106 protein-coding genes (1 of these 106 only partly in view) are annotated in these 112566 nt (G+C 74.1%); 45 read left to right on the top strand and 61 right to left on the bottom strand.

What is annotated here, in order from left to right; genetic code table 11:
* Window positions 1-272: 272 nt before the first annotated feature.
* Both paaK and paaI read right to left on the bottom strand, forming a co-directional pair.
* Entirely contained in the window at window positions 273-1619 is a 1347-nt protein-coding gene (paaK, locus tag ABZ479_RS23155; protein ID WP_500463361.1) for a phenylacetate--CoA ligase PaaK, read from the bottom strand.
* Window positions 1616-2029, bottom strand: a complete 414-nt coding sequence (gene paaI / locus ABZ479_RS23160; protein ID WP_499603035.1) for a hydroxyphenylacetyl-CoA thioesterase PaaI — start codon at window positions 2027-2029, stop codon at window positions 1616-1618. Before paaI ends, paaK begins: the two co-directional genes overlap by 4 nt.
* Window positions 2030-2139: 110 nt before the next feature.
* Here paaI and ABZ479_RS23165 point away from each other — a divergent pair, with 110 nt between their 5' ends.
* The 6 genes from ABZ479_RS23165 (at window position 2140) to paaE (ending at window position 7238) form a co-directional block, all read left to right on the top strand.
* Window positions 2140-3345, top strand: a complete 1206-nt coding sequence (locus ABZ479_RS23165) for a thiolase family protein (protein WP_500463362.1) — start codon at window positions 2140-2142, stop codon at window positions 3343-3345.
* Between the two features lie 110 nt (window positions 3346-3455).
* A complete protein-coding gene (gene paaA, locus ABZ479_RS23170) occupies window positions 3456-4439 on the top strand; it encodes a 1,2-phenylacetyl-CoA epoxidase subunit PaaA (RefSeq protein ID WP_500463363.1) in 984 nt (327 codons plus the stop codon).
* Window positions 4436-4744, top strand: a complete 309-nt coding sequence (paaB, locus tag ABZ479_RS23175) for a 1,2-phenylacetyl-CoA epoxidase subunit PaaB (protein ID WP_018562414.1) — start codon at window positions 4436-4438, stop codon at window positions 4742-4744. The genes paaA and paaB overlap by 4 nt, the downstream gene beginning before the upstream one ends.
* Window positions 4745-4753: 9 nt before the next feature.
* Entirely contained in the window at window positions 4754-5611 is an 858-nt protein-coding gene (paaC, locus tag ABZ479_RS23180) for a 1,2-phenylacetyl-CoA epoxidase subunit PaaC (RefSeq protein ID WP_500463364.1), read from the top strand.
* Entirely contained in the window at window positions 5608-6129 is a 522-nt protein-coding gene (gene paaD, locus ABZ479_RS23185; protein ID WP_500463365.1) for a 1,2-phenylacetyl-CoA epoxidase subunit PaaD, read from the top strand. The genes paaC and paaD overlap by 4 nt, the downstream gene beginning before the upstream one ends.
* Window positions 6129-7238, top strand: a complete 1110-nt coding sequence (gene paaE, locus ABZ479_RS23190) for a 1,2-phenylacetyl-CoA epoxidase subunit PaaE (RefSeq protein ID WP_500463366.1) — start codon at window positions 6129-6131, stop codon at window positions 7236-7238. The genes paaD and paaE overlap by 1 nt, the downstream gene beginning before the upstream one ends.
* A gap of 137 nt (window positions 7239-7375) precedes the next feature.
* On the opposite strand, the gene ABZ479_RS23195 is transcribed toward paaE, so the two are convergent.
* The 5 genes from ABZ479_RS23195 to ABZ479_RS23215 form a co-directional block, all read right to left on the bottom strand.
* Window positions 7376-7510 carry a CsbD family protein gene (locus ABZ479_RS23195; protein ID WP_499603291.1) on the bottom strand — a complete coding sequence of 45 codons (135 nt, stop codon included), beginning with the start codon at window positions 7508-7510 and terminating at the stop codon, window positions 7376-7378.
* Window positions 7464-8345 carry a YhjD/YihY/BrkB family envelope integrity protein gene (locus ABZ479_RS23200; protein WP_500463367.1) on the bottom strand — a complete coding sequence of 294 codons (882 nt, stop codon included), beginning with the start codon at window positions 8343-8345 and terminating at the stop codon, window positions 7464-7466. The genes ABZ479_RS23195 and ABZ479_RS23200 overlap by 47 nt, the downstream gene beginning before the upstream one ends.
* Before the next feature lie 167 nt (window positions 8346-8512).
* The gene (locus ABZ479_RS23205; protein WP_500463368.1) at window positions 8513-9628 is read right to left on the bottom strand and encodes an iron-containing redox enzyme family protein; all 1116 of its coding nucleotides are present in this window, start codon (window positions 9626-9628) and stop codon (window positions 8513-8515) included.
* Complete coding sequence (locus ABZ479_RS23210; RefSeq protein ID WP_500463369.1) at window positions 9585-10841, bottom strand: carboxylate-amine ligase; 1257 nt, start codon at window positions 10839-10841, stop codon at window positions 9585-9587. Before ABZ479_RS23210 ends, ABZ479_RS23205 begins: the two co-directional genes overlap by 44 nt.
* Before the next feature lie 305 nt (window positions 10842-11146).
* The gene (locus ABZ479_RS23215; RefSeq protein WP_500463370.1) at window positions 11147-11608 is read right to left on the bottom strand and encodes an SRPBCC family protein; all 462 of its coding nucleotides are present in this window, start codon (window positions 11606-11608) and stop codon (window positions 11147-11149) included.
* A 162-nt stretch (window positions 11609-11770) separates the two neighbouring features.
* On the opposite strand from ABZ479_RS23215, the gene ABZ479_RS23220 reads away from it, so the two are divergent.
* The 7 genes from ABZ479_RS23220 (at window position 11771) to fxsA (ending at window position 21439) form a co-directional block, all read left to right on the top strand.
* Entirely contained in the window at window positions 11771-12442 is a 672-nt protein-coding gene (locus ABZ479_RS23220) for an HAD family hydrolase (RefSeq protein WP_500463371.1), read from the top strand.
* 221 nt (window positions 12443-12663) lie between these two features.
* The gene (locus ABZ479_RS23225) at window positions 12664-15075 is read left to right on the top strand and encodes a PP2C family protein-serine/threonine phosphatase (protein ID WP_500463372.1); all 2412 of its coding nucleotides are present in this window, start codon (window positions 12664-12666) and stop codon (window positions 15073-15075) included.
* An 80-nt stretch (window positions 15076-15155) separates the two neighbouring features.
* Complete coding sequence (locus ABZ479_RS23230; RefSeq protein WP_018562423.1) at window positions 15156-15596, top strand: Lrp/AsnC family transcriptional regulator; 441 nt, start codon at window positions 15156-15158, stop codon at window positions 15594-15596.
* A gap of 187 nt (window positions 15597-15783) precedes the next feature.
* Window positions 15784-17334 (top strand): amidohydrolase, encoded by a 1551-nt coding sequence (locus ABZ479_RS23235; protein ID WP_500463475.1) that lies wholly within the window; start codon window positions 15784-15786, stop codon window positions 17332-17334.
* Window positions 17335-18301: 967 nt separating this feature from the next.
* Window positions 18302-19960: an apolipoprotein N-acyltransferase gene (gene lnt, locus ABZ479_RS23240; protein WP_500463373.1), complete on the top strand. Its 1659-nt coding sequence runs from the start codon at window positions 18302-18304 to the stop codon at window positions 19958-19960.
* Window positions 19957-20751, top strand: a complete 795-nt coding sequence (locus tag ABZ479_RS23245; RefSeq protein WP_500463374.1) for a polyprenol monophosphomannose synthase — start codon at window positions 19957-19959, stop codon at window positions 20749-20751. The genes lnt and ABZ479_RS23245 overlap by 4 nt, the downstream gene beginning before the upstream one ends.
* Window positions 20752-20794: 43 nt before the next feature.
* Window positions 20795-21439 (top strand): FxsA family membrane protein, encoded by a 645-nt coding sequence (gene fxsA / locus ABZ479_RS23250; protein ID WP_500463375.1) that lies wholly within the window; start codon window positions 20795-20797, stop codon window positions 21437-21439.
* Between the two features lie 62 nt (window positions 21440-21501).
* Here the strand turns inward: fxsA and ABZ479_RS23255 are convergent, their stop codons facing one another.
* The 3 genes from ABZ479_RS23255 to ABZ479_RS23265 form a co-directional block, all read right to left on the bottom strand.
* Window positions 21502-21876, bottom strand: coding sequence for an RNA polymerase-binding protein RbpA (locus ABZ479_RS23255; protein WP_431949087.1), 375 nt, complete (start codon window positions 21874-21876; stop codon window positions 21502-21504).
* A gap of 256 nt (window positions 21877-22132) precedes the next feature.
* Entirely contained in the window at window positions 22133-23572 is a 1440-nt protein-coding gene (locus ABZ479_RS23260) for an MFS transporter (protein WP_499603020.1), read from the bottom strand.
* A gap of 167 nt (window positions 23573-23739) precedes the next feature.
* Entirely contained in the window at window positions 23740-24936 is a 1197-nt protein-coding gene (locus ABZ479_RS23265) for a hypothetical protein (protein ID WP_500463376.1), read from the bottom strand.
* A 1453-nt stretch (window positions 24937-26389) separates the two neighbouring features.
* Between ABZ479_RS23265 and ABZ479_RS23270 the strand changes: the two genes are divergently transcribed.
* A complete protein-coding gene (locus tag ABZ479_RS23270; RefSeq protein WP_499603289.1) occupies window positions 26390-27031 on the top strand; it encodes a class F sortase in 642 nt (213 codons plus the stop codon).
* 31 nt (window positions 27032-27062) lie between these two features.
* Here the strand turns inward: ABZ479_RS23270 and ABZ479_RS23275 are convergent, their stop codons facing one another.
* Window positions 27063-27854: a glycerophosphodiester phosphodiesterase family protein gene (locus tag ABZ479_RS23275; RefSeq protein ID WP_500463377.1), complete on the bottom strand. Its 792-nt coding sequence runs from the start codon at window positions 27852-27854 to the stop codon at window positions 27063-27065.
* Complete coding sequence (gene yczE / locus ABZ479_RS23280; RefSeq protein WP_499603017.1) at window positions 27851-28531, bottom strand: membrane protein YczE; 681 nt, start codon at window positions 28529-28531, stop codon at window positions 27851-27853. Before yczE ends, ABZ479_RS23275 begins: the two co-directional genes overlap by 4 nt.
* Before the next feature lie 98 nt (window positions 28532-28629).
* Between yczE and yczR the strand changes: the two genes are divergently transcribed.
* Window positions 28630-30120, top strand: a complete 1491-nt coding sequence (gene yczR, locus ABZ479_RS23285) for a MocR-like transcription factor YczR (protein WP_500463378.1) — start codon at window positions 28630-28632, stop codon at window positions 30118-30120.
* Between the two features lie 98 nt (window positions 30121-30218).
* On the opposite strand, the gene ABZ479_RS23290 is transcribed toward yczR, so the two are convergent.
* Window positions 30219-30605 carry a hypothetical protein gene (locus tag ABZ479_RS23290; RefSeq protein WP_499603015.1) on the bottom strand — a complete coding sequence of 129 codons (387 nt, stop codon included), beginning with the start codon at window positions 30603-30605 and terminating at the stop codon, window positions 30219-30221.
* Window positions 30606-31081: 476 nt separating this feature from the next.
* Complete coding sequence (locus ABZ479_RS23295; protein WP_500463379.1) at window positions 31082-32398, bottom strand: M28 family metallopeptidase; 1317 nt, start codon at window positions 32396-32398, stop codon at window positions 31082-31084.
* 167 nt (window positions 32399-32565) lie between these two features.
* Here ABZ479_RS23295 and ABZ479_RS23300 point away from each other — a divergent pair, with 167 nt between their 5' ends.
* Window positions 32566-32943 (top strand): RNA-binding S4 domain-containing protein, encoded by a 378-nt coding sequence (locus ABZ479_RS23300; RefSeq protein WP_499603013.1) that lies wholly within the window; start codon window positions 32566-32568, stop codon window positions 32941-32943.
* A gap of 18 nt (window positions 32944-32961) precedes the next feature.
* Here ABZ479_RS23300 and ABZ479_RS23305 read toward each other — a convergent pair whose 3' ends face one another.
* The 3 genes from ABZ479_RS23305 to ABZ479_RS23315 form a co-directional block, all read right to left on the bottom strand.
* Window positions 32962-35355, bottom strand: a complete 2394-nt coding sequence (locus ABZ479_RS23305; RefSeq protein ID WP_500463380.1) for an ATP-binding protein — start codon at window positions 35353-35355, stop codon at window positions 32962-32964.
* 822 nt (window positions 35356-36177) lie between these two features.
* Complete coding sequence (locus ABZ479_RS23310) at window positions 36178-38490, bottom strand: ABC transporter permease (protein WP_500463381.1); 2313 nt, start codon at window positions 38488-38490, stop codon at window positions 36178-36180.
* On the bottom strand, window positions 38487-39194 hold the full coding sequence (locus ABZ479_RS23315; protein WP_499603009.1) for an ABC transporter ATP-binding protein: 708 nt from the start codon (window positions 39192-39194) through the stop codon (window positions 38487-38489). The genes ABZ479_RS23310 and ABZ479_RS23315 overlap by 4 nt, the downstream gene beginning before the upstream one ends.
* 139 nt (window positions 39195-39333) lie before the next feature.
* Here ABZ479_RS23315 and ABZ479_RS23320 point away from each other — a divergent pair, with 139 nt between their 5' ends.
* Both ABZ479_RS23320 and ABZ479_RS23325 read left to right on the top strand, forming a co-directional pair.
* Window positions 39334-40236, top strand: a complete 903-nt coding sequence (locus tag ABZ479_RS23320; protein ID WP_500463382.1) for a sensor histidine kinase — start codon at window positions 39334-39336, stop codon at window positions 40234-40236.
* Window positions 40233-40955 carry a response regulator gene (locus ABZ479_RS23325; protein WP_500463383.1) on the top strand — a complete coding sequence of 241 codons (723 nt, stop codon included), beginning with the start codon at window positions 40233-40235 and terminating at the stop codon, window positions 40953-40955. Before ABZ479_RS23320 ends, ABZ479_RS23325 begins: the two co-directional genes overlap by 4 nt.
* Window positions 40956-41247: 292 nt before the next feature.
* On the opposite strand, the gene ABZ479_RS23330 is transcribed toward ABZ479_RS23325, so the two are convergent.
* On the bottom strand, window positions 41248-41691 hold the full coding sequence (locus ABZ479_RS23330; protein WP_500463384.1) for a YchJ family protein: 444 nt from the start codon (window positions 41689-41691) through the stop codon (window positions 41248-41250).
* A gap of 113 nt (window positions 41692-41804) precedes the next feature.
* Between ABZ479_RS23330 and ABZ479_RS23335 the strand changes: the two genes are divergently transcribed.
* The gene (locus ABZ479_RS23335; RefSeq protein WP_500463385.1) at window positions 41805-42683 is read left to right on the top strand and encodes a DcsG N-terminal domain-containing protein; all 879 of its coding nucleotides are present in this window, start codon (window positions 41805-41807) and stop codon (window positions 42681-42683) included.
* Window positions 42684-42720: 37 nt separating this feature from the next.
* Here ABZ479_RS23335 and ABZ479_RS23340 read toward each other — a convergent pair whose 3' ends face one another.
* From ABZ479_RS23340 to ABZ479_RS23360, 5 genes are all read right to left on the bottom strand, one after another.
* Window positions 42721-43488, bottom strand: a complete 768-nt coding sequence (locus ABZ479_RS23340; RefSeq protein ID WP_499603004.1) for a uracil-DNA glycosylase — start codon at window positions 43486-43488, stop codon at window positions 42721-42723.
* Between the two features lie 137 nt (window positions 43489-43625).
* The gene (locus ABZ479_RS23345; RefSeq protein ID WP_500463386.1) at window positions 43626-45896 is read right to left on the bottom strand and encodes an MMPL family transporter; all 2271 of its coding nucleotides are present in this window, start codon (window positions 45894-45896) and stop codon (window positions 43626-43628) included.
* Window positions 45897-45944: 48 nt separating this feature from the next.
* The gene (locus ABZ479_RS23350) at window positions 45945-46607 is read right to left on the bottom strand and encodes a TetR/AcrR family transcriptional regulator (RefSeq protein ID WP_500463387.1); all 663 of its coding nucleotides are present in this window, start codon (window positions 46605-46607) and stop codon (window positions 45945-45947) included.
* A gap of 163 nt (window positions 46608-46770) precedes the next feature.
* Window positions 46771-47925: a spore photoproduct lyase family protein gene (locus ABZ479_RS23355; protein WP_500463388.1), complete on the bottom strand. Its 1155-nt coding sequence runs from the start codon at window positions 47923-47925 to the stop codon at window positions 46771-46773.
* A gap of 36 nt (window positions 47926-47961) precedes the next feature.
* On the bottom strand, window positions 47962-49326 hold the full coding sequence (locus tag ABZ479_RS23360) for a cytochrome P450 (protein WP_500463389.1): 1365 nt from the start codon (window positions 49324-49326) through the stop codon (window positions 47962-47964).
* A gap of 226 nt (window positions 49327-49552) precedes the next feature.
* Here ABZ479_RS23360 and ABZ479_RS23365 point away from each other — a divergent pair, with 226 nt between their 5' ends.
* Window positions 49553-49819 (top strand): hypothetical protein, encoded by a 267-nt coding sequence (locus ABZ479_RS23365; RefSeq protein WP_500463390.1) that lies wholly within the window; start codon window positions 49553-49555, stop codon window positions 49817-49819.
* Between the two features lie 13 nt (window positions 49820-49832).
* Here ABZ479_RS23365 and ABZ479_RS23370 read toward each other — a convergent pair whose 3' ends face one another.
* Window positions 49833-50654 (bottom strand): DUF3152 domain-containing protein, encoded by an 822-nt coding sequence (locus ABZ479_RS23370; RefSeq protein WP_500463391.1) that lies wholly within the window; start codon window positions 50652-50654, stop codon window positions 49833-49835.
* Window positions 50655-50860: 206 nt separating this feature from the next.
* Window positions 50861-51571: a TetR/AcrR family transcriptional regulator gene (locus ABZ479_RS23375; protein WP_500463392.1), complete on the bottom strand. Its 711-nt coding sequence runs from the start codon at window positions 51569-51571 to the stop codon at window positions 50861-50863.
* A gap of 116 nt (window positions 51572-51687) precedes the next feature.
* Here ABZ479_RS23375 and ABZ479_RS23380 point away from each other — a divergent pair, with 116 nt between their 5' ends.
* Window positions 51688-52914 carry a saccharopine dehydrogenase family protein gene (locus tag ABZ479_RS23380; RefSeq protein WP_500463393.1) on the top strand — a complete coding sequence of 409 codons (1227 nt, stop codon included), beginning with the start codon at window positions 51688-51690 and terminating at the stop codon, window positions 52912-52914.
* 54 nt (window positions 52915-52968) lie between these two features.
* On the opposite strand, the gene tgmB is transcribed toward ABZ479_RS23380, so the two are convergent.
* The 5 genes from tgmB to ABZ479_RS23405 all read right to left on the bottom strand — a co-directional run bounded on the left by tgmB (window position 52969) and on the right by ABZ479_RS23405 (window position 57452).
* Window positions 52969-53892, bottom strand: coding sequence for an ATP-grasp ribosomal peptide maturase (gene tgmB, locus ABZ479_RS23385; RefSeq protein WP_500463394.1), 924 nt, complete (start codon window positions 53890-53892; stop codon window positions 52969-52971).
* 14 nt (window positions 53893-53906) lie between these two features.
* A complete protein-coding gene (gene tgmA, locus ABZ479_RS23390) occupies window positions 53907-54098 on the bottom strand; it encodes a putative ATP-grasp-modified RiPP (protein ID WP_018562451.1) in 192 nt (63 codons plus the stop codon).
* Window positions 54099-54341: 243 nt separating this feature from the next.
* Entirely contained in the window at window positions 54342-55829 is a 1488-nt protein-coding gene (locus ABZ479_RS23395; RefSeq protein ID WP_500463395.1) for a cryptochrome/photolyase family protein, read from the bottom strand.
* Between the two features lie 166 nt (window positions 55830-55995).
* The gene (locus tag ABZ479_RS23400) at window positions 55996-56550 is read right to left on the bottom strand and encodes a GNAT family N-acetyltransferase (protein WP_500463396.1); all 555 of its coding nucleotides are present in this window, start codon (window positions 56548-56550) and stop codon (window positions 55996-55998) included.
* Window positions 56547-57452, bottom strand: coding sequence for an amidohydrolase family protein (locus tag ABZ479_RS23405; protein ID WP_500463397.1), 906 nt, complete (start codon window positions 57450-57452; stop codon window positions 56547-56549). Before ABZ479_RS23405 ends, ABZ479_RS23400 begins: the two co-directional genes overlap by 4 nt.
* Before the next feature lie 140 nt (window positions 57453-57592).
* Between ABZ479_RS23405 and ABZ479_RS23410 the strand changes: the two genes are divergently transcribed.
* From ABZ479_RS23410 to ABZ479_RS23425, 4 genes are all read left to right on the top strand, one after another.
* Entirely contained in the window at window positions 57593-58810 is a 1218-nt protein-coding gene (locus ABZ479_RS23410) for a CaiB/BaiF CoA transferase family protein (protein WP_500463398.1), read from the top strand.
* Window positions 58811-58840: 30 nt separating this feature from the next.
* On the top strand, window positions 58841-59983 hold the full coding sequence (locus ABZ479_RS23415) for an acyl-CoA dehydrogenase family protein (protein WP_500463399.1): 1143 nt from the start codon (window positions 58841-58843) through the stop codon (window positions 59981-59983).
* An 82-nt stretch (window positions 59984-60065) separates the two neighbouring features.
* Complete coding sequence (locus ABZ479_RS23420) at window positions 60066-61280, top strand: acetyl-CoA C-acetyltransferase (protein ID WP_499602986.1); 1215 nt, start codon at window positions 60066-60068, stop codon at window positions 61278-61280.
* A gap of 45 nt (window positions 61281-61325) precedes the next feature.
* Complete coding sequence (locus ABZ479_RS23425) at window positions 61326-63509, top strand: 3-hydroxyacyl-CoA dehydrogenase NAD-binding domain-containing protein (RefSeq protein ID WP_500463400.1); 2184 nt, start codon at window positions 61326-61328, stop codon at window positions 63507-63509.
* A gap of 50 nt (window positions 63510-63559) precedes the next feature.
* Here the strand turns inward: ABZ479_RS23425 and ABZ479_RS23430 are convergent, their stop codons facing one another.
* The 5 genes from ABZ479_RS23430 to ABZ479_RS23450 all read right to left on the bottom strand — a co-directional run bounded on the left by ABZ479_RS23430 (window position 63560) and on the right by ABZ479_RS23450 (window position 69002).
* Window positions 63560-64336, bottom strand: a complete 777-nt coding sequence (locus tag ABZ479_RS23430) for a MerR family transcriptional regulator (RefSeq protein ID WP_499602982.1) — start codon at window positions 64334-64336, stop codon at window positions 63560-63562.
* A 208-nt stretch (window positions 64337-64544) separates the two neighbouring features.
* A complete protein-coding gene (locus ABZ479_RS23435) occupies window positions 64545-64931 on the bottom strand; it encodes an STAS domain-containing protein (protein WP_500463401.1) in 387 nt (128 codons plus the stop codon).
* Window positions 64928-66025, bottom strand: a complete 1098-nt coding sequence (locus ABZ479_RS23440; RefSeq protein ID WP_500463402.1) for a cobalamin B12-binding domain-containing protein — start codon at window positions 66023-66025, stop codon at window positions 64928-64930. The genes ABZ479_RS23435 and ABZ479_RS23440 overlap by 4 nt, the downstream gene beginning before the upstream one ends.
* A complete protein-coding gene (locus ABZ479_RS23445; protein ID WP_500463403.1) occupies window positions 66022-67614 on the bottom strand; it encodes a PP2C family protein-serine/threonine phosphatase in 1593 nt (530 codons plus the stop codon). The genes ABZ479_RS23440 and ABZ479_RS23445 overlap by 4 nt, the downstream gene beginning before the upstream one ends.
* 230 nt (window positions 67615-67844) lie before the next feature.
* On the bottom strand, window positions 67845-69002 hold the full coding sequence (locus tag ABZ479_RS23450; RefSeq protein ID WP_500463404.1) for a PP2C family protein-serine/threonine phosphatase: 1158 nt from the start codon (window positions 69000-69002) through the stop codon (window positions 67845-67847).
* Window positions 69003-69138: 136 nt separating this feature from the next.
* On the opposite strand from ABZ479_RS23450, the gene ABZ479_RS23455 reads away from it, so the two are divergent.
* The 4 genes from ABZ479_RS23455 to ABZ479_RS23470 all read left to right on the top strand — a co-directional run bounded on the left by ABZ479_RS23455 (window position 69139) and on the right by ABZ479_RS23470 (window position 73107).
* Entirely contained in the window at window positions 69139-69630 is a 492-nt protein-coding gene (locus ABZ479_RS23455) for a MarR family winged helix-turn-helix transcriptional regulator (protein ID WP_500463405.1), read from the top strand.
* A gap of 209 nt (window positions 69631-69839) precedes the next feature.
* A complete protein-coding gene (locus tag ABZ479_RS23460; RefSeq protein WP_500463406.1) occupies window positions 69840-71057 on the top strand; it encodes a PP2C family protein-serine/threonine phosphatase in 1218 nt (405 codons plus the stop codon).
* Window positions 71054-72667 (top strand): sensor histidine kinase, encoded by a 1614-nt coding sequence (locus ABZ479_RS23465; RefSeq protein WP_500463407.1) that lies wholly within the window; start codon window positions 71054-71056, stop codon window positions 72665-72667. The genes ABZ479_RS23460 and ABZ479_RS23465 overlap by 4 nt, the downstream gene beginning before the upstream one ends.
* A 2-nt stretch (window positions 72668-72669) precedes the next feature.
* Complete coding sequence (locus ABZ479_RS23470) at window positions 72670-73107, top strand: response regulator (RefSeq protein ID WP_499603288.1); 438 nt, start codon at window positions 72670-72672, stop codon at window positions 73105-73107.
* A gap of 15 nt (window positions 73108-73122) precedes the next feature.
* Here ABZ479_RS23470 and ABZ479_RS23475 read toward each other — a convergent pair whose 3' ends face one another.
* Window positions 73123-73950, bottom strand: a complete 828-nt coding sequence (locus ABZ479_RS23475; RefSeq protein WP_500463408.1) for a DUF1206 domain-containing protein — start codon at window positions 73948-73950, stop codon at window positions 73123-73125.
* A gap of 171 nt (window positions 73951-74121) precedes the next feature.
* On the opposite strand from ABZ479_RS23475, the gene ABZ479_RS23480 reads away from it, so the two are divergent.
* Complete coding sequence (locus ABZ479_RS23480) at window positions 74122-74385, top strand: GlsB/YeaQ/YmgE family stress response membrane protein (RefSeq protein WP_499602970.1); 264 nt, start codon at window positions 74122-74124, stop codon at window positions 74383-74385.
* 210 nt (window positions 74386-74595) lie between these two features.
* Window positions 74596-75132 carry a DUF6328 family protein gene (locus ABZ479_RS23485; protein WP_500463409.1) on the top strand — a complete coding sequence of 179 codons (537 nt, stop codon included), beginning with the start codon at window positions 74596-74598 and terminating at the stop codon, window positions 75130-75132.
* Window positions 75133-75232: 100 nt separating this feature from the next.
* On the opposite strand, the gene ABZ479_RS23490 is transcribed toward ABZ479_RS23485, so the two are convergent.
* The 3 genes from ABZ479_RS23490 to ABZ479_RS23500 all read right to left on the bottom strand — a co-directional run bounded on the left by ABZ479_RS23490 (window position 75233) and on the right by ABZ479_RS23500 (window position 77126).
* Complete coding sequence (locus tag ABZ479_RS23490; protein WP_500463410.1) at window positions 75233-75934, bottom strand: hypothetical protein; 702 nt, start codon at window positions 75932-75934, stop codon at window positions 75233-75235.
* The gene (locus tag ABZ479_RS23495; protein WP_500463411.1) at window positions 75931-76575 is read right to left on the bottom strand and encodes a hypothetical protein; all 645 of its coding nucleotides are present in this window, start codon (window positions 76573-76575) and stop codon (window positions 75931-75933) included. Before ABZ479_RS23495 ends, ABZ479_RS23490 begins: the two co-directional genes overlap by 4 nt.
* Before the next feature lie 143 nt (window positions 76576-76718).
* Complete coding sequence (locus tag ABZ479_RS23500; RefSeq protein WP_499602963.1) at window positions 76719-77126, bottom strand: ATP-binding protein; 408 nt, start codon at window positions 77124-77126, stop codon at window positions 76719-76721.
* A gap of 181 nt (window positions 77127-77307) precedes the next feature.
* Between ABZ479_RS23500 and ABZ479_RS23505 the strand changes: the two genes are divergently transcribed.
* Window positions 77308-78177, top strand: coding sequence for an RNA polymerase sigma factor SigF (locus ABZ479_RS23505; protein WP_500463412.1), 870 nt, complete (start codon window positions 77308-77310; stop codon window positions 78175-78177).
* Window positions 78178-78255: 78 nt separating this feature from the next.
* Window positions 78256-79452, top strand: coding sequence for a low temperature requirement protein A (locus ABZ479_RS23510; RefSeq protein WP_500463413.1), 1197 nt, complete (start codon window positions 78256-78258; stop codon window positions 79450-79452).
* Between the two features lie 54 nt (window positions 79453-79506).
* On the opposite strand, the gene ABZ479_RS23515 is transcribed toward ABZ479_RS23510, so the two are convergent.
* Window positions 79507-81684 (bottom strand): pectate lyase-like domain-containing protein, encoded by a 2178-nt coding sequence (locus ABZ479_RS23515; RefSeq protein ID WP_500463414.1) that lies wholly within the window; start codon window positions 81682-81684, stop codon window positions 79507-79509.
* Window positions 81685-82103: 419 nt separating this feature from the next.
* Here ABZ479_RS23515 and ABZ479_RS23520 point away from each other — a divergent pair, with 419 nt between their 5' ends.
* The gene (locus ABZ479_RS23520; protein ID WP_500463415.1) at window positions 82104-82556 is read left to right on the top strand and encodes a hypothetical protein; all 453 of its coding nucleotides are present in this window, start codon (window positions 82104-82106) and stop codon (window positions 82554-82556) included.
* Here ABZ479_RS23520 and ABZ479_RS23525 read toward each other — a convergent pair.
* On the bottom strand, window positions 82504-84003 hold the full coding sequence (locus ABZ479_RS23525; RefSeq protein ID WP_500463416.1) for a hypothetical protein: 1500 nt from the start codon (window positions 84001-84003) through the stop codon (window positions 82504-82506). The genes ABZ479_RS23520 and ABZ479_RS23525 overlap by 53 nt on opposite strands.
* An 82-nt stretch (window positions 84004-84085) precedes the next feature.
* On the opposite strand from ABZ479_RS23525, the gene ABZ479_RS23530 reads away from it, so the two are divergent.
* On the top strand, window positions 84086-84421 hold the full coding sequence (locus tag ABZ479_RS23530) for a YkvA family protein (protein ID WP_499602956.1): 336 nt from the start codon (window positions 84086-84088) through the stop codon (window positions 84419-84421).
* 25 nt (window positions 84422-84446) lie between these two features.
* On the opposite strand, the gene ABZ479_RS23535 is transcribed toward ABZ479_RS23530, so the two are convergent.
* From ABZ479_RS23535 to ABZ479_RS23545, 3 genes are all read right to left on the bottom strand, one after another.
* Window positions 84447-85904 carry an ATP-binding protein gene (locus ABZ479_RS23535; protein ID WP_500463417.1) on the bottom strand — a complete coding sequence of 486 codons (1458 nt, stop codon included), beginning with the start codon at window positions 85902-85904 and terminating at the stop codon, window positions 84447-84449.
* Entirely contained in the window at window positions 85901-87559 is a 1659-nt protein-coding gene (locus tag ABZ479_RS23540) for an NAD(P)/FAD-dependent oxidoreductase (RefSeq protein ID WP_499602952.1), read from the bottom strand. The genes ABZ479_RS23535 and ABZ479_RS23540 overlap by 4 nt, the downstream gene beginning before the upstream one ends.
* A gap of 146 nt (window positions 87560-87705) precedes the next feature.
* Complete coding sequence (locus ABZ479_RS23545) at window positions 87706-88062, bottom strand: DUF427 domain-containing protein (RefSeq protein WP_500463418.1); 357 nt, start codon at window positions 88060-88062, stop codon at window positions 87706-87708.
* A gap of 482 nt (window positions 88063-88544) precedes the next feature.
* On the opposite strand from ABZ479_RS23545, the gene ABZ479_RS23550 reads away from it, so the two are divergent.
* Entirely contained in the window at window positions 88545-88772 is a 228-nt protein-coding gene (locus ABZ479_RS23550; protein ID WP_500463419.1) for a hypothetical protein, read from the top strand.
* An 82-nt stretch (window positions 88773-88854) separates the two neighbouring features.
* Here ABZ479_RS23550 and ABZ479_RS23555 read toward each other — a convergent pair whose 3' ends face one another.
* From ABZ479_RS23555 to ABZ479_RS23565, 3 genes are all read right to left on the bottom strand, one after another.
* On the bottom strand, window positions 88855-89715 hold the full coding sequence (locus ABZ479_RS23555) for an endo alpha-1,4 polygalactosaminidase (RefSeq protein WP_500463420.1): 861 nt from the start codon (window positions 89713-89715) through the stop codon (window positions 88855-88857).
* Window positions 89716-89802: 87 nt separating this feature from the next.
* Window positions 89803-90063, bottom strand: coding sequence for a hypothetical protein (locus ABZ479_RS23560; RefSeq protein ID WP_500463421.1), 261 nt, complete (start codon window positions 90061-90063; stop codon window positions 89803-89805).
* Between the two features lie 95 nt (window positions 90064-90158).
* A complete protein-coding gene (locus ABZ479_RS23565) occupies window positions 90159-90731 on the bottom strand; it encodes a TetR family transcriptional regulator (protein ID WP_500463422.1) in 573 nt (190 codons plus the stop codon).
* Window positions 90732-90924: 193 nt separating this feature from the next.
* On the opposite strand from ABZ479_RS23565, the gene ABZ479_RS23570 reads away from it, so the two are divergent.
* The gene (locus ABZ479_RS23570; RefSeq protein WP_500463423.1) at window positions 90925-91755 is read left to right on the top strand and encodes an oxidoreductase; all 831 of its coding nucleotides are present in this window, start codon (window positions 90925-90927) and stop codon (window positions 91753-91755) included.
* Window positions 91756-91809: 54 nt separating this feature from the next.
* Here the strand turns inward: ABZ479_RS23570 and ABZ479_RS23575 are convergent, their stop codons facing one another.
* Both ABZ479_RS23575 and ABZ479_RS23580 read right to left on the bottom strand, forming a co-directional pair.
* Complete coding sequence (locus tag ABZ479_RS23575; protein WP_500463424.1) at window positions 91810-91962, bottom strand: MFS transporter small subunit; 153 nt, start codon at window positions 91960-91962, stop codon at window positions 91810-91812.
* Window positions 91959-93350 carry an L-lactate MFS transporter gene (locus ABZ479_RS23580; RefSeq protein ID WP_499602940.1) on the bottom strand — a complete coding sequence of 464 codons (1392 nt, stop codon included), beginning with the start codon at window positions 93348-93350 and terminating at the stop codon, window positions 91959-91961. Before ABZ479_RS23580 ends, ABZ479_RS23575 begins: the two co-directional genes overlap by 4 nt.
* Window positions 93351-93668: 318 nt before the next feature.
* Here ABZ479_RS23580 and ABZ479_RS23585 point away from each other — a divergent pair, with 318 nt between their 5' ends.
* The 3 genes from ABZ479_RS23585 (at window position 93669) to ABZ479_RS23595 (ending at window position 97924) form a co-directional block, all read left to right on the top strand.
* Window positions 93669-95198, top strand: coding sequence for a GMC family oxidoreductase (locus ABZ479_RS23585; protein ID WP_500463425.1), 1530 nt, complete (start codon window positions 93669-93671; stop codon window positions 95196-95198).
* 83 nt (window positions 95199-95281) lie between these two features.
* Window positions 95282-97072 (top strand): SpoIIE family protein phosphatase, encoded by a 1791-nt coding sequence (locus ABZ479_RS23590; RefSeq protein ID WP_500463426.1) that lies wholly within the window; start codon window positions 95282-95284, stop codon window positions 97070-97072.
* 6 nt (window positions 97073-97078) lie between these two features.
* Window positions 97079-97924 carry a GNAT family N-acetyltransferase gene (locus ABZ479_RS23595; RefSeq protein WP_500463427.1) on the top strand — a complete coding sequence of 282 codons (846 nt, stop codon included), beginning with the start codon at window positions 97079-97081 and terminating at the stop codon, window positions 97922-97924.
* 88 nt (window positions 97925-98012) lie between these two features.
* Here ABZ479_RS23595 and ABZ479_RS23600 read toward each other — a convergent pair whose 3' ends face one another.
* A complete protein-coding gene (locus ABZ479_RS23600; RefSeq protein ID WP_500463428.1) occupies window positions 98013-98876 on the bottom strand; it encodes a chitosanase in 864 nt (287 codons plus the stop codon).
* Between the two features lie 235 nt (window positions 98877-99111).
* Between ABZ479_RS23600 and ABZ479_RS23605 the strand changes: the two genes are divergently transcribed.
* Complete coding sequence (locus tag ABZ479_RS23605; protein WP_500463429.1) at window positions 99112-101265, top strand: SpoIIE family protein phosphatase; 2154 nt, start codon at window positions 99112-99114, stop codon at window positions 101263-101265.
* Window positions 101266-101346: 81 nt separating this feature from the next.
* Here the strand turns inward: ABZ479_RS23605 and ykgO are convergent, their stop codons facing one another.
* Complete coding sequence (ykgO, locus tag ABZ479_RS23610; RefSeq protein WP_018562490.1) at window positions 101347-101469, bottom strand: type B 50S ribosomal protein L36; 123 nt, start codon at window positions 101467-101469, stop codon at window positions 101347-101349.
* 115 nt (window positions 101470-101584) lie between these two features.
* Here ykgO and ABZ479_RS23615 point away from each other — a divergent pair, with 115 nt between their 5' ends.
* Window positions 101585-102103, top strand: a complete 519-nt coding sequence (locus tag ABZ479_RS23615; RefSeq protein WP_500463430.1) for a DUF1003 domain-containing protein — start codon at window positions 101585-101587, stop codon at window positions 102101-102103.
* On the opposite strand, the gene ABZ479_RS23620 is transcribed toward ABZ479_RS23615, so the two are convergent.
* Window positions 102098-102463, bottom strand: a complete 366-nt coding sequence (locus ABZ479_RS23620) for a hypothetical protein (protein ID WP_500463431.1) — start codon at window positions 102461-102463, stop codon at window positions 102098-102100. The genes ABZ479_RS23615 and ABZ479_RS23620 overlap by 6 nt on opposite strands.
* A gap of 21 nt (window positions 102464-102484) precedes the next feature.
* The gene (locus tag ABZ479_RS23625) at window positions 102485-102676 is read right to left on the bottom strand and encodes a hypothetical protein (protein ID WP_499602927.1); all 192 of its coding nucleotides are present in this window, start codon (window positions 102674-102676) and stop codon (window positions 102485-102487) included.
* A 208-nt stretch (window positions 102677-102884) separates the two neighbouring features.
* On the opposite strand from ABZ479_RS23625, the gene ABZ479_RS23630 reads away from it, so the two are divergent.
* Window positions 102885-104651 (top strand): ABC transporter ATP-binding protein, encoded by a 1767-nt coding sequence (locus ABZ479_RS23630; protein WP_500463432.1) that lies wholly within the window; start codon window positions 102885-102887, stop codon window positions 104649-104651.
* Between the two features lie 140 nt (window positions 104652-104791).
* On the opposite strand, the gene ABZ479_RS23635 is transcribed toward ABZ479_RS23630, so the two are convergent.
* Window positions 104792-105025: a hypothetical protein gene (locus ABZ479_RS23635; RefSeq protein WP_499602924.1), complete on the bottom strand. Its 234-nt coding sequence runs from the start codon at window positions 105023-105025 to the stop codon at window positions 104792-104794.
* Between the two features lie 288 nt (window positions 105026-105313).
* On the opposite strand from ABZ479_RS23635, the gene ABZ479_RS23640 reads away from it, so the two are divergent.
* Both ABZ479_RS23640 and ABZ479_RS23645 read left to right on the top strand, forming a co-directional pair.
* Complete coding sequence (locus ABZ479_RS23640) at window positions 105314-106513, top strand: PP2C family protein-serine/threonine phosphatase (protein ID WP_500463433.1); 1200 nt, start codon at window positions 105314-105316, stop codon at window positions 106511-106513.
* Between the two features lie 237 nt (window positions 106514-106750).
* Window positions 106751-106909: a hypothetical protein gene (locus ABZ479_RS23645; protein WP_499602921.1), complete on the top strand. Its 159-nt coding sequence runs from the start codon at window positions 106751-106753 to the stop codon at window positions 106907-106909.
* On the opposite strand, the gene ABZ479_RS23650 is transcribed toward ABZ479_RS23645, so the two are convergent.
* From ABZ479_RS23650 to ABZ479_RS23680, 7 genes are all read right to left on the bottom strand, one after another.
* A complete protein-coding gene (locus ABZ479_RS23650) occupies window positions 106893-107501 on the bottom strand; it encodes a DUF5990 family protein (protein ID WP_500463434.1) in 609 nt (202 codons plus the stop codon). The two genes, ABZ479_RS23645 and ABZ479_RS23650, sit on opposite strands and share 17 nt — an antisense overlap.
* 2 nt (window positions 107502-107503) lie before the next feature.
* Window positions 107504-107875 carry an ASCH domain-containing protein gene (locus tag ABZ479_RS23655; protein WP_500463435.1) on the bottom strand — a complete coding sequence of 124 codons (372 nt, stop codon included), beginning with the start codon at window positions 107873-107875 and terminating at the stop codon, window positions 107504-107506.
* A 75-nt stretch (window positions 107876-107950) separates the two neighbouring features.
* Window positions 107951-108910 (bottom strand): carbohydrate kinase family protein, encoded by a 960-nt coding sequence (locus ABZ479_RS23660; protein ID WP_500463436.1) that lies wholly within the window; start codon window positions 108908-108910, stop codon window positions 107951-107953.
* Window positions 108907-109896, bottom strand: a complete 990-nt coding sequence (locus tag ABZ479_RS23665) for a zinc-dependent alcohol dehydrogenase family protein (RefSeq protein ID WP_500463437.1) — start codon at window positions 109894-109896, stop codon at window positions 108907-108909. Before ABZ479_RS23665 ends, ABZ479_RS23660 begins: the two co-directional genes overlap by 4 nt.
* The gene (locus tag ABZ479_RS23670) at window positions 109893-110744 is read right to left on the bottom strand and encodes a carbohydrate ABC transporter permease (protein ID WP_500463438.1); all 852 of its coding nucleotides are present in this window, start codon (window positions 110742-110744) and stop codon (window positions 109893-109895) included. The genes ABZ479_RS23665 and ABZ479_RS23670 overlap by 4 nt, the downstream gene beginning before the upstream one ends.
* Complete coding sequence (locus ABZ479_RS23675) at window positions 110741-111715, bottom strand: carbohydrate ABC transporter permease (protein WP_500463439.1); 975 nt, start codon at window positions 111713-111715, stop codon at window positions 110741-110743. The genes ABZ479_RS23670 and ABZ479_RS23675 overlap by 4 nt, the downstream gene beginning before the upstream one ends.
* Before the next feature lie 7 nt (window positions 111716-111722).
* A protein-coding gene (locus tag ABZ479_RS23680; protein ID WP_500463440.1) for an ABC transporter substrate-binding protein crosses the window boundary here: on the bottom strand, window positions 111723-112566 show its 3' portion. The gene runs 551 nt beyond the window's last position; 844 of the gene's 1395 nt are visible here — the last part of the coding sequence; the start codon falls outside the window, past its right edge; it ends in the stop codon at window positions 111723-111725.

The raw sequence follows: 112566 nt of genomic DNA on the forward strand, positions 1-112566 counted from the left end.
CCGCATCAGCGTCCTGTTCGCCATGCTCCGCGACGGCACCTACTACCAACCCAGAACCCCCCGCCTCGCTTGACGAAAGACATAGAGGCACCCCCGCACCACGTGCCGCGCGGGGCGGTCAGCGGCCCTGCGGCCAGACCCCGGCCGAGCCGGACGCCCAGTGGTCCCGAAGGCGACGCCCCGGTAGCGGCGGGTGAACGCCGGGCCGGACGGCTGCAGGTCAAGGCGATGCGGCCGAGGGTGTGGGGGCGGGGGGGCGTGGGGACGCGCCGCTAATCGGCGCGCAGGTCCCGTACGCGGCGGATCTTGCCGACCGAGCGCTCGACGGTGTCCGGGTCGACGACCGTCACCTCGACGCTGACGCCCACGCCGTCCTTGACGCCGGCCGCCACGGAACGCGCCGCCTCCTCGCGGAGCCCGGCGGGGGCGTCGGGGCGCGCCTCGACGACGACCTCCATGTGGTCCATGCGCCCGCGCTTGGTCAGCCGGATCTGGAAGTGCGGGGCCACGCCGGGCGTGCGCAGCACGATCTCCTCGATCTGGCTCGGGAAGACGTTCACCCCGCGCAGGATGATCATGTCGTCGGAGCGGCCGGTGATCTTCTGGATGCGGCGGAAGGCCGGGCGGGCGGTTCCGGGGAGCAGGCGCGTCAGGTCGCGGGTGCGGTAACGGACGATCGGCAGCGCCTCCTTGGTGAGGGAGGTGAAGACCAGTTCGCCCTCCTCGCCCTCGGGCAGCGGCTCGCCCGTGACCGGGTCGACGACCTCGGGGTAGAAGTGGTCCTCCCACACGTGCAGGCCGTCCTTGGTCTCCACGCACTCCTGGGCGACGCCCGGGCCGATCACCTCGGACAGCCCGTAGATGTCGACGGCGTGGATGTCCATGCGCTCCTCGATCTCCCGGCGCATCTCCTCCGTCCACGGCTCCGCGCCGAAGATGCCGACCCGCAACGAGGTGCCGCGCGGGTCGACGCCCTGGCGCTCGAACTCGTCCAGCAGGGTGAGCATGTACGACGGGGTGACCATGATGATCTCGGGCTTGAAGTCCTGGATGATCTGGACCTGGCGGGCCGTCATGCCGCCGGAGGCGGGGATCACCGTGCACCCGGCGCGCTCGGCGCCGTAGTGCGCGCCCAGGCCACCGGTGAACAGGCCGTAGCCGTAGGAGACGTGCACCTTGTGGCCGGGCCGGCCGCCGGCGGCACGTATGGAGCGGGCCACCACGTCGGACCACATGGACAGGTCGTTCTCGGTGTACCCCACCACGGTGGGCAGTCCGGTCGTGCCGCTGGAGGCGTGGACGCGGCGCACCTGGTCCATGGGGACGGCGAACATGCCGAAGGGGTAGTTGTCGCGCAGGTCGGCCTTGGTGGTGAAGGGGAAGCGCGCCAGGTCGTCCAGGCTCCCGCAGTCCTCGGGGCGCAGTCCGGCCTCGTCGAACTTCTTCCGGTACGCCTCGACGTTGTCGTACGCGTGGCGCAGCGTCGCCTGGAGCCGGGTGAGCTGGAGCTCCCGCAGTTCCGCCGGGTCCAGCTTCTCGGCGGCGTCCAGCAGGCCGTGGGGGAGCGGCTCTCCCAGGCGCGCCCCCGCCGTCGACCGGTCCGTCGGCTCGCTGCTCATCCGTTCTCCTCCGTGCGTCCGATGCTGCGGCTGCGCCCGCGGAACTCGGCGACCACCTGGTCGCCCCGCAGGATGCTCACGTCGTAGATGCCGCTGCGGCCGAAGCGGGTGCGCTCCTGCGCGGTCGCGACCAGCTCGTCCCCCTCGTGGACGGGGGCGACGAAGGTGATGTCGGCCCCGGCGGCGACCGTCACCGGGCCGTGGCTGTTGCAGGCGCAGGCGAAGGCGGTGTCGGCGAACAGGAAGAGGTAGCCCCCGTGGGCGATGCCGTGGCCGTTGACCATGGCCGCGGTGACGGTCATGCGCAGCACGGCCGTCCCCTCGCCGGTCTCCAGCAGCTCGATGCCGAGGCTCTGCGACGCCTTGTCTGCGGCGAACATGATCTCCGCCGGCCCCTGCGTCGTGTCCATGGCACCCCTCACGATCGTCACCGCCCTTGTGGACCGACCGAACATTCGGTTAGCGTGCGGCACGCCCAAGGTAATCCAGCATCCGAACTGCCTGTCAAGAGGTGGAACGCATGTCCCAGCACCTCCCCGCGCGGCCCGCAGACGAGGTCTTCCTGATCGACGGCGCCCGCACCCCGCAAGGGCGTTACGGCGGCGCCCTGGCGTCCGTCCGCCCCGACGACCTCGCCGCCCTGGTGGTCGGCGAGGCGGTGAGGCGGGCCGGGATACCGGCCGCGGCCGTGGACGAGGTGATCCTCGGCGCCGCCAACCAGGCGGGCGAGGACAACCGCGATGTCGCCCGGATGGCCGTGCTACTGGCCGGCCTGCCGCACACGGTGCCCGGCTACACCGTCAACCGGCTCTGCGCCTCCGGGCTCACCGCCGTCGCCTCGGCGGCGCAGGCGATCCGCTCCGGCGAGGCGGATCTGGTCGTCGCCGGCGGTGTGGAGTCGATGACCCGTGCCCCGTGGGTCATGGCCAAGCCCGGCACCCCGTGGGCCAAGCCCGGCGAGGTGCACGACACCTCCCTGGGCTGGCGCTTCACCAACCCGCGCTTCGGCGCCATGGAGACGCTGTCCATGGGGGAGACCGCGGAGGAGGTCGCCGCCCTGGACGGGATCACCCGCGCCGACTCCGACGCCTTCGCGCTGCGCAGCCACCGGCGGGCCGTCGCGGCCCAGGAGGCCGGCCGCTTCGACCGCGAGATCGTGCCGGTCGCCGTCAAGGACGGCGAGGTCACCCGCGACGAGGGCCCGCGTCCCTCCACCACCCTGGAGAAGCTCGGCACCCTGCGCACGATCTTCCGCAAGGACGGCATCGTGACCGCCGGCTCCTCCTCGCCGCTCTCCGACGGCGCCACCGCCCTCGTGGTCGCGGGCCGCGCGGCGGTCGAGCGGTACGGGCTCACGCCGCGCGCCAGGATCGTCACCGCCGCCACCGCCGGTGTCGAGCCCCACCTGATGGGCCTCGGACCCGTCCCGGCGACGGAGAAGGCCCTCGAGCGTGCCGGATGGCAGGCCGGCGAGCTGGACGCGGTCGAGCTCAACGAGGCCTTCGCCGCCCAGGCCCTGGCGGTCGTCAGCCGGCTCAAGCTGGACGAGGAGCGGGTCAACGCCGACGGCGGCGCGATCGCGCTCGGCCACCCGCTGGGCTGCTCCGGCGCCCGCATCCTGCTCACCCTCCTCGGCCGCCTGGAGCGCGAGGGCGGCCGCCGCGGCCTCGCGACCCTCTGCGTGGGGGTCGGCCAGGGCGTGGCGATGCTGGTGGAGCGGGTGTGAGCGGGGCCTCCCGCGGGCCGGGCGCGGCCGTCGTCCACAGGGCTTGCCGGGTACGGCAAAGTTCGTCAGACTGTAACCGAACGAATGGTCGGTAGGGGAAGCTGGTATCGATGACCACACCGAACGCCACCGTGCCGGCGGAGGGCGCGCAGGCGCCGCTCCAGGAGCACTTCGAAGCCACGATCGCGCGGGACCAGCGCATCGAGCCGCGGGACTGGATGCCCGAGGGCTACCGGAAGACGCTGGTCAGGCAGATCGCGCAGCACGCGCACTCGGAGATCATCGGCATGCAGCCCGAGGGGGAGTGGATCACCCGCGCCCCGTCGCTGCGCCGCAAGGCCATCCTGTTCGCGAAGGTCCAGGACGAGGCGGGCCACGGGCTCTACCTGTACTCGGCCGCCGAGACCCTGGGCGTGGACCGCGCGGACCTCACGCAGCGCCTGATCGAGGGCCGCCAGAAGTACTCCTCGATCTTCAACTACCCGACCCTGAGCTTCGCCGACGTCGGCGTCATCGGCTGGTTCGTCGACGGCGCCGCCATCTGTAACCAGGTGCCGCTGTGCCGTTCCTCCTACGGGCCCTACGCCCGCGCCATGGTGCGCATCTGCAAGGAGGAGTCCTTCCACCAGCGGCAGGGCTACGAACTGCTGATGACGATGATGCGCGGCACCGAGGCCCAGCGGGCGATGGTGCAGGACGCGGTGGACCGCTGGTGGTGGCCGTCGCTGATGATGTTCGGCCCGCCCGACGGCGACTCGCCCAACTCGGCCGCGTCGATGGCCTGGAAGATCAAGCGCCACAGCAACGACGAGCTGCGGCAGCGGTTCGTCGACATGACCGTCCCGCAGGCCGACAGGCTCGGCGTGACCCTGCCCGATCCCGAGCTGCGCTGGAACGAGGAGCGCGGCCGGCACGACTTCGGCACCCCCGACTGGTCGGAGCTGCAACGGGTCATCAGCGGCGACGGACCGTGCAACGACGCGCGGATGGAACGCCGCCGCACCGCACACGAGGAAGGCGCCTGGGTGCGCGAGGCCGCGACCGCCCACGCCGCCAAGCAGGCGGCCCGGGCAGAGGAAGGAGCCGTGGCATGAGCACCACCGGCGACAGCACGACCCGGGCCGAGTGGCCCCTGTACGAGGTGTTCGTCCGCGGCAAGCGCGGCCTGAACCACGTCCACGTCGGCTCCCTGCACGCCGCCGACGACCGCATGGCGCTGACCCACGCCCGTGACCTGTACACGCGGCGCAACGAGGGCGTGAGCATCTGGGTGGTGCGCTCGGAGCACATCACCGCGTCGACGCGGGACGAGAAGGACCCCTTCTTCACCCCCAGCGCAGACAAGGTCTACCGGCACCCCACCTTCTACGACATCCCCGAAGACGTCCCCCACATCTAGGAGCAGGGCATGAGCGACGAGCACGTCTACCTGTCCCTGGCCGAGGGGCACGACGACAGTGACGCCCGCTGGGCCTTCGGCACCGGCTTCGAGGACCCGCTGCACGGCGTCGACACCACCGTGCCGGAGGGCGTGGACGCCGCGGAACTGGCCGCCCGCTGCCTGGCGCTCGGCGACGACGCCCTGGTCGGCGCCCAGCGCCTGGCCGAGTGGTGCACCCGCGCGCCGGAGCTGGAGGAGGAGGTCGCCCTCGCCAACATCGGGCTCGACCTGCTCGGCCAGGCCCGCCTGCTCTACTCCCGGGCCGGCCAGGTGGACGGCACCGGCCGCGACGAGGACGCCTACGCCTACTTCCGGGACGCCGCCGACTTCCGCAACGTCCGCCTCGCCGAACTGCCCTGCGGGGACTTCGCGTTCTCCATGGCCCGGCTGCTCGTCGCCTCCAGCTGGCGGCTCGCCGTCTTCGAGCGGCTCGCCCGCACCGCGCAGGACCCGGTGCTCGCCGCCATCGCCGCCAAGGGCGTCAACGAGCTGACCTACCACCGGCAGTACGCCGCCGAGTGGACGGTACGGCTCGGCGACGGAACCGAGGAGTCGCACCGCCGCATGCGGGCCGGCCTGGAGGAGGTCGCCCCCTACCTGGAGGAGCTGTTCACCGCCGCCGCGACGTGCGGCGCCGACCCCGCCGCGGTGCGCGAGGAGGTGACCGCCGCGCTGCGCCAGGTCACCGCGACGGCGGGGCTGCCCTCCGTCGGGGCCGAACCCCTGCCCGGCCACGGCCGCGAGGGCGACCGCACGGAGCACCTCGCCCCGCTGCTCGCCGAGTTGCAGGGCGTCGCCCGCGCGCACCCCGGAGCGGTCTGGTGAGCACCGTGACCGCCCTCACCGACGCACACCGGGCGGCCCGCGTGGCCGCCGAGGTGCCCGATCCCGAGCTGCCCATGCTGACCCTGGCCGACCTGGGCGTCCTGCGCGACGTCGAGGTCGCCCGGGACGGCACGGTGGTCGCCGCCCTCACCCCCACCTACTCGGGCTGCCCCGCCATGGCGGAGATGCGCGCCGACGTGGCCGCCCGGCTGCGCGCCGCCGGCTTTGACCGGGTCGAGATCCGCACCGTCCTGGACCCGCCGTGGACGACCGACTGGATCACCCCCGAGGGCCGCCGCAAGCTCGCCGAGCACGGCATCGCACCCCCCGGCCCGGCGCCCCGGCGTACCGCGGGGCCGGTGCCGCTGGTGCTCACCCCCACACGGCGCTCCGTCTCCTGCCCCCGCTGCGGCTCGGCGGACACCGAGGAGACCTCGCGCTTCGCCGCCACCTCCTGCAAGGCCCTGTGGCGCTGCCGTGCCTGCCTGGAGCCGTTCGAGTACGTCAAGGAGATCTGATGGCCCCGACCACCCCCGCCCCGCAGGCGCCGGCCCCGCGGGTCCGCCGCCGTCCGGCCTTCCACGCCCTGCGGGTCGCCGCGGTCGAGCCGCTCTGCGAGGACGCGGCCGCCGTCAGCTTCGACATACCGCGGGAACTGGCCGCGGAGTTCGCCTTCGCGCCCGGGCAGTCCCTCACCCTGCGCCGCGAGGTCGACGGCCGGGACGAGCGGCGCTCGTACTCCATCTGCTCCCCCGCCGGCGCCACCCCCCGCATCGGGGTCCGCGTGGTGCCGGGCGGGCTCTTCTCGGCCTGGCTCGTGCACGAGGTGCGCGCGGGCGACACCGTCGAGGTGATGGGTCCCACCGGCGCCTTCACCCCCGACCTCACCGCGCCCGGGCACCACGTGCTGATCGCGGCGGGTTCCGGCATCACCCCGATGCTCTCCATCGCCGAGTCCGTCCTCGCCGCGGACCTCGGCTCCCGGGTCACGCTCTTCTACGGCAACCGGCGCACCGACACCGTCATGTTCGCCGACGAACTCGCCGAGCTGAAGGACCTGCACCCCGCCCGGTTCCAGCTCGCCCACGTGCTCTCCAGGGAGCCGCGCGAGGCCGACGTGCTCTCCGGCCGCCTCGACGCCGGACGGCTCGCCACCCTCGTCGAGGGCCTCGTCGACGTGCCCAACGCCGACCACTGGTGGCTGTGCGGCCCGCACGGCATGGTCGTCGACGCCCAGCAGGTCCTCGCCGGCCTCGGCGTGCCCGGCGACCGGGTGCACCAGGAGCTGTTCTACGCGGACGACGAGCCGGTCACCCCCGTCCGCCACGAGGACGCCGTCGCCGAGGGCCCGGTCAGCCAGGTCACCGTCGTCCTCGACGGCCGGACGACCACGGCCGCCCTGCCGCGTGACCGGAGCGTCCTCGACGGCGCCCAGCGCACCCGCCCCGACCTGCCCTTCGCCTGCAAGGGCGGCGTCTGTGGCACCTGCCGGGCGCTCGTCACCGACGGCAAGGTGGAGATGCGCCGCAACTTCGCCCTCGAGGAGTCCGAGGTCGACGCGGGCTACGTGCTGACCTGCCAGAGCTACCCGGTCTCCGACGAGCTGACGGTCGACTACGACAGCTGACACCCCCTCGCCCGCCCGCCCCGGGAAGCCGTCGGCGGGGACTGCCGGGGACCGCGAGCATGCCCGTGGGGCCGGGGGCGCGTTGTGCGCCCCCGGCCCCACGGGACTCCCACGAACGGTGTGCGGCGGGGCCGGCGTCAGTGGTCGAGGGTGTCCTTGCCCTTCTCCACTACTTGCTTGGCGTCGCCCTTGACCTGGTCGGCCTTGCCCTTCATCCGCAAGCTGTCATCGCCGGTCAGCTTGCCCGTGGCCTCCTCGGCTTTGCCCTTCATCTTCTGGCCGGTGTTCTTGACCTTCTTCTCGGCACCCATGGGGTTCTCCTTCCGGGGGTCGATCGGCGCTTCCTTGCGCCTGCCCGGAAGGTCCCTGATGAAACCATTTGCTCGGATTCTGGAGATGGCGGCCGAGCAGGGCGCCCCCGAACACCACGAAGCCCACCCCGATCAGCCAGCACTGCACGATCAGCACCGTGCCCACGGCCCCGTACGAGACGGCGTTGGTCACGATCAGCGGGGAGAACACGAACGACGAGAAGACCCGCAGACCGATGAGGCCGACCATCGTCGCGACCGCCCCGGGCGCCAGCGCCGCCCACGGCACCTGCCCGGCCAGCAGGAAGTACTGCCCCCACCAGAAGAAGACGAAGCCCAGGAGGACGGCCGTGCCGCCGCGGAGCACCGTGTCCGGCCACCCCGCGCCCAGCACCGCCCCGCTCTGCGCCTCCGCGAACAGGTACGCGGTGAGCGCGGCCAGCCACACCGCGCGCCGCCACACGTGGTGCCACGGGGTGGGCGGCACCTGCCAGATCCGGGTGTACCCCACCTCGACGCACGCCGCGAAGGAGAGCCCGAACAGCGCCAGTGCCAGCAGGCTCAGGCCGCTCGTACTGCTGATCACCTTGCGCGGGGCCGCGAACAGCTCCTTCACGGCCCGCGCGGGTTCGGCCGACAGCCCCATGCCGTCGACGACCCACTGCGCGAAGCCGTAGCCGTGGAAGGGCACGGCCGCGGCGACCACGATCAGCAGCGGGACCAGCGTCACCAGACCGAGCGCGGCGAAGCCCATGGAGCGCTGCAGCAGCTCCAGTTCGCCGCCCTGGTGCCACATGCGGCCCGCCCGCGACTCCCGCCACGACCGGTACGGATGGCGGAGCCATCGGGCCGCCCCACCTGCCATCGCGGCGGCCTCAGCGCACGGTGGCGTCGGCCGCCCCGCGGCGTGCCGTCCCCACCCGCGTCCCCAGGGGTGCTGAGCGCATCGCGCGACCTCCTTGCTCAGGCCTCCTGAGGTGCACTTTCCCCGTACGGTCCGGACGAACCGGACGCCCCCGGCAGCCCGGCCGGCCCCGGCGCCGCGCGCAGCGAGGTGCGCCCGGCGCGCCACGCCCCCAGCAGGTGCTCCTCCACGCGCCCGTCCAGCAGCGCCGTCGCGCGGATCCCCAGGACGACGTCGGCGGTGAGGCCGGGTTCGCGGGCCAGCAGGTCACCGATGACGTCATGGCGCATCACCTGCTCGTGGACCGCGTCGGCCTCGATGTGCTCGTCGTAGAAGTGCCGGCAGGCCGGGCCGCCGCCGAGCCGGTCGATGGCCTTCACCGTCCGGCGGGCGGCCGGCGCCGTGGTGATCTCGCCGGCCGCGAAGTGCCCCACGAGCGCCCCCCGCAGTTCCCGGTGCAGGCCCAGCCAGGACATCAGGTTGACGGTGGCGAGGGTGACCGCCGGCACGACGTCCACGTAGTGCCCGTAGGAGGGGTCCAGCCCGGCGTCCTGCAGCAGGTCGGCGAAGAGCCGGGCGTGGACGCGCTCCCCGCGCCCGCTGCCGAACTCGTCGTACTCGACGGCGACGAGCGCGGCCTTCGCGCGGCCGGTGAGCCTCGGGATCACCCACGCGTGCGGATCGGCCTCCTTCAGCTGGTACACCGACCGGTGCACGAAGTACTCCCGCAACTGCTCCCAGGTGGCCTCGTCGCGCAGGAAGTGCGACACGCCGCGGGCGTCACGGGGCTCGGTGAGCAGCGCCTCCAGTTCCCGGTCGAGGGCCGTACGGGCCGCGGCGCCCGCCGGTGCCTCCGGCAGCCCGGCGCGGATCGCCGCCCCGAAGGCGGCCTCCATGGCGCCGCGCAGCCCCAGCAGTCCCGGATCCCACTCCCAGCCGGGGTGCACTCCCGCAAGACCCCGGTAGTGCAGCTCGTAGCAGACGTGCAGGGCCAGCTGCAGGTCCTCGCCGAACGGGTCGGCGTCCTCGACCGCCCCCGCGGCCGGTGCCGGCGCGGTGCCCGGCGGGCCCCCGGTGAGCGCGTCCAGCACCGCCCGGGAGAGGGGGCCCCTCGGCGCGGGCGGCGTGGGCTCAGTGGTCCGGGAATCGGTCGGGAGGTCGGAGACCACGTCCATCGGGTCCTCCGTCGGTCGGTGCGGTGACGTCCTCGGGGTACGGGCGTCCGCTGGTGCCCCTGCCCGGTGACGCCGGGGGCATGCGGCCCTCCGCCGCCGTCTGCTCGACCAGCATGTCCACCGCGGCGCGTGGCCCGCCCGCCTCCCCGGCCCGTCGCTGCCGGTCCGCGCCGCTGCCCGCACGGGCCAGCGCGGCCACGGCGTCGCGGACGAAGGCCAGGTCACCGGTCTCCTCCAGCGCGGGCGTGACGCGTTCCAGCAGCTCGTCGCGGAGCGCGGTCGCGGGCACGCGGGTCTCCAGGACGGGATGGATCCCCGGCCCCGACATCCCGTAGCGGGCCGCCGACCAGAGCGCGGCCGCGGCGAGCTGCGGTGTCGTGGGCGGGGCCGGAACGCCCCGGGAGAGTTCGCCGAGCGCCGTGCGCACCAGCGCCCGCGTGAGGGCCGCCTGCAACGCCGTCTCCCAGGTCGCCCCCAGCGCGTCGGCGGCCCGCACCTCCACCGTGGGCAGCCGGGGCGAGGGCCTGGCCAGCCAGAACGTCATGGCGTGGTCTACCAGCACCCCGCACTCCACCAGCCGGTCGACCTCGGCGTCGTGCTCGGCCGCCGAGGCGAACCACGGCGGGATCCCGGAACCCGGGAAGCGCGCCTGGTCCAGTACGCGCCAACTGGAGTAACCGGAGTCGCGCCCCCGGTCGTACGGCGAATTGGCCGACAGCGCCAGCAGCGTGGGCAGCCACGGCCGCAGGTGGTTGACGACCGCGACCGCGGTGTCCCGGTCCGGTACGCCCACGTGCACATGGCAGCCGCACGCCCGGTAGCCGCTCGCCTGGCTCTCGTAGAGGCCGGCGATCGCTGCGAAGCGGGCGCCCGCGCTGATCCCCGAACGGCCGTCGAGGACGGGCGTGCCCGACGAGACCAGCCGGGCGCCCTCGGCCGCGGCCGCGTCGGCCAGCAGCCGCCGCGTGGCCGCCAGCTGGCCGGTCAGCTCGGGCAGGCGCGTGGCGACACCGGTGGCCGACTCGATCTGGGCGGCCGACAGCTCGTGCTGCAGCGCCACGTCCGGTGCGGCCGGCGGGAGCCTCGACGCCCGGGCGATGACGGCGGCGGCGCCGTCGACCAGCCGCCCCGTCCCCGGGTCGACCAGCAGGAACTCCTCCTCGACCCCGAAGGTCAGGCCCCCCGCCGGCGCCCGGTCGTCCACATTGCCCATGCACCCCACCTACCCCGCCCGCGCCGTACCGGACCCGCCCGGCCGGGGGTGGGTGTGCCGGGGCGCTGGTGCGGGTGGCGGAGGCGCCGCGCCGTCATGTCGGCCGTGGTCGAGGCCGCCACCCGGCAGCGCACGGCGCGGAGGTGGCCCTCCTGCTGGAGCGCGCCGCGCGGCGCATCCTGGACCGCGGCGACGCCGTGGCCGCGATCGCCGTGCTCACCCGGGCCGTGGAGCTCAGCCCGCCGGACACCGACCCGGCCCCGGCGACCCCGCCGGGGATCGTCGCGCCCAGGTCGTCCGGCGGGTCAGCCACCCGGGGCGACACGGCCGCGCCAGGCGCCCGTTTCGCTGCCCCGCTCCTCGATGAAGTGCTTGAACCGCCGCAGGTCGCCCCGCGCCCGCCGGTCCACGACGCCGAGCGCGTCGGCGGCCCTCTCCGCGAGCCCCGAGGTCTCCACCTCCATGGCGAGGTTCACCCGGGTGTGCGACGGGTCCAGCTCCAGGAAGGTCACGACACCGCGCTGACGGACGTCCCCGGTGACGGTGCGCCACGCCACCCGCTCGTCCGGCAGCTGGTCGACGATCTCCGTGTCGAACTCCCGGCGGGCACCGGCGACGTTCGTCACCCAGTGGTTGTGCCGGTCGTCGACCTGGGTCACCTGTTCCACGCCCTCCATGAAGTTCGGGAACTCCTCGAACTGCGTCCACTGGTTGTACGCGGTGTGCAGCGGGACGTCGACGTCCACGGATTCGCTGATCGTGCCCATGGGTCCTCTCCCTTCGGGGATGCGTCGCTGGGTCGGCTTCCCGGTGCGGCTGCGCCTAACCGTCCGCGGTACGGGGGTTGACCGCGGGGGAACCGGACAGGCGGGGGGAAGGAGGGCCGGCAGCACACGGGAGCGGGCCGGACCGAAGGAGGACACGCACCCATGGACGACGACCGGGAACGAGTGGCGCTGTTCGACATGGACGGCACCCTCGTCGACACCAACTACCTCCACGTCGTCGCCTGGTCGGAGGCCTTCCGGCAGGCGGGGCACACCGTGCCGATGGCGGAGATCCACCGGTGCGTCGGCATGGGCTCGGACCACCTGGTGGAACGGCTGCTCGGCGAGGCACGGGACACGAGCCGGGACGACGCCATCAGCGCCGCCCACAAGGCGCTCTACGCCACGCACTCGGCGACGCTCACCCCGCTGGAGGGGGCCGCGGACCTGCTGCGCGCGGTCGCCGCCCGGGGCCGCCGGATCGTGCTGGCCACCTCGGCCGACGCCGTGGAGCCGGCCGCCATGCGCGCCGCCCTGGACGCCGACGACGTCATCGACGACGCGACCAGCGCCGACGACGTGTCCGCGAGCAAGCCCGCCCCCGACCTCGTGCGCCGGGCCCTGGACCGGGCCGGTGTCGACGCGGACCGCGCGGTGTTCGTCGGCGACACCGTTTGGGACGTGCTCGCGGCGGGCCGGGCCGGCGTGCCGTGTGTCGCGCTCCTCTCGGGCGGGGTGCCGCGCGCCGACCTTGAGGATGCGGGCGCCGTCGCCGTCCACCACGACCCTGCTGACCTGCTGCGGAGCCTCGACGGCAGCCCCCTGTCCGCCTGAGGCGCCCCGCGGCGTTGGCCGGCCGCGTCGTGTGCGCGCCCGCGGGCAGCGCTGGGGCTCGGGCCCGCGGCCCGACGGCGCCGGGCGCCTGCCACGACCCGGGCCCGGCGGGGGCCCCGGCCATGGTGCCTGCCACGGGGCCGGCCGAGCCGCCGGCGTGGGTTCCCGAGGCCGCCCCGGTGAGGGGGTTCTCCCCGGGGTGATTGTGCGATGCTCACAGAGTGAGCCACGACGGAGTCGCCTCCGCGTCCGGTGGCCGGCCCGACGAGCGGTCCGCGGCCGACCAACTGGCTCGTACCGTCGCCCGGCTGCGCGCCGAACTCGACGAGGAGCGGCTCGCCGCACCCGCGCGGGCCGCCGCCGAGCGGGCCACGGGCGTGCTCATGGGACGCCTGGGGCTGGGTCCCGGCGGCGCCCAGGAGGAACTGGAACGACGCGCGGACCGGGCCGGCCGCACCGTGCCGGAGGAGGCCTGGGAGCTGCTGGCCGAGCTGCACACCTCCCGCGCCCCGGTCACCCCGCCGCCGCAGCCGGAAGCGCCGCCCGGGCCCGAGGTCCCCGTGCCCGCGCCCGACAGCGACCCCCCGTCCGCCTTCACCTCGTCCCGGTACACCGACCGCCACCACCGACCGCCACCGCCACCGCGTCCGCGGGGGATCGACGGAGTCCGCAGCGCCGCCGGCACCTCGGAGGAGCTGACCTGGCTGCTCGTCGGGCAACTCGTGGACACCGCGGACGTCGACGCCGTGCTGCTCTACACCAGCGCACCGGCGGGCGGCCTCGACCTGGTCGCCCACTCCGGCATCGACGCCGGCACCGCCTCCGCCTGGGGACACGTGCCGCCGCTGCCGGAACTGGCACCCGTGGAGGCGGTGCGCCTCGGCCGCCCGGTGTGGCTGTGCGGTCTCGACAAGGACGGCGCCGACCGCGCCCTCCTCGGCGACCGCCCCGGCATGTGGGCCTCCCGGGCCTGGCTGCCGCTGCGCCGCGGCGAGGACGTCGTCGGTGTCGCCGGCTTCCTCCGCGAACGCCCCGACGACTTCGACCCCGCCGACCGCGCCCTGCTGACGGCCGCCGCGCGCGCCTGCGCCACCTGCCTGTCACCCGCCCCCGCCACCACCTGGCCCGCGACCGTGCAGGCCGTGCTCGACACCCTGTACGAGGCGGCCGTCCTCCTCGTCCCGGTACGCGACGAGGAGGGCCGGGTCACCGACTTCCGCATCGAGGCGGCCGCCCCCGCCTCGGTGGACGTGGCCGGGCGCACGGGGCGCGAACTCGTCGGGCGGCGCATCCTGGAGTGCTACCCGACCGTGGCCGGCACCCCGCTGTGGGACGGGTACCTCGGGACCCTGGCGACCGGCGAACCGTACGAGACCGACCCCTACGAGTACCACGAGGTGGCCGCCGGCGTGCCGCGGACCGCGACCTACTCCGTGGCCGTGGCACGGCTGGGCGACGGCCTGGTCGTCTCCTGGCTGCGGCACGACACGGCGGACCGCGAGATCGAACGGCTGCGCCGGCTCCAGCACCTGGGCAACCTCGGCTGGGCCGACTGGGACCTGGTGGCCGGCTCCCTGAGCTGGTCGCCGCAGGTGTTCACGGTCTTCGACCGGGACCCGGCGCTCGGGCCCATGCCGCTGGACGAGCTGCCGCAGCACCTCTTCCCGGAGGATGTGCCCGTCCTCGGCGCCGCGGTGAACGCCCTGCTCGAACGCGGGGACCCGGTCGACGCGCCCTTCCGCATCCGTACCGGCCACGGCACCCGCCACCTGCGGATGGTCGCCGAGGCCGTCACCGACGCCGAGGGCACACCCGTGCTGGTGCACGGCTTCTTCCAGGACCTGACCGCCCTGCGCCACGGCGAGATCGCGCTCGACGAGGCGCACCGCGCGTTCAGCACGCAGCAACGGATCCTGAACGCCGAGCACATCCTGGCCCGGCGGCTGCAGCGCGCCCTGCTGCCCGTTCCCGAGGAACCCTTCCAGCTGGGCGGCGTCAGCTGCGACGTCTCCTACCTGCCGGCCGAGAGCACGATCCAGATCGGCGGCGACTGGTTCACCGCCGTCGCCCTCCCCGACGACTCCGTGCTGCTCGCGGTCGGCGACGTCGCCGGTCACGGCGTCGAGGCCGTCGCCACGATGGCCGAGCTCCGCTACGGCGCGGAGGCCATGGCCCTGAGCGGCACGCCCCCGCACCGCCTGCTGGAGCGTCTCAACCAGGTGCTCATGAACACGGGCTCCGCGACCGCCACCATGGTCCTGGCCCAGTACCGGCCCGCCGAGGGCGTCCTCACCTGGGCGCAGGCCGGGCACCTGCCCGTGCTCCACCTGCGCGACGGCCGCGCCGGGTACCTGGAGCGCCCCGAGGGCCGCATCCTCGGTGCCGGCCGGGACAGCGTCTACGGCCTGTGCGAGACCAGGCTGCCGCCCGGGGACCGGCTGTTCCTCTTCACCGACGGCCTGATCGAGCGGCGCGGCCAGGACCTCGACACCGGTCTCGCCGACCTCGCCCGCTGCGCCGAGCGCGTCGCCGCGGAGGACTGCGACACGGTCGCCGCCGTCCTCACGCAGGCACTCGGCCCCGCGAACCCCCGGGACGACACCTGCCTGCTGTGCGTCCGCATCCGCTCCTGACCGGCGCCGGTCCCGTACGCGCGGGGGGACGGGACGGCCGGATACCGCCGACGACCGCGGACCCTGTAGGTTCTTGCGCTGTGGAGGAGCTGGACCGGCAGATCGTGGAACTTCTCGTGGCCGACGGGCGCATGAGCTACACCGACCTGGGCAAGGCCACCGGCCTGTCCACCTCCGCGGTGCACCAGCGCGTCCGGCGCCTGGAGCAGCGCGGGGTGATCCGCGGGTACGCGGCGATCGTGGACCCGGAGTCGGTGGGGCTCTCGCTGACGGCGTTCATCTCGGTGAAGCCCTTCGACCCGAGCGCCCCCGACGACATCGCCGACCGGCTCGCCGAGGTCCCCGAGATCGAGGCCTGCCACAGCGTCGCGGGCGAGGAGAACTACATCCTCAAGGTCCGGGTCGCGACGCCGATCGAGCTGGAGCACCTGCTCGCGCGGATCCGCACCCTGGCCGGGGTCTCCACCCGCACCACGGTCGTCCTCTCCACGCCGTACGAGGCGCGGCCACCGCGCGTCTGAGGGGCCCCACGGCCCCGGGACCCGACCCACCGCACCATCCCGTCCCCCGCCCCCACCGGGGCCCGGGCGGGCCCACCATCACATCGCGAGGCGAAACCCAGTGCCGCACACCACGAACGAGCCGACCACCACCGTGCTGCTGCGCGGCGGCAACGTCTACAGCCCCGCCGACCCCTTCGCGACGGCCATGGTCGTCGACGGCGGCACGGTCGCCTGGGTCGGCTCCGAGGGCGCCGCCGAATCCTACGCGTCCGGCGTCGACGAGGTGATCGACCTCGACGGGGCGCTGGTCACCCCGGCCTTCACCGACGCCCACGTGCACACCACCGCCACCGGCCTGGCGCTGACCGGGCTCGACCTGGCCCCCGCCTCCGACCTGGCGGACGCCCTCGCCCGGGTCACCGCGTACGCGCACGCCCACCCCGGGCACCGGGCGCTGCTCGGCCACGGCTGGGACGAGAGCCGCTGGCCGGGACGGCGCCCGCCGACCCGCGCGGAACTGGACGCCGCGACCGGCGGCCGCCCCCTGTACCTGACGCGCGCCGACGTCCACTCGGCGGTCGTCACCACGGCCCTGCTGGCGCTGGCCCCCGGTGCCGAGGGCATGGCCGGGTACGACCCCGACGGGCCGCTGACCCGCGACGCCCACCACGCGGTCCGGCGTGCCGCCTACGCCGCCGTGACGCCCGAGCAGCGCGCCGCCGCCCAGCGCGCCGCGCTCGCCCACGCCGCCGCGCTCGGCATCGGCGCCGTCCACGAGTGCGCGGGCCCGGACATCTCCTCCGAGGACGACCTGACCGCGCTGCTCCGGCTGGCGGCGGACGAGCCCGGGCCGCGGGTGTACGGCTACTGGGCCGAGGCCGTGACCGGTGCCGGGGACCTGGAGCGCATCCGGGACCTGGGCGCCGTCGGCGCGGGCGGCGACCTCTTCGTGGACGGCTCCATCGGCTCCCGTACGGCCTGCCTGCACGCCCCGTACACCGACGTGCCCGCCGCCGGCGGCACCGCCTACCTGGACGCGGCCGCGATCGCCGATCACGTGGGGCTGTGCACCGAGGCCGGGGTGCAGGCGGGCTTCCACGCGATCGGCGACGCGGCCGTGGCCGCCGTCGCGGAAGGCGTGCGCGAGGCCGCCCGCCGGGTGGGCCTGGACCGGGTGCGCGCGCTGCGGCACCGCGTGGAGCACGCCGAGATGATGACCGAGGACACCGTCGCCGCCTTCGCGGAACTGGGCCTGGTCGCCTCCGTGCAGCCCGCCTTCGACGCCGCCTGGGGCGGCGAGGACGGCATGTACGCCCAGCGGCTCGGCGCCGAGCGGGCCCGCACCCTCAACCCCTTCGCCGCCATGACCCGGGCCGGTGTGCCGCTCGCCCTCGGCTCCGACAGCCCCGTCACGCCGCTCGACCCCTGGGGCACGGTGCGCGCCGCCGCGTTCCACCGGACGCTGGAGCACCGCATCTCCGTCCGCGGCGCGTTCAACGCCCACACCCGCGGCGGCTGGCGCGCGGTGGGCCGTGACGAGGCGGGCGTCCTCGTGCCCGGCGCACCCGCGGACTACGTCGTCTGGCGGGCCGGCGACCTCGTGGTCCAGGCCCCCGACGAGCGGGTCGCCAACTGGTCGACCGACCCCCGCTCCGGCACCCCCGGCCTGCCCGACCTCACCCCGGGGCTCCCGCTGCCGACGGCGCTGCGCACGGTGGTCGGCGGCCGTACGGTCTTCGCACGGCCGAACGAGTGACGGGTCAACGGCCGATGCCTCCGAACGGTTCTCCGTCGGGATGGCGTGGAACTTTCCCCAGCCTCGCGTTGACCTGCTGATTTGGTCAATCTGCGCAGGTCAAACGGCTGTTGACAGGCGGCGGTCGGGGGCGAGTAGGTTCGGCCGGGTCCACCACCGGACGTCCGACCGGATCTCCGTGCGCCGACGGCCGCAGCTGGGCCACCGGGCGTCGCGCCGTACGGCGTGCGTCACTGGAGCCAGGTCCAGCGCTCGCGGCACGGAACGCGGTCCGCCTCGCCGAGAGGCTCCGCCCGGTCGGCAGGTGTGACCCGGGAGGGGCCCGGACGCCCAGTAGACAACGGCCTTGTCGCCGATCCGCAGCCAGCGGGTCCCAGGTCGGCCCGAAGGGCGTTCCGGGCCCCGAGCAGTTCGCCCCCCTCGCCCTCCTCCCGGGCAGCCCGGGCGTCCCTGCCGTGCCGTACGCCCCGCGCGCGACCGGAACGCCGGTACCCCGGCTGCCGCGTCGCCCGTGGCGCGCACATCGGGCCGGCGTATGCCGTGGCGGGGTGCGGACGGACGGCGTCCGGTGTCGGCCACGCCGCTCCCGCACCGCCACCCGCACCCCGGGTTCGTGCCCGGGCGGGTCGCGACCGCGTTCACCCCACGGACGCGGGCGGCGAAGGCGGCCGACTGCCGCCAGCCCGGCCTGAGCGGTCTCGGCCCGTCGGACGAGGCGCCGCCGCCGTGGCGTTCGGCCCTCACCCGGGCCCGAGCCGACGGGCAGGCCGACGACGCCCCGCGGGCGGGCCACGGCCTGCCTGGACGACCGCGGACAGTGTGAGGCCCGGGAACCAGCGCCCAGGTGACGCCCACCGCTCCGGGCGTGCCCGGGGCGGGAGGCTTTGCCCGCCCGGGGTCCGCGGACAGGGCCGTTGGAGGTACGGTCACTCTCACACAGTGACCACCTGCAGGAAGGCCGCGAACCTTGCGACCGCGCTCCGACGCCGCACCGGCCCCCGCCGCGCCGCCGGCGACGTCCGTAGAACCGCCGCCGCCACCCGCTCCGGCACCCGGCCGTACGGCCCGCATGGCGCGCGCCCTGCGGGCGAACGCGCGGCGGTCGGGGCTCGCCGCGCTGTGCGGCCTGGCGCTGGCGGCGGCGTTCCCGCCGTACGGGGTGTGGCCGCTGTCGGTCGCGGCCGTGGCCGGCCTGGCACTGCTGACCCGGGGCCGTACCGCCCGTCAGGGCGCCTGGCTGGGCTTCGCCTTCGGGCTGCCGTTCTTCGTGTGGCTGCTGCTGTGGCTGCGGGTGATCGGCTGGGACGCGGTCGTGGGCCTGTCCGTCATCGAGGCCGCCTTCGTCGCCGTGCTGGGCGCGGGCCTGGCGGTCACGTCGCGGCTGCGCGCCTGGCCGCTGTGGGGCGCCTGCCTGTGGGTGGCGGAGGAACTCGCCAGGGACCGGCTGCCGTTCGGCGGTTTCCCGTGGGGCAGGCTCGCCTTCGCGAACACCGCTACGCCCTTCACGCCGCTCGCCGCGCTCGGCGGGGCGCCGCTGGTGACCTTCGCCGTGGCGCTGTGCGGGTCGCTGCTCGCCGCGGCGGCGGTCGCCGTGTGGCGGCTGCGCAAGGGCCCGGTCGTCTTCGGCGCGCGCCGCTTCGTGCCCGCGACGACGGCCGCCGTGCTGGCCGTGGCCACCTTCGCCGCGGGGTACGCGGTGCCGGTGCCCACCGCGGCCGACGACTTCGTGCGGGTGGCCATCGTGCAGGGCAACGTCCAGCAGCCGGGCATGCACTTCCTCGGTCGGCCGCTGAAGATCCTCAACAACCACGTCGAGGCGACCCTGAAGCTCGCCGAGGACGTCAAGGCGGGCCGTGTGCCCAAGCCCGATCTGGTGATCTGGCCGGAGAACTCCTCCGACATGGACCCGTTCTCCGAGCCCCAGGCCTACGCCCTGATCACGGAGGCGGTCCGGGCGGTCGGCGTCCCCGTCCTCGTCGGCGCCCTGGTCGACGGCCCGGACGCGGACCACGTCCAGAACGAGGGCATCGTGTGGGACCCGGAGAGCGGCCCCGGCGACCACTACACCAAGCAGCACCCGGTGCCCTTCGGCGAGTACGTGCCCTTCCGCGAGCAGCTCACCAAGGTCATCAAGCGGCTCGACCAGGTCCCGCGCGACTTCTACCCCGGCAAGGGCAGCGGTGTCCTGCAGATCGGCCCGGCGAAGCTCGGCGACGTCATCTGCTTCGAGGTGGCGTACGACGGGATCGTCCACGACACCGTCACCGCGGGCGCCCGAGCCCTGATCATCCAGACCAACAACGCCACCTACGGCCGCACCGGCCAGCCCGAGCAGCAGCTGGCGATGTCCCGGCTGCGCGCCGTCGAGCACGGCCGCGCCGTGGTCACCGCGGCGACCAGCGGCATCACCGCCGTCGTCGCCCCCGACGGACGCATCGAGCAGCAGACCGAGGAGTTCACGCAGACCGTGCTCAGCGCGCGGCTGCCGCTCCGCGACGATCTGACCGTCGCCGACCGCGTCGGCTCCGCTCCCGAATGGACCCTCGCTATGGTGGGCCTCCTGTCCTGGGCCGCGGCGATCATGCTGGGCAGGCGGGGACGCAACGAGACGGAGGAGCAGCAGTGAGCGATGGCGGTGGGGTCACCCGTGGCGCAGCCCAGGGGAGGGCCTTCGGGCCGCTCGGCTCGGTCCTCGTGATCATCCCCACGTACAACGAGGCCGACAACGTCAAGCCGATCGTCGCCCGCGTCCGTGCGGCCGTGCCCGAGGCGCACGTCCTCGTCGCCGACGACAACAGCCCCGACGGCACCGGCAAGCTCGCCGACGAGCTGGCGGCCGCCGACGACCACGTCCACGTGCTGCACCGCAAGGGCAAGGAGGGGCTGGGCGCCGCCTACCTGGCGGGCTTCCGCTGGGGCATCGAGCGGGACTACGGCGTGCTCGTGGAGATGGACGCCGACGGCTCGCACCAGCCCGAGGAGCTGCCGCGTCTGCTGACCGCGCTCAAGGGCGCCGACGTGGTGCTGGGCTCCCGCTGGATCCCCGGCGGCCGGGTGGTGAACTGGCCCAAGTCCCGCGAGTTCCTGTCGCGCGGCGGCAGCACCTACTCGCGGCTGCTGCTCGACGTACCGCTGCGCGACGTCACCGGGGGCTACCGGGCGTTCCGCAAGGACACGCTGCTGGGCCTGGGCATGGACGAGGTGGCCTCCCAGGGCTACTGCTTCCAGGTCGACCTCGCCTGGCGGGCCGTGAAGTCCGGCTTCCACGTCGTCGAGGTCCCCATCACCTTCGTGGAGCGCGAGCGCGGCGACAGCAAGATGAACCGGGAGATCGTCGCCGAGGCGCTGTGGCGGGTCACCGCCTGGGGCGTCGGCTCCCGCGTGAAGCGGCTGACGTCCGGGCGGCGCCGCGGCTGACCGGCCCTCGGGACTTCGGCGGGGAGCAGGCACAATGGTGCGTATGACGATCAGCTCCCCGCCGCCGGCCGGTCCACGGCAACCGGGCGGCGACGCGCGTCCGCAGCGGCGTTCGCGACCCGGCAGGTGGATACCGCTCGCAGTGGCCGCCTACGCGCTGCTGGAGATCTGGCTGCTCATCCTGGTCGCCGGCGCAGCCGGCGGCCTCACCGTCCTCCTGCTACTCGTCGTGGGCTTCGTCTGCGGGGCGCTGGCCGTACGCCACGCCGGGCGCAGTGCCTGGCGCTCGCTGAACGAGGCGATGCGGTCCGCGCAGCAGGGACGGGACCCCGAGGAGGAGCGGAAGGCCTCCGGCGCCGGGAACGGCGGCAGCGGCGCGGCGCCGCTCATGATCGGCGGGCTGCTGCTGATGGTGCCGGGGCTGGTCTCCGACGTGGCGGGGTTGCTCTTCCTCTTCCCGCCGACGCGCTCCCTGCTGACGAGGGCGGGCAGGCGCGCCCTCGACCGGCGGGCCTCCGCGGCCCGTGGGCGGGGTGCCGGCCAAGGCTCGCTGGGCGACCTCTTCGCCCAGGCGCGCGCCGCCGAGGAGCAGATGCGCATCCACCGCCCTGACGGCAAGGTCATCCAGGGTGAGGTCGTCGAGCCCGGACCGGATCAGGACGACGAAAACCCCGGGCCGCGGCACTGAGGCCACGCTCGCCCGGGGCGCACGTCTCCCGGGCCCGCCCCTCACGGGCCCGTCTCCTTCTGTCAGGCGCTCTTGCGGTTGTCGCGCGGATGCACCGCGATGTTCATGGCGCCGGAGCGCAGGACGGCGAGCCGTTCGGCCAGCACTTCCTCCAGCTCCTCGACCGTGCGCCGCTCCATGAGCATGTCCCAGTGCGTACGCGCGGGCTTGCTCGTCTTCTCTTCCGGGCCCTCTCCGTCGACCAGGAGTGCGATCTGGCCGCAGGCGCGGCACTCCCACTCCGGCGGGATCTCGGCCTCCACCGAGAACGGCATCTCGAATCGATGTCCGTTCCGGCATGCGTACTCAACGGTCTGGCGCGGTGCCAGATCGATGCCGCGGTCGGTCTCGTAGCTCGTCGCCCCGAGTCGCGTGCCGCGGAGAGCTCGCTCACTCATGAATCGTGCCTCCCGGGCTGTGTCGCCCACAGGACAGGTGTCGCTGTCGTCGTCATCCGGTCAACGTCCGGTCGGCGGTGAAGATTCCCGGTCTCGGGAGGTGCGTCGCCCGTCGTGCCGCCCCTTTTTGTACCCATCAACGCCCGTTTTGTCACATCTAACGTGAGATGTCACCCTGCGTTCTGGTATCTTTAGCGCGCAGTAACGGTCCGTCCGACGGCCAACGGCGTACACTACCGCGCCACACCCATCCGCACTAAATCGTCTCGGGGACCGGATTGCCGGCGGCCGCCACCGCCCGCCGCATCGGCACCCTCGCCAGCAGCACGAAGCCGATGACGAAGAACGCCACCAGGGACACGATCGCGTCCCGGTAGCTCCCGGTCAGCTGGTACGTCAGGCCGAACAGCAGCGGTCCCAGCCAACTCGTTCCCCGGTCGCTGACCTCGTACACCGAGTAGTACTCGGCCTCCTTGCCGCGTGGGATGAGGTGTGAGAAGAGCGAGCGGGACAGCGCCTGGCTGCCGCCCAGGACCATCCCGATGGCCGCCGCCAGACAGTAGAACGCCACCGGCTCGCCGGCCGGCAGGAAGAAGCCGGCGCCGATCGTCAGCGTCCACGCCACCAGAGAGCCCAGCACGGTCCGGCGCGCCCCGTAGCGTGCCGCCAGCCGGCCCAGCAGCAGGGCACCGAAGACCGCCAGCACCTGCACCAGGAGGATCGCGCCGATCAGGGCCGTCTCGTCGAGCTCCAGCTCCTCGGAGCCGTAGAGCGAGGCCTGCGAGATCACGGTCTGGATGCCGTCGTTGTAGACGAGGTACGCCAGCAGGAAGCCCAGGGTGAGCGGGTGGCGGCGCATGTCCCGCAGAGTGTCCGCGAGTTGACGCCAGCCCTGGCGCAGCGAGCCCCCGCCCTTGACGGCCTGCCCGGCGGACCGCGCGCCCGCCGCGGTGTCGCGCAGCCGCATCAGTGGGACGAGGGTGAAGGCCGCCCACCACAGGCCCGCCGAGGCCAGGCAGATGCGCACCGCCATGCCCTTGGAGACGCCGACCGCGTCGTGCCCGAGGAACAGCGCCAGGTTGGCGACGAGCATCAACGCCCCGGCGGCGTAACCGAACGCCCAGCCCCGCGAGGACACCGCGTCGCGCTCGTGCGGATCGGCGATCTCGGGCAGGAAGGCGTTGTAGAGGACCATGGCCGACGCGAAGGCGACGTTGGCGACGATCAGCAGTCCGCCGCCGAGGAGGTAGCGGTCCCCGGTCACGAAGAACATCGCCGTCGTCGCGGCCGCGCCGATGTACGCGAACGTCCCGAGCAGTGCCTTCTTGCGGCCCGTTCGGTCGGCGACCGCCCCGGCGAGCGGCATCACCAGCACCGACAGCAGCACGGAGGCGGAGACCACGTACGCGAAGTACGCACCGGCGCGGACCGGTATCCCGAGCGGGTGGACGTACCCGTCGGGACCCGCGGCCGTCTCCGCGATGTCCGTGAGGTACGGCCCCAGGAAGACCGTGATCACACTCGTGGAGAAGACCGAGTTGGCCCAGTCGTAGAAGTACCAGCCGCGCTGTGCGCGCCGCCGCTCGTGCGCCGGGGCGGTGGTGCCGTCGTGCACCGCCGTGTCCTGCGCCTCGCCCGTGGTCACCCGTGGTTCCTGCCGATCCGTGTCGTGCGCCGTGCCGATGTGATCGGTCATGATGCCATCCACGGCCGGGGCGGGGGAGGGGGATCATCCACCGGATCCACGCGTTCATCCGGCGGACTCCTCCCGTCCGTCCGGCCCGTGCACGGGACTGCCCCCGGGCGCCACGCGGGCGGCCCGGGGGCAGGACGGTCATCCTGTGTCGCGGAGGTCCGCGGCGATCAGGCGCGGCCGCCGTTCATGCGCCGGCGGCGCAGCATGTAGACACCGGCACCGGCACCGGCGACCAGGAACGAGGCGCCGAGCAGGGTCTCCGGGGTGTTCATCCCGATCGAACCGCCGAAGCCGGTGTCGGGGCCGCCGCCGTTGCCGCCGCCACCACCGCCACCGCCACCGCCGCCGTTGCCGCCGCCACCGCCGTTGCCGCCACCGCCGCCGTTGCCGCCGCCGTAACCGCCGCCGCCGTGGCCGCCCTTGCAGCCCTTGTTGCCGCGACCGTAGCCGCCGTTGTCGTCGCCGCCACGGCCGCCGCCGTTGCCGCCCCACGAGTCGTCCATGTTGCGGCCGTCGTCGGACCCACCGCCGAAGCTCTGCGCGGTCAGGTCGTTGCCGTTGTTGCCGTCGCCCCCGTTCTCGTCGTTGCCGTTGTCGCCGCCGCCGTTGCGGTCGCCGTTGCCGCCGCCGCCGCCGCCGTTGCCGCCGCCGCCGTTGCCGCCACCGCCGCCGCCGTTGCCACCGCCGCCGCCGTTGCCGCCGCCGTAACCGCCGCCGCCGTTGTCACCGCCGCCGCCGTAACCGCCACCGCCACCACGGCCGTTGTCGTCGTCGCTGCCCCACCACGACTCGCACCGGTCGTCGCCGCCGTAGCCGTGACCACGTCCGTAGCCACCGCCACCGCCGCCGTGGCCGCCACCGTGGCCGCCGCCGTAACCGCCGTGCTCGCCGCCGCCGTGCTCGCCGCCCCGGCCGCCGCCGTCACGGCCCTCGCCCTGACCCTCGCCGTCACGGCCGTTCTCGCCGTCCCGCTCGCCGCTGGCGCTCAGGATCTTGAGGGTGTCGGTGTCCGACTCGGTGGTGCCGGTGCTGCCGGTGGCCGGGGTGCACGTCACGGTGACGGTGTAGGTACCGGGGTCGATCCCCTGCGGGACGTCGAAGACCGCGCGCTTGCCCGTCGCGGTCGGCTGCCAGACGTCACCGGTCAGGCTGCCGGTGGTGAGGAAGAGCCCACCGGGGGAGGAGACGGCCGTCACGGTGCCGGTCAGGCAGGTGGCCCCGTCGGCGGTGATGGCGACCGGCTGCCCGGCGACGGCCTCCTCCGGGATGATGTTGACGTTCGTGAGGGCGAACGCATGCGACGCCGGGAGAATCACTGCGGCGGCCGTCATGGTCGCCGCTGCGAGAATGCGTGAACCACGCATGGGGGGAACCTCCTTGCGGACGGGGCAGGCGGGATTGGGGATCACCGCGACACGAACTGCGACCGCGTCCTTGAGATCCATGGCACGAGGGCGGGGATCTTCACGCACCTCGGAATCGGCACAGGGTCTCCCCCGGACGGGGCATCACCACTCCGGCCGGAACAGCGTTGTCGCAGGTGGGAGCCATACCCACGGCGACATCAGAAAAATGTGAAGAGCTCGTCAAACGGGTGACCGGACGTCCGCCGGAAACGGCGTCAGCGGACGTCCAGTCAGCCGATGAGCCATCAGGCCACGCCTCGTCAGAACACCTCCCCAGGGGCGCGAAATGCGCCCGGGGAACGAGCGCCCCTACGGGGCGGGGTTCGGCGGTCCCCGTCCGCTCGGGAAAACCGCTGCGGAAAAGGTGATTTCACCGGCGTTCACCGGAGCGGCAGGGCAGGGGAATTCGCCCGGACGCACCGAATGGCCGGGCCCGCCCGGGCCTCCACGTGGCCAGGCGCCTCCCGGACGCCGGCGCAGCGACCCTCATGGGCCGCTCGTGCCGTGAACCCGCGGGACCCGGGGCCGCGTTGGCGACAGCGGCGGACCCCGTACCGGCGGCGCCCGTGCCGGCCGGCAGCCCTTCGGCGCGCGCGTGGTACACGACGGCCGCGGCCACGGCCAGTGCGTGCGGATCGTCGGACCGCGGCGGGCACGGGTGATGAGCACCCGTCAGGACACGCTCGGCATCATCGGCGCCGCTCGGGGCGCCGCCGCCCCGGTTGGCCCCGCTGCCGCAGCGCCGCCACTCGATCGAGTGGGGCGTACATTGCCCGGTTAGCACTGATCCATCCGCGTTTGACGCATACTTCGGTTTAACATCATTTATGACGGACTGTCACTCATGACCCACCGGTCGGAGCTGAGGACTGCGATGCTGCGAAACTCCGGGGACCAGACGACCCCCGTGCCCTGGTACGGACAGCCCGACGCCTGGTACGGGCAGCCCGACCCGTGGTTCGGCCAGCCCTTCGTGCCGGAGCACACCGCCGGCGTGGCGCGGGCACCCGGCCGGCCGGACCGCACCCCGCAGCCCCCGGCCCGCGCCCGGCCCGCCGACCCGGCGCCGGCGCGGACGGGGCAGCCGCCCGCGAAGAAGCAGAGGCAGAAGAGGAAGGGCACGCCTGCCGTGAAGGCGCCGGCCCCGCCGAAGGGCACGGCCAAGCCGCCGGCCCCGGCCGGTGCGAAACCGCCGGCACCCGCTCCGCCGAAGCCCCCGGCGCCCACTCCCGTCACACCCCCCGCCCCCGCTGCCGTGAAGCCCCCGGCCCCGGCCGGCGCGAAGCCCCCGGCGTCGGCGCCCGCGAAACCGCCGGCGGCGCCCCGGCGTCGTCCGGTGCCGCGCCCGGGCCTTCCCGGCCGTCCCGGCGGCGGAACGGCCGGACGCCCCGGGGCCGCGCGCCCCGGGCGGTTGACGCTGACCCGGCGCGGGCGCGGGGCGGTCGGGGTGCTCGTGTGCTCGGTCCTCGTCACCGGGGTGGTGCTGACCTTCCAGGGCTTCACCGGGATGGACGGGCCGCCCCAGCCGTCCGCCGCCTCCGCGGCGCTCTCCGACGCGGCCGCGATCAAGGCTCCGCCCCCGCTGCCGCCCGCCCAGCCGACGCGCATCCGCATCCCCGGCGTGAGCATCGACGCGCCGATCATGAACGTGGGCCTGGACAGCCGCGGCGTGATCGCGGCACCGCCGCTGGAGAAGGCGGGCGAGGCCGCTTGGTTCAAGGACTCGGTCAGCCCGGGGGCCCGGGGCTCCTCCGTCATCGTCGGCCACGTCGACAACGAGAGCGGACCCGCCGTCTTCTACAGCCTCGGGGCACTGAAGAAGGGCTCCACCATCGACGTGGTGCGCGACGACGGCACCACGGCGATCTTCACCATCTACGGCATCGAGGTGTTCACCAAGGCGGAGTTCCCCTCCAAGCGCGTCTACGGGGACACCAAGGACCCCGAACTGCGCGTGATCACCTGCGGCGGCACCTACAGCAAGGACTCGGGCTACTCGGGCAACGTCGTGGTCTTCGCCCGGATGTCCAAGACGAAGCAGGCCAAGGTGTGACGTGTCCCGGCCGCCCGGCCGGGACCGGCCGTCAGGTGGTCCAGACCCCGCGTTCGCTGAACACCGAGCGCAGGGCCTCCAGACGGTCGGTCATGATCCCGTCCACGCCGAGGTCCAGCAGCGCGCGCATCCGGGCCTCGTCGTTGATCGTCCACACGTGCACCTGCAGGCCCAGCCCGTGCGCCGCCGCGATGAACGCGGGGTCGACGACCCGGATGCCGTAGGCCCGCTCGGGCACCTGCACGCACACCGCGCCGCGCCGCCGTGCCGCGGCGAGGAGCAGGCGCTCGGCCGCGCGGCCGCCACGGGAGAGCAGCCGCAGGTCCGCCACGCCGCGGGTGCCCAGGGAACTGGCCAGCCGCCGGCCGCCCAGCGCGCGGGCCCGGACCAGCCGGGCCTCGGAGAACGAGCCCACGCAGACCCGGTCCCACGCGTCGGTGCGGCGCACCATCTCCACCAGGGGCTCGACCGCGGCGTCCGTCTTGGTGTCCACGTTCCAGCGGGCGTCCGGGAACTCCTCCAGCAGTTCCTCGAACAGCGGCACCGGCTCGCGCCCGGCCACCCGGGCCCGGGCCACCTCGCCCCACGTCAGTTCCGCGATCCGCCCGCGGGCGTCGGTGACCCGGTCGAGGGACGCGTCGTGGAAGGCGACCAGCACGCCGTCCGAGGTCAGGTGGACGTCGGTCTCCAGGTAGCGGTAGCCGAGGTCGACGGCGCGCCGGAAGGCCCAGGCGGTGTTCTCCAGGCCGTCCGCGGTGCCGCCGCGGTGGGCGAAGGCGATCGGGGCCGGGCTGTCCAGGTACGGATGGCGTATGTCGCTCACTCCGGCAGTATGGCGCGCCCCTCCGCGGCGTCCGCCACCGGCCGCCCCCCTCGGGCGACGACCACGGAGTCGTCCTCCGGACGGGACGCCGGCAGCTCGAACAGCCGCAGGAAGAACTGGGCCAGCGGCCCGATCGACACCGCGTAGACGACCGTGCCGACACCGACGCTGCCGCCCAGCACGAAGCCGACCGCCAGCACGGTGACCTCGATCGCCGTGCGCACCAGGCGGATGGAGCGGCCCGTGCGGCGGTGCAGGCCCGTCATCAGTCCGTCGCGGGGGCCCGGGCCGTACCGGGCGGTGATGTAGAGGCCGGTCGCCACGCCGTTCAGCACCACGCCCGCCACCAGCAGCGGGATCCGCACGCCGAGGCCGTGCGGCTGGGGGAGCAGGGCCAGCGTCGCGTCCATCGAGAGGCCGACGACGAAGACGTTGGAGACGGTGCCCAGGCCCGGCCGCTGGCGCAGCGGCCACCACAGCAGCAGGACGAGCGCGCCCACCGCCACCGAGACCAGGCCGATGCTGACGCCGGTGTGCCGCGAGATGCCCTGGTGCAGGACGTCCCAGGGGTCGAGGCCCAGCGCGGCCCGCACCTGCACGGCCGCGCTCGCCCCGTAGAGGGCCAGTCCCGCGTAGAGGTGCAACAGGCGGCGTGCGGTTCTGGATTGGCCCTCCACGGGACCCCCCTCTGGCCATGACGAGTCGATGCGCGACACTATGTGGCATGGTCCTGGGAGAAATCCATGGCCAATATGCGGAAGGTGGACCGGAAACCATGTCGCAGTGGACCGCAACGGTAGGGGGCACCCATCTCGCGCGTCTGCTGGAGCCCCGTCCGGGCCGGAGCGCCGCCGGCCGCCGCGTCCCCGCCTACCGCGGGCTCGCCGACGGCATCCGGGTCGCCGTCCTGGAGGGGCGCGTGCCGGTGGCCGCGCGGCTCCCCGCGGAACGCGAACTGGCCCTCGCCCTCGCCGTCAGCCGTACCACCGTCGCCGCCGCCTACGAGGCGCTGCGCGCCGAGGGCTTCGCGCGGTCGCGGCGCGGCGCCGGCACCTGGACCGCCGTGCCGGACGGGCACGCCCTGCCGACCCGCGGTCTGGAGCCGCTGCCGCCGGACGCCGCCGGCACCGTCATCGACCTCGGCTGCGCGGCGCTGCCCGCGCCCGAGCCGTGGCTGACCCGCGCCGTCGAGGGCGCGCTGGCGGACCTGCCGTCGTACTCGGCCACCCACGGCGACTTCCCCGCCGGGCTGCCCGTGCTGCGCGAGGCCATCGCCGCGCGCTACACCGCGCGCGGCATCCCCACCCTCCCCGAGCAGATCATGGTGACCACCGGCGCCATGGGCGCCATCGCGGCCGCCGTACGCCGTCTCGGGGCCCCCGGTGAGCGCGTCGCCGTGGAGTCGCCGAGCTACGCCAACGTCCTGGAACTGCTGCGGGAGAGCGGCGCCCGGCTCGTCCCCGTCGCCATGCGCGAGGGCCTCGGCGGCTGGGACCTCGACGCCTGGAAGCGCGTCCTGCGCGACGCGGCGCCGCGCATGGCCTACGTCATGCCCGACTTCCACAACCCCACCGGCACCCTCGTCCCGGACGACCAGCGCCGCGCCCTCGTCGAGGCCGCCCGCGCCGCGGGGACCGTCCTGGTCGCCGACGAGACCATGGCCGAGCTGCCGCTCGACGGGGCGGCGTCCGCGCCGCGCCCGATGGCCGCCTTCGACCGCGGCGGCAGCGTCATCACCGTCGGCTCGGCGAGCAAGGCCATCTGGGCCGGGCTGCGCATCGGCTGGGTCCGTGCGGCGCCCGACGTCGTGCGCCGCCTCGTCAGCGCCCGCGCCTACCTCGACCTCGGCTCGCCCGTCGTCGACCAGCTCGCCGTGGCGTGGCTGCTGCGCACCGGGGCGTGGGACGACGCGGTCGCCGCCCGGCGCGAACGGGCGCGCGCCCACCGGGACGACCTCGTGGCGGCGCTGCGCGAGCGGCTGCCCGACTGGGAGTTCGCCGTCCCGTCCGGCGGCATGACCATGTGGGTGCGGACCGGGGACGTGTCCGGCTCACGTCTCGCCGTCGCGGGCGAGCGCCTCGGCGTACGCGTCCCCTCGGGCCCGCGGTTCGGCGTCGACGGCGCCTTCGAGGGGTACGTCCGGCTGCCCTTCACCGTCGGCGGGCCCGTGGCGCGCGACGCCGTGGAGCGGCTGGCGGCGGCCGCGCAGACCGTCCGGGACGGCGGCGGCTCCGAGGGCGAGGGGTCGGGGCTCTTCGTGGCCTGAACCGGGCGGGGCGGGGCCCGGCGCCGGTGCGACGCACATGCGGCCCGGGACCGCCCGCCGCCTGGCGGGCCGTCCCGGGCCCGGGGACGCCCTCCGGCTCAGCGGCCGTCGGACAGCTCCGTGAGGCGGAGCCGCAGCTCGACCTCCTGGTCACCGGAGACCGAACCCTGCTCCTCGAGGCGGAAGGAGTCGCCGAGCACCTTCTTGACCTCGCGCACGTGACGGGGCCCGCCGGAGAGGTCCGCGATCAGGGCGCCGTCGAGGTGGACGGGGCCCAGCTCGTGCCCGTGGCTGCGGGTGTCGACGGAGGCGGCCCACACGGTCGGGTGCGAGGACCCGGGGCGGGGTTCCACGGCCTCGGTGAGCGACTCGCCCGGACGCGTCGGGAAGGCCGCCTCCAATGCGCCCAGCACGGCTCCGGCGTCCTGCCGCTCGCAGCCGGTGAGGAGGACGTCGACGTGGGAATTGGAGTGGTGGCTGCTCATCTGCGGTTCTCCTCTCGGGAGGCCCGGCACGGTGCGTTCGCCACCTGCCACTGCAGGCCGCGCCCCTCTTCAGCGTAGGACGGCGACCGTCCACCCGCAGCGGGCGCCCCGCGCCGCCGGGCCGCCGGTCGGCTGTGCGCCTACCCGCGGGCGCGGTGACCTCACACGCGGTGCGTGAGCCCAGCGCCGGTGAGCGGTGCCGGGACCGACGGGGGCGCTGCGCGGTCGTGCGCGGCGCCGGCGTTGTGCCGCCGGGCATCCGCGACGGCGCGTACCCGTCGCCCCGCCGGTGCCGGTGCCTTCGTGCAGCCCGGAGCACGGTGAGCACGCTGAAGACGTCCGATTCGAAGATGGCACGGGCCTGCTCCTCGGTGGCCTCCTCGACCGCCGCGGACACGGCCGCCTGGTCGCGCGGACGCCGTCACGGCCCCGGTGACGGCTTGCGTGGGGCGGGGGCCGTCACCGGGGCCGGACGGTCAGAAGGTCAGCTTCCAGCTGTTGATGTAGCCCGTGTCCTGGGACGCCACGTCCTGCACGCGCAGCTTCCACGTGCCGGCCGCGACCTCACTGGAGGCGTTGACCGTGTACGTCGTGATGACGTTGTCCGCGGAGTCGTTGCCACTGGAGTTCTTGAGCCGGTAGCTGCTCCCGTCCGGGGCGACCAGGTCCACGACGAGGTCGCCGCGCCAGGTGTGCCGGATGTCCACGCCGACGGCGAGGGCCGTGGGGGCGTTGCCGCTGATCCCGCTGACGGTGATCGAGGACGTCACGGCCGCGCCGTTGTCGGGGATGCTGACGTCCGCGGTGTTCTCGAAGACCGTGCCGGGCGGGGGAGCGGTGGCGGTGCCCAGGGTCCAGATCGCGTTGGCGATCGCGTCGCTGTTGTTGTCGAGGGCGGTGTCGTTGATGTTCGCCGTCGTGTCGCAGGAGGAGTGGTAGCAGCGGTCGAAGGCCTGGCCTGCCGTGCCGCCCCACTTCTGCGCCTGGGAGGAGGTCTTGGTGTAGTCCGCGCCCGAGAACAGCCCGCCGACCGGGATGCCCGCGCTCTTGAAGGGCGCGTGGTCGGAGCGGCCGTCGCCCTCGGTCTCGATCTCGGTCGCGATGCCCTTGGCGGCGTACCAGTCCTTGAAGACCTTCTCCAGGGCGGCGTTGTCGTCGTAGACGAAGTAGCCCGGGTTCGGCGAGCCGATCATGTCGAAGTTCAGGTAGCCGTCGATCTTGGCCCGGTCGGCGGAGGCCAGGCCGTTGACGTACGCCTTGGAGCCGACCATGCCGAGTTCCTCGGCGCCCCACCAGCCGAACCGCAGGTGCTTCGTGGGCTGGAGGTCCTCGCGTGCGACGGCCAGGGCGGTCTCCAGGACCGCGGCGGAGCCGGAGCCGTTGTCGTTGATGCCGGGGCCCGCGGTGACCGAGTCGAGGTGGGCGCCCGCCATGATCACGTGGTTGGTGTCGCCGCCGGGCCAGTCGGCGACGAGGTTCCAGCCGGTGGCGCCGCTCGAGGTGAACTGCTGGAGCGTGGTGGTGTAACCGGCGGCGTCCAGCCTGGCCTTGACGTAGTCGATCGAGGCCCGGTAGCCGGCTCTGCCGTGGGCCCGGTTGCCGCCGTTGGCGGTGGCGATCGACTGCAGCTGGGCGAGGTGCGCCTTGACGTTCGCCACCGGGATGTCGGGGGCGGCGAGGGCGGCGGGCCGCGCGGCGGCGGGTGTCGCGGTCGCGGGTGTCGCGGAGGCGGTGAGCAGGGCCGCCGCGAGCGCGGTGGCGGCCCCGGCCGCGACGATCTTGAATGCGGGCACAGGTCACTCCGGTGTGTGGGGGATGGAGTTGCGCGGGACTGTGCGGGCGGTACGTCGGCACATTTGACGTGTGCATGCCTGCGCGCATCCTGTGGGCCGCGGGGCCTCCCGTCAAGAGCGCATACCGGACGCCGCGTTCCGGGAAGCGGGCGCGCTAGGGTCGTGACATGGCTGACGACGAAGGCCCCGTTCGGGTCGACGCCTGGATCTGGTCCGTGCGGCTCACCAAGACGCGCTCCTTGGCCGCCACCGCGTGCCGCGCCGGGCACGTGCGGGTCAACGGCGAGCGCGTCAAGCCCGCGCACGCGGTCCACCCCGGCGACGAGGTGCGGCTGCGCGGCGCGGGGCGCGAGCGGATCGTCGTCGTCACGCGTCTGGTGCGCAAGCGGGTCGGCGCCCCCGCCGCGGCGGAGTGCTTCGTCGACAACAGTCCGGCGCCGCCCACCCCGGAGGAGGTGCCGGCGCCCGTCGTCCGCGACCGCGGCACGGGCCGGCCGACCAAGCGCGACCGCCGGGACATGGAGCGGCTGCGCGGCCCCCGCTGAGGCGGCGCGGCCGGCCGCTCAGCCCGTGGCGCCGGCCGGGAGGCCGAGCGCGGCCAGGCGCCCCCGTGCCTCGTCGAGCTGCCGCCAGCCGTCCGTCCCGGTCAACAGCGCCTCACCGGAACACTGCTCCCGGGCGGCGCCCGCTAGGTCACCCGCGAGGGCCAGCGCCTCGGCCAGGCGGAGCCGGCACAACCCCGCGGCCACGGGATGGCGCAGCCCACTGAGCACGGCGAGGGCCGCCTCGAACTCCCGGACCGCCGCGGCGTGGTCGCCCAGCAGGACGAACAGGCCACCGAGGTCGCCATGGGCGTCGGCGGTACCCGGGGCGTCGCCCAGCTCCTCGAACAGCCGCAGCGCGTCGCGGTGACGGGCCAGCGCCGTCGCCGTGTCCCCCTCCTCGCACGCCACCCGGCCCACGCCGGCCAGGCCGTACGCCTCGCCCAGCCGGTTGCCCGCGCGGCGGTGCACGGCGACGGCCTCCTCGGCCGCGGCCCCGGCCTCCGCGACGCGGCCCAGCCGCAGGTACGCGGCGGCCGCCAGCCCGCGCAACTGGGCATGGGCGGACGACGGGCGCGTGCCGTCCGCGAGCACCGTCAGCGCCCGTTCCGCCTCCCGCGCGGCCTCCTCGAACTCCCACCGCACCAGGTGGACCGTGGCCAGCTTCCCGAGCGCGTCGGCCTCGTCGGGAGCCAGGCCGAGTGCGCGGTAGAGGTCCCGTGCCCGGCGCAGGTGGTCCAGGGCAGCGCCGGTCCGGCCGGTCTGCCGCAGCACGTCCCCGAGGTGGCGGTGCGCGGCGGCCTCCCACCGGGAGTCGCCGGTCCGCCGCGCCAGCTCGGCGGCCTCCCGCAGCAGGGGTTCCGCCTGCTCCAAGTCGCCGTCCGCGCCGTGGATGGAACCGATCACCAGGGCGGCGCGCGCGGTCGTACGCGGGTCGCCGTCCGCGCGTCCGGCCGCCTCGGCGGCCTGCCAGACCCGCAGCCGCTGCACGTGGTAGTGCTGCAGGTGCCAGCCGTGCTCGGCGGCCTCCGCCAGCCGGAACACCCGCTCCCCGGCGCCCGCGGCCGCGCCCTGCCGGGCGACCGCGGCGAGGTTGGCCGCCTCGTAGGCGATCCAGCCGGCCGGACGGTCGCGGGCGGCCCCCGCGTACCAGTCCAGGAGGCGCTCGGTGACGCGGTCCGCGGACTCCGGTGGTTCCTCCGCCGCGAGCCGTTCGCGGGCGAAGAGCCGGATCAGGTCGTGCAGGCGGCAGCGTTCCCCGCCCGCCGCTTCCACAAGTTGCGCGTCCATCAGGCGCTCCACCCCCTCCCGAGCCTCGGGCCCGCCGGTCCCGGCCAGTGCCTCCGCCGCCTCGACGGGGAACTCCCCGCCGGGGAAGGCGCCGAGGCGCCGCAGCAGGCGGCGGTCCCCCGGGGTCAGGTCCTCGTACGCGCCGGCGAGCGTGGCGCGGACGGCCCAGGCACGGAAGCGGAGTTCGTCCAGCCGGGTGCGTTCGTCCTCCAGCCGCCGGGCGAGTTCGGTCAGCGCCAGCCGGGAGCGGGCGGCACGCGCGCCCGCGACGCGGATCGCCAGCGGCAGTCCGCCGCAGGCGCGGACCACCGCAGCGGCCGCCTCCGCGTCGGTCCCGTCGCCCTCCGGGCCGCTGACCCGGGCCAGCAGCGCCAGCGCGTCGGCGGTGCCGAGCGGCGCGAGCTCGTACGTGACCGCCTCGGGGAGGTCGGCCTGCAGCGGGCGGCTGGTCACGATCGCCAGGCAGCGCGGGCCCGCGGGCAGCAGTGGCCGCACCTGGGCGGCGTCGTGGGCGTCGTCCAGGACGACCAGCAGCCGCCGGTCCGCCACCAAGCTGCGGTACCGCGCCGCCAGGGCCTCGGCGTCGCCGTACGGGGCCGGTTCGGTGTCGCCGAGCGCGGCGAGGAACCGGGCGAGCGCCTCGTCCGGGGGCATCGGGTCGCCGCGCCCCGCGCCGAGGTTCACGTACAGCTGGCCGTCCGGGCACCGCTCGCGCAGCACGTGCGCCAGCCGGTTGGCGAGGGTCGACTTGCCGACCCCGGGCGGGCCCGCGACGGCCACCACGCGCGCGCCGCCCGCGAACGCGGCTCGCAGCGCCGCCTCGTCGGTTTCCCGACCGGTGAAGTCCACGATCTCCGGCGTAAGTTGCGCGGGGGTGAGCGGCGGGGGAGGGTCGGCCGGCGCTGTCGTGGGCGCCGGCGCGGGGAGTTGGAGCCGCTGTTGCCACAGGGCCAGCCCTGCGGCGGCGACCGCCCCCGCGCCGACGGCCGGCCAGGCCCAGCCGGCCAGCGGGCGCAGGGCCGGGGGCAGTACGCCTCCCGTGGCGACGTTCACCGCGACGGCCAGGGCCACCGACACCACGCCCGACGCCAGTGCCAGCAGCCCCAGCACCCAGCCCCGCCCCACCGCGCCACCCCCCGTGCCACCGCCGTCCGGTCCCCGCGCAGGATCCCGCGAACCCCGCCCTGGGGGAAGTGCTCCGTCCTGCCCGCCAGGCGTGGGCCCGTATTCGCCGTGCGCCCGGCGGATCGTCGCGGCCCCGTGACGTGTGGGCGACGGCTCCGCGGAGATCGGCCGTGCCCTGCACGCGCCGCCGGCCGACGCAGGGCTCTGTGCCGGGCGAGGTGCCCGTGTGGGCCCTCCTGACGGAAGGGACCCGGCTTGCCCGGTGCGCAACCGGCTGAGGCCCCGCGGTCGGGCGGTGCCGTACCGCGTCTGGAACGATCTGAGGGTGCATGCTGATGATCAGGTCGGTGAGGGTGTCCCCGCGGAACTCGCGGCGTTCCTCCGTGGTGACGTCGACGGCCGCCCGGTGAGGATCACCGCTTCGGTGTGCGGGGATTGCGGCGGCCGGGTGTTCTCCGTGCTGGTCAACGACTGCGCGGCGGAGCGGGAATGCACCGGCTGCGGCAGTCGTGGGTTCATCGCGGACAGCGAGGAGTGCTGGAACGAGGAGTCCTGGGAGGACGACGAACCCGGTGCGGCCGGCTGTCCCTGCGGCGGTGAGGAGTTCGGGGCGGCGGTGGCGTTCACCCTCGGCGGCGACCTGTCGGTCCGCCGGGTCACCCTGGGCCTGCGGTGCGTGGCGGACGGATTCTCCGCCGTCTACGCCGACTGGAAGATCGACTACTCACCCACGGACCACCTGCTGACCATGGTCCAGGCCCCACCCCGTGAGCCCCCGCCGCCGGAAGGGCAGGGGCTCACGGGGTGCGGCGGCCCGCGTCGTCACTCGTTGTGGAGCACTTGCGCGATCGTCAGGCGGGCCGCGCGCCGGGCCGGGAGGTACGCGCCGAGGACCGCGATGGCGACGCCGGTGAGGGCGAGGGCGGTCAGGGCCGTGGGGTGCCAGACGTCCGTCATGTACGGGGGGAGGGTGAGGTCGACGGCGTCGGCCATGCGGGGGACGACCTGCCGGTAGCCCCAGACGCCGAGGGGGACACCGAGCGCCGACCCGAGGGTGCCCAGGGCCGCCATCGAGGTCGTCATCATCACCGTGACCTGGCGCGGGGTCATGCCGATGGACTTGAGCATGCCCAGGTCGCGGCGCCGGTCACGGGTGTTGAGGACGACCGTGTTGAAGACGCCGAGGGCCGCGACGACGGCCAGCATCGCGGTGAGCACCGAGGCCGAGCCGACAACGGTCTGCGTGATCGTGTTCGGGCCCGTGACCGCCGGGCTGACGCCCGGGTCGGCGGCCGCGGCCGCGCGGGCGTACGCGGCCGGGTCGGTGCCGTCACGGAGCCTGACGTGGTAGGCGAGGGGCTTCTCCTTGGGGGCGAGCGCCGTGAACGTCGGCCAGTCGGAGACGAGTAGTTCGCCGTTGCTCTCCATGAAGGCGCCGACGACGGTCACCTCCTCGCTCCGGTCGCCCTTCCGCAGCCCCACCGCGTCGCCGACGCGCAGGCCCGACTGCCGGAGCCAGGCCGTCCCCGCGACGACCTCGCCGGCCCGCCGCGTCCAGCGGCCCTCGGTGAGCACGCTGTCCAGCTCGGGCCCGTCACCGCGGCGCCCCTCGAGCATCGCCTTCCGGGTGGACCCGGCGACCGTCACCTCCACGTCCCCCCGCGCCGTGATCCCGGCGGCGCCGGGCAACGAGCCGAGCAGGGAGTGGAGCCGGGGGTCGGAGTGTTCCGGCCCGACGACCTCGCCGTGCCGCACGGCGCTCGCGTACACGGTGACCTGGTACGCGTCCCGTCCCGCGTCGCCGAACCGGGTCATCGTCGTCGCCAGGCCGGTCGCGAACGTCACCGTGGTGACGCCCAGGACGACCGCGGCCACCGTGAGGGCGCTGCGGCCGGGCCGGGCGAACGGCAGGCCCACACCGAGGCTCACCGAGCGCGGCAGGCCGCTGCCGGCCAGGCGCCGCTGCACGCCCAGGGCGCGGCCCGTCCGCGGGGCGGTGCCCGCGCTGATCGCCCGCGCCGCGGAGAGTCCGCGGGCACGCAACGAGGGGGCGAGCGCGGCGAGCACGCAGACGGCCGGCATGCCGAGCAGGGCGAGCACGTTCACCCACGGCGCGATGCCGACGCTGTCGTGGAACACGCCCGCGTCGGGCCCGGTGAACGTGAACCGGAGGAACGGCGCCGCCAGCAGGTTCCCGGCGACGACGCCGGCGGCGCAGCCCACGACCGCCGGCGCGGTCACCATCACCAGGTACACGGTGAGCACTTGTCCCGGGGTGAACCCCAGTGCCTTGAGGATGCCGATGTGCCGGAAGCCGGAGATCACGGCACCGCTGACGACGTTCGCGACGATCAGCACCGACACCACGATGCCGAGGATGCCGAAGGCCATCAGATAGGGCGCGTACGCCCGCGCGGCCCCGCCGATGCGGTGCTTGAGCGTGAGGTACGACTCGGAACCGACGAGCGCGCCCTGCGGGAGCCCCGCGGTCACCGTCCGCATGTCCTCGCGAAGTCGGGTGTCGGACGACGCGTCGGAGAAGCGGAACAGCATCTGCGTGGTGGTGGGACGCAGCGCGCCGATCTGGGAGGGCGCCACCCAGGCGTCCGCGGTGCGGCTCAGGTCGAAGGCGAAGCCCACGATGGTGAGCGTGGGGCCGGAGGGGATCCGGATGCGCCGGCCCAGGTCGTCGGACGTCCAGTCCGACTGCCGGTTGAGGACCACCTCGCCGGGCCCGGTCGCCCAGCGGCCCGCCCAGACGTCGAGCCGGTCCACCGCCCCGCCCGGGTCCGCCCGTCCGACGACCGTGACCTCGCCGAAGACCCCGAACGCCGCGTCGTCCCGCGGCAGGTCGACCGTGGCCCGCGGGAACGGTCCGGCGGCCGACTCGACGCCGGGCGCCCGCGCGGCGTCGGCCAGCCGGGCGTCCGAGGCCACGGACCGGTCGAACGCGGCGACGACATGGGGGCCGCGCTGCGCGCCGAAGGCCTTGTCGAAGGGCGCGGAGGCCGCGTCGACCAGCCCGAGCGCGACGACGATCGCCCCGGTCGAGGTCAGCGTGACCAGCGCGATGACCAGGGTCTGGAGCCTGCGCCGGCGCACGGCCGCCCGCGCGGCCCGCCACACCGCCCTCATGCCGACGGCTCCAGGGTGTGCTGCCCGGTCACCCGGCCGTCGGCGAGGGTGACCACGCGCCCGGCGCAGCGGCGCGCCAGGTGTTCGTCGTGCGTCACCATGACGAGGGTCTGGCCGATCTGGTTGAGGTCGAGGAGCAGATCCATCACCTGCTCGCCGGCCCGGCTGTCCAGGGCGCCGGTCGGTTCGTCGGCGAGCAGCAGCGCGGGCCGGTTCATCAACGCGCGTGCCACGGCGACACGTTGCCGTTCGCCGCCGCTCAGCACGGCCGGATGGGCGTTGGCACGGTCCGCGATGCCGAGCTCCTCGAACAGCTCCATGGCGCGGCGCCGGGCCGGCCGGGCGGGGGTGCCGGTCAGCTGGGCGGCGAGCGCGACGTTGTCCAGCGCGGACAGGTCGTCGACGAGGTTGAAGAACTGGAAGACCATGCCGATGCGGCGACGCCGGTACAGGGCGAGGCCCTTCTCGTTCATCCGCCCCAGGTCCTCGCCGTGCACCAGGACCGTCCCGGCCGTGGGACGGTCCAGGCCGGCGATCATGTTGAGCAGGGTGGACTTGCCGCACCCGGAGGGGCCCATCACCGCGACCGCCTCGCCGGCGCGGATCTCCAGCGAGACGCCGTTCAGGGCCGTCGTCCCGCCGTATTCCTTGCGTACGCCGTCGAGTCGTACGACGGTCTTCCCGCTGCTGTCCTCAGTGACCATGCACAGGACGCTAGGCGTGCGGCGCGGTTCCGGGCATCACTCCCCGGATGGCAAAGTGCCGGGGATCTCATCCTGGGGATGCAGAGCCCTGCATCCAGGGGCTGATGTGCCCGCGTCGGCGGTCTGGGAGGGTGAACCGGTGGCGGATGGGGAGACGGACGTGCTGGTCGTGGCGCTGGGGGTGGTGTGCGCGGTCGCCGTGTGCCTGGCGGTGGCCCTGGCGCGTACGCGGCGCCGCTGGCGGTCGGCCGTCGGGGAGCGCGGCTGGCTGCTGGAGCGGGAGCGGGAGAGCGCCGCGCGCACCGCGGTGGCCGCTGAACGGGAGCGCATAGCCCGGGAGTTGCACGACATCGTCAGTCACAACGTGAGCCTGATGGTGGTCCAGGCGGGCGCCGCCCGCGAGGTGCTGGGAACGATGCCGGAGGAGGCCGCGGCCGCGCTCCGGTCGGTGGAGGACGCGGGCCGCGGCGCCATGACCGACCTGCGGCACATGCTCGGGCTGCTGGCGCCGTCCCCGGACGGCGTGGACGACGCCGGCGGGGAAGGCGCTCCGGGCGGGCCCGGTGACGGCGCCGCCGAGGCGCTGGCCCCGCAGCCCGGCCTCGACCGGCTGGGCGCGCTCGTCGACCGGATCTCCTTCGCCGGCCTGCCCGTCGAGGTGCGCGTCTCCGGCGAACCGCGCCCGCTGCCGCAGGGCATCGACGTGACGGCGTACCGCATCGTCCAGGAGGCGCTGACCAACGCGCTCCGGCACGGCGACGGCGGAAAGGCGGAGGTGACGGTGCGGTACACGGAGCGCGCGTTGCGCGTCGAGGTGCTCAACACCGGCCCCAGCGTGCTCGACGGGGGCGGTCCCGCGGGCGGTCCCGCGGCCGGGTCGGAGGCCGGGGCGGGAGCCGTGCGGCGCCGCAGGGAGGGCACCGGGCGCGGACTGCTGGGCCTGCGCGAACGGGTCGCGGTGTACGGGGGAGACCTGGACGCCCGGCGCCGCCTCGGAGGCGGCTACCGGGTCAGGGCGCGCATCCCGCTGGACCGGCCGTGACGGCGGCAGCGGAGGGCCCGGGGGGACCGGCTCCCCGCGTGCTCGTCGCCGACGACCAGACCCTCATCAGGACCGGCTTCCGGCTCATCCTCACCGCGCGCGGCATCACGGTGGTCGGCGAGGCGGCGGACGGCGCGGAAGCGGTCGCCGAGGCACGCCGGTTGCGGCCCGACGTCGTGCTGATGGACATCCGCATGCCCGTCATGGACGGCCTGGAGGCCACCCGCCGCATCCTGGAGCAGGCCCCGGAATGCCGGGTGCTCATGCTGACCACCTTCGACCTGGACCGTTACGTCTACACGGCGCTGTCGGCGGGGGCGAGCGGTTTCCTGCTCAAGGACGTCACGCCCGAACACCTGGCGGCGGCCGTACGGCTCGTCGACACCGGGGACGCCCTGCTGGCACCGTCGATCACCCGCAGACTGGTGGAACGCTTCGCCTCCGGGGCGGCGGCGGCCCCGGACGGGCCTGCGGCCCACGTCGGCCTCGCCGCCCTGACCCCCCGTGAACGGGAGGTCCTGACACTGCTGGGCCGGGGTCTGTCCAACCTCGAACTGGCCGCGGAACTGACGCTGAGCGAGGCGACGGTGAAGTCGCACGTCGCCCGTATCTTCGCCAAGCTGGCGCTGCGCGACCGGGCCCAAGCGGTCGTCCTGGCCTACGAGACGGGCCTGGTCCGCCCCGGCGGCCTCCCCGGCGGGGGCTTTCCCGAGCAGTGACCTTGCCGTGTCCGGTGCGCCGGTCGTGGCGGCAGGGCCGGAAGGTGCGGCCGGATCGCCCGGGTGCCGACGGGTGTTGGCCGTTGTGCCGGACCGCGGGCATGGCGAGGGCGGCGGGCCGGACGCCACCGTGCCGCCTCCGGGGTACTGCGGCGACGGCCGAACTGGTCTGCAGCAGACAAGTGGCGTCCAGCGCGGACCACGTCCCCGTCGGGCCCGTGGCGGACGCCGGCCGCGGCGATCCGAACGCGAGCCCCACCGACGGCTCGGCCGCACCGTCGTGCGGTGACGCTCAGGGCAGGGGTGCCACGTAGACCCAGGCGCCGTCGTGGCGGACGAAGCGGCTCCGTTCCTCCATCACGTCGTGCTCGCCGCGCAGGCTGTAGTGCGCGCGGAAGGCGACGGTGCCCTCGCTGTGGAAGGCGCTGCCGTCCGTCGTCGCGAGGACCTCCAGCCGTTCCCAGCGCAGGTGGTGGTCGAGGTCCAGCTCCGCGGGCCGGGTCTCCGGGTGCCAGGTGCGCAGCACGTACGCCGCGTCGTGCACCGCGTAGGCGCTGTAGCGGGAGCGCATCAGGGCCTCGGCGGTGGGGGCGGCGGCGTGGCCGGAGTGGTAGCGGCCGCAGCAGTCCCCGTACGTGGCGGGCAGCCCGCAGGGGCAGGGTGTGCCGGGGGAGTGCGGCACGGGACGGGAGCGGGGGCGCGGGGCGGAGCGGCGGCCGGGGCGGGACTTGGGCATGCCGCCATTGTGCACGGCCGCCGGGGCGTGCCCGCGGGCCCGGTGACCACCGGCGATTCCGCCCGGGTAGCCTGCGGGACGGCAAGATCCCCGCCCGACCCCGAGGAGCCCCCGTGCCGCAGCCGAGGATCGCCCTGGTGACGACCGCGCACCTTCCGGAGGGCACCGTCGACCGCGACCTGTCCCTGCTGCGGGACGCCGTCGCCGCCGCGGGCGCCGGGGCGGCGGTCGTGAACTGGGGCGACCCGGACGTCGACTGGGCCGGGTTCGACCTGGCGCTCATCCGGTCGACCTGGGACTACACCTGGCGCACCGGGGAGTTCCTGGCCTGGGCCGACCGCTGCGGTGCCGCCACCACCCTGCTCAACCCGCCCGCGGTCGTGCGCTGGAACTCCGACAAGCGCTACCTGGGCGATCTGGCCTCCCTCGGCGTGCCCGCGGTCGCCACCCGCTACCTGCCGCCGGGCGGCGGCACCGACGGGTTTCCGGCCGGCCACGAGTTCGTGGTCAAGCCCGCCGCGGGCGCGGGGGCCCGCTACGCCGCGCGCTACCGTCCGGAGCAGCACGAGGAGGCGCGGGCGCACGTGGCACGGATGCACGACGAGGGCATCACCGCGATGGTCCAGCCCTACATGCCGCGGATCGACACCACCGGCGAGCGGGCCCTGGTCTTCCTCGGCGGCCGCTTCCTGCACGCCATCGCCAAGAACGCCGTGCTGTCCCCGGACACGCGCTACGACCAGCGCAAGGTCGCCCACCCCGGGGTGCGCCCCTGGACCCCGACGGAGGCCGAACTGGCCGCCGCGGAGCGGGCGCTGGCCGCCGTGCCGGGACGGCCGGAGCTGCTCTACGCCCGGGTGGACCTGGTCGACGCCGAGGACGGCACCCCGCGCGTGATGGAGCTGGAGCTGATCGAGCCCAACCTGTTCCTCGCCGACCACCCGGACTCGCTGCCGGTGGTCGCCGGCGCGATCGTGCGCGCGGCGGGCTGAAGCGGGACCCGCCGGGTCACGTCGGTCCCGGCCGGTCTCAGCCGTCGCGGCGTGTCACGGGCAGCCCGGCCCGCTCGCCGGCCGCCGCCAGGACCTCGCGCAGCATGGCGGGGGTGAGCCGCCCGGTGAAGGTGTTCTGCTGGCTGACGTGGTAGCAGCCGTACAGGTGCAGCGGCGGCTCCCCTTCCGGGCCCGCCAGTTCCACGTGCACGCCGTGCCCGAACCGGGGCAGCGGGCGCGGCAGCCGGTATCCGGCGCCGCCGAGCACGGGCAGCAGCGCCTGCCAGCCGAACGCGCCGAGCACGACGACCGCGCGCAGCGTGGGCCGCAGCAGCTCCAGTTCGCGCACGAGCCACGGGCGGCAGGTCAGCCGTTCCTGCGTGGTGGGCTTGTTGGCGGGCGGCGCGCAGTGGACGGGCGAGGTCACCCGTACCCCGTACAGCTCCAGGCCGTCACCCCGTTCGGCGGAGGTGGGCTGGGAGGCCAGGCCCACGGCGTGCAGCGCCTCGAAGAGCACGTCGCCCGAGCGGTCGCCGGTGAACATCCGGCCGGTGCGGTTGCCGCCGTGCGCCGCGGGGGCCAGGCCGACCAGGGCCAGTGCCGCGTCCGGCGGGCCGAAGCCCGGCACGGGACGGGCCCAGTACTCCCACCCGGCGTAGGCGCGGCGCCGTACCCGGGCGGTCTCCTCGCGCCAGGCGACCAGCCGTGGGCAGGCCCGGCAGCCGGTCAGCCGCTCGTCGAGCGCGGCCAGGTCCGCCGCCGCGGGCGCGGCGAGCGCGGGGAAGTCCGCCGATTCCTGCTGCACCTGCGCGCCGTCCCTTCACTGCCGTACGTCGGTCGTACGGCCCCGCGCCCCACGCTACCCAGCCCCCGGCCCACGCCGCAGGGGGGTGGCGTGGGCCGGGGAGGCGTGGACCGGGGAGGCGCGGGACGTACGCGGGGTCAGGTGCGGGCCGGCTGAGGCTCCCGCTCCGCCGCCGGACCGGACGGCTCCGCCCCGTCCGCCGCGCCCGCGGGGCGCAGCCCCTCGCCCTCGACGTCGACGTCCGGCAGGATCCGGTCCAGCCAGGACGGCAGCCACCAGGCCCGCCGGCCCAGCAGCGCCAGCACCGCGGGGACGACGGCCATGCGCACGATGAAGGCGTCGAAGAAGACGGCGATGGCCAGACCGAAGCCGATCGACTTGATCATCGCCTCGCCGGAGCCGATGAACCCGGCGAAGACGGCGATCATGATGACCGCGGCCGCGGTGACCACCCGGGCACCGTGCCGGAACCCGGTGACGATCGCCTGCCCGGGCCGCTCGCCGTGGACGTGCGCCTCACGGATGCGGGTGACCAGGAAGACCTCGTAGTCCATGGCGAGACCGAAGACCACGCCCACCAGGAAGATCGGCATCATCGACATGATCGGCCCGGTCTGCTCCACACCCAGCAGGGAGGCCAGCCACCCCCACTGGAACACCGCGACGACCGCGCCGAGGGCCGCCGTCACCGAGAGCAGGAAGCCCAGGGCGGCCTTCAGCGGGACGAGCACCGAACGGAACACGACGATCAGCAGCACGAAGGCGAGGCCGACGACGAGCGCCAGGTAGGGCAGCAGCGCGTCGGTGAGCTTCTGCGAGGTGTCGATGTTCATCGCCGTGGTGCCGGTGACGGAGACCTTGGCTCCGGTGCGGTCGGTGATCCGGTCGCCCGTGCCGCGGATCGCAGCGACCAGGTCCTCGGTCTCGGTGCTGCTCGGCTTGGACGCGGGCACCACGGTGAGGGTCGCGGTGTCGCCGGCCTTGTTGAACCTCGCCGGGGTCACGGCCGCCACGTCGTCCAGGCCCTTGATGTCCGTGGTCGTCTCGCGGACCGCGCCGCGGGGGTCGTCGGCGCCCCTGACGTCGGCGACCACGACGAGCGGCCCGTTGAAGCCGGGGCCGAAGCCCTCGGACAGCAGGTCGTACGCCCGGCGCTGGGTCGTCGAGGCGGGCTGGGAGCCGTCGTCGCCGAGGCCGAGCTCGATCGACGCGGCGGGTACGGCCGCCGCGCCGAGCGCCGCGACGCAGACCAGCAGCACGGCGACGGGACGCCGGATGACGAAACGGGCCCAGCGGGTGCCCATGTTGGGCCGCTCGGCCGGGGGCCTGCGGTGGGCGTGGTGGGCGTGGTGGGCGTGGTGGGCGTTCCTGCCGCGGCGGCGGAACAGCCCGCCGGCGTCGGCCGGGCGGATCCGCCGGCCGGCGAAGCCGATGAGCGCGGGCACCAGGGTGAGGGCGATGAGGACCGCGATGACGACGGTGCCGGCGGCGGCGACGCCCATCTTCGTCAGCATCGGGATGTCGACGACCGACAGGCCCACCAGCGCGATCACGACGGTCAGTCCGGCGAAGACCACGGCGGAGCCGGCGGTGCCGACGGCGCGTCCGGCCGCCTCCTCGCCCCGGCGCCCCTCGGCGAGTTCGGCGCGGAAGCGGGACACGATGAACAGGGCGTAGTCGATGCCCACGGCCAGGCCGATCATCATGGCCAGGATCGAGGTGGTGGAGCCCAGGTCGAGGGCGCTCGCCAGCGCGGTGATGGAGCTGACGCCGATCCCGACGCCGATCAGTGCCGTGACCAGCGGCAGGCCGGCGGAGACCAGGGAACCGAAGGTGATCACCAGGACGACCGCCGCGACGGCGATGCCGATCACCTCGGTCGCCCCGGTCTCGGGGGCCGTCTGCAGCGCGTCGCCGCCGATCTCCACGGTCAGCCCGGTGTCGCGGGCGTGCTCCGCGGCGGTCTCCAGCGCCTCGCGGGAAGAGTCCCGCAGCTCCATGCCGGGGACCTCGTACGCCACGCGGACGTAGCCGACGGTCCGGTCCTCGCTCACGGCCTTCGCGGTGTACGGGTCGTCGACCGAGGCGACCTCGGAGCCGCGCCGCAGCTCGTCGACGACCTTCCGGACGGTCTCCTTGTTGGCGCGTTCCGTCATCTTCCCGCCGGCGGGGGCCTTGAGGACCACGCGGGCGGTCGCACCGTCGGAGCCGGTGCCGGGGAAGCGCTCGTCGAGGAGGTCGAAGGCCTTCTGGGACTCGGTGCCGGGCACGGAGAAGGAGGAGCTGCCCGCGGCGGGCGCGTTGGCGGCGCCGACGCCGGCGAGGGCGAGCAGCGCCACCCAGATCAGGACGACGAAGTGCCGTCGCCGGAAGGCGAACCGGCCGGTCCGGTAGAGGAACGTGGCCACGGGTGCGTACTCCCTGTCGGGTTCGGGGGCGGAGGTGGAGGGGCGCCGTCAGGGAGCGGGCGCGGCGGCGGGGGCGGACGCGGCGGCAGGGGCGGGAGGTCCGTCGGCGGGTGCGGGGCGGACGCCGAGCGCGGGCAGCACGACCGCGTCGAGGAAGGCCAGCAGGTAGGCCTGCGTGGGCGGCTCGCCCTCGAGCACCTGCCGGGTGACGAAGGCGCCGAGCAGCATCTGCAGGAGGTGGGGGAGCGCCGGGTTGTCCGCGCTGATCTCCCCGCGGTCGACGGCACGCCGCAGCAGGGCGTCCAGGCCCGAGCGCTCCGGCTGGACCATGACCTCGCGCAGGGCCCGCATCAGGTCGGGGTTGCCCTGCAGGGCCATGGTCAGGCCGCGCATGAGCGCGCACTGGCGCTCCATCCGCCGGTCGTCCACGAGGGTCAGCAGGGCACGGAGGTCGCCGCTGAGGCTCCCGGTGTCGACGTCACCGGCGCCGGCCGGCTGCTCGTGGCGCAGGGCCCTGGCGACCAGCTGTGCCTTGCCGCCCCACTGCCGGTACAGGGTGGCCTTGCTGCAGTGGCCGCGGGTGGCGAGGGCGTCCATGGTCAGGGCCTCGTAGCCGACCTCGCGGAGCAGGTCGAGGGTGCTCGCGTAGACCGCGGCCTCGCGCTCCGGGGTGAGGCGGCTGCCGCGGCGGGCGGCGACCGGTGCGGTCATGAACCCTCTCCGTCCTGAACGAAACCGTTTCGTACTCCTCAGAGGCTAAGCTCCGGCTCGTCGAAACGAAACGGTTTCGTACGTGGCCTGCATCACGCCGCGAACGGGAACTCCCGGAGGGAACGCGCGCGCGGCACGTGAGGAGGGGAGCCCGGGGCCGGCCTCAGAAGGCGTAGCGGATGCGGAGCCAGGGCGCGTACTCCGCGGCGAGGTCCAGCAGCCGGCGCACGGACGCCGCCTTCTCCGCGGCGCGGTAGCGCACGTTGAGGTCCCCGTTCTGCGACCGCTTGGGCTCCTGCAGTTCCGGGCGCCACAGCACCTCCTCGGCCCGGGGGTGCCAGCTCAGGTTCACCTCGTGCAGCCCGGCGTTGTGGGTGAGCATGATCACCTCGGCCGCGGCCTGGGCCTTCACCGCCGCCGGAAGGACGTCGTCCAGCCGCCGGAACAGCTCCGCCCACGCGGCCTGCCAGCCGGGCCGCACGACGACCGGCGACAGGTTGAAGTGCACCTCGTACCCGGCCTCGAGGAAGTCCCCCGCGGCGGCGATCCGTTCGGCCACCGGGCTGGTCCGGACGTCCAGCAGCCGGGCGTCCTCGGGCGGCATCAGGGAGAAGCGGATCCTGGTGCGTCCGCGTGGGTCGAGCAGCAGCAGGTCGGGGTTGACGAACTTGGTCGCGAAGGACGCCTTCGCCGTGGGCCAGTGCCGGAAGGCCGCCACGAGGTCGGCGGTGTTGTCGCCGATCAGGGCGTCCACCGAGCAGTCGCCGTTCTCGCCGACGTCGTACACCCACGCGCGCGGGTCGCACTGGTTGGGAGCGGGCTTGCGGCCCTGCTCCGCGACGTGCCGTGCGACGCGGGCGATGATCCGGTCGACGTTGGTGAAGGTGGTGACCGGGTTGGCGTAGCCCTTGCGGCGGGGGACGTAGCAGTAGGCGCAGGCCATGGCGCAGCCGTTGGAGGCGCCGGGCGCGATCCAGTCGGCGGAGCGGCCGTTGGGGCGCACGGTCAGGGTCTTCTTCACCCCGAGGACGAGCGTCCCCGCCTTGATCCGCACCCAGCGCGCGGCGTTGCCCTCGTTGCCGTGCAGGCCCGGGATCCGCCAGTGCGACGGCACCTCGACCACCTCGGCGTCCGGGAAGCGGGCGAGGATCTCCCGCCCCCGCGGCGAGGCGGCCGCCTCCGGCTCGGCGTACACCGTGCGGACGTCCAGCATGCGCGCCGCGGCGGGGGAGTCGCGGAAGGACGCGGGGGCCGGCGCCGTGCGCCGCGTGGGCAGGACGTCGTCGAGCGGGAACAGCCCTTCCGGTTCCGGTGCCACCGTCCCGACCCTACCCGGACGGGCGGGGCCGTCGGCTCACACGGCACGCAGCGTCGCGGTCACCTCCCGGCCCGGCTGCAGGGTCAGTCCCGGGCGCGGCGGGATCTCGCCGGGGTCGACGTCCACGTGGAAGCGCCGGGCGAGCGTGGCCAGCACCAGCACCGCCTCCACCATCGCGAAGCGGGCGCCCAGGCAGGCCCGCGCGCCGCCGCCGAAGGGGAACCAGGCGTGGTCCGGCAGCGCGGCCGCCTCCTCCCCCTCCCACCGCTCGGGCCGGAACTCCCCGGGCGCGGGGAACCAGCGCGCGTCGCGGTGCGCGCTCCACTGGCTGGACCACAGCACGGTGCCCTCGGGCACCGGCCGCCCGTCGAGCACGGAGTCCGCCGTGGCGATCCCGGTCATCAGCCACACGGGAGGGTAGAGCCGCAGGGTCTCCTTGACGACCTGCTCCGTCCAGCTCAGTTCCTTCAGGTCGTCGAACCCCGGGTCGCGGTCGCCCAGCACCCGGGCGAGCTCGTCGGTGAGCCGCTCGCGCGCGGCGGGGTTCCGCGCGAGCAGGTACCAGGCCCAGGTGAGGGTGGTGCCCGTGGTCTCGTGGCCGCCGATGTAGAGCGTGACCGCCTCGTCGCGGACCTCCCGGTCGGTGAGCGGGCGGCCCTCCTCGTCGACGGCCGCCAGCAGCCGGCTCAGCAGGTCGTCGCGCTCCTCGCCGCCGTGCCGACGGGCCCCGGTGACCCGGGCCACCTCCGCGTCGATCACCTTCACCGCGGCCTTGAGCCGCCGGCGGCCCGGCGTCGGGACCCACGGCGGCAGGAACAGGGTGACGCCCCGGAACTCGTCGCCGATGGCGCGCTGGGCGACGTCCATCGCCCGGCCGATCACGTCCTCCCGCCCCTCGGTGTCGGCGCCGAACAGGGTGCGCACCGCGATCCGCTGGGTGAGCGCCAGCATCTCCCGTCGCACGTCCAGGCGCCGGCCGGCCTGCCACCGCTCGCCAGCGGCCGCCGCGCACTCGGCCATCGTGCCCGCGTACGAACGCACCTGCCGGGGGCGCACGGCGGGCTGCACCAGCGCCCGCTTGCGGCGCCACGCGGGACCCTCGCTGGTGACGACGCCGTCCCCGAGCACCAGCTTGAAGGCCCAGCCGAGTTCGGGATGGCGGAAGACGGTCTCGACGCCGGTGAGCAACTCGCCGATGTGCTCGGGCCGGGAGAGGAACAGCGCGCGCTGCGGGCCGAGCCGCCAGCGCACCAGGTCGCCGTGGCCGCGCAGCCTGACGAAGAAGGCGAGCGGGTCGCGGGCGAAGGCCGGCAGGCTGCCGAGCAGCGGCAGCCCGCGCGGGCCGGGGACGGGCCGGACGCCGGCGGCGTCCTCGGGCTGTGCGGTGGTCTCCGCGGTCATGTCGTCCTGTCCTCGGGCTCGACGGCGGGGCACGGGCAGAGCGGTCCGCCCCCAGCAAAGCGGCGCGGCGCGCCGTGCGCCAGGGGGCCTCGGGACGAGCCCGGAGCCGCGCCCCGGCCCCGCCGTCGCCCCGACGCTGCGCAGAACTCTTGGCCCCGGCCCTGGTCGGACGGAGCAGCCGAGGGTCACGGGCCGGCCGTCCCGGGCGTCGCGCTACGCTCTGCGCGTGATCGACATCTGGGCCCGGCGGTCGCCTTGGCAGCGCGCGTCGGTCGGTGGACTCCTCGCGCTGGTCGTGGGGTTCGGCTGGTACGCGACCCGGCCGGTCGAGCCGCCCTGCCCCTATGTCCTGGCCTGGCCGAGCGAGGACATGGACGCCGACTTCCGGCTCACGGCCGAGGGCGAGGCCCATGTGGAGCGCTTGATGGAGCAGAAGAGGGCGTCCGGGGAGTGCGCGCCGGTGCGAACGCGCTGGCGCGGCTGGTTCGACTGAACGCCTCCGCGGCTCACGGGACGGCGGGGCCGGTGACGGCGCGGCCGTGGCGGTCGAAGGGCCAGGCGTTGGGCGTGCAGCCGTGGAGGCCCTTGATCTGCTGCATCATCGCCGGTGCGGGGCGCCCGGGGCCGGGGCAGCCGCGGTGACCGCGGCCGAGGCGGTGGCCCACCTCGTGGTTGATGATCAGGGCGCGGTACTCGGCCGGGCGGCCCTTGTAGTAGGGGCTGAGCAGCACCCAGCGCTTGAGGTTGACGACGACGTCCTTGCCGCCGCTGCAGTTCACCTCGCCGCCGGTGTCCAGGCCGTACTTCGCGCACAGGTCGTCCGTGGTGTCCGGGGTGGCCAGGCGCACGAGGAAGTCGTACGGCGGTGCGTCGACGCGCCGGAAGGCGGCGCCGGCCCTCGTCCAGCCGCGTTTGTCGGCGAGTATGCGGTCCACCTCGGCGGCCACCGAGGCGGCGGTGAACCCGGTGCCGTCCTCGACCTCCACGCCGTACCGCAGCAGGGGGCCGTGCCCGATGGTCCGCGAGGTGCCGGGGGCCTCGGTGAACCGGCCGTCGCCGTGCTCCGGCACCCGGGCCGGCCTGTGCTTGGGGGTCGAGGTCGGTGCCTGGGCGGTCGTCGGTGTGGATGCCGTGTACGGCACCGCGGAGGCGGCCGGTCCGTGCTGGGCGGCCGCGGGGGCCGTCCGCCCGCCGGCGTCCCGCCCGGCCAGCACGGCGCACAGTCCCACGGCGCAGACGGCCAGGACCGCGAGGACGGTGAGGCGCGACGCCGTCACGCGTCGCCGGGGCCTCGTCGCGCCACGCTGCTCGGTGCGGGAGCGTGTCATGCGTCGCACTCCCCACGGGCGCCCGGCCCGGACGTCCGCCGCGGCGCTCGCCCGGTCGTCGCGTCCGTGCGTGTCTCCTCGTCCTCGACGACTGGCATCCGCACGTTCCACCAACCCCACTCGCTCTGTCGTTCCGGGACCCGCGCAGGTCAGGGGCGGGTCCGGCCTTCCAGTATGCGGGGGCGGCGGGAGGGTCGGGCGAGCCCTCAGCCCCGGCGCGACGCCGCCAGCCGGGCGGCGGCGCTGTCGAGCAGCATGTCGAGGGCGGTGGGGTAGGCGCTGCGGTTCATCCGGGCGACCAGCAGGTCCGCGGTGGCCGCGATGTGCGGGTGGGTACGTGCCGGGAGGCGCGCGTACGTCTCCCGCCACACGTCCCGGTCGGCGGCCCGGGCGGCCTCGGGGAGGGCCAGGGTCGCCGCGTCCAGCGCCGCGAAGGCCAGGGCCTGGTCGATGTGGGCCTGGTAGATCGCCACCGCGGCGGGGTCGGGGAACCCGGCGGTGCGCAGGACGCCGAGGACCGCCTCGTCGGCCGCCGTCTCGTGGGCCCGGCCGGAGACCCGGCTGGCGGTGAGCACCGCCGCGTGGGGGTGGGCGAGGTACGCGGTGTGGATGCGCATCCCCAGGTCGCGCAGGTCGGTGCGCCAGCCGCCGGTGGGCCGCCACCCCTCCATCGCCCGGCCCATCAGGTCGTCCGCGATGGCGAGGGTGAGGTTGTTCATACCGCGGAAGTACCGGTAGAGCGTGCTCGGGTCGGCGCCGAGCGCGGTGCCCAGCCGCCGCACGGTGAGTCCGGCGGGGCCGTGCTCGTGCAGCATGCGCAGCGCGGTGTCGACGATCAGCCGGTGCGAGAGCACCGCCCCGTTCCTGGTGGGGCGGCGGCGCCGGCGTGCCGCCTCCTCGACAACCTTCTTGGGCACGAGGCCCTCCCTTCCCGGCGTGCGTCCTTATGCCAACACCATTGACCATACGGCGACGGGCGGCGTTTCATCCCTGGGCAGAGGCGCCTCCGCCTCGGAACGGAGAGTTGTCAGCCATGCGTGTACTGCTCGTGGGAGCCGGCGGGGTGGGCACCGCCATCGCCCGGATCGCCGCCTGTCGCCCGTTCTTCGAGGCCATGGTCGTCGCCGACCGGGACCTCGTCCGCGCCGAGGCCGCCGTGGCGTCCGTGGCGTCCGCGGACGGCGGCGGCCGGTTCTCCGCCGCCCGCGTCGACGCCTCCGACGAGGCGGCGGTCGGCGCGCTGCTCGCCCAGGAGCGCTGCGACGTTCTGCTCAACGCCACCGACCCGCGCTTCGTGATGCCCCTGTTCGGCGCGGCCCTCGCCGCCGGCGCCGACTACCTGGACATGGCGATGTCGCTCTCCCGCCCGCATCCGGAGCGCCCCTACGAGGAGTGCGGGGTCAAGCTCGGCGACGCCCAGTTCGAGCGGGCCGCGGAGTGGGAGCGGGCCGGCCGGCTGGCCCTGGTCGGGATGGGCGTGGAGCCGGGCCTCTCGGACGTCTTCGCCCGCTACGCCGCCGACGAACTGTTCGACGCGATCGAGGAGATCGGGGTGCGCGACGGGGCGAACCTGACCGTCGAGGGCCACGACTTCGCACCGTCGTTCAGCATCTGGACCACGATCGAGGAGTGCCTGAACCCGCCGGTGGTGTACGAGGCCGGACGCGGCTGGTTCACGACCCCGCCCTTCAGCGAGCCGGAGGTCTTCGACTTCCCCGAGGGCATCGGCCCCGTCGGTTGCGTGAACGTCGAGCACGAGGAGGTGCTGCTGATGCCGCGCTGGGTCGACGCGGGGCGCGTCACCTTCAAGTACGGCCTGGGGGAGGAGTTCATCGGCACGCTCAGGACCCTCCACCAGCTCGGCCTGGACCGCACCGAGCCCGTCCGGGTGCCGAGCGGCGGGGGATCCGTCCTGGTCAGCCCGCGGGACGTGGTGGCCGCCTGCCTGCCCGACCCGGCGACGCTGGGCGAGCGCATGCACGGCAAGACCTGCGCCGGCACGTGGGTGAAGGGGACGAAGGACGGCCGGGCGCGCGAGGTGTACCTGTACCACGTCGTCGACAACCAGTGGTCGATGCGCGAGTACGGCTCGCAGGCCGTCGTCTGGCAGACGGCCGTCAACCCCGTGGTGGCGCTGGAGTTGATGGCCGCGGGCACCTGGGCGGGCAGCGGTGTCCTCGGCCCCGAGGCCTTCGCCCCGCGGCCGTTTCTCGACCTGCTGACCTCCTACGGCGTCCCGTGGGGTCTGCGCGAGTCCTGACGGATGGTCAGCCGTGGGCAGGTGAGCCGGCCAGGTGATCAGCCGGCCGGGTGATCAGCCGGTCAGCCAGCCGGCGATGGCCGCGGTGATGGGCTGCCCCGTCGCCAGCTCGACGAAGCCGAACTGACCGCCCTGGTTGCACTCCAGGAACCACCAGGTCCCGTCGGTGTCCTCGGCGAAGTCGAAGGCGCCGTAGGCGAGTCCGGCCGCGGTCATGTACTCCCGCACCGAGCGCGCGATGCGCACCGGCGGCTGCACGGGTTCCCAGTCCACGTCCTCGGGGCTGCCGAAACGGCCGTCCACCTGGTCGGGACCGGACTTCTTGCGGGCCGCGAACAACTCCGTCCCGACACAGGTCAGGCGGATGTCGGCGGCCTTGGGTATGTACTGCTGCAGCAGCGTCGGCCCGGCCGCGACCGCGGAGAAGTCTGCGTCCGGGGCGACCAGCGTGGTCGGCAGCGCCATCGGTGGATCGCCCGGGTGCGTGCCGGAGACCGACTTGACGACCAACTGCGGATGCTGCTCGGCGAACTCCCGTGCCGCCTGCGGGAAGGTGGTGATGAGCGTGGCGGGGACCGCGAACCCCGAGTGGTGCGCGGTGAACAACTGCCACGGCTTGTAGCGGGCCTGCGTCGCGGCGGCCGGGTGGTTCATCCACCGGGCCCGGACGCAGCGCAGCGCCCCGTACAGTGCCGCGCCGGCCTCGGCGGTCAGCCACTCGGACTGCTCCACCGCGCCCGCGCCGGGTGTGCCGGGTCTTCGTATCCACAGGGAGCGCACGCTGTCCATGCTCACCATGCGCTCCTGGACCGAGAGGTACCCGCGTACGTCACCGCGTACGTACTCGGCCGACATGGACACCTCGCCGGGCAGGTCCGCAGGGTCCAGGCGGACCACCGGCGTCCCGCGGTCGTGCAGCGCGGCCACCACCAGGTCGGCTGTCACGTCCTCGGGAGAGGTGAGGATCAGGACGGTCATCGGGTTCGGGGTGCTCAGTCGTCGAAGTGCGTCTTGGAGCCGGCGGTGGAGACGGTGGCGGCCGTGGCGAGCAGCAGCGCGCGGTCGGTGATGACGGGGCGGCCGTCGGGGAGCACGTTCAGCTGCAGGGCGGAATCGTAGGTGTACGGCGCTACAAATGTTTCGGGTGTGGCCGGTCGGGCATGAATCAGCGCGAACGGTCGCATGGCTTCTCCTCACTTCTCCTGCGCGTCGGGCAGCAACCAGCTCCAGCGCCCAACTGCGGCCCTACGTATGAGACTCACGTGGTGCCCTGAACCGTTCCCTGTTATTGGTGTGACGCAGGTAACTATACGTGCCTGAAGTGCATCGAGTTCGCTACGCAGAGTGACATGGTGGCTCTCCTTCGTAGGTGTCGCCAGGGGGCACCCGTGTTCGGGTACCCGCTGCGCGGCCGAGGTTGCACTCCGTCACGGAGTCCGGCGCCCGCGCTCCTCCTCCAGCGCCAGCACCTCGGGCAGGTTCCCCAGCCGCTCCAGACCCCGAACCGCCCTCGCCGTACGGTGGTTGGCGGCGAGCAGGTCCCGGTGCCGGTGCACGAAGGACCAGTAGCCGGTCGTGTACGGGCAGGCGCGCTCGCCCGTCCGTTCGGCGGGCCGGTAGGCGCAGCCGTCGCACAGGTCGCTCATGCGGTGGATGTAGGCGCCCGCCGAGGTGTACGGCTTGGTCGTCATCAGCCCGCCGTCCGCGTACTGGGACATCCCGACCACGTTCGGCGCCATCACCCAGTCGTGGCCGTCGACGAAGCAGCGGTGGAACCAGTCCGTCAACTCCGCCGGGTCCCAACCCTGTTGGAGCGCGTGGCTGCCCAGCACCATCAGCCGGGGGATGTGGTGGGTCCAGCCCGTGTCCCGGACCTGGGCCAGCACCGTCGACAGGCAGCGGGCCCGCACCGCGTCCGCGTCCAGTTCCAGGAACCACCGCGGCAGCCGCGTGTGGTGGTCCAGCGCGTTGCGCTGCCGGTAGTCCGCGCCGAAGTGCCAGTAGACCTGCTGCACGTACTCCCGCCATCCGGCGACCTGCCGCACGAAGCCCTCCACGCTGTTCAGCGGCGCCGCACCGCTGCGCAGCGCGCGCTCCGCCCGCTCGACGCACTCGGCGGGGTGCAGCAGCCCCAGGTTCAGGGGGGCGGAGAGCAGGCTGTGGCTCATCACCGGGTCCCCGGCCAGCATCGCGTCCTCGTACCGGCCGAAATCCGGCAACCGGTGCGCCATGAAGGCGCGCATCGCCGCCAGCGCCTCGCGCCGGGTCGCGGGGAACAGCCGCGGGCCGTCGCGTCCGACGAAGCGGACCAGCCCCTCGCGCTCCCAGCGGTCCAGGTCGCGCCGGACCTCCTCGTCGATCTCGTCCTCGTGCGGCCGCCAGGGCGGCGGCACCCCGAGGTCGTCCCGGTCGCGCGGCGGCGGCTCCCGGTTGTCGTGGTCCAGGTTCCAGCGGCCGCCCGCCGGTTCGCCGCCGTCCATCAGCAGGTCGTGGGACCGGCGCACCCAGCGGTAGAAGTCCTCCAGCAGCAGGCGTCCGCCGCGGCGCCCTTCGAGCCAGCCGGCGAAGTCCTCGCGCGACACCAGGAATCCCCGGTCCGGCAGGACCTCGACCTGGTCCAGCCCCTCCACCAGCCGCAGCGCGGCCCGCGAGGCCGGCCGGGACACCGTCACCCGCGCGTCGCCGACCGCCTCGCGCAGCCCCTCGCGGTAGGTCGCGGCCCGCACGTAGCGCACCCGGTCGCCGAGTTCCGCCGCCCGGTGCCGCATCGCCGACAGCACGAGGTGCGCCTTGGCGCGGTGCGAGCGGCGCCGGGCGAACGCCGAGCGTGCCTCGATCATCACCACGGGGACGCCGCGGCCGAGGAAGTGCGGCCCCAACTGGTCGCCGAAGAGCCAGTGCGGACGTGGCGCCATAAGGGGTACCTCCGGGGCGTGTGCGGCGGGACGTAACGGGATGTTCCGGGCGGGGACATCCTTCATCACGCCGGCGGCCGGTGCCCGCAACGGCGCCTGTGTGGCTGCCCGCCGGTGTCGCCGCACGGTGCACTACCCCGCGCCCTCCTCCGTGCGCCCGGGCCGGTCAGCCCCGTGCGGCGCCGGACGGCGGGGTGACGTCGCGCCGCCAGCGGGTCTCGCCGTCCACGACGACGGACGTGGGCGCCAGGCCCGCGGCGGCCGCGACCGCCCCGGAAGCCCCGTGCTCCGGGTGGACGTGGGCGATCACGCGGCCGACCGGGAGCGTCGTGAGCCATCCGACCAGGGCGACGGCCGCCTCGGTGGCGATGCCGCGGCCCTGCCACGGCGTGCCGACCACCCAGGCGACCTCCGCGACCGTGCCGTCGGGGGTGTCCCACGCCACCGTGGCCTGCACGGTGCCGGCGAGGCGGCCGTCCTCGCGGAGCCGGAGGACCCAGTTCCACCAGGAGACCGCGGGGTCCCCTGAGCCGGCGACCAGGCGCGTGTAGCGGGCGCGCAGGCCCGGCGCGTCGTACGGGGTGCCGCCGGTGAACGCGTGGAGCCCGGGGTCGGAGAGCACGTCGGCCATCTCCTCCGCGTGCTCCACCCGCAGCGGTTCGAGCAGCAGCCGCGGCGTGGTGATCGCCTCCGGCCCCGCGGGCCGCCCCGGCGGCGTCACCGCGGCATCCCGAAGAGGCGTACGGCGTTGCCGTGCAGGACGCCCCGCGTCCACGCGTCGCCCAGCTCCAGCCGCGTCAGCGCCCGCAGCGCGTGCAGGTAAGCGTACGGGATGTTGGGGAAGTCGCTGCCGAACAGCACGCGTTCGCCGAGGTCGGCCAGCCGCTTGCGCTCCGGGGGCGGGAAGGGCGCGGCGGCCTCGCTGAAGTCCGTGAACGCCATCGTGGTGTCCAGGTGCACCCCCTCGTACCGCTCGGCGAGGTCCAGGAACGCCCCGTACTCGGGCATGCCCATGTGCGCGACGACCAGCCGCAGCCGGGGGTGCCGGGCCAGCAGCCGGGCGATCGGGCCGGGACCCGTGTGCCGGCCGGGGACGGGACCCGAGCCGCAGTGGGTGACGACGGGGACGCCGGCGTCCGCGAGCAGCCCCCAGACGGGGTCGAGCAGCGGGTCGTTGGGGTCGAAGGCCCCCACCTGCACGTGGCACTTGAAGACCCGGGCGCCGGCCTCCAGGGCCTGCCGGACGTAGCCGGGGGCCTCCGGCTCCGGGAAGAAGGTCGCCGTGTGCAGGCAGTCGGGCGTCCGGGCGGCGAAGTCCGCGGCCCAGGCGTTCAGCCAGGCGGCCATCGCCGGCTTGTGCGGGTAGAGCATCGAGGTGAAGGCGCGCACCCCGTACGCCCGCAGCGTGGCCACCCGCTCCTCCTCGCCGGTGCGGTACGCGATCGGCCACGGCCGGCCCGTGAGCGGGCCGGCGGAGTCGAAGTACGCCCAGACCTTGGCGAGCACGCGGTCCGGCATGAAGTGCGTGTGCACGTCCACGATCCCCGGCAGGCCCAGGTCCTGCCAGAGCTCCCTCACCCGTACGGCGTCGTCCGGCGGGCCTGCGTCCGTCACCTCTGCCACTGTGCCTCCTCCATGGTGGTGATCCTCACACGAACCGCGGCCCGCCGGGGCTGCGGCCCTTGTCAACGGCATCGCGCATCCATAGCATCGCCAGTGTTACAGCAATACTGTCATGCTCGCCGCGAAGCCGGAGGCCCCCGATGACCGAGGCGCGAACGCGACCGCGGGAGGCGTCCGAGGCGTCCACCGCGGGCGGGCCGCTCACCGGTGTGCGCGTGGTGGAACTGGCCGGCATCGGCCCGGCCCCGTTCGCCGCCATGCTCCTCGGCGACCTCGGCGCCGACGTCGTCCGCGTCGACCGGCCCGGCGGCTCCCGGCTCGGCATCGACCCGGCGCACGACGTCACCAACCGCAACAAGCGCTCCGTGGTCGCCGACCTCAAGAGCGAGGAGGGCGTACGGCTGGTCCTGGACCTGGCCGCCCGCGCCGACGTCCTGCTGGAGGGCAACCGCCCCGGCGTCGCCGAGCGCCTGGGCGTCGGCCCGGCGGACTGCCACGCCCGCAACCCCCGCCTCGTCTACGGCCGCATGACCGGCTGGGGCCAGGACGGGCCGCTCGCCCCGCGCGCCGGGCACGACATCGGCTACATCGCCGTCGCCGGGGCCCTCGGGATGATCGGCCCCGGCGACGGGCCGCCCGCGATCCCGGCCAACCTGCTCGGCGACTACGCCGGGGGCTCCCTCTACCTGGTCACCGGGGTGCTCGCCGCCCTGCACCACGCCCGGACCACCGGCACAGGCCAGGTCGTCGACGCGGCCATCGTCGACGGTGTCGCCCACCTCGGCGCGATGATCCGCGGCATGGCCGCCGCCGGGGGCTGGCAGGACCGGCGGGGCGCCAACCTGCTGGACGGCGGCTGCCCCTACTACGCCGTCTACGAGACGGCCGACGGCGGATGGATGGCCGTCGGCGCCCTGGAGCCCGCCTTCTACGCCGAGTTCGCCCGGCTGCTCGGCCTCCCCGAGGACGCGCCGGACCGGGGCGACCTCGGACGCTGGGACGAACTGCGCGCGGTGATCGCGGCCCGCTTCACGACCCGTACCCGCCAGGAGTGGACGGAGGTCTTCGAGGGCAGCGACGCCTGCACGGCGCCGGTGCTGTCGCTGGCCGAGGCCGCGGCCCATCCCCACCTGGCGGCCCGCGGCACCTTCGCCGGCCCCGGCGGCGTCACCCAGCCCGCCCCCGCCCCGCGCTTCTCCGTCACCCCCGGCGCGCTGCGGCGGCCGCCCGCCCTGCCCGGCGCGCACACCGCGGAGGTCGCCCGCGACTGGGACCTCCCGGTGCCGCGGGCGGTCGCGCCCGCCGCCGCGACGCCCGTCACCTCCCTCGTCGAGCGGGCCGCGGACCGGCTCCCGTAGCCGGGCCACCGGCGGAAGGCAGGCACCAGCATGCAGCGCGAGCTCTTCACGGCCGAGCACGAGGCGTTCCGGGAGACCGTCAGGGCCTTCCTGGCCAAGGAGGTGCTGCCGCACCACGAGCGCTGGGAGAAGGCCGGCATCGTCGACCGGGAGGCCTGGCTCGCCGCCGGCCGCCAGGGCCTGCTCGGCCCCGCGGTGCCCGAGGAGTACGGCGGCGGGGGCAACGACGACTTCCGCCACGCGGTCGTGCTGGCCGAGGAGTTCGCCCGCGCCGGGGCGCACGGGCTCGCCCTGGGCCTGCACAACGACATCGTCGGCCCCTACCTGACGGGACTGGCCACCGAGGAGCAGAAGCGGCGCTGGCTGCCCGGGTTCTGCAGCGGCGAGACCATCACGGCCATCGCCATGACCGAACCCGGCGCCGGCTCCGACCTGCAGGGCATCCGCACCACCGCAACGGACGCGGGCGACGCCTGGATCCTCGACGGCTCCAAGACCTTCATCTCCAACGGGATCCTCGCCGACCTCGTGGTGGTCGTCGCCCGCACCACCCCCGAGGGCGGTGCGCGCGGGCTGAGCCTGCTCGTGGTGGAACGCGGCATGCCCGGCTTCGAGCGCGGCCGCAACCTCGACAAGATCGGCCAGAAGGCCCAGGACACCGCCGAACTCTTCTTCCACCAGGTGCGGGTGCCCAAGGAGAACCTGCTGGGCACCGAGAACCAGGCCTTCCTCCACCTCATGGCCAACCTCGCCCAGGAGCGGCTCACCATCGCCGTCGCCGCGGCGGCCGCCGCCGAGCACCTGCTGGAGCTCACCACCACCTACGTCAAGCAGCGCGAGGCCTTCGGCCGGCCGCTCGCCCGGCTGCAGCACGTACGGTTCGAGATCGCCGAGATGGCCACCGAATGCGCCGTCACCCGCACCTTCGTCGACCGCTGCGTGGGCGAGCACACGGCGGGCCGCCTCGACGCGGTGCACGCGTCGATGGCCAAATGGTGGGCGACGGAACTGCAGAAGCGGGTCACCGACCGCTGCCTGCAACTGCACGGCGGCTACGGCTACATGCGCGAGTTCCCGATCGCCAGGGCCTTCACCGACGGGCGCGTCCAGACCATCTACGGCGGCACCACGGAGATCATGAAGGAGATCATCGGCCGTTCGCTGCTCGGCTGACCACCGCGGCCCCGTCCCGCCCCACCCGCACACCCACCCGGACCCTGCCCACACCGGCACCCTCACCGAAAGGCACCCGACGTTGAGCACCGACGCCTACGTCTACGAGGCCATCCGCACCCCGCGCGGGCGCGGCAAGGCCAACGGCTCCCTGCACGGCACCAAGCCCATCGACCTGGTCACCGGGCTCATCGACGAACTGCGCCGCCGCCTGCCCGGCCTGGACCCTGCCGCGATCGACGACATCGTGCTCGGCGTCGTCACCCCGATCGGCGACCAGGGCTCCGACATCGCCAAGACCGCCGCCATCGCCGCCGGGCTGCCCGAGACCGTGGCCGGCGTCCAGGAGAACCGCTTCTGCGCCTCCGGTCTGGAGGCCGTCAACATGGCCGCCGCCAAGGTCCGTTCCGGCTGGGAGGACCTCGTCCTCGCGGGCGGTGTCGAGTCGATGTCCCGCGTCGCGATGGGCTCCGACGGCGGCGCCTGGGCCATGGACCCGATGACCAGCTACACCACCGGCTTCGTGCCGCAGGGCGTCGGGGCCGACCTCATCGCCACCATCGAGGGCCTCAGCCGCCACGACGTGGACTCCTACGCCGCCGAGTCGCAGGCCCGCGCCGTCGAGGCGTGGAAGGAGGGCCGCTTCGACCGCTCCGTCGTCCCCGTCCTCGACCGCAACGGCCTGGTCGTCCTCGACCGCGACGAGCACATCCGGCCCGGCACCACCGCCGAGAGCCTGGCCGGGCTCAAGCCGTCCTTCGCCACGATCGGCGAGGCGGGCGGCTTCGACGCCGTGGCGCTGCAGAAGTACCACTGGATCGAGCGGATCGACCACGTCCACCACGCGGGCAACTCGTCCGGCATCGTGGACGGCGCCGCCCTGGTGGCCATCGGCAACCGCGAGACGGGGGAGCGCTTCGGCCTGACCCCGCGCGCCCGCATCGTCTCCGCCGCGGTGTCCGGCTCGGACCCCACCATCATGCTCACCGGCCCCGCCCCCGCCTGCCGCAAGGCACTCGCCAAGGCCGGGCTGACCGTCGACGACATCGACCTCGTCGAGATCAACGAGGCCTTCGCCGCCGTCGTCCTGCGCTTCATGCGCGAGATGGGCCTGAGCCACGACAAGGTCAACGTCAACGGCGGCGCCATCGCGCTCGGCCACCCCCTCGGTGCCACCGGCGCCATGATCCTGGGCACCCTGGTCGACGAACTGGAGCGCCGCGACCAGCGGTACGGACTCGCCACGCTGTGCGTCGGCGGCGGCATGGGCATCGCCACCGTCGTCGAACGCCTCTGACACCCCCGTCCCGTCCCGCTTCACCCGCTACGGAGCCGACCGAACATGAGCGCACTTCCGACGAACACCACCATCCGCTGGGAACAGGACGAGACCGGGGTCGTCACGCTCGTCCTCGACGACCCGAACCAGTCCGCGAACACCATGAACCAGGCCTTCCGGGCGTCCCTGCGGGCCGTCGCCGACCGCCTGGAGGCGGAACGCGACGCCGTCCGCGGCGTCATCGTCACCTCCGCGAAGAGGACCTTCTTCGCGGGCGGCGACCTCAAGGACATGATCAAGGCGGGTCCCGAGGACGCACCGCAGATCTTCGAGGCCGGCATGGGCATGAAGCGCGACCTGCGCCGCATCGAGACCCTCGGCAAGCCCGTCGTCGCCGCGATCAACGGCGCCGCCCTCGGCGGCGGTTACGAGATCGCGCTCGCCTGCCACCACCGGGTCGCGCTCGACGCCCCCGGCTCGAAGATCGGGCTCCCCGAGGCGACGCTCGGCCTGCTCCCCGGCGGCGGCGGGGTCGTCCGCACGGTGCGGCTGCTCGGCATCACCGACGCGCTGCTGAAGGTGCTGCTGCAGGGCAACCAGTACGACCCGCGGCGCGCGCTGGAGAACGGCCTGGTCCACGAGGTCGCGACCGACCGCGACGACATGCTCGCCAAGGCGCACGCCTTCATCGACGCCCACCCCGAGTCCGCGCAGCCCTGGGACGTCAAGGGCCACCGCATCCCCGGCGGCACCCCCAGCACCCCCAAGTTCGCCGCCAACCTGCCCGCCTTCCCGGCCAACCTGCGCAAGCAGCTCGCCGGCGCCCCCTACCCGGCGCAGCGCAACATCCTGGCCACCGCCGTGGAGAGCGCCCAGGTCGACGTCGACACCGCCTTCGCCATCGAGGCCCGCTACTTCACCGAGCTGGTGACCGGCCCGATCGCGAAGAACATGATCCAGGCCTTCTTCTTCGACATGCAGGCCGTCAACTCCGGCGCCAGCCGCCCCAAGGACGTCCCGGCCCGCACCGTCACCAAGGTGGCCGTGCTCGGCGCCGGCATGATGGGCGCCGGCATCGCCTACTCCTGCGCCAGGGCCGGCATCGAGGTCGTCCTGAAGGACGTCAGCGCCGAGGCGGCGGAGCACGGCAAGGCGTACTCCGCGGGCCTCCTCGACAAGGCCCTGGCCCGGGGCCGCACCACCCCGGAGAAGCGGGACGAACTGCTCGCCCGGATCCACCCCACCGCCGACCCGCAGGACCTGGCGGGCTGCGACGCCGTCATCGAGGCGGTCTTCGAGGACCCCGCCCTGAAGCACAAGGTCTTCCAGGAGATCGAGGGCGTCGTCGCCCCCGACGCCCTGCTGTGCTCCAACACCTCCACCCTGCCCATCACGCTCCTCGCGGAGGGCGTGCAGCGCCGCGAGGACTTCATCGGCCTGCACTTCTTCTCACCGGTCGACAAGATGCCGCTGGTCGAGATCATCAAGGGCGCCCGCACCGGCGACGAGGCGATCGCCCGCGCCTTCGACCTGGTCCGGCAGATCCGCAAGACCCCGATCGTCGTCAACGACTCGCGCGGCTTCTTCACCTCGCGCGTCATCGGGCACTTCATCAACGAGGGCGTCGCGATGGTCGGCGAGGGGGTCGACCCCGCCACCGTGGAGCAGGCCGCCGCCCAGGCCGGCTACCCGGCCAAGGTGCTCTCCCTGATGGACGAGCTGACGCTCACCCTGCCCCGGAAGATCCGCGAGGAGTCGCGGCGGGCGGTGGAGGAGGCCGGCGGCAGCTGGCGGTCGCACCCCGCCGACGCCGTCGTCGACCGCATGGTCGAGGAGTTCGGACGCACCGGACGCAGCGGCGGCGCCGGCTTCTACGACTACGCGGACGGCAAGCGGGCCGGCCTGTGGCCCGGACTGCGCGAGCACTTCACCGAGCCGGAGGCGGCGGCCGTACCCTTCGAGGACCTCAAGGAGCGCATGCTCTTCGTCGAGGCCCTGGACTCCGTGCGCTGCCTGGAGGAGGGCGTCCTCACCTCCGTCGCCGACGCCAACATCGGCTCCGTCCTGGGCATCGGCTTCCCCGCCTGGACCGGTGGCGTCCTGCAGTACGTCAACGGCTACCCCGGGGGCCCGGCCGGCTTCCTCGCCCGCGCCGAGCAGTTGAGGGCCGCCTACGGGGAGCGCTTCGAGGCACCGGAGCTGCTGGTGCGCAAGGCCGAGCGGGGCGAGACCTTCACCGACGGCTGACCCGACCGACCGGCGCCGCGGCCCCCGCACCGGGGGCCGCGGCGCCGCCGTCACTCCTCGCCGCGTCCCCGGTCGCCGAGCCCGGCGGCCGTGGCCCGCAGCTCCTCGGCGAGCGACCGCTGGAAGGCGGTGACCAGGGCCTGGACGACCATCGGCTGCAGGTCGTCGGTGAGCCCGCGCATCCGGGCCCGCTCCTCCGGGGCCGGGCGCCCGGCCACGTACGGCTGCCAGACCTCCTGCTGGAACAGCCGGTGCAGCTCGTGGGCGACCGCGCGGGCGTGCTTCAGCACGATCTCCCGGGTGGCGAGCAGCGTCTCCAGCGGGATCGGCACGTCCAGCAGGCGCACGCCCAGGTGCAGCAGCGCCGGATTCACCAGCAGTACCCCGGGGTCCGCGGTGGGGTGCAGCACGCCCATGGCCGCGAGCCGGTCCAGGTCGCCTCCGCTCAGCGGCCGGCCCGCCCGCTGCTCCAGCCCGTCACGGGCCAGTTCCTCCGCGGCGTCCGGCATCCACGTCGCCACCAGCGCCCGGTGCAGCGCGAGGTCCTCGGGGGTGATGTCGGCGGGCAGTTGGTCCAGGTAGCGGCCGATCGCGGCGAGCGTCAGGCCCTGCCGCTGCAGCTCCTCGATCAGCGCGAGCCGGGCGAGGTGGTCGGGACCGTACAGACCCACGCGGCGGGTGCCCAGTTCGGGCGGCGGCAGCAGGCCCTTGGCGCTGTAGAAGCGGATCGTGCGGACCGTCGTACCGGACCGTGCCGCCAGCTCGTCCACCGTCAGGCGCGGCTCCTCGGCCGCCGGCGCGGTCTGCCGGGCGGGGGACTGCGTCATGCGCCGGATCTCGCTCTCTGCCTCGCCGCGCTGGTCATGACACCAGTATGACCGGTCGGGGTCCTCAGCCGGGGCCGCGCGGGCCGGGAGGCGGCGCCCGACGACCGTGCGCCGGTCCCGTGCGGCTGTGCCGCCGGGGCGCGTGTGCCGCCGTCGGCGATGCACGGACGGTGCGGCGTGATCCCATGAGGGTCGTCGGACGCGGGGCTCAGGACTCCGCGGGGCGGCGGGAGTGGGGGTCGGCGTCGAGGGCGGCCGCGAAGTGCGCCGCGAGGCCCGTGACCTTGACGACCCGCAGCAACTGCGGCGGCAGGGAGGTCAGCCGCAGGGCCGTGCCCGCGGCCGACGTCCTGCGCAGGGCGACGATCAGCGCGGACAGGCCCGAGGAGTCGCACACGGCGACCCCGGACAGATCGAGGACCAGCTCCGCGGGCGGGTCGCCGGGGGAGAGTTCGCCCGACACGGCGTCCAGCAGGTCCGGCGCGGTCTCGTGGTCGAGGTCCCCGGTGACGCGGAGGACCACGGTGCCCGGACCGGTGCCGGGGCCGGGGAGCTCGGTCGTCAGGTGCAGGGGTGGCAGGTGCGAGTGCGTCATGCGGTGTTCGCCGGCCGCTCCGGGCCGGTCACCTCCTCCGTCCCTCGGATCGCGGCGACGCCCGACGCGATGAGCGCGAGCGCCCGGGGGAAGTCGCGCAGGCTCGTGGCCATCAGCTCCAGGCTCACGGTCAGCGCGGTCGCCGGAACCCCGCGGGCCGCGAGGATCCGCGCGGTCCAGACGAGGAAGTCCCGGAACAGCTCCGCGTCGTCGACGTACAGCGCGGCCGCCAGATGGTCGGCGATGTGGCCCAGGTCCTCGGCGGTGCGGTCGAGTTGGTGCCCGGTGTACGAGCGGCTCGCCGGGAGGACGCCGGGCAGCGCCTCCATGGTCCCGGCGACGAGCCGGGACCTGGCCCGTACCACCAGGGTGTACTCGTCGTCGGCGAGGTGGGCGAGGGTCTCGTGCGGCTGCCGCACCTGCGGCGGCCAGGCCGACGCCAGCCGGTCGGCCGCGTCCGGGGCCGACGCCGCCCAGGCGTCCGCGCCGAGCCGGAACGCGTACCGGCCGTCGTGGCCGAAGCCCCGGCCGCCCGCCAGCACCGCCACGCCCGCCGCCTGGCAGGCGGTGATCGTGGCGTGCGCCTTGGGCAGCCGTACGCTGAGCGACGAACTCAGCGCCACGGCGTCGGGGCCGGTCTCGTGCAGGTGCGCCACCAGGTGCCGGGCCGGGACGTGGGCGCCCAGGAAGTCGACCTGCCAGCCGCGCAGCCGCAGCGTCTCGGCGACGAGCCGCGCCGGCATGGTGTGCCACTCGCCGTCCACGCAGGCGACCACCACGCGGCCCGGCGGCGGCGAGGCACGCCGGTCCGGCGGCGCGCCGGTGAGGGCGGCGACGGCGCGCTCGCTGATCGCGGTCGCGGCGTGCTCCTGGCCGACGGTGATCCGGCCGGCCGCCCACTCCCTGCCGATCCGCCGCTGTGCCGGGGCGACGACCTCCTGCAGTATGCGCTCAGGCCGGAGTCCGTCGTCGACGGCCGCCTTGACGACGGCCACCGCCGCGTACTCGTCGCCGTCCGCGATGGCGGCGAACAGGGCGTCGGCCCGGTCCTCGGCCGGACCGGCGGCGGCCCGGCGGGTGTTCACGGTGCTCATCCCGTGAACCTGCCCGGTCCGTGGCCGTTCACCGCGCTCAGGTGGGTGCCGCGCGGGGCGGCCATGCCGACCAGCGCGATGTCGTCGTGGGGGCGGTCGGCGAGCCACTCGGTGGTGCGCATCTCCACGTGTTCGACGAGGGCCTCCACCGGCATGCCGACGCAGCCGGCCACGGTCGTCTTCAGCCGCTCCGAGCCGAAGAACTCACGACCCGTCACTCCGCCGCGGGCCTCGGTGACGCCGTCCGAGTAGAGCAGGCAGCTCTCGCCGGGCTGCAGCACGGTGGTGAAGGTGGTGGCCCGTACGTCCGGTACCGCGCCGATGAGGGTGCCGGTGGTGTCGGCCTCCTCCACCTCGCCGGAGGCGCGCAGGATGAGCGGGGCCGGATGCCCGCCCGCGGTCAGCCGCAGCCGCACCTGGCCGTGGCCGAGCGGGGTGACGCCCGCCAGCACCATGGTGGCGAAGCGCGCGTGGGCGGTGTTGAGGAGCGCGTGGTTGAGCAGCGTCAGCAGCCGTACGTGGTCGGTCTCGACCATCCGCAGGGCGCTGAGGGTGTTGCGGATCCTGCCGGTGAGGACGGCCGCCTCCAGCCCCTTGCCGCACACGTCCCCGAGCACCACGGTGCTCTCGCCGTCGGAGTCCTCGGCGGGGTAGGCGTCGTAGAAGTCCCCGCCGACGCGGAGCGTCTCGCGGGACGGCCGGTAGGAGCCCGCGACCTCGGTGCCCTTGATGGGCTTGAGGAGCGGCGGCAGCAGGTCCTCCTGGAGCACGGCGGCACTGCGCGCCTGTTCGGTGTAGAGGACGGACGCCGAGATCGCGGCTCCGGCCCGGGCGGCGAAGACCCGGGCGAAGGTCTCCTCCTCGACGGTGAACGGCCCGCCGGAGCGGCGCATCAGGACGACGGCGCCCGCGGGGACCCCGTTGCCCGGGAGCGGGGTCACCAGCAGCGACTCCGGCGTGCCGAAGTCCTCGGGGAGCAGCCAGTCCGGGGCCCGCGCGGGATCGATCCAGCGGGACGGGACCGGGGGGAAGCCGGCCAAGGCCTCGGCCAGCCCCGGCACTTCGGCGGGGTCGGCGGACAGGCACCACTCCTCCACGCCCGGGCGGTCCGCGACCGCCCGGGTCAGCCGGAGCCCCCGCCGGTCGGGCGGGGTGATGACCACCGCGGCGTCGGCGAGCCGGGTGGCGGCGAGTTCGGCCGTCGCGGCCAGGCACTTGCGCAGGTTGAGGGAGGAGAGCAGCCGGGCGGACGCCTCGGCGAGGAACTCCGTGTGCTCGTGGGCGAGTCGCAGTTCCCGGTCGGTGCTGCGGGCGTCCGTGACGTCGGTGAGGTACCAGGCGTGGTGCCCGCCCGGGAGGTCGGCGCGGCGCGCGGTCACCTGCCGGCGCCCCACGCCGCCGTGGGCGGTGGGGGCACCGGAGGCGTCCGCGGCCGTCAGCCACGCCGGGGCGGTGCCGGCGAGCGGACGGCCGGCCACGACCTGCGGGGCCCAGGAGGTGACGACGGCGTTCACGGCACGTATCACCCCGGCACGGTCGCACACCACGACGGCGGTCTCGGTCAGGGAATCGATCAGCGCGCGCAGCACCCGCAGTCCGACCCGAGCGGAGGTGCCTGACCCCTGCTCTCGAACCACTGTGGAGCGCGGAGGCGGGAGAGACGTCACAATGCGGTAGGAGCAAGGCCGGGGCCGTGTGGGACCGTCGGGCTCGCTCCGGTCACCCTCTCGTACCTGGACGAAGGTTGGCTGGGCAAACAGTTGCCCTTCGGCAAGAGTCTTCCCCATCGCCCCTCACCAGGCAAGCTCCACCCTGCGGTTCACCGCCAGTCCAGGCACACCACCAGGGCGTCGTCCTCCGCCTCCGGCAGGACGCGGTGGCCCGGCAGTTCACCCAGGATCGCGCGCGGGACGTCCGCGGCCGGGAGCAGCCGGGTGGCCAGCGCCGCACGGGACAGCGCGCGTTCGCCGTACGTCTCGCCGCCGGGCGAGGCGGTCGCGTACACGCCGTCGCTGACCACCAGGAGCCGGTCCCCGGAGCGGACCTCGAAGGGCTGCGGGACGTAGGGGGTGTCCTCGAACATGCCCAGTGGCGACTGCGCCTCGAAGCCGATCCGCTCCACCGCCGAGCCGCGCAGCCGGTAGACGCGCGGCGATCCGGCCTCGACCACCTCGGCCGCGCCGGTCACCAGGTCGAAGCGCATCAGCAGCACCGAGACGTACTGGTCGCCCCGGTGGCGGGCGTAGACGGCCTGGTCGGCGAGCATGGCCTGGTCGGCGAGGGGGACGCCGGCGCGCCGGGCGTTGCGCAGGGCGTTCACGGTGAGGCTGGTCAGCAGGGCGGCCTCGATGCCCTGCCCCATGCCGTTGGTGACGGACAGCGTGAGGTCCGTCGCGGAGGCCGACCAGTCGAAGTTGTCGCCGTGGATGTCGTAGGCGGGCTCCAACTGGGCGCCGAGGGCGTACTCGGGCCGGGCGCAGGCCCGTCCGGGCAGCAGTTCCCACTGCACCTCGGCGGCGAGGGTGAGCCGCTCCCGGCGTCGGGCGTGCAGGTAGCGGTCGGTGTCCCGGTCGGCGACGAGGAGGTGGTGGCCGAGGATCTCCGCGACCTCGGCGAGGTCGCGCACCTCCTCGGGCGCGGGCTCACCGGGGAGGGTGACGCTGAGCACGCCGATCCGGTCGCCGCGCACGCTCACCGGCAGGTGGAGGCGTACGCCGCCGTCGCCCGCCGGCTCGGCGAACGGCTCCTGGGCGCCGAAGGCCCGGCCCTCGGGCGTCGCCGCGAGGGATACGGCGGCCTCCGCGGGCTCGGGGGCGGAGACCGGCTGGAGCGCCGCCAGGCCGTAGTCGGCGAGCAGGACCTCCACGGAGCGGGCCGCGCAGTGGGTGCGCAGGACGTCCGCGAGGGCGGCGGGCAGGGCGTGCGGGGGCGCCGCGCGCAGGGCGCGTTCGGCGGCGAGCGGGGTGTGTCGGTTCACCGGGGTGTGACGGTCCTTCTGGGTCGGTGGGCGGGTCGGTTAGCGTGGTGGCGCGCGGTTTGGCGCGCCCTGTCCTGTCTTCGTCTACCCGCTCGCCGGCGGTATCCCGCGGGCGGCACGCCGTGAGGAGGGTCTCTTGCCCGCCACCGCCGGATCGCAGCGGGACGCCGCCCTGGCCGCGGCGTCGTCCGTGGTCGAGGCACTCGAGGTGCTGTGGGGCCGCGGCAGGGACGCGGGGGACCCTCCCGTGCCGCCCTCGCAGCTGCGCCTGCTGTTCGCGCTGGAGGGCAACGAGGGGATCAACCTGCGGACGTTGTGCGACGTCCTGGGCGCCGGGCCGCCCGCGGTGAGCCGGCTCTGCGACCGCCTGCAGGCGGTGGGCTACCTCACCCGGGACACCAGCCCCACCTCGCGCCGTGAGGTGTGCCTGTGGCTCACCCCGCGCGGCGTCGCCTTCCTCGCCCAGCTGCGGGAACGCCGCGAGCGGGAACTGGCGACGGTCGTGGCGGCGATGCCCGAACGGGCCCGGCGCGCGCTGCTGGAGGGGCTGACCGCGTTCCGTTCGGCCGCCGAGTCGACGGGGCTCGGTGCCGTGCCGGCTGCCGGGGAGCACAGTCACACCGCGTAGCCGTCCGGGGCGTGCCCGTGGGCGGGCTGACGGCGCCCGGACACGTTGGCGTGCGGGCGGCCCTTCGTGCAATTGTTGCGTTCGACTACTGTTGCCAAACGGCAATGATCGAAGATGATCGGCACTGTCCCAAAGGCCACCCGGCCCGGGTGCCGGTCGCGTACGATCCGATCGCCCCACCCGGGGCCACCGCAGGGTGGGGAGACGATGTGGAAGGCAACACGCTGACGCCCCCCGAGGGCGTCGTCCCCAGACAGGGCGACGGCCGGCGAACCCGGCTCGCCGTCCTCCTCGTCGAGGACGACGCGGGGGACGCGCTGCTCGTGGAGGAACTGGTCGCCGACAGCGGGGTGCCCGTCGACCTGCGCTGGGTGCGCACACTGGCCGAAGCCGGCATCGAACTGGCCGCGCGCCCCGCCGACTGCGTCCTGCTCGACCTGCACCTGCCCGACGGCCAGGGCCTCGACGCCCTCGGCCGCGCCCTGTCGCTCACCGACCGCGCCGCCGTCGTCGTGCTCACCGGTCTCGCCGAGGAACGCACCGGCCTGGCCGCGCTGTCCGCGGGGGCCCAGGACTACCTGGTCAAGGGACGCGTCGAGGGCGAACTCCTCGGCCGCGCGCTGCGTTACGCGGTCGAACGCAAGCAGGCCGAACGCGCGGCCGTCGCCCTGCGGGCCAGCCAGATGCGGGCCCAGGAGAACGCCCGCCTGGAGCGGGGGCTGCTCCCACTGCCCATGCTGCGCACCAAGGACGTCACCGTCACGCCCCGTTACCGTCCCGGCCGGGCGGACGCCCTCCTCGGCGGCGACTTCTACGACGTCGTGGAGACCGACGAGGGCGTCGTCCACACCCTCATCGGTGACGTGTCCGGGCACGGGCCCGACGAGGCGGCGCTCGGCGTCGGACTGCGGATCGCCTGGCGCACCCTGGTGCTGACCGGGGTCGAGGGCTCCCGGCAGCTCGCCCTGCTGGAGCAGGTGCTGGTCGCCGAACGCGCCGCCCCGGAGATCTTCGCCACCGCCACCATCCTCACCCTCGCCCCGGACCGCCGCAGCGCCCGTGTGTGGCGGGCCGGGCACCACGGACTGCTCAGCCTGACCCCGGACGGCACCGTCGAGTACGTCGAACCGCCCCGCGGGCCCGCCCTGGGCGTGGTGCCCGGCCAGGGGGACTGGCCCGAGGGCCGGCTGGAACTGCGCCCCGGCCAGTCGCTGATGCTCTTCACGGACGGGCTGTTCGAGGGCCGCACCGACCAGGGACGGCTGGGCGAGGACGGCCTGCTCGCCCTGGCCAGAGCGCACGCCACGCTGCCCGCCTCGGAGTTCGTCGACACCATCATCGCCCGCGCCGAGGCCCTGGCCGCCGACCACGGCGGCCTGGACGACGACCTGGCCGTGGTCCACCTCACCTGGAACGCCTCGTCGTGACGGCCGCCCGCGCGCGGCTGACCGTCCAGGGCTGGATCGTGCTGGTCCTCGCCGCCCTGGGAGTGTTCATGACCGTGGCCGCGGGCGTCGGCTTCACCCAGCTGCGCCGCACGGCGGAGGTCTCGGACCACCTCATCGACCGGGTCTCGCCCGCGCGGGTCGAGGCCTACCGCCTGCAGACCGCCCTGGTGGACCAGGAGACCGGGGTCCGCGGCTACGCCATCACCGGCGACCCGGACTTCCTGGAGCCCTACACCCGCGGCCGCGCCGTCGAGGAGGACGCCGCCCGGCGCACGCGCGGCCTGGTGGACGGCCTGCCCGAACTGGTCCGCGACCTCGACGCGCTGCGGCAGGCCGCCGCCGACTGGCGCCGGCGGTACGCACAGCAGGTCGTCGACCGCACCAAGGCCCTCGGCGGCGGCACCCCCGACGCGGCCACCACCCGCCGGGGCAAGGAGGCCTTCGACCGGGTGCGCGTCCTGTCCGCGGCGCAGGTCCGCCGGCTGGACGCCGAACGCGCCGCCGGGACGCGGCAGCTGGCGGACGCCCGCACCCTGCGGGACCGGGTCTTCGGGCTCATGGTCCTGGCGTTCTTCCTCACCGCCGTCGCGCTCGCGGCCGTGGTGCGGCTGGTGGTCGTCCGGCCGCTGAACCGGCTCCGCGAGGCCGTGCAGGAGGTGTCGGGCGGCGAGTACGACCGCCGCATCCCGGCCCACGGCCCCGCCGACCTGCACGCCGTCGGGACCGCCGTGGAGGGGATGCGGCTGCGCATCGTCACGGAGCTCGGGGAGTCGCGGCGCAAGGCGGAACAGCTGCGCCACGAGGGCGAACTGCGCGAGCTGCAGGCCGGCGAACTGCGCCGCTCCAACGCGGAGCTGGAGCAGTTCGCCTACGTCGCCTCCCACGACCTGCAGGAACCGCTGCGCAAGGTGGCGTCCTTCTGCCAGTTGCTGGAGAAGCGCTACGGCGACAGCTTCGACGAACGCGGCACGCAGTACATCGCCTTCGCCGTCGACGGCGCCAAGCGCATGCAGGTGCTCATCAACGACCTGCTGACGTTCTCCCGGGTCGGGCGGCTGGGCGACGCCAGTGTGCCGGTCGCCCTGGACGAGCCGCTGGACCGCGCGCTGGGCAACCTGTCCGTCGCGATCGAGGAGTCGGACGCCGTCGTCGAGCGGCCGCCCGCGCTGCCCGCCACCGTGGGCGACCCGACCCTGCTGACCATGCTCTGGCAGAACCTGGTGGGCAACGCCGTCAAGTTCCGCGCGGAGGACCGGCCGCCGCGGGTGACCATCACCCTGGACGACCCGGGGACGCCGGACGGTGCGGTGCCCTCGAACGGGGACGGCATGCTCCGCTTCTCCGTCACCGACAACGGCATCGGTGTGGCGCCGGAGTTCGCCGACAAGATATTCGTCATCTTCCAGCGTCTGCACAGCCGCGACAGCTACGGCGGTACGGGCATCGGGCTCGCGCTGTGCAAGAAGATCGTGGAGTACCACGGCGGACGGATCTGGCTCGACCCCGGGCGGCCGGAGGGCACCCGCATCCGCTTCACCCTGCCGGCGACCGCCGAGCGGGAACCCGCACCGGAGGAAGGGTCCGCGTGAACGTGCAGGAACCGGAACCGATCATCGTGCTGCTCGTGGAGGACGACCCCGGCGACGAACTGATGACGCGCGAGGCGTTCCAGGAGAACAAGGTCCGCAACGTCCTGCACGTCGTACGGGACGGCGAGGAGGCCCTCGACTTCCTCAACCGGCGCGGCGCCCACGCCGGTGCGCCGCGCCCCGGGCTGATCCTCCTCGACCTCAACCTGCCCCGCTTCGACGGCCGCCAGGTGCTCGCCGAGATCAAGGCCGACGCCGACCTGTGCACCATCCCGGTCGTCGTCCTCACCACCTCCGAGGCCGAGGAGGACATCCTGCGCAGCTACAAACTGCACGCCAACGCGTACGTGACCAAGCCGGTGGACTTCGACCGGTTCATCGACGTGGTCCGCCAGATCGACGACTTCTTCGTGACGGTGGTGAAGCTCCCGGGCCGTTGACCCGGCCGGCGCGGTTCAGACCTGCCGCCAGCGGGCCATCGCCCAGGAGAACACCCCGAACAGCGCCAGGCCCACCGCGATCACCGCCAGCAGCCACGGCCCGGCCGGGGTGTCCCGGAACGTGCGCAGCGTGTCGTCCAGGCCCTTCGCCCGGTCCGGGTCGAAGCGCACCGCCGCGACGACGACGAAGCAGCCCGCGGCGGCGAACACCACGCCCCGGCTGGTCCCGCCGGCGACCCCGAGGAAGTCGACCACCTTGCGGACCCGCGGTGACATCGCGCCGGTCCGCAGGTGCTTGCGGAAGCGCCGCATGATCGCCCGCACCGCGATCCACGCCCCGGCCCCCGCGAGGGCCAGGCCCGCCGCGCCCACCAGCCAGCGGCCCATGGGCCAGCCCAGGGCGTGCGCGGTGACGTCCTTCGAGGTCTCGTCACTCGAACCGCCGGCGGAGGAGCCGTTCACCGCGAAGGTCACCACGGAGTACGTCACGAAACCGTAGAACACCGCGCGGGCCCCGGACATCAGCCGCTTGCCGGCCTTGTCCCCGTCCGGTCCCGCCGCACCGAACACGGCTTCCGACAACCGCCACAGCGTCATCCCGGCGAACCCCACCGCCAGGGCCCAGACCAGGAACCCGCCGAAGGGTTGGTCCGCGAGCTGGGCCACCGCGCCGCCCCGGTCGGCCTGTTCACGCGACCCGTCGAAGGCGACCCGCAGCGCCAGCACCCCGAGCAGTGCGTAGATGACCCCCCGCGCTGTCAGGCCCGCCCGCGCCCCGGCGCGGATCGCCTTCCTCCCCTGCGTCCCGGGCCGTACCGCGCCCGCACCCACCGTCGTGTCCACTCCGGCCTCCCTGCCCCGACTGCCTTCGGTGCACCGGGTGCCCCGTCGCGGCCGGAACACACCCGGCGACCGGGCGCCGGGTGGGCTGCGTGGAGTGTCCGACCGGGGGTATCCGCGTGGTGCGAACACACTTCCGGCCAGGCGCCGGACGAAGCTGGGGTTGAGGTGGAGATGGAGATCTCGAGCATCATCAGTGCCATCGTGATCGGTCTGATCATCGGTGTGCTGGGGCGTCTGGTGGCGCCGGGGCGGCAGCCGATCGGAGTGCTGTGGACGATCGTCGTCGGCATCGTCGCGGCCTTCATCGGCAGCGCGATCGCCCAGGGGGTCGGCGTCGCCGACACCGACGGCGTCGACTGGATCGAGTGGCTGATACAGATCGGCCTCGCGGCCGTCGGAGTGAGCCTGCTGTCGCGGAGCAGGTCGCGGCGGTGAGCGCCGCGGGGGGGGGGCGCCCGGCGGGGGCGGCGCCGCGCCGGGGGGGGGGGGGGGGCGCCGGGGGCCCCGCGCCCGGCGGGCCGGCGGTCCGGCCGCCCCCGCGGGGGCGGCCGGACCGCGTTCGGGACGGCGGCCGGACCGGTCGCCGTCCCTCGGCGTGCCCGGGGCTCGACGCGCGCCACGGGGGCGGCCGGTGGTAAGTCAGCCATGAGACGCACGATCGACCAGTGGGAGGGTGCCGTGCCCAGTGACGACGAGGACGGCCGGACCGGCCCGGCGACCGGGCGTGACGAGACCGAGGAGGAGCGCGCCGACCGGAAGTGGGGAGAGCTCATCCAGGAGGTGCGGGTCGCCCAGACGGGCGTGCAGATCCTCTTCGGTTTCCTGCTGACCGTCGTGTTCACCCCGCACTACCAGCGGCTCGGGACGACCGACCACACGATCTACATCGTCACCGTGGTGCTCGGCGCCTGCGCGACCGGGGCGCTGATCGGCCCGGTCTCCTTCCACCGGATCGTCTCCGGGAGCCGCATCAAGCCGCAGGCGGTGCGCTGGGCCTCGCGGCTCACCTTCGTCGGGCTCGTGCTGCTGCTGGCCACGATGACCTCGGCGCTGCTGCTGGTGCTGCGCGCCGCCACCCACGACGACTTCGTCCCGTGGCTCGTCGCCGGCGTCCTGGTCTGGTACCTGGTCTGCTGGTACGGGCTGCCGCTCTGGGCCCGGTACCGTCACGCGGGCGACTGACCGGTGCGCGCAGAACGCGGTGGCCGGGAGACCTCGGGTCTCCCGGCCACCGCGTTCCTGTCGTTCAGGTCACGTGCGTTTCGTGCGCACGTCACGGTCCTCAGACGTGCAGGACGCGGTCGACGAGGTCGCGGTAGCCCTGCAGGGCCACGCGCAGCTTCTCGGTGTCGCCGCCGTCGTGCCCGCCGGCCCGCCAGCCCGTGCGCAGTTCCTCGCGCCGGCCGCGCAGTTCGCCGATCAGCCGCTCGGTGGCCTCACCGAGGACCTCGTCGGCCTCCTCCACGGCGTGGCGCGGCTCGTCGACGAAGCCGCCGACCGCGTGCTGGAGCCGCTGCCGCAGCTTGTCCCCCGTGCCGTCCGGCCGTGCCGGCGTGCCGGGGGCGGGCACCCGCTCGTCCCGCGCCGGACGCGGGGCGGCCGCGGGCCGGTCAGGGGCGCCGGGCCCCTCCGCCGCCGATGACGTGCCGCCGGCGGTCTTCGCGGCGCCCGCCTGCTCCTCGCCGTCCTCGGGCCGCGACCATCCGGCGGGCCGGCGCGCGGCGGGCGGTTCGGCCTTCTCCTGGGCGCCGCGCCGCGCGGGGGACTTCGGCGTGCCGGGGGTGCGTCCGGCGGATGCGTTGCGTTCCTCGCGTCCGGCGCCGTCCGTCGCCGTGGCGGGGGTGCCGGTGGTGTCGGTCCGGTCGGGGGTGTCGGTCCGGTGGGACGTGCCGGTGGCGTCGGTCCGATCGGACGTGCCGGTGGCGTCGGTACGGTCCGGCACGTCGTCCCGGTCGGTGTCGTGGTGCTCGTGCGTGGGGTTCATCGGCTGCTCCAGGAGGGGAGGTGGAAGCGGTGGGAGCCGCGTCGGCCGGAGCCCGGTCCACCCGCGCCGTCCTCGCGCGAGGCGGTGCGGGGCTCCTTGTCCACCGCGATGAGGTCGTCGAACAGCGCCCGGGCGCCGAGCAGCCGCGCGCGCAGTTCCTCGGTGTCCGCCGCGGCGCGGTCACCGTCGTTGCGGGTCTCCGCGACCCCGCGCAGGTCGCGGTAGGCCTGGAGGTGCCGCGGGCGGTGGACCGACAGGGCGTCGATCTGCTCGCCCGAGCCGTGCTCCGGGAACCCGCGGTCGTGCGCCAGCCGGTCCAGCAGCAGCGACGCGTCCTGGACCGCCTGGGCGGGGGAGTCGACGAACCGCTCCTGAAGGGCGGCCCACTCGACGCGGTACTCCTCGGTCTGACGTGCACTCAGCGGCTCCGGGTCCAGGCCGCCGTGCCGGTCTACGCGCTCCTGCAGTTCCCGGTGCGCCGCCTCCGTGTCGCCGTCGTGCCGGGCGACCGTGCGTTCGTACTCCGGCCCGAAGCGTCGCCTGAACCGTCCCGTGCCGCCGCCGCGCCGCTGCGTGGCGACCGCGGCGAGGGCGATCAGGACAACGACGACGACCGCCCCGATGATGATGCCCGTGGTCATGGTGTCTGCCTCCCGGGGGCCGTCGTCCGGCCCCGACGCTCGAACTGACCGTGGTGCGGGTCTCCTTGCACCAAAGGTGCGTGTTACCGCAATCCGTTCGCCCACACGTACGACGTCGTGGCGGGGGCCGGGGGAGCGGCGCGTCAGCGCGGCAGGTGCACGTGGATGACCTTGCCGCCCGCGCGCAGCAGCGTCACCCGGACGTCCCGGGCCAGCCGCCGCACCAGGCGCAGCCCGTAGCCGCCGGGCAGGAAGTGGTCGGACGGCGGCGGCGCGGCCGGCAGCTCGTCGTTGTGGTCCTGGACGGACACGCGGATCGCGTCCTGCGCCGCCTCCACGTCGAGGCCCGCCAGCCCGCCGCCGTACCGGAAGGCATTGGTGACCAGTTCGGAGACGACCAGCAGGCAGTCCTCGACACGCTCCGGATCGACGTCCTTGAGTCTGGTCCGGGCGAAGTCACGAGCCTCGCCGATGGTGGTGGGCAGCGTCCGCTCCGCGGTGGTGGGCCGCAGGAGCCCCCCGCCCTCCGCGTCTAGGTCAATGATGTACACGCACGATCACCCCGTAGGCATCATCGGTCCCTCTCTGGTCTGCCCGGGCCGGCCGGTCCTACGCTGCCGCCGGCGGGATTCACGTCCTTCCGGGATCGGGGGGAATGCTTCCGCGCGGAGGGGGTACCCGAGGGGCAACGTACGAACACGACGCAGAGGTGCAGAGGTGCGAGGAGGAGCCGTGATCGCCGAGGTGAGCGGGACGAGCACCGGGGTCGAGAGCCCCGAGGTCGACGTACTGCCGCAGATCACCGACCCGAGCAGCGTGGCTCCCACGAGCGCGCGCCGCCTGTCGAAGCTCTTCCTCGAGCGCCTGACGGTGCTCGAGGAGGGCACCCACGAGTACCAGTACGCCCGCAACACCCTCATCGAGATGAACATGTCGCTCGTGAGGTTCGCGGCCAAGCGCTTCCGCGAGCGCAGCGACGAGATGGAGGACATCGTCCAGGTCGGGACGATCGGGCTGATCAAGGCCATCGACCGGTTCGACATCTCGCGCGAGGTGGAGTTCACCACCTTCGCGGTGCCGTACATCGTCGGTGAGATCAAGCGCTTCTTCCGCGACACGACCTGGGCCGTGCACGTGCCGCGCCGCCTCCAGGAGCGCCGGGTGGAACTCGCCCGCGCGCGGGACGAGCTGTCCTCCCGGCTGGGCCGTGCCCCGAAGGTGGGCGAGCTCGCGGCGCTGATGGACATCTCCGAGGCCGAGGTCGTCGAGGCCCAGGTGGCCTCCAACGGTTACACCGCGTCCTCCCTGGACGCCGCCATGAACGGCGACGACGGCGACGACGGCGAGACCGTGCTCGCCGACTTCATCGGTGCGGTCGACCCCGCCATGGAACTGGTCGAGGACCTCGGCTCGCTCGCCCCGCTCGTCGTGGAACTCGACGAGCGCGACCGGCGGCTGCTCCACCTGCGCTACGTGGAGGAACTGACGCAGTCCCAGATCGGCGAGATCATGGGGTGCACGCAGATGCACGTCTCCCGGCTGCTCTCGCGCACCCTGGCCCGGCTGCGGGCCGGAATGCTCCAGGACGGCAGCACCGGCTGACCTCCGCCCCGTCCCCCGTCGCGTGCCCGCGCCCGGTCCTCCGGGCGCGGGCACGTGCGCAGCGCCTACGATGCGCGGATGACCGATCACGATCAGGCGGTGCCGGACCGCCGCTTCCGCCCGCTGGTCCGGATGACGCCCCGCGACCCGCACGAGCCGCACCGGGTCGCCACCCCGCTGGAGCTGTTCTTCGACCTCTGCTTCGTGGTGGCGGTGGCGCAGGCCGGCGCGCGGCTGGTGCACGCGGTCGCCGAGGGGCACGCAGGGCAGGGTGTCCTCGGCTACTGCCTGGTCTTCTTCGCGATCTGGCTGGCGTGGCTGAACTTCACCTGGTTCGCCTCGGCCTTCGACACCGACGACGTGCCCTACCGCATCGCCACCTTCGTCCAGATCACCGGCGTCCTGGTCCTGGCGGCCGGGGTCCCCCGTGCCTTCGACGCCAACGACTTCTCGATCGCCGTGGCCGGCTACGTCATCATGCGCGTCGCACTGGCCTTCCAGTGGCTGCGCGCGGCACGCAACGCGACCGGACCGGCACGGACCACGGCGCTGAGCTACGCCGCCGGACTCGTCGTCGTCCAGGTGGGATGGGTCGTCCTGCTGCTGCAGCCCGTGGGCGGGCTGTGGTACTGGGGCTTCCTGATCCTGGCCGTCGCGGAACTGGTGGTTCCCGTCTGGGCCGAGCGGGCGCAGCGCACCACCTGGCACCCGCACCACATCTCCGAGCGCTACGGCCTCTTCACCCTCATCGTGCTCGGTGAGTCGGTGGCCGCCGCGACGGTGGCCGTGCAGTCGGCCGTCGACGAGTTCTCCGCGCTCGGCGAGTTGCTGCCGGTCGGCCTCGGAGGACTGCTCATCGTGTTCTCCGCCTACTGGCTGTACTTCGCCATCCCCGTCCACCAGCACCTCACCAGCAGCGCGCGGGCGTTCCTGTGGGGCTACGGGCACTACCTCGTCTTCGGCTCGGCCGCCGCCATCGGGGCGGGGCTGGAGGTGGTGGTCGAGCAGGCCGTGCACAAGGCGCACATCTCGCAGACGGCCGCCGCGACCGCCGTCACGGTGCCGACCGCGCTCTTCCTGCTGACGGTCTGGCTGATCCACTCCCGCAGCGCCAAGCGCGGGTTCGCCGAGCACGCGGTGCTGCCCGTCTGCGCCCTGTTGGTGCTGGCGAGCACCTTCTGCGGGAGCGCGGCGGTGCCGCTGGCGGGGGCCGCCATGGCGGCGGCGGTCGCCGTGGGCGAACTGCTGCACTCCCGCCACCGGCCGGCCGCCTGAGGACGGCGGACAGGGGTGCCCCGCCGCAGGACGGGGCACCCCTGCCCGGAGCCGTCAGGGGAACGAGACCACCGTGGACGGTACGGTCGAGGTGCCCGAGGTCGCGGCACCGGTGCCGTTGATGACGTGGTCGTACTGGCCCATGCCGCCCAGCGAGACCACCAGGACGTCGTGCATCTTGATCCCGGACTTCACCGGGACCTCGAAGCCGTGGTCCATGCGGATCGTCGGATCGGTGGTGAAGTTGCAGTAGCTGCCCAGGCCCCAGGCCTCGTGGGTGTTGACCGAGTCGTCCACCTTGTAGGCGGCCCAGCCCTTCGTGGCGCCGTTCTGGATGGCGGCCTGGTTGGGGGCGTCGTAGGCGATCTCGTTCTGGAAGAAGACCGTCCGGCCCCGCTCGCCGCTCCACTGGACGTCGTACTTCTTGAAGTGCTCGACGAACAGGCCGGTGGCCAGGACGTCGTCGCCGTTCACGCGCAGGCCGTAGTCGGCCGGGTTGGTGTCCCAGCCCACGCCGGCGCCGTGGTCGGCGCGCCAGATCCAGGTGTGGTCGATGATGGTGTCGTCGCTGTTGACCTCCATGCTGGTGGTCGCCTTGCCCGGGCCGGCCCCGCCGATCCGGATGAAGACGTCCTGCACGGTCGTCGGGTTGGCGGCGTGGTCGGCGGCCGCGCCCTGCGGGCCGACCTGGAGCAGCACCTGGGAGTTGGCCGCGCCGGCGTCGATCAGGAAGCCGGCCAGCTTCACGCCGTCGACGTCGGCGACCTTCATCGCCGTCACGCCGTTGTCGGGGATGACCGTGGCGAGGCCGAGGCCGAGCACGACGGTGTTGGCGCGGGTCACGTTGATGGTCTGGTCGACGTGGTAGACGCCCGGGGTGAACAGCAGGTTCAGGCCCTGGGCGAGAGCGGCGTTGATGGTCGCGGCCGTCGCGCCCGGCTTGACCACGTAGAACTGGCTCAGCGGGATCGAGGAGCCCTGCGGCGCGCCGTTGCCCCAGCTGGTGCCGCGGGCGTTGGTCCGCTTGGCCGGGACGAACACCTTGTAGTCGTTGCCGTCGAGGTAGAGGAAGGGCTTCTCACGGGAGACGGGGGTGGTGTCGAGCGTGGTGTACGGCGGGTTGGGGAAGCTCTGCGCCGGGGCACCCTGCACACCGGAGAAGACCATGTTCCACACGCCGTTGGTCCAGCCGCCGACCGAGCTCTCGCGGGTGTACCACTGCTGCTGCGAGTACGGGCCCACGGTGCCGTCGATCTTGCTGTCGGCGATGTAGCCGCCGCTGGCCCAGCCGTAGCCGTTGGGCGCGAGGTTGAGGCCGCCCTTGACGTGCATGCGCCGGAAGGGCGCGGCCTGGGCGACGGCCCAGCGGTCGGTGCCGTTGACGGGGTTGAGGGCGAGGTTCTCCGCCGAGCGCCAGAAGTTCTGGGTGGCGTTGCCGTTGAACCAGCCGGCGTCCACGGTCACGTCGCCGTTGAAGGTGGTGTCGTCGGGGGAGAGGCCGAGCCCGGCGATCGAGGTGTAGAAGCCGATGTTGGCGTTGATGTTGTTGTAGGTGCCGGGCTTGAAGAGCAGCGCGTAGCGGCCGGTGCCGAACTGCGCCGACTCCTGCTGCTGGAAGACCTGGTCCAGCTTGGCCTGGATGCCCGGCGTGGAGGGGTCGAAGACCAGGACGTTGGGGCCGAGGTCGCCGCCGCCGGGGATCACCGGGCCGGTGCCGCCGTCGGTGGTGTGCACGGCCAGCTCCCACAGCGAGTAGCCGTAGCCGGTGGCACGGGTGGTGCCGTACACGCGCAGGTAGCGGCCGGTGCCGCTGACGGCACGGGTCTCGGTGCCGCCGGGGCCGGTGGTGGTGGAGGCGACGGTGGTCCAGTCGGTGCCGTTGACGGAGAGCTGGATCTGGTAGGCCTTGCCGTAGGCGGCCTCCCAGTTCAGCACGACCTCGCAGACGGTCTGTGAGCTGCCGAGGTCCACCTGGATCCACTGGGGGTCGCTGAAGGCGCTGGACCAGCGGGTGCCGGCGTTGCCGTCGACGGCGTTGGCGGCGGTGAAGGAGCCGTTCTCGGAGGAGGAGGCGGTGGCGGTCCTGCCCTGTGCGGCGTTGGCGGTGCCGCAGGCGGCGGCGTGGGCCCCGGTGAGGGGGCCGGCCGGGACGGTGATCAGGGCGAGCAGGACCGCCAGCAGGGCGATCAGCCAAAGGGGTCTGCGGCGGGCGGCGTTGACTTCGGGTCTCATAGGAACTCCTGTGTCAGCCTCACGACTTAATTTAGGGCGTGAGTTAAGACGTGACAGAAGTCGCGGTCAAGAGTCCTCGCAGAAAGTGTTTCTGACGGATCGGCGGCTCGGCCGCCGCTGTGCGCACGGGTATGGCTGTGACCTGCAAGGAGTCGCAACCGTTCGGGACTTGAACGCGGAAAGGTCCATCCGGGCCTCCGCAAGCGTTCCGCACCAATCTTGACGTGAAGTCTTGACGGCACCCGGACCGCTCGATTGACTGCCGCCGCAGCGGCCGGAACCGGCTCGGGCGCCGGTTCCGGCCGCTGCCACCACCATGCCGCCCCACGCCCCCCGCCCCCCGCCCTCCGGGCCCGCGCCGAGCAGAAGGGCCGGTTCCACGGGTCCCACAAATGATCTTCACGGGTTAGACTCCGCGGGTGTCCGAACTCCGCACACTGGTCGCCGGATTCCGGCAGGCGATCGTCGACTGCCCCGATCCGGGACTGGTCTCCCTGGAGCGCTTCCCGCACGGTTCCTGCGGGGACGCCTCGATCCTCCTCGGTCAGTACCTGTACGAGAACGGCCAGGGGGTGTGGACCTACGTCAGCGCCTGGGAGAACCGCGCCACCCACGCGTGGATCGAGAAGAACGGCCTGCGCGTCGACATCACCGCCGACCAGTTCGACGGGGTCGACACCCCCGTGATCATCGCCTCCGGGGGTGGCTGGCACGACCGCTTCACGGTCGACCCGACGGCCGCCCACGGCGCCCTCATCGACGTCCGCGAGGAGTACGCCCGGCGTGAACTGCGCGACGCCTACGGCCGGTTGACCGACTTCATCCGGTGGCATCCGCCGGCAGCGGAAGGCTCGCCACCAGCCGGAGCATGACGGCGTGCGCCAGCGCCGGGTTGGCCGCCGCGTGGTGCGCCAGTTCGACGTCGTCGAGCAGCTCCGCGAGCCGGGCGGCCGGGAGGTTCGGATGGCGTGCCCCGGCCTCCCGCACACCGGGATCGGGGTCCCGGGTCAGCCGGTCGACCGTCCCCGCACCGGCCGCCGGGTCCCGGGCGGCCAGGGCGCGGACGGCCGGGTCCTCGTGCCGGGCGAACCGCGCGAGCCCTGCGGTGGGGAACCCCGGGCGGGTGAGCAGGTGTTCACGCTCGTGACCGGTGTACTCCAGGAAGGCGCTCAGCAGCAGCTCGGCCGGCGCCTCCGGATGGTTCTGCGCGAGCAGTACGCGCACGCCGAGGTCCTCGTCCGCGGCCAGCCGTGCCACCAGGTCGGCCGGCAGGCTCTCATCGCCGGCGGCGCGCCGCCGCAGCAACGGGTGGGCGGACAGGGCGTCACGGCGCACCTCGGCGGGGTCCCGCGGCACCACGCTTTGGAACGTCCATCCGAAAGTGCCGCCCACCGGCACCTCGTAGTCGATCGCCGCGCGTTCCGCCTCGCTGAGCGCCGGATGCACGGAGAGTGCGAGGCGCACCCGCGGATCGGCGTCCGCGGCGAGCACCCGGCGTTCCTCCGGCCCGAGGTCGGAGCGGTACGCGATCTGCTCCCGCACCTCCGGGTCCGCGTCGGCGGCCAGCAGGGGCACCACATCGGCGGGAAGGGTGGTGTTGCCCGCGATCATCCACCGGTCCGCCTTGCCCACGGGGGTGTTGAGCACACTCTCCACGACGCCCCGGCTCAGGGCGCAGTTCAGCAGCGCGTGGGTCCGCCCATGGCACGGCCGGTCGGGCAGCCCCCGCTCCACCCACGCCGGGTCCTCGGACTGCAGACGGCGCCGCACCGCGTCCCGTACCTCGTCGTCCGGATCCGCCAGAAGGGCTTCGCGTGCCTCGTCCGGCACGCCGCGCCAGGCGACACCCATCTGCCGGACCTTCGGCTCCGGATGGGTGCGCATCGACTCCATCAGCCCGGGGGAGGCCTGGCGGTAGAGGGTGTTCAGGAATTCCGGTTCGTAGGTCAGGATCATGTGGACGACGGCCCGGTCCGGGAGCGGCCTGGGGGGCACGCCCCACGGCGTCCGGGGGGCCTCGGCCAGGTGCGCCCGCACGAACCACTCCGGGTCGTACAGCAGCCGCGCCCGCTGGGCCGGTTCGGCGTGCGGACTGCGGGCGAGGAAGCTGCGGGTGTACCTGTCGGGGTGGCGGACGACGGCGTCGACCACGGCGTCCGGCAGTGTCCGGTCCCGGCACAGCACCATCCGTGCCGCGGGCGGGCCGTCGGCGAGCAGTCGCAGGAGGACGTCCTCGGGGGCCGCGGGGTTGAGCGCCAGGCCGGCGAGCCGGCGTGCGGGAAGGCCCGCGGCCTCCCAGATCCCATCGGGTGTGATCATGTAATCTGTGCTTCCTCTCGGCAGGGGCCGGCCACCGTTTCCGCGCACACCGGCCGGGTACACGGGATCGCAGGAGGCAGACATGGACCTGGGTGACTGGTCGGCCACGGCCCTCGTGATCGCCGCGGTGGCGGTCGTGGTGATGCTCGTGGTGGCCGTCGTGCTCGTGGTGAAGATGGCGCGCATCCGTACCCTCTTGCGCAGCGCCGACGTGCCGCGCTCCGGGAAACTGGCCTTCTGGGCCGCGCTGGTCTACCTGGTCTGCCCGGTGGACCTGCTGCCCGATCCGATCCTCATCGACGACATCGGTGTGCTGCTGCTGGCCCTGCGCTCGCTGAAAAGCGCTGCCGACGGACAACTGCCCGTCGGCCGCGACCGCAGCGGCGCGCTCCCCAAGTCCAAGAGCCCGGTGGCCTGAACGAGCCCGCCGGCGGGGCGAGGGCTCAGCCCGTCCGTTCCGCGTCCCCCGTCTCCATCGCGGGCTGGGCGACCGGGAGGCACACGGTGAAGCGCGTGTCGCCCGGGCTCGACTCGACGCGGATGTCGCCGTGGTGCTTGTTGACCACGATGCGGTACGAGATGTCCAGGCCCAGCCCCGTGCCCTCGCCGACCGGCTTGGTGGTGAAGAACGGCTCGAAGATCCGCGGCCGGATCTCCGGGGAGATGCCGGGACCCGTGTCGCCCACCTCCACCACCAGGCGGTCGGGCCCGTCCCAGGCGCTGCGCAGCGTCAGGGTGCCCGAACCGTCCATGGCGTCGAGGGCGTTGACGACGAGGTTGGTCCACACCTGGTTGAGTTCGGCGCCGTACGCCTGGATCTGCGGCAGGGTGCGGTCGTACTCCTTGACGACCCGCACCCCGCCGGGGATCTTCGCCTGGAGCATGGTGAGCGTGGCGTCGAGCAGCGCGTGCACGTCCACGGTCTGCTGCGGGGCCCGGTCGAGCTGCGAGTACTGCTTCGCGGCGCCCACCAGTCCGGAGATCCGGGTGACGGCGTCGTCGATCTCGCCCATGAGCAGTTCGGTGTCGAGGGTGTAGGTGAGCCAGCGGATCGCCGCCTCCAGCCGTTCCTCGCCGACCGCGTCGACCACCGAGTCCAGCCACTCGGTGTCCACGCCGCCCGCGACGAGCGTCGAGGCCAGTTCCCAGGACCCGTTGACCCCGTGGTCCTCCAGCCAGTCCGTCAGCTCGTCCTCGGCGTCGGACGCCTCCAGCGCCGACCGCTCCGGCGCCGACGCCATGCGCTTGATCGCCGCGTCCTGCAGTTCGACCAGTTCGTGCAGCTGACGGGTGTCCAGCCGGCCGTCGGCGATCATCGCCAGCTTGTGCCGCATGCCGGCCACCCGGTCGCGCAGCGCCGAGGTGGCCCGCACCGCGGCGGCGGCCGGGTTGTTCAGCTCGTGGGTCAGCCCGGCGGAGAGCGAGCCCAGCGCCAGCAGCCGTTCGCGCTCCCCGATGATCGTGTTCTGCTTGCGGTAGCCGAAGAACAGCCCCTCCAGCAGGTGCACCGCCATCGGGAACCAGCGGCGCATCGCATCGGCGAACTCGTCGGCCGGGACCACGAAGAACTCGCAGTCGGTGACCGCCCGCAGTGAGTTGGGGTACGTCTGCTCCACCCGGTCGCCGAGGTACGCCTGCGTCGCCCCGGCGTACACGCCGCGCTGGTCGGTGCGGTTGACCTCCACCACGTCGCCGTGGACCAGCCGGCCCAGTGACACGGTGCCGCTCAGCAGCACGTAGAAGCAGGTCGCCGGATCGCCCTCGGCGTAGACGGGGTCGTTCGCCGCGACCCGCTCCACCCGGCCCTGTTCGCAGAGCCAGTCCAGTTCCTTCTCGCCGAGCGACTCGAACAGGAACAGGGTCCGCAGCTGCTCCGGCCCGAGCCGGTCCGTCGTGGTCACTGCGCCTCCAGGTAACGGTGCACCAGGGATACGGCCATCGCGCCCTCGCCGACCGCGGAGGCCACCCGCTTGACCGACTCCGCCCGCACGTCGCCGGCGGCGAAGACGCCGGGCACGCTGGCCTCCAGGTGGTACGGGTCGCGGGGGAGCGGCCAGCCCGCCGGGCGCCTGCCGCCCGCGATCAGGTCGGGGCCGGTGACGACGAAGCCGCGCCGGTCCCGCTCGATGACGCCTTCCAGCCAGTCCGTGCGGGGCTCGGCGCCGATGAAGACGAACAGGAACGAGGCGTCCACGGTGGTCACGTCGCCGGTCTTGGCGTCCCGCAGCATCAGCTGTTCCAGGTGGTCGCCGCCCTTGCCGCCGACGACCTCGGTGCAGGGGCTGACCTGGATGTTGTCGATGGCCGCGATCTGGTCGATCAGGTACTGCGACATCGAGCGGTGCAGGTCCGCGCCGCGGATCAGCAGATGCACCCGGCACGCGTTGCGGGAGAAGTAGACCGCCGCCTGTCCCGCCGAGTTGGCGCCGCCGACGATGTAGACCTCCTGGCCCGCGCAGTTCATGGCCTCGGTCATCGCCGAACCGTAGAAGACGCCGGCGCCCGTGAACTCCGCCAGGCCCGGCGCCTCCAGCCGCCGGTAGGCGACGCCGGTCGCCAGCACCACCGTGTGCGCCGCGATGGAGGAGCCGTCGCCGAAGGACAGCACGCGTCCGGTGCCCGCGGCCTCCAGCGCGACCACCTCGCGGGTGCTGAGGATCTCCGCCCCGAACTTGGTCGCCTGGCGGCGGGCGCGGTCGGTCAGCTGGGCGCCGGAGACGCCGTCCGGGAAGCCGAGGTAGTTCTCGATGCGGCTGCTCTGCCCCGCCTGGCCGCCGGTCGCCCTGCGCTCCACGAGCACCGTGCGCAGGCCCTCGGACGCGCCGTACACCGCCGCACCGAGCCCCGCGGGGCCGCCGCCGACCACCACCAGGTCGTAGAAGTCGGAGGCCGGTACGGTGCTCAGCCCCACGTGGGCGGCGAGCTCGGCCTCGGTGGGACGCACCAGCGTCGTCCCGTCGTCGGTCACGACCAGCGGCACGTCGGCGGGGGTCAGCCCGGCCGCGGCCAGCAACTGCGCGGCCTCGGGCTCCTCCGCGGGCAGCCAGCGGTAGGGCACCAGGTTGCGGGTGAGGAAGTCGCGGACCTTGAACGAGGGCGCCGACCAGCGGTGGCCGACCACGCGCGTCTCGGACGCCGTCGGGTCCGGCGTGGCCATCCACACGTCGAGCAGGGTGTCGATGACCGGGTAGAGGTTCTCCTCCGGCGGGCTCCACGGCTTCAGCAGGTAGTGGTCGAGGTCGATGATGTTGATCGCGTCGATGGCCGCGCTGGTGTCGGCGTACGCCGTGAGCAGCACGCGGCGGGCGAGCGGGAAGAGGTCCATCGCCGCCTCGAGGAACTCCACCCCGTTCATCTTCGGCATGCGGTAGTCGGCGAGCATCACCGCGAGTTGCTCCCCTCGCAGCTTGATCTCCCGCAGCGCGCTCAGGGCCTCGTCCCCCGAGGTGGCGCGGACCACCCGGTAGCGGTCGCCGTACCTGCGGCGAATGTCCCGGGCCACGGCCCGGGAGACTGCGGGATCGTCGTCGACGGTCAGGATCGTCGGATTCGCCATGTGACCATCATTGCTCCCCGGCGGCCGTCGCGCGCAGCAAACCGAACAGTCGTGCTTCAAGTGCCGCACGGGACACGGGCACATGCGCCGGCGCCGGTCCGGGAGGGCGGTGACGGACGGTGCGGCGGCGCGCACCGTCCGTCCGGTCAGGCGTCCTCGACCGAGACGTCCGCCACCGTGTCGTAGAAGGAGAGGTGGCCGGTGATCTCCGGCACCGACGCGAGCGGCTCCTCGTAGGCCCAGGCGACGTCGTTGTGGTCGCCGTACGACCAGTAGGAGGCGACGCCCTTGTAGGGGCAGACGGTGTTGGTGTCGCTGCCGCGGAAGAGCGCGAGGTCCACGTCCTGCGGCGGTATGTAGTAGCGCACCGGCAGGCCGGTCTCGTGGACCAGTACCGGCCGCCGGGTCTCGGCCACCACCTTGCCGTCGATCGTGACGGTCACGTGCTGCGTGCCGGGTACCGCGTCGACGCGGTGACCGCGGCGGCTGTCCGTGGGGGGCATGGGCTTCCCTTCCTCGGGTCCGTCGGGATCCGGTGCAACGGCGACGGTGCCGCCGCACATTCCCCGGGTGCGGGCGGGTTCCCCCGCATGCACGCATCTGCGTGACTCCGGCGGCGGTCCCCCGTTGGGCCTTCAAGATCACTGTGAAGGAGGACCGCCCGATGAGCACCCGCCGTCACCAGAAGGGCCGCAAGCACCGCACGGTCAATCGCACGCCGAGGCCCGTCACCCCCGTCCCCACCGGCACGGCGGACGCCACGGCCACCCCACCGGCCCCGTCCGCCCCGGCCACCCCGTCCCGCACCGCGGCAGCCGCTCCCGCTTCCGTTCCCGCCCCGGCCGCGCCCCCGGTCACGTCCACGGTCCCGTCGCCCGCCCAGGCCCAGGCCCCGGTCCCGGCTCCGTCTACGTCTCCGTCTCCGTCTGCTTCCACGGTCCCGGCTCCGGCCGCCGCCCCGGATCCGTCACCCGCCGTGCCCGTCGTGCCGTCTCCCGCCGAGCCCCGTCGTGAGGAGTCCGGCCTCGCCCGTACGGCGCTCAAGACCCTCCAGCAGCTTCGCGCAGCGGGTAGCGACGGGACGACCATCGACGCCCTGAGCGCCAGCGTGGGCTACCAGCCGGCCACCATCGCACGGCACATCGACAGCCTGGCCGCCCACCACCTGGTCCACCAGCGGGACGGCCGCTGGTACGCGGTGGCGACCTCGTGACCCCCGGGCGTGGCGGCCGGCCCGCGGCGTGCCGGGTGACCCCGGGCGCCGGCCGAGAGCGATCGCCGTCCGCCACGCCCGCTCAGCAGGTGCGGAAGACGTGCCCCGGTTCCCCGGCGGGGGCGACGTCGCGGTCGCGGAGCACGACGGCGAGGCGGTCACCCCAGCGGCGGCAGGTCGCCGCGAAGTCGGCGGCGTCGTAGGCCACGACGAGGACGCGGTCGTCGTACGCGGCCGCGTACCGGCCGCACTCTCCGTACGCCCCGCACTCCTCCGCGACCGCGAAGTCGAAGCCGACGCCGGCCCGGTGGGGGAGGAGTTCGGTGGTGTTCTTCTGTGCGAACGCCAGCCCCGCCGCGTGGGCGCGCGCGGCGAGCAGCCGGGCGAACGCGGCGTTGTCGGCGGGCGTGAGCAGGCCGCCGGAGCGTTCGAAGGAGTCGAGGTTGTCCGGCTCGACGGCGTCGAACCCGCGTCGCGCGCAGTCCTCGATCCACCCGCCGACGATCCCGGCCAGGGCCGCCCGTCTGGCGGCGGTGGAGGTGTCCAGCAGGGCCTCGTCCCACTCGTCGTCCATGACGAGGTCACCGTCCGCGTCGCGCAGCAGCAGTTCCGGGTCCCGGTCGCGCCACCGGGGCAGTTCGCCGGGCTGGGCCTGGAAGGCGTTGACGTAGCAGACGGAGTACACGCCCGGGGCGGGCCGGTCCGCGCGGTCGCGGGAGACCACGCGGACGCCGTCGGGCGGCGGGTAGCCGCCGCCGATCTGGTAGTCGAAGGACGCCCCGGCCCGCGGCGGCACCACGCGCGGGGCGGCCGAGGACCCCGCGCCGGAGGACGTCCCGCCCGGGCCGCACCCCGTCGTCAGCGCCAGGGCCGCCACGACGGCGAGGACTGCGAGGACGGCGGCCACGGCACGCGGCCCCGGGGACGGCTTTGCGAGGGGCACACGCGCTCCTGGGCGGCGGGGGCCGGACGGGGACCACCATCCTCCCGTCCGGTCCCGTGCCGCCCTCGACCGGGTCCGCGCCGCGGGTCACATGAGGCCGCTCCAGTCGGTGCCGGTGAGCCACAGCAGCGCGACGAGGGTGTCGATCGCGCCCAGGACGACGGCGATCAGCGGGAGCACCGGCTTGGCGCCCCGGAAGGTGCGGCCCATGGCGAGCCAGCCGCACACCACCGCGGCCGGGCCGAGGACGATGCCGAGGACGAAGAATCCGGCGACGGCGCAGACCAGGCCGACGACGCCCAGGGTCTCGGGGCTCGCGCCGGTACGCGTACGGCTGCTGTGGGGCATGGTTCCTTCCTCCGTGGTCGGTGCCCGCTCCGCGGTACGGAACGCGCGGTCCGCTACGTGGTCCGGATACCCCGGTCCGGCGCGCTCACCACCCGTCAGCCCGCCGGGCGGCCGCGGGTGGTGAACCCGGGGAGGAAGAGCGTGAGCCAGCGTGCCCGCGCGGCCTGGTCCCGGTCGGTGGGGGCGGTGCCGAGCAGCAGGAAGAAGTCGTCGACGGTCACGTCGGGGTGGAGGTCGCCGTCGGCCTGGGCGGCGGTGACCAGCCGGCCCATCGCCGCGCCGCCGCGCTCCTCGTAGGGGCGGGCCCGGTCGGTGGCGCCGAGGTCCTGGGCGGCGGCCTTCACGGCCCGGTCCTCCGCGGCGGCCTCGACGATGCGGTGGACGAGCGCGGTGATCTCCTCCAGCGCCGCCGCCCCTTCGGCCACGCGGGCCGCGGCGGCCTCCACCTCGGCGGCCATGCGCTCGGTGTGCTCGGCGATCACGGCGCCGACGAGGTCGGTCTTGGTGGGGAAGTGGCGGTACAGGGTGCCCACGGCGACACCGGCGGCCTCGGCGATGGTGTCCATGGGCGCGTCCGGCCCGAGGAGGGTGATCTGCTCGCGTGCCGCGGCCAGGATCCGCGCCCGGTTGCGGACCGCGTCGGCACGCAGTGGTCGGGCCTGGGTCATCGGTTCCTCCTGCCGGTCGCCAACGCGTGTGAATCATAATTCAGCATCTATCGTGAGCGATGGTTCACATTTCCCCGCTGCAGCGGCCGGCGGGGCTTGCGGGAACATGAACCCGGGTTCATGATGACTGAACATGAGCCATGGTTCATGTTCGACCGGCTCGTTCCCCCGCACCCACACGAAGGATCACCCCATGTCATCCAAGGTCGCCCTCGTCACCGGCGCCTCCTCCGGCATCGGCGAGGCCGCCGCCCTCCGGCTGCGCGCCCTCGGCTTCACCGTCCACGGCGCCGCCCGCCGCGTCGACCGCATGGCCGGACTCGCCGAACAGGGCGTGCGCGTCCTGGCGATGGACGTCACCGACGAGGAGTCGCTGCGGGCCGGGGTCGAACGGGTCGTCGCGGAGTCCGGGTCCGTCGACGTCCTGGTCAACAACGCCGGCTACGGCTCCTACGGCGCGGTCGAGGACGTGCCGCTCGACGAGGCCAGGCGCCAGTTCGAGGTGAACGTCTTCGGCGCGGCCCGGCTGACCCAGTTGGTGCTGCCCCACATGCGCGCGGCGGGCGGCGGCCGCGTCATCAACGTCTCGTCCATGGGCGGCAAGATCTCCACCCCGTTCGGCGCCTGGTACCACGCCACCAAGTTCGCGCTGGAGGGCTTCAGCGACAGCCTCCGCATGGAGCTCGCGCCCTTCGGCATCGACGTCGTCGTCATCGAACCGGGCGGCATCCGCACCGAATGGAGCGGCATCGCCGCCGACCGGCTCCGCGCGGTCTCCGAGCGGGGCGCGTACGCGGAGCGGGCCATGGCGATGGCCGGGACGCTCGCCTCCGAGTCCACCGCACGGCGCAGTTCGCCGCCCTCGGTCATCGCCGACACCATCGCCAGGGCCGCCACGGCCCGCCGCCCGAGGACCCGTTACGCCACGGGGTTCGCGGCCAGGCCGATGATCGCCGCCCGAAGGGTCCTGCCCGACCGCGCCTTCGACGCCCTCATCCGCCGTGCCAGCGGGGTCGCCGCATGACGGGGCCGCCCCGTCCGAGGGGACGGGGCGGCCCGCGGCGGATGCCGGCAGAGGTCAGCCGGTGAACAACTGCTTGAGCTTCAAGATGAGTTCGTACACGCCGTAGGCGAAGGGCGCGCCGACCCACAGCCAGGCGACGGCCATCAGCGGCACCCGGTTGTTCCCGGCGGACGCCTCGGCGGGGGGCGCGGGGTTCGGTGCGGTCATCGGACGGCTCCTTCCGTCTCGGGTCCGGTCGTGGCCTTGTCCCCGGCGGACGGGCCGTCATGGTGCCGCGGATGGACGGGGCGTACCAGCTCGTTGGCGACGAAGCCGATCACCAGCAGCACCATCATGATGACGAAGGACGTGGAGTAGAGGTCGGGTCCCGTCCGTCCGGCCGACTTCTCGTGGTCGGCGATCGCGTTCACGATCAGCGGCCCGAGCACGCCGGCGGTCGACCACGCGGTCAGCAGCCGCCCGTGGATGGCGCCCACCTCGTACGTCCCGAAGAGGTCCTTGAGGTAGGCGGGCACGGTGGAGAACCCGCCGCCGTAGAAGGACAGGATGACGGCGGCGGCGACGATGAACAGCGGCTTGGAGTCGTCGCCGAGCAGCGCGATCAGCAGGTACAGCAGCGCCCCGGCGCCGAGGTAGAGGCGGTAGATGTTCTTCCGCCCGACCAGGTCGGAGGTGGAGGACCAGGTGATGCGGCCGAGCATGTTGCCGAGCGAGAGCAGGCCGACGAAACCGGCCGCGGCGGTGGCCGTCACCGGGGTGGAGGTCTCGGCGAAGAAGTCGGTGATCATCGGCGCGGCCTTCTCCAGGATGCCGATGCCCGCCGTCACGTTCATGCAGAGCACCACCCACAGGCACCAGAACTGCGGGGTGCGCAGCGCGTTGCGCGCGGACACCTGCGCGTTGGTGACGAGCGGGCGCGCGACCGTGGCCGACGGGTTCCAGCCGGAGGGCCGCCAGTCGTCCGCGGGGACCCGGACCAGCAGCACGCCGAAGGTCATGAAGACCGCGTAGACCAGACCCATCACCAGGAAGGTCTGGCCGATGCCGGAGGAGTCGGCGCCGAAGGAGGAGAGCAGTTCCGTCGACCAGGGCGACGCGATCAGCGCGCCGCCGCCGAAGCCCATGATGGCGATGCCGGTGGCGAGTCCGGGCCGGTCGGGGAACCACTTGATGAGTGTGGAGACCGGCGAGATGTAGCCGATGCCGAGGCCTATGCCGCCGACGAGGCCGTAACCGAGCACGATCAGCCAGTACTGGCGCGTGGCGGCGCCGAGGGCCGAGATGAGGAAGCCCGAGGAGAAGCAGATCGCCGACACGCACATGGCCCAGCGCGGCCCGTTGCGCTCGACGAGCGTGCCGCCGAACGCGGCCGACAGCCCGAGCATGACGATCGCGAGCTGGAACGGCAGCGCGGACTGGGTGCCGCTCAGCCCGAGCGAGGACTCAAGTGGCGGCTTGAACACGCTCCAGGCGTACGCCTGCCCGATGGCGAGGTGGATGGAGAGCGCGGCCGGCGGTACCAGCCAGCGGCTCCAGCCCGGCGGTGCGACGGTGCGGGCACGGGTGAGGACGTCCGGTACGCCCATTGACGCCATGGCGAGTACCTCCGTGAGGGGACATGATCCCGTGGACCGTACAACTTTCATTCATCGCTGGGTAGGGCGTTCGGCGATGAACTCGCCGGAGCGGTGGGCCAGTCCGGCTCCGTGCGGCATTCGTCCGCGCCTGTCCGCTCGCGCGCGGCCCGGCGTGCGGAGGTACGGCGCACGGATTCCGGTTCGTCCATATCGATCCGTAATGGAGGCGATAACGACCAATCTGTTCGATTAGGGGTGGTCGGGGTTATCGTGTCCGGTGTTAGCCGACCTGGGCTATCACCGGAAACGCCGGTCGCGGCCGGTCAGAGGTGATCCATGCATGCGATGACGGACAGCTACGACTTCGTGGTCGTCGGCGGCGGTACCGCGGGCAGTGTGCTCGCCGCGCGCCTCTCCGAGCCGGACGGCGCACGGGTGCTCCTGCTGGAGGCGGGGGAGGACCGGCCCCCGGCCGCGGCGGCGACGCCGCCCGCCTGGCCGTCGCTGCTGGGGACACCCGCGAACTGGGGCGACACCACCGTCCCGCAGTCGGCGACGGGCACCACCACACCGCTCGCACGCGGCCGCGGCCTGGGCGGCGGGTCCACCATCAACGCGATGACCTTCGTGCGCGGCCACCACTCCGGTTACGACGCGTGGACCGCCGGCGGTGCCAAGGGCTGGGGCTACGACGACCTGCTCCCGTACTTCAAGCGCAGCGAGAACGCCCCCGGGCGGGACCCGGTGCTCCGCGGCGTCGGCGGCCCCCTGACCGTGGGGCCGGCCAGCCCGCCCCACCCCGTCGTGGCCGCGCTCCTCACGGCGGCGACCCAGACCGGGTACCGGCGGGCGTCCGACATCGCCGCGGGCGTGGAGGAGGGCTTCGGCTGGAGCGACCTCAACATCGTCGGCGGGCGTCGGCAGAGCGCCGCCGACGCCTACCTCACCCCCGCCCGGCACCGCCCCAACCTCACCGTGGTGACCGGCGCCCTGGTCCACCGGGTGCTGCTGCGCGACGGAAGGTGCGTCGGGGTGGAGTACGGGCGGGCCCGCAGCACGGGCACCGCCCTGGTCGGCTGCCACGGCGAGGTCGTGCTCGCCGCGGGCACCATCGGTACGGCGCAACTGCTGATGCTCTCCGGCGTCGGCCCCGCGGCGCACCTCCGGGACACGGGCATCGACGTCGCCCTCCACCTGCCGGGGGTCGGCGCGAACCTGCAGGACCACCCGCTGACCGACATCGTCCACCGCGCGGCCCGTCCCGTCCCGCCCGGGATCAACAACCACGGCGAGGCCCTCGGCCTGGTGCGCAGCCGGCTCGGCATCTGCCACCCCGACGTGCAGGTCCTCCTGGTCGACGCCCCGGGGCGCCACCCGGTCGCGGCCGGCGTGCCGGACGGCCAGGGGTACCGGATCGCGGTCTCCCCGATGCGGCCGCACAGCCGCGGCACCGTCCGGCTCGCGAACGCGGAACCCGGCGCCCTGCCGCTGGTGGACCCCGACTACTTCGGTGACGACCGCGACCTGAGCACGATGGTCGAAGCGCTCTTCCTGGCACGGGAGATCGGCCAGGCACGCGCCCTCGACGGCTGGCGCGCCCACGAGGTCCTGCCCGGCCCCGACGTGAAGGACGACGCCGGCCTGCGGGCGTACGCGCGCGGCGCCCTGGCCTCGTACATGCACCCCGTCGGCACGTGCCGGATCGGCACCGACGACCTGGCCGTCGTCGACACGGACCTGAGGGTCCACGGTGTCGACGCCCTGCGGGTCGCCGACGCCTCCGTGATGCCCACCATCCCCTCGGGCAACATCGCCGCCACGGTCTACGCGGTCGCGGAACGCGCGGCGGACCTCCTCAAGCGCTGACCCTCCCGGCCCGGCTCCGGCCCCCACCGGCCGGACCGGGCCCCGGCACACCCCCCACAGCCCAGACGAAGGACCTACGTGACATGGCATCACCCGCACCGATCGACCTGGCCGGCCTGCTCCAGCGGGCGGTGGGCGTCACCGGGGCCGCGCTGGGATCCCCCCTCGCCCCCTCGGCGATCGGCCTCGCCCTGTGGGGCACCGACCTGCGGTGCACCTGGGTCAACGACTCGCTGGAGGGCCACGACGGCATCCCGAGGGAACGGCGGCTGGGACACCGCCCCGACGCGGCGCTGCCGGCCGGGGCCCGCGGGCTGGAGGCGGTGATGCGCCAGGTGCTGGCGACCGGCGCCCCCGTGACCGGGCGCGAGTACGCCGTGCCGGCGGTGGACGGCGTCCGCCGCGACGAGGCGTACTCCGCCTCCTGCATCCGCCTGGAGGACGCCGAGGGCCGGCCGATGGGCGTGTGCCTGGTCGTCCTCCGGATCACGCGGGAGGGCCGCACCGGCGACCGCCTGGCGCTGCTCGGCGAGGCCGGTGCCCGTATCGGCACGACGCTGGACGTCATGCGCACCGCGCAGGAACTGGCCGCGTTCAGCGTCTCCTGCCTCGCCGACTTCGTCACCGTCGACCTCGCCGACACCCTGCGCCTCGGTGAGGAACCGCTGTCCCGGCTCGGCCCGGACGGCGACTACGTCCCGGTGTTCCGCCGGGCGGGACTGTCCTCCGTCCACGAGGGCGCCCCCGAGGCGGTCTCGCAGGTCGGCGACGTGGTCTACGTGCCGTCCTCCTCGCCCCTCACACGTGTGCTGTCCTCCGGCCGCTCCCTGCTCGAGCCCGTGCTGGACACCGCCTCCCCGTGGCTCAGCCGCGACCCGGCACGGGCCCGGAAGATCGACTGGTTCGGGCTGCACTCGCTGATGATCGTGCCGATCAGGGCCCGCGGCGTCGTGCTGGGCGTGGTGCTGTTCCTGCGCTCCGGCGACCCGCGGCCGTTCGACGAGGAGGACCTGCTGTTCGCCGAGGAACTGGTCGCCAGGGCCGCGCTGAGCCTGGACAACGCGCGCCGCTACACCCACGAACGCGCCACCGCCCTCGCCCTCCAGCGGGGCCTGCTCCCGCGCCGCCTGTGCGGCGGCCCCTGCCTGGACGTGGTCTCCCGCTTCCTCCCGGCGGAACTCGAGGACGGGGTGGGCGGCGACTGGTACGACGTGATCCCGCTGCCGCGGGACCGGGTGGCCCTGGTCGTCGGCGACGTCGTCGGGCACGGCATCGACGCCGCGGCGACGATGGGCCGGCTCCGTACGGCGGTGCGGACGCTCGCCGACCTCGACCTGCCGCCGGAACAGCTCCTCGCCCACCTCGACCAGACGATCATCCGCCTCGCCGAGGAGGAGGGCGACGGCCTCCACGTGCCGTCGGTGAGCGCCACCTGCCTGTACGCCGTCTACGACCCCGCCAGCCGGCGCTGCACCATGGCCAGGGCCGGGCACCCGCCGCCCGCCGTCCGCGACCCCGGCGGCGGCGTCACCTTCCTGGACCTGCCCAACGGCACCCCGCTCGGCCTCGGGATGCCCCCGTACCAGGCCGCCGAGGTGGAGCTGCCCGAGGGCAGCCTCATCGCCCTCTACACCGACGGGCTCATCGAGGACCGCCGGCACGGCTTCGACACCGGGATGGAGCGCGTGCGCCGCGCCCTCGACCGGCCCGGGCTCCACCTGGACGACCTGTGCTCGGCGGTGCTCGGCACCCTGCCCAGCGCGACGCCGCCCGACGACGTCACCCTCCTCATCGCCCGCACCCGCGCCGCCTCCCCGGCGTCCTCGCGTCCCCGGTGCGCGGCGCCTTCCCCCGGCAACCGATCCCCGAGGTAGCTCCCCATGACCGCCTTCCACGTCTCCTCCGCGGGCGCCGAGGACATCAGCCGGCTCTCCGACTGGGCCGACGACGAGGGATGGAACCCCGGCAGGTCCGACGGACAGGCCTTCTTCCCCGCCGACCCGGCCGGTTTCCTGTTCGGGAGGCTCGACGGCGAGCCCGTCGCCTCGGTCTCCGCGGTGCGGTACGGGACGGACTTCGGCTTCGTCGGCCTCTACATCGCGCGGCCGCCCTTCCGCGGCCGCGGCTACGGGATCCAGGTCTGGCGTGCCGGGCTCGAGCACCTCGCCGGGCGCAACGTCGGCCTCGACGGGGTCGTCGCGCAGCAGGAGAACTACCGCAGGTCCGGGTTCAGCACGGCGTGGCGGAACATCCGCTACCAGGGGACGCCGTCCGGCGGGGTCATGCCCGGCGGCGTCGCGCTGATCGACGCCCGGAGCGTCCGTTTCGGCGAACTGGCCCGCTACGACCGGCGGTTCTTCCCCGCCGCGCGCGACGCCTTCCTCGCCTCCTGGATCACCCTCCCGGACCGCACCGCGCTCGCGGCCGTCGCCGACGGCCGGCTGCAGGGCCTGGGCGTGCTGCGGGCCGCCCGCGGGCCGTCCCGCGTGGGCCCGCTCTACGCCTCGTCCGGGAAGGTCGCCCTCGCGCTCCTCATGGGGCTGTCCCGGACGGCGCCGGGGGAGCCCCTGGTGATCGACGTGCCCGAGCCCAACGAGGCCGCCGTGCGCCTGGTGGAACACCTGGGCCTGACGCCCTCGTTCGAGGCCGCGCGGATGTACACGGGCCCGGTCCCCGACGTCGACCTGGCGGGCATGTACGGCGTCACCAGCCTGGAACTCGGCTAGGTCGTGTCAGCCCGGACGCCTCGCCCGGCACCGCTCCGGGCGGCCCCCCGGGTGGGGGAGGCCGCCCGGAACGGCGGGCGCGGGGACGTCACTGGTTGATGGTGTAACTGTCCCCGTAGACCTTCCACTTGAGCGGAGGGTTGAGGTCGAGGTTGCCGTTGTTGAGGAAGACGCGCTGCTCCGTGTCGACCCGGGTGGTGTCGCTGTGCGCCTCCTCGGTCTTCATCGCCGCCTTGCGCGCGTCGAGGAAGGCGTTGATGTACGCCGTCTCGTCGCCGCCCTGGGCGGGGCTCTTGGCCTTGGACAGGGCGGTCTTGCGGATGCCGCCGAAGCTGACCTTGTCCTCGCCGGGGCCGTGCATCACGATCGCGTCGTAGTACGCGAGCTGGCCCAGCGCGCGCAGCCCGTCGGCCTTGGCCTGCCGGACGGCGGGGTCGAAGTAGACGCGGTCGCGCTCGTCGTTCTGCGCCTGCTGGAACGCCGTGTCCGCGGCGGCGCTGCGCCAGGCGCTCTCGAAGCCGGAGCCGAGCCCGCTGTGCGAGTCGGTCCCGTTGACCCGGCGCAGCGCCGGCAGGTAGCGGGCGAGCGGGTTGCCGGGCTTGCGGTCGGTGTACAGCTCGACGAGTTCGAGCATGTCGCCGGTGCCGGAGCAGAAGCCGATGATGCCCGCGGTGTAGCCGCGGCCGTCACCGATGTCCTCGATGTACTTGTACTGGGCCTTCCAGTCCAGCGAGGAGTTCTCGGCGCTGGACACCAGCTGCATCGCGATGTCCTTCTTGTGCGGGTCGTCGAGCCCGACGCCGGCCGCCGCGGCGGCCGGCCGGCCCGGTGCCGCCGAGGCGAGCGTCCCGATGCCGGCGGTCAGGACGCCGGCGGTCAGCGCCGCGGTCGCGTAGAGGACGACGCGCCGGCGCGGGAGGGTGCGTGCATGACGCTGTGGGGGGATCTGCACGGTGACTCCGTCGGTCAGAAGTTAGGAAACCTTCCTAACAGCGCCACATTGAAGCACCGCGCCGGTCGAACGCCAAGGGGTTCGAACAAAAACACCCCATGCCATCTGACCGAAGAATCACGGGAGTTGGCTTCGCCCACCGACCGGCCGGGCGCGACCGCCCGGAACCGCGCGTCCCCCGCATGCGCGGTCCGCGGCGCGGATGCAGTCTGGACGGGAAGAGGCGGAGGAGGTGATGCCCGTGCCGGACGGGTCCCCTCCCGCACCGTCCCGCCCCGGCACCGGGATGCGGACGGACGAAGGCCTGCTGGCCCCCGCGCTGTTCGCGATGATGGACGGCGTACGGGCCCACGCGGGCGGCGTCTACCTGCTCGCGCCCGGCGAGCCGGTCCTGGAGATGGCCGTGATGGCGGGCCTGCCCCGGGCGTTCGCCGCACCCTGGGAACGGGTGGGCCTGGGCGCCCCGATCCCCGTGGCGGAGGCACTGCGCGAACGCCGGCTGGTCTGGGTCGGCGGCGAGGAGGAGATGGCGCGCCGCTACCCGCGGATCTCCCTCGTCCTGCCGTACCCGTTCACCCTCGCGGCGCTCCCCGTCGCGACCCCCGGCGCCGCCTTCGGCTCGGTGTTCGTCACCTGGCCCGGCGCCCATCCGCCCGAGCTGTCCGACTGGGAACGCGACCGCCTGGTCACCGGCTGCGACCGGCTCGCCCGCTGCCTGGAGCAGGAGACCGCCGCGGGCCGGCCGGTCCGCCGCGGCCGGGACGTGACGATCGGCCCCCCGGTCGCCGGGGTGTCCTCGGCGGTCGAGGCGGTGCGCATGGTGGGCCGGCTGCCGGACGGGTTGTGCTCGCTCGACCTCGACGGACGGGTCACCTACGCCAACGGGGCGGCGTCCCGGCAACTGGGCGTGCCCGTGCGCAAGCTGCTCGGGCACCCGCTGTGGCGGACGCTGCCCTGGCTCGAGGACCCCGTGCACCAGGAGCGCCACCGCGCGGCGCTGATCAGCAGGCAGCCCACCTCGTTCACGGCGCTGCGACCGCCGGGCGACTGGCTCACCTTCCAGCTCCATCCCAGCAGCAACGGCGTGAGCGTGCGGATCTCGACGGCCCGCGGCCCGGCGGAGCAGCCCCCCGTGCCCGGTGCGCCGAGCGGTGCGGCGCGGCCCGCGGTCGGCCTGGTGGCCATCTCCCACCTCGTGAACCTGTCGGGCGCGCTCACGGAGGCCGTCGGCGTGCAGGACGTGATCGACCTGGTGGCCGAGGAGATCATGCCCGCGGTCGGCAGCCGGGTGGTGGCCGTGGTCGCCCCGGAGGCGGGGCGGATGCGGGTGCTCGGCCACCGCGGCTACCACGATCCGGCGATCGTCGACCGCTACGACGGCATGGCGATGTCCCTGCCGACGCCCGCCGCCCAGGTGCTGGCCAGCGGCGCGCCGGCGTTCCTGGAGTCCGAGCGGGAGATGCGCGAGCACTTCCCCGACCGCCCTCCGGTCCGGGACGGCATGGCGGCGTGGGCCTACCTCCCGCTGATCGCCTCCGGCCGCCCCGTCGGCACCTGTGTGCTCGGGTACCCGCGGCCGCACCGCTTCGGGGCCGACGAGCGGGCACTGCTCACCAGCCTCGGCGGCCTGATCGCCCAGGCCCTGGAGCGGGCCCGGCTCTACGACGCCAAGCACCGGCTGGCCCACGGCCTGCAGTCCGCGCTGCTGCCCAGGAGCCTGCCGGAGCTGCCCGGCCTCGAGGCGGCCGCACGGTACCTCGCGGGCACCGAGGGGATGGACATCGGCGGCGACTTCTACGACCTGCTGCGCGTGGGGGACCGCCCGGCCGCCGTGATCGGCGACGTGCAGGGCCACAACGTCACCGCGGCCGGCCTGATGGGCCAGGTGCGCACCGCGGTGCGGGCGTACTCCGCCGTCGGTCAGTCCCCGGGGCAGGTGATGGAGTGCACCAACCGGCTGCTGCTCGAGCTGGACGTGGACCTCCTCGCCAGCTGCCTCTACCTGCACCTCGACCCCGACGGGGAGCGGGCGATGGCGGCGGGCGCGGGCCACCCGCTGCCCCTGCTGCGGGAGCCGGACGGCCGGGTGCGGGCGCTCGACCTCGCCCAGGGACCCCTGCTGGGCATCGACGCCGAGGCGGTCTACCGCACGGTCGAGTTCCCCTTCCCGCCGGGCTCGGTGCTCATGCTCTACACCGACGGGCTCGTCGAGTGCCCGGGAACGGACGTCGACGCCGAGCTCGCCGGCCTCGCGGACCACCTCCGCGCGGCCGGCGGGCTGCCGCTGGACCGGGTCGCCGACGGCGTGCTCGCCCTCACCGCCGAACGCAGGCGGCGCACCGACGACATCGCGCTGCTGCTGCTGCGCTCCCTGACGGGGCAGCGGTGACCCGGACGGCGACGGGCGCCGCGCGCCGTCCGGGGGACGGCGCGCGGCGCCCGTGGTGTTCCTGGGCTCGGCCCGCTGAGGTCAGCCCTGGCGGGCCTTGAAGCGGGGGTCCCTCTTGTTGATCACGTAGACACGGCCGCGACGGCGGACGATCTGCGAGCCGGGGGCGTTCTTGAGGGAACGCAGCGAGGCACGTACCTTCACCGGTCGCCTCCTTTCGTGCAGTTCTTGATCCGCCCATGCCAACGCAGGGAGGGCGCGGTTTCTTCCCGGCTTCCCGGTGCCGTCGCCGTGGCGGGCCGAAAGCAGAATGAGGGGCATGAGTTCCCCCGCCGACGGCACCGCCGTCCCCACGCCGCCGCGCCCGGTCGTCCGCTCCCCGCACGAGCGGGTCCTCTTCGCCCGCGGGAGGGGTGCCCAGGACCGGGTCGCGGACGTGATCACCGCCTTCGCCGGCTCGATGGCGTTCGTCTACGTCCACATCGTCTGGTTCACGGTCTGGATCCTGCTGAACCAGGGGCTCGCCGGGCCGGGCGGGGTCTTCGACCCCTACCCCTTCGGGCTGCTCACCATGATCGTCAGCCTGGAGGCGATCTTCCTCTCCACCTTCGTCATGGTCAGTCAGAACCGGCAGGCCGCGCGGGACAACATCCGCGCGGACCTCGCCTTCGAGACCAACGTGCGCTCCGAGGTCTGGACCGCGCACATAGGCCAGGCCCTCGGCCTCGACCCCGAGGAGGTCGAGCGGAACGTCCAGCGGCTCGTCGCGGAGAGCCGGGCCCGCATGGGGGTCACCTCCCCGGCGGCCACGCCGGACGTGGTGCCGCCCGCGTCATGAGCGGCCCTCGTCCCGGTCCGCGCCGGCGGGGTCGGCGCCGCCCACCGGCCCGGGGCCGGTGAAGCCGGGGCTCGAGTACCCCGGCCCTTCGAAGCCGGGCGATTCGAACCCGGGGGACTCGAACCCGGGGGACTCGAACCCGGGGGACTCGAAGCCCGGCGACTCGAACCCCGGCTCCGTGATGCCCGCGACCTCCGGCTCCGGGACCTCGTACTCCGGGATCCGCGGGGGCGGCGGAACCGCTGCGCCGTCCCCGGTGTCCGGACCGGGGACGGCGGCGGACGTGGAGAACCCCGGACTGGTGAAGCCCGGACGGCGCTCGGGCCCGGCCCCGGACCCCGTGTCCCGACGGTGCGTCATGTCCGTTCCCTCCCCGAGGGCTCAGCGCCCCCGCCGGCGGTATCCCGACCAGCGGCCGCCCGCGCCCGAGCCGACCCCGCCGAGGTGCGCGGCCAGCAGTGTCAGCCCGACCAGCAGCAGGCTCGTCGGGGTGAACACGTCCTCCGTCGCCGTCCCGGTGGCGTTGATGACGAACGCGACCGCGAACACGACGGCCGCAACGATGGCCAGCATCGGCCCTCCCAGTGGTCCGGGGGCGCGCCCTCGCGCCGCCCCTTCACCCACCGTGTGCCCCGGGAGCCGCCACCCAGTCGGCCGGGACCGGTCAGCGGGCCCCGCGCGGTGTCCGTGGGAGCGCTCACGGCCTAGGATTCCGCGGTGACCGGACGATGAGCCAGCGCCGTCTCATCACCCCGCGCCCTCGTGCCCCCGGAGTCCCCGCATGGCGTCGCCGCACGGCCCGCTCGACCACCGTTACCGCGGTGAGCACCCGATCCGCACCCTCGCCTACCTCTTCCGCCACGACCGCGGCCGACTGGCCCTGGCGGTGCTGGCGTTCATGGTCAAGCACACCCCGATCTGGCTGACACCGCTGATCACCGCGCAGGTCATCGACGTCATCGTGCAGCACCGTCCGCTGTCGGGCATGGTGCTCGGCACCGGTGTGCTGCTGCTGATGCTGCTCCTCAACTACCCCTTCCACCTGCTGTACGTGCGCTGCTGGTACGGCAGCGCCCGCCGTACCGGCACCCGGCTGCGCTCCGCGCTCTGCCAGCGCATGCAGCAGCTCTCCATCGGCTACCACACGAAGGTCAACTCCGCGGTCCTGCAGACCAAGGTCATCCGGGACGTCGAGGCCATCGAGCAGGCCGTCCAGCAGACCGGCGACATGGGTCTGTCCGCGCTCGCCACGCTGCTGGGCGCGCTGGTGGTGATCACCGTGCAGGCGCCGTCCTTCCTGCCGGTCTTCCTGGTCGTGGTGCCCGCGACGTCCGCGCTGGTGATGTGGTTGCGGGGACGGCTGCGCGAGTCCAACGAATCGTTCCGCCACGAGGTGGAGCAACTCTCCTCCCGGGTCACCGAGATGACCACGCTCATCCCCATCACCCGCGCCCACGGCCTGGAGTCCGCCGCGCTGCGCCGGGTCGACGGCACGCTCAGCCAGGTGCTCACCGCGGGGCTGCGCCTGGACCGGCTCAACGGCCGCTTCGGCTCCCTCGCCTGGATCGTCCTCAACGTCCTCGGCGTCTGCTGCCTGCTCGGTTCCGCGCTCGCCGCCTACCACGGCTGGCTCGGCGTCACCCCCGGCGACGTCGTCATGCTGACCACCTACTTCTCCGCCCTGACCGCCGCCGTGACCACCCTGCTCAGCCTCACCCCCGTGGTGAGCAAGGGGCTGGAGTCGGTGCGCTCGGTCGGTGAGGTGCTGCAGGCGCCCGACCTGGAACAGAACGCGGGCAAGGCGGAGGTGGCCGCCGTGCGCGGGCGGGTGGACTTCCAGGGCGTCGGCTTCGCCTACGACGACGCCGCCGGCCACTCGGTGCGCGACTTCTCGCTCTCCGTCCGCCCGGGCGAGACCGTCGCGCTGGTGGGCGCCTCGGGCGCCGGCAAGTCGACCGTCCTCAACCTCGTCATCGGCTTCCTGCGCCCCACCGAGGGCCGGATCCTGCTGGACGGGGCCGACATGGAGGACCTGGACCTGCGCAGCTACCGCCGTTTCGTGTCCGTGGTGCCCCAGGAGTCCATCCTCTTCGAGGGCACCATCCGGGAGAACGTCGCCTACGGCATGCCGGGCGTCCCCGAGGAGGCGGTGCGGGAGGCCCTGCGGGCCGCCAACGCCCTGGAGTTCGTGGAGCGGCTGCCGGCCGGCCTCGGCACGGTCGTCGGGGAGCGGGGCGCCCGGCTGTCCGGCGGGCAGAAGCAGCGGCTGGCCATCGCCCGGGCGCTGATCCGCGACCCCCGCGTACTGGTCCTGGACGAGGCGACCTCCGCCCTCGACTCCCGCTCCGAGGCCCTCGTCCAGCAGGCGCTGGAGCGCCTGGTGCGCAACCGCACCGTCTTCGTGGTGGCCCACCGGCTGTCCACCATCCGCAACGCGGACCGCATCGTCGTCATGGAGGACGGGAGGATCACGGAGGTCGGTCCGCACGATCAACTGCTGCGCTCCGGCGGGCCGTACGCCGCACTGCGCAGTGCCCAGACCGCCTGACGACCGGACCGCCTGACGACCGGAGCGCCTGACGACCGGGACCGTCCGACGACCCGCCCGGTGCCGGGGTCCGCACGCGCCGGTGGCGCCCTCCGTGCGGACGGAGGGCGCCACCGGGGTTCCGCGGGCCGGGCCGCGGTTCAGCGGCGGTGGTGGTTGACGACGTGGTGGTGACGGTGCAGGCGGTGACCGTGCCAGCGGTGGTGGTGACGCTTGCCGTGGTGGCTGTGGTGACCGCGGCCGTGGTCGCCGTGCGTGGCGTGCGTGCCGTGGCCGCCGAAGGACTCCGGCGTGACGGCACCGGCGCCCGCCGCACCGCCCAGGACGACGGCCACGGCCACACCGACCGCGGCAACGAAACGGGAAACGCGCATGGATCGACTCCTGTCTCCGCGGGTGCCGTGGGCACCCGTGACGGGTGGGACACGAGAAGCCTCGGGCCTCGGGGTGCCCATCGAGGTGCGGCACGCCCGTTTTGGCACTCGATTTGCTGGAATATGACGTTCTGCGGAACCGGCGGCCGTAGGCGATCCGGGGAGGCCCGTGCGTGCCGGTTCCCTGCGGAGCCGCAGGTCAGGGGCGGTGCGATGTTTCGGGCGTGGCGCCCGGGGCAGGGGACCCCACGTTCCGGCCCCGCCATGGGGGCGGCGCACCGACAGGCGATGGTGGCGGTGGACGACACCGGCTTCGGCACCCTGCTCAGCGGGCTCCTGCAACGCTCGCACGAGGTCGCCCCGGAGGACTGGGGCGCCGCCCTCGCACGTGCCGCGCACCAGGTGGGCCTGGACGACGTCACGGTCCTGCTCGCCGACGTCCAGCAGGCCCGGCTCGTGCCCCTGTCCGGCGAGCCGGGCTCCGGAGCCCGCCGCGCCGTGGCCGTCGACGGCACGCCGGCGGGCGCCGCCTACCGGACGGTCTCGCTGCGCCTGAGCGAGCGGGACGACCGGATCACGATGTGGTTCCCCCTCGTCGACGGGGTGGAGCGGGTCGGCGTCATGGAGGTCACCGCCCACCGGATCGACCCCGAACTGCTCTCGCGCTGCCGGGCGCTGGCCGACGTCACGACCCTGGCGCTGGTCTCGAAGTCGGGGTTCAGCGACGACCTGCTGCGGCTCGTGCGCAGCCGTCCCATGACCACCGCCGCGGAGCTCGTGTGGGCGTTCCTGCCGCCGCGGACCCTCGGGACGGGAGAGGTGACCTCCAGCGCCGTGCTGGAACCGGCGTACGAGATCGGCGGCGACGCCTTCGACCACAGCCTCCACGACGACCACCTGCACCTGACCGTCCTCGACGCGATGGGCCACGACCTCGCCTCAGGGCTCACCGCGGCCGTCGCGCTCGCCGGATGCCGCGCGGCCCGGCGGGCCGGCGCCGACCTGGGCGAGATCGTCAAGACCGTGGACGAGACGCTCGCCGAGTGGATCCCGGACCGGCTCGCCACCGCGGTCTTCGCCGATCTCGACGTCCGCAGCGGCCAGTTCGCCTGGGTGAACTGCGGGCACCCGCCGCCCCGGCTGATCCGTGCCCGGCACGTCGTCACCGGTGCCCTGGAACGCGAGGCGGAGCTGCCCCTCGGCCTCGGCCCCGACTACGGCGGCCGGCCGCGCACCGTCCACTCCACGCGCCTGGAACCCGGTGACCGTGTCCTCGTCCACACCGACGGCGTCACCGAGTCCCGCGCCGAGGGCGGCGACGACTTCGGCGAGCGGCGCCTCACCGACTACGTCGTGCACGCCACCGCGCTCGGCGACCCCGCGCCGGAAGTCCTGCGGCGACTCGTCCACGCCGTCCTGGCGCACCGGCACGGCCGCCTCGACGACGACGCAACCGTGCTGCTGGCCGAGTGGCACCCCACCCGCTGATCCCGCGTGCCCGGGCGGTTTCCGCCGCGCCGGGCGGGGCAGCCGCACCTCCACGGGTGGGCCCGTCCGTCCGCGGGACGGCGGACACGGCCGGTGCCGGGGCCGGCGCGCAGCGCGACGACCGCCGGACACCGTGCGGATGCCCCGGGCGAACATGTCCAGATCCGGAATGTATGTCGTGTAAATCACGTTCGAATGGGTATGCGGTTTCGAGAAGACATGAGGAGGCGCCCAGCCGTGGACACACGCAACGGCCACCCGACCATCACCCGCATCCCCCGAGACCAGCAGATACGTACGTGCCGGCCTGCTGTACTGAAGGAGGGCCGGGGCAATCCGCCGCAGCGGGAGCCCGACAGCGGCAAGGACTGGAACATCGTCAGGGGAGAGGACTGAGGGACCCGGATCCCGAGTGACCGAGCGGGACCACTGCCCGGCGCCGGTGGGAAGGCGTAAGCGGTCGTGCGGACCGTGGGCGCGCCCACCGGCGGGGTGGTGGTCCCGTTCTCCTGTCCGGGTGACCCCGGTCAGTCCCGCCGGCCCCTGGCGTCGGCCGTCCCCGCCGACCAGGTGACGAGGGGTGGACGCACGGCCGCGCAGAGCGGCCGCCCCGGGCGTCGGTCAGGCCCAGCCGCCCGACGAGCGTCCCGGACCGGACGGCGGCGCGCAGGATGCCGGGCTCGACGCCGTCGAGCATGAGCTTGGCGCGGCGGAACATCGTGAAGTCCCCCGGCCCCGCCACCGTCCCCCAGGACAGGTAGACGAAGCGGGCGCCCGGACCGCCCTGGATCCAGGGGCCCGTGACGTCGGGCCCGTCCGGGGTCTCCCGGACCCGGCAGCCCAGGTCCCACCTCGCCTCCGCGGCGTCTCCGGGGAGCGGGTCCAGCAGTTCCGCCGGACGGGCGCGGCGCTGCACGGCGACGTGGACGCCGCAGTGGCCGCCGAAGGTACGGCCCGGCAGGTCGTGCGCCTCGACGTGGATCCGCACGCTCAGCCGCCCGCCGTGACGAGCCGGAACGCCGGGCGCACCCCGCGCGTCGCGTCCTCGACGGGGGTGCCCGCCCGTTCCCGGGAACGGCGGTGCCCGGCGCGACAGTCGGCGAGGGAGGCGTCGCCCTCGCCCTCGGCGGCGGCGTGCTCCCACGTCACCTCGGCGAAGGACGTCACCTCCACGCCGCCGACCGCGATGACGCCGACGCAGCGGCTCCCCCGGTCCGGCAGGGCCGGCCGCTCGTTGACGAACTCCAGGCCCTCGGTCTCCCCGACGTACTCGGACAGCAGCCCGGTCGTCGCGGTCCTCCGGCCCGCGTGGACCGCGGAGTCGAGCTCGTCCCGCAGCGCGTCGGGTGTGCCCGGTTCCATGGAGCGCGTTCCGTCGACCGGCGGCCACATCGTCGTACCGCCCCTCGGTGCGTGGGAGTGCCGTCGGCCGGATCATCACACGGCGGGCGCCACCTCCGCCAGGAACGGCGGGTCCGCACCGGCGCGCCCGCAGGTCAGAGCCGCGACCCGCGCGGCGAGTTCCAGGGCACCGGCCACCGCCTCCGGCACGGGACCGGCCTCCTCGGCCGCGTGCAGCCGTCGCCGGGCCGTCGTCCCGCCGAGCAGCCCGGCGGAGAGGAGGCCGGCGAGCAGGCCCGCCATGAAGGCGTCACCGGCGCCGATCGTGTCGACGACGCGCACCTGGTGGCCGGCGACGCGGTGCCTTCCGTCCGCGCCCCAGTGGGCCTCGGCGCCCGCCGCGCCCCGGGTGAGGACGACCAGGCGCGGACCGCGGCGCGCCCAGCCGGCCGCGACCTCCGCGGGATCGCGTCCCGGGTGCAGCCACCGGAGGTCCTCCTCACTGGCCTTCACCACGTCGGCGAGCGCCACCAGCCGTTCGACGCGCGGGCGTTCGGTCTCCGGCGGGCCGAGCAGCGCGGGTCTGAGGTTCGGGTCGTACGAGACGGTGTGCCCACGGTGCCGGACCGCCGCGACCAGGGCGAGCAGCCGTCCGGCGCCCGGTTCGAGCGCGGTGGCGATCGAACCGGTGTGGAGGTGCCCCGGCACGTCGGACGGTCCGACCGGGGGCAGGTCCCACACGATGTCGAACCGGTACGCGGCGCTGCCGTCGCGGTCGAGTTCGGCCCTGGCCGTGGAGGTGGGGGCGTGGACGACCGACCCCGGCAGCAGCCGCACCCGACCTTGCGTCAGCCGTTCCACCAGCGCGTCGCCGTGAGGGTCCCGGCCGATGCGGGTGGCCAGGGTGACCGGGTGCCCCAGCCGGGCGAGCCCGAGCGCGGTGTTGGCCGGGCTGCCGCCCGGGTGGGCCCGCGCTGTCCCGTCGGGCCCGACGACCACGTCGGTCAGCGCCTCGCCGGCGACCAGGGTGCCGGGCGCGGTCACGGGCACGGTCACGGCTGCACCAGGATCTTGCGGCCGATGCCCGCCTTGAAGCGTTCGATGGCGTGCGGGTAGTCGGCGAGCGGGAAGCGGTCGCTGATGAACACCCCCGGGTCGAGCACCCCGGCGGCGAAGAGTTCGGCGGCCCGCTCGTAGCTGTGCAGGACGGCCATGGAGCCGGTGATGGTGATCTCCTGGTTGTAGATCCGGTACGGCTCGATGACCGCGCGGGCGGCGTAGTCGGCGACCCCGAACTGCAGGAAGGTGCCGCCCTTGCCGACCCGTTGCAGCCCGTCCTGGATCGCGGCGGCGTTGCCCGTGGCGTCCACGACGACCTCCCAGCCGCGCGGGCGGAGGATCTCCTCGGCCGAGGCGGCCGTGTTGTCGCAGCCCAGCAGCCGTGCGGTGGCGAGCCGTTCGGCGTTGACGTCGACGACGTCCACGCTCGCGGCGCCCGTGCGCTTGGCGAGCTCCAGCATCATCAGGCCCATCGTTCCCGAGCCGTAGATCAGCACATGGGCGCCGAGCCGGGCGCGCAGCACGTCGTAGCCGCGCACGGCGCAGGACAGCGGCTCGATCAGCGCGGCGTCGGCGGTCGCCACGTGGTCGGGCAGCACCACGCAGTTGGCGACCGGCGCGACGGCGAACTCGGCGGCGCCGCCCGGTTCGGTGACCCCGATCGCGGCCCACCGCTCGCACAGGTTGCCGCGGCCCTGGCGGCAGTAGTGGCACTCGCCGCAGTGCAGCGAAGGGTCGACGGCGACCCGGGCGCCGACCGCCACCTCCGTGACGGCCGAGCCGACCGCGACCACCTCCCCGGCGAACTCGTGGCCCGGCACGATCGGCAGCGTCGGTGCGAACTCGCCCTGCAGGATGTGCAGATCGGTTCCGCACAGCCCGCAGGCCGCGACCGCGACCACCACGTCACGAGGCCCGGGGGCGGGGTCCTCGACGGTGGCGAGCTCGATCTTCCCGGGCTCGGCGATGACGACTGCCTTCACTTGACGGCTCCCAGTGACAGGCCCTGGACCAGGCGGTCCTGGGCGGCGAATCCGGCGACGAGGACGGGCAGGGACACCACGACGGCCGCGGCGCAGACCTTGGCGAGGAAGAGTCCCTGACTGGTGACGAAGGAGGTGAGGAAGACCGGCGCGGTCACCGAGCGGACACCGGTGAGCACCCGGGCGAAGAGCATCTCGTTCCAGCTGAAGATGAAGCAGATCAGCGAGGTGGCGGCGATGCCGGGGGCGGAGACGGGGATGACGATGCGGCGGAAGACGGCCGGCAGCCCGGCGCCGTCGATCGCGGCGGCCTCGAGGATCGCCACCGGGATCTCGGCGAGGAAGGACCGCATCATCCACACCGCGATCGGCAGGTTCATCGAGGTGTAGAGCAGGACCATCAGCCAGACGTTGTCGAGCAGCCCGAGGTCCTGCGCCACGAGGTAGACGGGCAGCAGTCCGGCCACCGCGGGCAGCATCTTCGTCGACAGGAAGAAGAACAGCACGTCGGACCACGTGCGGACGGGCCGGATCGACAGCGCGTACGCGGCCGGTACCGCCAGCGCCAGCACCAGCAGGGTGGAGACCAGGCTCGCCGTGGCCGAGTTGACCAGGGCGGGCCAGGGGCTCGCGCCGGTCGAGGCGCCGAAGAACTCGCGGTAGCCGTCCAGGGTGAGCCCGGCGCCGAGGGAGGGCGGGTTGGTGGCGGCGTCCGTCTCGCTGTGCAGCGAGGTCAGCACCATCCAGGCGATCGGCAGGACGAACAGCACGGCGGCGGCCCAGGCGACCAGCCCCCACAGGGAGCCGGAACGACGCCTGCGGACACCGGGCGCGGCCACGGCGCTCATGAGGACTCCTCCTTCAGCAGCGTCGACACCAGGCGCAGCGCGAGGGTGGCGACGACGATGGTCCCGGCGACCACGACGACGCCGGCCGCCGACGCCCGTCCGTAGTCGTGCGCCTTGTAGAAGGACTCGTAGATCGTGTACGGCAGGTTCGCGGTGCCCAGGCCGCCCGAGGTGAGGGTGAAGACCGCGTCGAAGTTCTGCACGATGTAGATCGAGCCCAGCAGCGCGGCCAGTTCGAGGTAGCGCCGCAGGTGGGGCAGGGTCAGGAAGCGGAAGACCTGCCAGGCGTTCGCGCCGTCCACCCGGGCCGCCTCCACCGCCTCCGTGGAGCGGCTCTGCAGCCCGGCGAGCAGGATCAGCATCATGAACGGGGTCCACTGCCACACCAGCGACGCCCCGATCGCCCCGAGCGGCATCGAGGTGATCCAGTCCGGCTGCGGCGGGCGTTCGCTGCCGAACAGCTGCCACAGCCAGGTCAGCGCGCCGTTGAACAGCCCGTACTCGGGGTTGTAGAGGGCGTGCTTCCACAGCAGCGCCGACGCGACCGGGACCAGCAGGAACGGCGCGATCAGCAGGGTCCGCACCAGCCCGCGGCCGCGGAAGCGCCGGTCGAGCAGGAGGGCCAGGCCCAGTCCCAGCAGGAGGCTGACGAGGACGACGCCGGCCGTGAGCCAGACGGTGGTCAGCACGGACGCCCGCAGGTCGGCGTCGCCGAAAACGTCGGCGTAGTTGGTCAGTCCCGTGAAGCCGCGCCGGTCGGGGTAGAGCGCGTTCCAGTCCATGAAGGAGATCACCAACGTGGCCACGAAGGGCAGTTGGGTGACGACCACCATGAACACCAGCGCCGGCATCAGGGGTGCCCGGCGGGCCCACGCGGCGGCCCGGCCCGGGCCCGTGGCGCGGGCGGGCACCGCCCGGACCGCCGCCCGGCCGCGCACCTCCTCGGTCACGGTGCTCGACGTACCGCTCATGGCCGAATCACCCGTTCCGGTACTGGGCGGCGACCTTCTCCGCGAGTTGCTGGGACTTGTCCAGCGCGGCGTCCACCGAGGTGCGCCCGGCGATGGCCGAGGCGATCTCCTGCGAGACCTTGGTGCCCAGGTCCGGGAACTCGGGGATGTCGACGAACTGGATGCCGAGCGTGGGCCGCGGCTGGACGCCGGGGTCGCGCGGGTCGGCCCCCGCGATGGCCTCCTCGGTGGCCTTGGCGAACGGGCCCGCCACCTTCAGGTAGTCCGCGTTCTCGTAGGTGGAGGTGCGCTTGCCTGCGGGGACGCGGGCCCAGCCGAGCTTCTTGCCGACGAGTTCCTCGTACCCCTTGCCGGACGCCCAGGCCACGAACTTCGCCGCGTCGTCCTGGCGCTTGCTCGCCTTCTGGATGCCCCAGGCCCAGGTGTACAGCCAGCCCGAGCTGTCCGTCTTCACCACGGGCGCCGGGGCGTAGCCGACCTTGCCGGCGACGGGGGAGTCGGCGCTGTCGAGGATCCCGGCGGCCGAGGTCGCGTCGTACCACATGGCGGTCTTGCCCTGCTGGAAGGCGCCCAGGCACTCGGCGAAGCCGGCCTGCGGCGCGCCCGCCTCGCCGTGCTCGCGGACCAGGTCGACGTAGAACTTCGTCGCCTCCTTGAAGGCGGGAGCGTTCACCTGCGCCTGCCAGTCCTTGGTGAACCAGGTCCCGCCGAAGGTGTTGACGACGGTGGTCAGCGGCGCCATCACCTCGCCCCAGCCGGGCAGTCCGCGCAGGCAGATGCCCTTCATGCCGGACTCGGCGCCGTCCGCCTTCGCCGCGAGGCCGGCGACCTGCTGCCAGGTGGGCCGCTCG

The sequence above is a fragment of the Streptomyces sp. NPDC005722 genome (genome assembly GCF_040630935.1).
GTDB lineage: Bacteria > Actinomycetota > Actinomycetes > Streptomycetales > Streptomycetaceae > Actinacidiphila.

Coding starts and splice junctions, on each gene's coding strand:
- paaK (WP_500463361.1), bottom strand. CDS start 1,619: ATGAGCAGCGAGCCGACGGACCGGTCGACGGCGGGGGCGCGCCTGGGA.
- paaI (WP_499603035.1), bottom strand. CDS start 2,029: ATGGACACGACGCAGGGGCCGGCGGAGATCATGTTCGCCGCAGACAAG.
- ABZ479_RS23165 (WP_500463362.1), top strand. CDS start 2,140: ATGTCCCAGCACCTCCCCGCGCGGCCCGCAGACGAGGTCTTCCTGATC.
- paaA (WP_500463363.1), top strand. CDS start 3,456: ATGACCACACCGAACGCCACCGTGCCGGCGGAGGGCGCGCAGGCGCCG.
- paaB (WP_018562414.1), top strand. CDS start 4,436: ATGAGCACCACCGGCGACAGCACGACCCGGGCCGAGTGGCCCCTGTAC.
- paaC (WP_500463364.1), top strand. CDS start 4,754: ATGAGCGACGAGCACGTCTACCTGTCCCTGGCCGAGGGGCACGACGAC.
- paaE (WP_500463366.1), top strand. CDS start 6,129: ATGGCCCCGACCACCCCCGCCCCGCAGGCGCCGGCCCCGCGGGTCCGC.
- ABZ479_RS23195 (WP_499603291.1), bottom strand. CDS start 7,510: ATGAAGGGCAAAGCCGAGGAGGCCACGGGCAAGCTGACCGGCGATGAC.
- ABZ479_RS23200 (WP_500463367.1), bottom strand. CDS start 8,345: ATGTGGCACCAGGGCGGCGAACTGGAGCTGCTGCAGCGCTCCATGGGC.
- ABZ479_RS23205 (WP_500463368.1), bottom strand. CDS start 9,628: ATGGACGTGGTCTCCGACCTCCCGACCGATTCCCGGACCACTGAGCCC.
- ABZ479_RS23210 (WP_500463369.1), bottom strand. CDS start 10,841: ATGGGCAATGTGGACGACCGGGCGCCGGCGGGGGGCCTGACCTTCGGG.
- ABZ479_RS23215 (WP_500463370.1), bottom strand. CDS start 11,608: ATGGGCACGATCAGCGAATCCGTGGACGTCGACGTCCCGCTGCACACC.
- ABZ479_RS23220 (WP_500463371.1), top strand. CDS start 11,771: ATGGACGACGACCGGGAACGAGTGGCGCTGTTCGACATGGACGGCACC.
- ABZ479_RS23235 (WP_500463475.1), top strand. CDS start 15,784: ATGGTCGTCGACGGCGGCACGGTCGCCTGGGTCGGCTCCGAGGGCGCC.
- fxsA (WP_500463375.1), top strand. CDS start 20,795: ATGACGATCAGCTCCCCGCCGCCGGCCGGTCCACGGCAACCGGGCGGC.
- ABZ479_RS23255 (WP_431949087.1), bottom strand. CDS start 21,876: ATGAGTGAGCGAGCTCTCCGCGGCACGCGACTCGGGGCGACGAGCTAC.
- ABZ479_RS23260 (WP_499603020.1), bottom strand. CDS start 23,572: ATGACCGATCACATCGGCACGGCGCACGACACGGATCGGCAGGAACCA.
- ABZ479_RS23265 (WP_500463376.1), bottom strand. CDS start 24,936: ATGCGTGGTTCACGCATTCTCGCAGCGGCGACCATGACGGCCGCCGCA.
- yczR (WP_500463378.1), top strand. CDS start 28,630: ATGTCGCAGTGGACCGCAACGGTAGGGGGCACCCATCTCGCGCGTCTG.
- ABZ479_RS23290 (WP_499603015.1), bottom strand. CDS start 30,605: ATGAGCAGCCACCACTCCAATTCCCACGTCGACGTCCTCCTCACCGGC.
- ABZ479_RS23300 (WP_499603013.1), top strand. CDS start 32,566: ATGGCTGACGACGAAGGCCCCGTTCGGGTCGACGCCTGGATCTGGTCC.
- ABZ479_RS23310 (WP_500463381.1), bottom strand. CDS start 38,490: ATGAGGGCGGTGTGGCGGGCCGCGCGGGCGGCCGTGCGCCGGCGCAGG.
- ABZ479_RS23315 (WP_499603009.1), bottom strand. CDS start 39,194: ATGGTCACTGAGGACAGCAGCGGGAAGACCGTCGTACGACTCGACGGC.
- ABZ479_RS23330 (WP_500463384.1), bottom strand. CDS start 41,691: ATGCCCAAGTCCCGCCCCGGCCGCCGCTCCGCCCCGCGCCCCCGCTCC.
- ABZ479_RS23350 (WP_500463387.1), bottom strand. CDS start 46,607: ATGACCGCACCGGTCGCCGCCCGCCGCGGCAGCCGCCTCACCCCGGAG.
- ABZ479_RS23360 (WP_500463389.1), bottom strand. CDS start 49,326: ATGACCGCGGAGACCACCGCACAGCCCGAGGACGCCGCCGGCGTCCGG.
- ABZ479_RS23370 (WP_500463391.1), bottom strand. CDS start 50,654: ATGACACGCTCCCGCACCGAGCAGCGTGGCGCGACGAGGCCCCGGCGA.
- ABZ479_RS23380 (WP_500463393.1), top strand. CDS start 51,688: ATGCGTGTACTGCTCGTGGGAGCCGGCGGGGTGGGCACCGCCATCGCC.
- tgmB (WP_500463394.1), bottom strand. CDS start 53,892: ATGACCGTCCTGATCCTCACCTCTCCCGAGGACGTGACAGCCGACCTG.
- tgmA (WP_018562451.1), bottom strand. CDS start 54,098: ATGCGACCGTTCGCGCTGATTCATGCCCGACCGGCCACACCCGAAACA.
- ABZ479_RS23395 (WP_500463395.1), bottom strand. CDS start 55,829: ATGGCGCCACGTCCGCACTGGCTCTTCGGCGACCAGTTGGGGCCGCAC.
- ABZ479_RS23410 (WP_500463398.1), top strand. CDS start 57,593: ATGACCGAGGCGCGAACGCGACCGCGGGAGGCGTCCGAGGCGTCCACC.
- ABZ479_RS23415 (WP_500463399.1), top strand. CDS start 58,841: ATGCAGCGCGAGCTCTTCACGGCCGAGCACGAGGCGTTCCGGGAGACC.
- ABZ479_RS23425 (WP_500463400.1), top strand. CDS start 61,326: ATGAGCGCACTTCCGACGAACACCACCATCCGCTGGGAACAGGACGAG.
- ABZ479_RS23430 (WP_499602982.1), bottom strand. CDS start 64,336: ATGACGCAGTCCCCCGCCCGGCAGACCGCGCCGGCGGCCGAGGAGCCG.
- ABZ479_RS23435 (WP_500463401.1), bottom strand. CDS start 64,931: ATGACGCACTCGCACCTGCCACCCCTGCACCTGACGACCGAGCTCCCC.
- ABZ479_RS23440 (WP_500463402.1), bottom strand. CDS start 66,025: ATGAGCACCGTGAACACCCGCCGGGCCGCCGCCGGTCCGGCCGAGGAC.
- ABZ479_RS23480 (WP_499602970.1), top strand. CDS start 74,122: ATGGAGATCTCGAGCATCATCAGTGCCATCGTGATCGGTCTGATCATC.
- ABZ479_RS23485 (WP_500463409.1), top strand. CDS start 74,596: ATGAGACGCACGATCGACCAGTGGGAGGGTGCCGTGCCCAGTGACGAC.
- ABZ479_RS23490 (WP_500463410.1), bottom strand. CDS start 75,934: ATGAACCCCACGCACGAGCACCACGACACCGACCGGGACGACGTGCCG.
- ABZ479_RS23495 (WP_500463411.1), bottom strand. CDS start 76,575: ATGACCACGGGCATCATCATCGGGGCGGTCGTCGTCGTTGTCCTGATC.
- ABZ479_RS23510 (WP_500463413.1), top strand. CDS start 78,256: ATGACCGATCACGATCAGGCGGTGCCGGACCGCCGCTTCCGCCCGCTG.
- ABZ479_RS23515 (WP_500463414.1), bottom strand. CDS start 81,684: ATGAGACCCGAAGTCAACGCCGCCCGCCGCAGACCCCTTTGGCTGATC.
- ABZ479_RS23525 (WP_500463416.1), bottom strand. CDS start 84,003: ATGATCACACCCGATGGGATCTGGGAGGCCGCGGGCCTTCCCGCACGC.
- ABZ479_RS23530 (WP_499602956.1), top strand. CDS start 84,086: ATGGACCTGGGTGACTGGTCGGCCACGGCCCTCGTGATCGCCGCGGTG.
- ABZ479_RS23540 (WP_499602952.1), bottom strand. CDS start 87,559: ATGGCGAATCCGACGATCCTGACCGTCGACGACGATCCCGCAGTCTCC.
- ABZ479_RS23545 (WP_500463418.1), bottom strand. CDS start 88,062: ATGCCCCCCACGGACAGCCGCCGCGGTCACCGCGTCGACGCGGTACCC.
- ABZ479_RS23560 (WP_500463421.1), bottom strand. CDS start 90,063: ATGCCCCACAGCAGCCGTACGCGTACCGGCGCGAGCCCCGAGACCCTG.
- ABZ479_RS23565 (WP_500463422.1), bottom strand. CDS start 90,731: ATGACCCAGGCCCGACCACTGCGTGCCGACGCGGTCCGCAACCGGGCG.
- ABZ479_RS23570 (WP_500463423.1), top strand. CDS start 90,925: ATGTCATCCAAGGTCGCCCTCGTCACCGGCGCCTCCTCCGGCATCGGC.
- ABZ479_RS23575 (WP_500463424.1), bottom strand. CDS start 91,962: ATGACCGCACCGAACCCCGCGCCCCCCGCCGAGGCGTCCGCCGGGAAC.
- ABZ479_RS23580 (WP_499602940.1), bottom strand. CDS start 93,350: ATGGCGTCAATGGGCGTACCGGACGTCCTCACCCGTGCCCGCACCGTC.
- ABZ479_RS23585 (WP_500463425.1), top strand. CDS start 93,669: ATGCATGCGATGACGGACAGCTACGACTTCGTGGTCGTCGGCGGCGGT.
- ABZ479_RS23590 (WP_500463426.1), top strand. CDS start 95,282: ATGGCATCACCCGCACCGATCGACCTGGCCGGCCTGCTCCAGCGGGCG.
- ABZ479_RS23595 (WP_500463427.1), top strand. CDS start 97,079: ATGACCGCCTTCCACGTCTCCTCCGCGGGCGCCGAGGACATCAGCCGG.
- ABZ479_RS23605 (WP_500463429.1), top strand. CDS start 99,112: ATGCCCGTGCCGGACGGGTCCCCTCCCGCACCGTCCCGCCCCGGCACC.
- ABZ479_RS23615 (WP_500463430.1), top strand. CDS start 101,585: ATGAGTTCCCCCGCCGACGGCACCGCCGTCCCCACGCCGCCGCGCCCG.
- ABZ479_RS23620 (WP_500463431.1), bottom strand. CDS start 102,463: ATGACGCACCGTCGGGACACGGGGTCCGGGGCCGGGCCCGAGCGCCGT.
- ABZ479_RS23625 (WP_499602927.1), bottom strand. CDS start 102,676: ATGCTGGCCATCGTTGCGGCCGTCGTGTTCGCGGTCGCGTTCGTCATC.
- ABZ479_RS23630 (WP_500463432.1), top strand. CDS start 102,885: ATGGCGTCGCCGCACGGCCCGCTCGACCACCGTTACCGCGGTGAGCAC.
- ABZ479_RS23635 (WP_499602924.1), bottom strand. CDS start 105,025: ATGCGCGTTTCCCGTTTCGTTGCCGCGGTCGGTGTGGCCGTGGCCGTC.
- ABZ479_RS23640 (WP_500463433.1), top strand. CDS start 105,314: ATGGTGGCGGTGGACGACACCGGCTTCGGCACCCTGCTCAGCGGGCTC.
- ABZ479_RS23655 (WP_500463435.1), bottom strand. CDS start 107,875: ATGGAACCGGGCACACCCGACGCGCTGCGGGACGAGCTCGACTCCGCG.
- ABZ479_RS23670 (WP_500463438.1), bottom strand. CDS start 110,744: ATGAGCGCCGTGGCCGCGCCCGGTGTCCGCAGGCGTCGTTCCGGCTCC.
- ABZ479_RS23675 (WP_500463439.1), bottom strand. CDS start 111,715: ATGAGCGGTACGTCGAGCACCGTGACCGAGGAGGTGCGCGGCCGGGCG.